Source organism: Loktanella fryxellensis (assembly GCF_900110065.1).
GTDB lineage: Bacteria > Pseudomonadota > Alphaproteobacteria > Rhodobacterales > Rhodobacteraceae > Loktanella > Loktanella fryxellensis.
In genome coordinates this window covers 1-113140 of the sequence record NZ_FOCI01000006.1, presented here as the reverse complement: position 1 = coordinate 113140, position 113140 = coordinate 1, and the positions used below count along the sequence as shown (strand labels likewise).

Genomic DNA, 113140 nt, shown 5'->3' with positions numbered 1-113140 from the left:
TCGGCGGCGTGACGGCGGCGGCGTTTCCGGTGGGCATCGCCATCGGAGCCACGTGGGACCCGGACTTGGCGCAAGAGATCGGGGCCGCCATCGCGCAGGAGGTGAAGTCGAAAGGGGCGCATGTCTCGCTTGCGCCCACGGTGAACATCCAGCGCAGCGTCACGAACGGGCGCAACTTCGAGTGTTATTCCGAGGACCCGGAGCTGACGGCCGCGCTGGCGGTGGGGTATATCAATGGCCTGCAATCGCAGGGCGTCGCTGCCACCGTCAAGCATTTCGCGGGCAACGAATCCGAGATCCAGCGCACCACGATCAGCAGCGACGTGGACGAGCGGACCTTGCGCGAAGTCTATCTGCGCCCCTTCGAGGCGGCGGTGAAGGATGCGGGCACATGGGCGGTCATGTCGTCCTACAACAGGCTGAACGGCACCTATACCGCCGAGAACCGCTGGCTGCTGACCGACGTCCTGCGCCGCGACTGGGGGTTCGACGGCGTGGTGATGTCCGACTGGTTCGGATCGCGCAGCACCGCGCCGACGATCAACGCAGGCCTCGACCTCGAGATGCCGGGGCCGACGAGGGACCGGGGTGCCGCGCTGGTCGCGGCGGTCGAGGCGGGCGAGGTGACGCGCGACACCGTCCGCACCCGCGCACTGGCGATCCTGCGCCTGATGGACCGCACCGGGGCGCTTGACGACACCACGCCGTTCGCGGAACGCGCCGACGACCGCCCGGAACACCGCGCCCTGATCCGGCGCGCGGGGGCGGCGGGCATGGTGATGCTGCGCAACGACGGCATCCTGCCGCTGGCCGACCCCGCGCGCATCGCCGTGATCGGGCCGAACGCGAAGGTCGCGCGCATCATGGGCGGCGGGTCCGCACAGCTCAACCCGCATTACAGCATCACGCCCTGGGACGCGCTGGCGGCCCGGATGGGCGACAACGCGCTGAATTTCGCGCAAGGCTGCGACAACCACCGCTGGCAACCGCTGATCGGCCAGCCCGTGACGGTGGACTATTTCGCGAACGAGACGCTGGATGGCGCACCCGTACATACCGAGGTTCAGGACGGCACCACCGCCTTCCTGATGGAACACGTCGGCGGCGGTCACTGCGATCCGCGCCATTTCAGCCTGCGGGCCACGACGCAGTTCACGCCCGACAGCGACGGCACGTGGCGCTTCGGGCTGCACGTTGCGGGCCTCGCGCGGTTGACCGTGGACGGCCAGCCCCTGCTGAACGCGTGGGAGGATTGGACGCCGGGCCGCACCTTCTTCGAGGAAGGCAACGACGAGGTGACGGCGGACATCGCGCTGACGGCAGGCCAGCCCGTCGAGGTGGTGATGGAGTTCCGCACGCGGGCGAGCGACAACCTGCATATCTCCGGCTGGCGGTTCGGCGCAGCGCGGCTGCTGGGCGCGGATGACATCGCGCAGGCGGTCGCAGCCGCGGCGCAGGCGGACGTGGCGCTGGTGTTCGTGGGCCGGTCCGGCGAGTGGGACACCGAAGGCTGGGATCTGGAGGATATCGCCCTGCCGGGCGCGCAGGATGCGCTGGTCGCCGCCGTCACCGCCGCCAACCCGCGCACCATCGTCGTGCTGCAGACCGGCGGCCCGGTCGAGATGCCGTGGCTGGATGCGACCGCCGCCGTGCTGCAGGCGTGGTATCCGGGGCAGGAGGCAGGCAACGCCATCGCCGACGTGCTGTTCGGTGACGCGGAACCGGGCGGGCGGCTGGCGCAGACCTTTCCACGCGTGATGGCCGACAACCCCACGGGCCGCGCCGATCCTGCGGCCTATCCCGGCGTGAACGGCCATGTGCGCTACGACGAGGGCGTATTCACCGGGCACCGCCACTATGACCGGGCGGGCACCCAGCCGCTGTTCCCGCTGGGCTGGGGGCTGTCCTATACCACATTCGCGCTGTCGGACATGAGGGTGACGCCTGACGCCTCTGGGGCGCAGGTCAGCATCACGGTGACCAACACCGGCGACCGTGCGGGCAGCACGGTGCCGCTGGTGTTCGTGGGCGACGGCAATGCCCCGGTGGAGCGCCCGCTGCGCGAGTTGAAGGGGTTCGCCAAGGTGCATCTGGCGGCGGGCGAGCGGCGCGAGGTCGCGTTCAACCTGCCGCCGCGCGCCTTCGCGTGGTTCGACGCAGGTCAGGGGGCGTGGTGCGTGACGGGGGGCCGCTACACGGTAGAGGCGGGCTTCGACGCGGGCAGCCTGCCCCTGACCGCCATGGTGGACATCGCGGCGCAGACCCTGCCGCGTTAGGGCAGCAACCAGACCGAGGCGGCTGTGAACACGGCCACCTCGGTCATGACCTGCGTGGCCCCCAACACGTCGCCGGTCTGCCCGCCGATCCGGCGCAGGCATTGGCGGGCGATGGTGGCGGCGATCAGGACGGCCAGCAGGAGTGCGACGAACGCCTGCGGCCCGGTCCAGACCGCCACCCCAGCGACCACGACAGCACCCGGCAGCCATGCCAGCCGCGCCGTGCCAGCCGCCGCCTGCCCCAGCCCGTCGGCCCGCGCCGGTGGCAGCGCCAGCAGCAGTACCAGCATCGCCAGACGGCTGGCCGTGCCCGCCAGCAGGAACGCCGCCAGCGGCATGCCACCGGGACCAGTGGCCAGCGCGACCGCAGCCGCACCCAGCGCAAAGATCAGCGCGACCACGCCATAGCTGCCGATGCGGCTGTCGCGCATGATCTCGAGCACGCGGGTCCTGTCGCGCCCGCCGCCCACGCCGTCGGCGTAGTCCGCCAGACCGTCCAGATGCAGCCCCCCGGTCAACAGCGCCATGGCGCCCAGTGCCGCCAGCGCCCCCAGCCCCGGTGCGAGCCCGAGGGTCAGCGCCAGCGCCTGCGCCGCCCAACCCGCCAGCCCCACGACCAGCCCGACCAGCGGATAGGCCCATGCGGCGGCGGACAGCGGCGGCACGGGATCGCGCAAGCGGCCCATCGGCAGCCGCGTCAGCAGCATCAGCGCCAAACGCAGTTCCGTCAAACGGGCGGCAAGCGGCGTCACGCCCCGCCGATCCCCGCCTCGGCGAAGGTCGCCATGCCGTCGTGGCAGGCCACCGCGCCGCGCAGGATGCCCAGCGCAAGGGCGGCCCCCGTCCCCTCGCCCAGCGCCATGCCCAGCGACAGCACCGGCACCTTGCCCATCGCCGCGCACAGCCGGGCGTGGCCGCCTTCGGCGCTGGCGTGGCCGATCAGGCAATGGTCCAGAAGCGCGGGGTTGGCCCCGTGCAGCGGCGCCACGGCGGCGGTGCAGATGTAACCGTCGAGGATGACCGGGATGCGCGCCATGCGCGCCGCCAGCACCGCGCCGCAGATCGCCGCCTGTTCCCGCCCGCCGAGTGCGGCCAGTGCGTGCAGGGGCGGCAGCCCCGCGTGCAGGGCGGCACCACGGGCCACGACATCGGCCTTCTTCGCCTGTCCCGCCGCATCGCTGCCTGTGCCGCGCCCGACCCAATCGGCGGGGGTTGCGCCATAGACCGCATGGGCCAGTGCGGCGGACACGGTGGAGTTGCCGATGCCCATTTCCCCAAGGACCAGCACGTCGGCGCCGGTATCCACCGCGGCCGCACCGCGGTTGAGGGCATCGACGCACTCCGCCTCGGTCATCGCCGGACCGGTCGTGAAATCCGCCGTGGGCGTCTCAAGGTCCAGCGCCACGATGGTCAGGTCGGCCCCCGCGACACGACACAGCTGGTTGATCGCCGCCCCGCCCGCCTGAAAGTTCGCGACCATCAGTGCCGTCACCGCCTGCGAAAACGGGTTCACGCCCTGCGCGCAGATGCCGTGGTTCCCCGCGAACACCAGCGCCTGCGCGCGGTCGATCCGTGGCCGGGCGCAGGCCTGCCAGCCCGCCATGAAGAACGCCATCTCTTCCAGCCGGCCGAGCGAGCCGGGGGGCTTGGTCAGCGCACCGGACCGGTCCTGTGCTGCCGCGATGGCGGCGGCGTCGGGGTGCGGCAGGGTCAGCTGCAGGATGTCGTTCAGGGCCTTGATCGGGGTCATCGTCATTTCACCTTCATCGGATAGCCTGCGACGCACAGCCACAGGTCGTCGCAGGCCACCGCCATGCGCTGGTTGGTCAGGCCCGCCGCATCGCGGTAGGCCCGGGCAAGGGCGTTGTCCGGCACGATGCCGGACCCCACCTCGTTCGTGACGAAGACGACGGGGGCGGTCAGCTGCGGGATCAGCGCGCACAGGTCCGCCACCGCCGCCTCCCAGTCGCGGTCTGCCAGCATCAGGTTCGACAGCCACAGGGTCAGGCAATCCACCAGCCGGGGTGCGCCGCCGTCGCTGTCGCGCAACGCACCCGCCAGATCGAGGGGGGCTGCCACCGTGCGCCACTCCGGCCCGCGCCGGGACCGGTGCAGCGCGATCCGCGCCGCCATCTCGTCGTCGAATGCCTCGGCTGTCGCGATATAGACGGCAGGTTCGCCAAGGGTCAGCGTCATACGCTCGGCCAGTGCGCTCTTGCCGGACCGAGCGCCGCCGGTGATGAGGATCGACTTTGTCATGGTGACGTGTGAAAGCAGGTTTGCCCCCGCTTGGAAACCCCGATGAGCCTGCCCGCGATCCCTGACGTTGCACCGGCGATGCGCCGTCCCGCGTCCCGCGCCACGGGGCCGCGCTAGGCGGATGGTCTGGGTCGCAGGACATTTCGGCGAATGGCTGCAGGGCCGTGCCGGGCCGGACGGGGCGGTGGCCTTGGTGACGCTGGCCTGCCCGGTGCGTGGGGTGGCGGTGGCGTGGTGCGACGATCTGACGATGACCCTGTCCGACCCCGCGGGGCTGATCGGCGCGGACCGCGCGGCACGGTTCCTGACCACACTCGGTCTGCCCGCGCGCGGCACCGTCACCGTCACGCCGGACCTTCCGCCCGGCAGCGGGGCGGGCATGTCCACGGCGGCGCTGGTGGCGCTGGCACGGGCCGCAGGTGCGGCGGAGGACCGCATCGCCGCCGCCTGTCTGGCGGTCGAGGGGGCCGTCGATCCGCTGATGCTGGACGCGCCCGATGCGGTGCTGTGGGCGTCACGCCGCGCTGTTGCGCTGACCGCCCTGCCCCCGCCGCCACGAGCCGAGATCATCGGCGGGCTGTGGGGTGCGGCGGAACGCACGGACCCCGCCGACGACGCCTTCGCCGCCGTCGACGATCTGATCGCGACGTGGTCGCGCGGCCCCGACCTGCCCGGTGCCGCGCGGATCGCCAGCCTGTCGGCGGCGCGCAGCACCGCCCTGCGCGGGCCCGTGGGCGATCCGACGGCCACGCTTGCGGTGCGGTTGGGCGCGCTCGGCTGGGCGCGGGCGCATACAGGCCCGGCACGGGCGCTGATCTATGCGCCGGAACAGGTGCCGGAGGGGGTGGAGGCGGCGTTGCGCGAGACGGGATATACCCATGTCCTGCGCTTTGCGACCGGGGGCCGGGCATGAGTTTCGCCGCGATGATGGCTGTTGCGCTGGCGGTGGATGCGGGGCTGGGCTGGCCCGCCCGTGTCTATGCCCGGATCGGGCATCCGGTGACGTGGCTGGGTGCGCTGATCGCGGGGCTGGAACGGCGGTTTAACCACGGCGGCCCCACCCGGCGGCTTGCGATGGGCACCCTGACGGTGACCCTCGTGACCGCCGCCGCAGCAGGTCCCGCGTTCGCACTGCAAGGCGTGCTGCCCGGTGGTGCGGCGGGTGTCGTGATCGGCGGTCTGCTCGTGTGGCCGCTGGTCGCGGCGCGGTCGCTGCACGACCATGTGGCGGCGGTGGCCCGGCCCCTGTCGCGCGGCGACCTGACCGGCGCGCGGGGGGCCGTGGCAATGATCGTGGGGCGGGATCCAGCGACGCTCGACGCCGCCGGCGTGGCGCGGGCGGCATTGGAGAGCTTGTCGGAGAACGCCTCCGACGGGGTGGTGGCGCCGCTGTTCTGGGGTGCGATCCTCGGGCTGCCGGGGATCGCCGCCTACAAGGCGATCAACACGATGGATTCGATGATCGGTCACCGCAACGCGCGCTATGAGCATTTCGGCAAGGTCGCGGCGCGGCTGGACGACGGGGTGAACCTGATCCCCGCGCGGCTGACCGGGCTGGCCATCGCGCTGGCGGGCTACAGCCGCGCAGCGCTGCGGGTCATGTGGCGCGACGCGGGCGCACACCGTTCGCCCAATGCCGGCTGGCCCGAAGGGGCGATGGCGGGGGCGCTGGGCATCCGGCTGTCGGGGCCGCGCATCTATGGCGACCGCGTGGCGGAGGAGCCGTGGCTGAACGGCGCGGCCCCCGACCCGGACGCGGCTGGCCTGCGCCGGGGCCTTGTGATCTATGTCCGCGCCATGGGGTTGTGCGGTCTGTTGCTGGTCATCGCCGCAATCGGGGGGATGTGATGCGCGACCACGGCGGCGATCTGGACCGGGCGAAGGCGGCCTTTGGCGGGACCGACTGGATCGACCTGTCCACCGGCATCAACCGGATGCCCTATCCTGTGCCGCCCCTGCCGCCCGACGCATGGCGCACCCTGCCCACCGCCAGTGACGTGACCGCGTTGGAGGTTGCCGCCGCCCGCGCCTATGGCACGCAGGCGGATGTGGTGGCGCTGGCCGGTGCGCAGGCAGCGATCCAACTGGTGCCGCGCCTGAGGGCAACGGGGCGGGCGGCGGTCCTGTCACCCAGCTACAACGAACACGCCGCCGCACTGACCGCGCAGGGCTGGCAGGTGACGCAGGCGGACGGGCTGGACGCGATGACGGGCGCCGACCTTGCCGTCGTCGTGAACCCCAACAACCCGGATGGGCGGGTCTGGGGCGCCGATACGCTGGGCGAGCTTTCATCGCGGGTCGGCCTGCTGGTGGTGGACGAGAGTTTCGCCGACCCCACCCCAGCCTTGTCTCTCGCCCCCCGCCTGCACGGGCTGGGCGAGCGGGTCGTCGTGCTGCGGTCGTTCGGCAAGTTCTATGGCCTTGCCGGTGTGCGGCTGGGCTTTGCGCTGGGCGGGCCGCGGACGGTTGCGCAGGTGCGGGCACTGGCGGGGCCGTGGGCCGTGGGTGGCCCTGCCATCGCCATCGGCACTGCGGCGCTGGCGGATAACGACTGGCAGACCGCGATGGCGGCGCAGCTGGCAAAGGACAGTGCCCGGTTGCAGGGTTTGCTGCAGGCTGCGGGCTGGGGGATCGTGGGCGCGACCGCCCTGTTCGTCACCGTGGACACCGGCGACGCACTGGCCGCGCAGGCCCGACTGGCGCGCGCCGCCATCTGGACCCGCGTCTTTCCGTACAGCAGCGGCTGGCTGCGCCTTGGCCTGCCGGGCACGCCGGCGGAGTGGGACCGGCTGGAGCGCGCCCTAGCGCGCCAGCCCGAGTAGGCCCGCGACGTCGAGATGCGCCTCCAGATGCGCGGCAAGGGCGTCGAGGACAGCCTCAACCCCCGCGCCATAACCCTGCGCCGCCGCCACGCCGAAATCCGCGAGATAGCGGGTGCGGAACGCGTCGTCGCGGAACATGCCGTGCAGGTAGCTGCCGGTGACGCGGCCGTCGCGGGACACCGCCCCTTCCGGTGCGCCACCCAGCATGGCAAAGGGTCGCGCCCGGTCGGGCCCCATGGTGCGGCCAATGTGGATCTCGTAGCCGTCAAAGGGGACGCCGCTGGCCGCATGTCGCGCTTGCACGACGCTGAGGCGCTTGTCGCGCGTCATCACCGTGTCCACGTCCAGCAGGCCAAGGCCCGGATCGGTGCCCGCCGCCCCTTCGATCCCGTCCGGGTCAGCTACGGTCCGTCCCAGCATCTGATAGCCGCCGCAGATGCCCAGCACATGGCCGCCGCGCCGCAGATGCGCCGCGATGTCCACGTCCCAGCCCTGCGCCCGCAGGAAGGCCAGATCGGCGCGGGTCGACTTGGTGCCGGGCAGGATCACCAGATCCGCGTCGCCGGGGATCGCGCGGCCTGCCCCCAGCATGGTCAGCCGCACGCCGGGGTCCTGCGCCAGCGGGTCGAGATCATCGAAATTGGCGATCCGGCTGAAGGCGAGGCAGACGACGTGCAGCCCGCCCGCACCACCGTGAGAGCGCAAATCCACCGCATCCTCGGCGGGCAGCTTCCACGCGTCGCCGAACCACGGACACACGCCGTAGCCGCGCCAACCGCTGCGCTGTTCGATCAGCGCATAGCCGTCGTCGAACAGCCGCGGGTCGCCACGGAAGCGATTGATCAGAAACCCCGCGATCATCGCCGCGTCGCCCGCGTCGATCACCGCCTGCGTCCCGACGATCTGGGCGATCACGCCGCCCCGGTCGATGTCGCCGGTCAGGATCACGGGCACGCCTGCGGCCCGCGCGAAGCCCATGTTGGCGATGTCGCCCGCACGCAGGTTGACCTCTGCGGGACTGCCCGCGCCCTCGACGATCACCAGATCATGCGCGGCCCGCAGGCGGGCGAAACTCTCTTGCACGGGGGCCATCAGTTGCGGTTTCAGCGTCTGATAGTCGCGCGCCCGCACTGTCGTCAGCCGCTTTCCCTGCACGATGACCTGGCTGCCCACGTCGCTTTCGGGTTTCAGCAGCACCGGGTTCATGTCGGTGTGCGGCACCAGCCCGCAGGCCAGCGCCTGCAGCGCCTGCGCACGACCGATCTCTCCTCCATCCGCCGTGACGGCGGCGTTGTTGGACATGTTCTGCGGCTTGAAGGGCGCGACCGACAGGCCGCGCGCCCGCGCCGCCCGGCACAGCCCCGCCACCAGCAGGGATTTGCCGACGTTCGATCCGGTGCCCTGTATCATCAGGGCGCGGCCATGCGTCGGGGGCGTCAGAACTCCACCCCCTTCTGCGCCTTCACACCGTCCTTGAACGGGTGTTTCACCTGCACCATGTCGGTCACGAGGTCGGCGGCCTCGATCAGTTCCGGCTTGGCGTTGCGTCCGGTCAGGCAGACGTGGGTCATGGCGGGCTTCTGCGTCTGCAGGAAATCGACCACTTCGTCGATGTCGAGGTAGTCGTAGCGCAGGGCGATGTTGATCTCGTCCAGCAGCACGAAGCTGATCGCGGGGTCGAGGATCTGCTGCTTGGCGATCTCCCACCCGTTCCGGGCCGCCGCGACGTCGCGGTCGCGGTCCTGCGTTTCCCATGTGAACCCCTCGCCCGAGACGAAGAATCGGCATTCATCCGCAAAGCGGGTGGTCAGCAACGTGCGCTCGCCCGTCTCCCACGTGCCCTTGATGAACTGGACCACGGCGCAGGGCATGCCGTGCGCGATGCAACGCATCACCATGCCGAACCCAGAGGAGGATTTCCCCTTGCCTGCCCCCGTGTGCACGATGATCAGGCCGCGCTCTTCGGTCTTGGTTTCCATCATCTTGTCGCGGGCGGCCTTGATGCGCTGCATCTTGGCGTTGTGGCGCTGGGTGATCTCGTCCATGGGCTCGCTCCTTGGGTATTGGGCTGGTCCTGCACAAAGACCAAAACGGCCTGCCGGGCAAGGGTCGCGGACGCCGCGGCAGCCGCCTTGATCGCTTGACATCGGGGCCCGCGTTTGAACAAGTGGATGGGCTGGTGCCTGCGCAAGCAGGTGAAAAGGGAATGTGCGAGGCCACGCTTGGCCGAACCGCAGCCGCCCCCGCGACCGTGACCGGACAGGTCGCCCACATGCCACTGGCCGCACCTGCGGTCCGGGAAGGCAGGGTGACCGCCGGGGCAGCGATGCCCCGAGATCCGCAAGCCGGGAGACCTGCCAGCACGACGAGATGTAACCGGACGGGGTGTTCCGGTGTCGGACTGGCGGTCGCTGTATGCGTCTGCCCGCCCGTGCCATGCCCCGCGCACCTATTGGACGGAACGTGCATGGCCCTTGATGCTGCCACCGTGGAACTGCTGATCTGCACCCGCTGCCAGCGGACCGGAGAGGTGAGCGACGGCGACGTGCGGCCCGGTAAGGTGCTGTGCGACGCACTTGCCGCAGCCCCCACCCCCGGCATCGCCGTCGTCCCCGTCGCCTGCCTGTCGAACTGTTCGCGCGGCTGCACCATCGCGCTGCGCGGGCCGGATCGCTGGACGTATGTCTATGGCGGGCTGAACGCGGGCGACGTGGACACGATCCGCGACGGGGCCGCCCGCTACCGCGACAGCGCAGACGGCCTCGTGCCGTGGCGCGAACGGCCCGAACACTTCCGCAAGAACTGCATCGCCCGCATCCCGCCCCTCGGACAGGCGGGCACACCCATTCCCTCACTGAAGGCTGACTGACATGACCACCCTCGAAAAAATCCCCGTCACCGTCGTCACCGGTTTCCTCGGGTCCGGCAAGACGACGCTCATCTCTCACCTCATGCGCAATCCGGGCGGCAAGCGGCTGGCGGTGATCGTGAACGAGTTCGGCGACATGGGCGTGGACGGCGACATCCTGAAAGGCTGCGCGATCCCCGACTGCCCGGTCGAGAACATCATCGAACTGGCGAACGGCTGCATCTGCTGCACGGTCGCGGACGATTTCGTACCGACGATCACGGCGCTGATGGCCCTGACGCCGCGCCCCGACCATATCCTGATCGAAACCTCCGGCCTTGCCCTGCCGAAACCGCTGCTCAAGGCGTTCGATTGGCCCGAGATCCGGTCGCAGATCACCGTGGACGGCGTGATCGCGCTTGCGGACGCCGAGGCGGTGGCGGCGGGCCGGTTCGCGCCCAACGTGGCGGCGGTGGATGCCCAGCGCGCCGCCGACGAGAGCATCGACCACGAGACGCCCCTGTCCGAAGTGTTCGAGGATCAGATCGCCTGCGCCGACATCGTGCTGCTGACCAAGACCGACCTCGCCACCGCCGAACAGATCGCCGCGGCGCGGGCGCACATCCTCGCCGAATTGCCGCGCCCGGTCGCCATCGTCGAGGTCGCCGAAGGCGTGATCGATCCGCGCGTGATCCTCGGCCTCGGCGCTGCCGCCGAGGATGATCTGGACGCCCGCCCGTCGCACCATGACGGGGCGGACGATCACGAACACGACGATTTCGACAGCATCGTGATCGATCTGCCCGAAGTCACCGACCCTGCCGATCTGGTGGCGCGGATCGTGACGCTGGCGCAGACCCGCAATATCCTGCGCGTCAAGGGCCACGTCGCGGTCGCGGGCAAGCCGATGCGCCTGCTGGTGCAGGCGGTGGGCGCAAGGGTGCGGCACCAGTACGACCGCCCGTGGGGCGAAGGGTCGGCGCGTCGCGGGCGGCTGGTCGTCATCGCGGAACACGACGACATCGACGCGGGCGCGATCCGCGCCGTGCTGCTGGGCGATCCCGCCACCGCTGCGGCGGAATAGGGCAGGCCTGCCGCGATGCACCTGATATTCCGCGAAAGCCATGGGCTGGAGGATGGCGGCACCGCCACCGATCTGGGGCAGGACCCCGCGGATCTGGTGGTGCTGTCGCTGTCCGACAGCGACCTCGGCGCCTTCGCGGCCGGGTGGCATCGCGGCGGGGACGGCATGCCGACCCTGCGGCTTGCGAACATCGCGGCGCTGAAGCATCCGCTGTCGGTCGATACCTATGTGGAGCGCACGCTGTCCGGTGCACGCGGCATCCTGATCCGCCTGATCGGCGGCGTGCCCTACTGGCCCTACGGCTTGCAACAGATCGCGGCACTGGCCCGCGCCAAGGGCATCGCGCTTGCGGTGCTGCCCGCCGATGGCCGCGCCGATCCGCGACTGGATGCGCTGTCCACGGTGCCCGCCTCGACCCTCAAACGGCTGGCCAGCCTGTGCGACACCGGCGGTGCAGTGGCGGCACAGGCGGCGCTGGCGCAACTGGCGCTGGCGGCGGGCCTCTATTGTCGCCCCGTGCCAGGGGCCAAGACGCTGCCGCAGGTCGGTGGCTGGACGCCGGAACATGGGGTGACCTGCCCTGCGGTGGCGATGTGGGACGCGGCACGGCCGCTGATCGCACTGGTCTTCTACCGCTCGTACCTCGTGGCCGCCGACACCGCCCCGATGGCGGCCCTGACCGAGGCGTTCCGCACCCGCGGCTTTCGCGTCATGGGGCTGTTCGTGCCGTCGCTGAAGGCACCGGGCGCGCGGGGTTGGCTGGCGGGTCAGGTGGCGCAACTCGCCCCGGTGGCGATCGTGAACGCCACGGCGTTTTCCGGGCGCGGCGGCGATGGCACCTCGCCACTCGATGCAGCGGGTGTGCCGGTGTTTCAGGTGGCGCTGGCGACGTCGTCGCGCGCCGCATGGGCCGGGGCCGCGCGGGGGCTGTCGCCAGCGGACCTTGCGATGCATGTGGTCCTGCCAGAGGTCGATGGCCGCATCATGGCCGGCGTGGCCTCGTTCAAGGAGGCGGGGGTGCGTGATCCGGATCTGCAGATCGCCCGCACGCAGCATACCCCGGATGCGGACCGCATCGGTGCCATCGCCGACCGCGTGGCGGGCTGGCACCGCATGGCGGCGACGCCCGCGCAAGACCGCCGGGTGGCGCTGGTGCTGAGCACCTATCCCGGACGCGGCTGGAACATGGCGCATGCGGTGGGCCTCGACGCGCTGGCCTCGGCAGAGGCGATCCTGAGCGATCTGACAGTGAGCGGCCATGGCATCGCCGCCGGTGCGCCGCTGGCGGATGCGTTGCGGAGTGAGCGCATTTATTGGCCGCTGCGCGCCTATCGCGCTGCACTCTCGCGCCTGCCGGACGCCCTGCGCGCCGACCTGACCGCGGCGTGGGGCGCGCCGGAGGACGATGCGGACGCAGGCCCACAGGGCTTCGCCTTTGCCGCCGTGCGGCGGGGCACGGCGCTGGCGGCCTTGCAGCCCGAACGCGGCACACCGCACCTGCGGGACGCGGAATACCACGATCTGGCCCGCGTGCCGCGCCACGCCTATGTCGCGTTCTATCTGTGGTTGCAGGATCAGGCCGACGCGCTGGTGCATATCGGCGCGCATGGTACGCTGGAATGGCTGCCGGGCAAGGCGGTGGCCCTGTCGGCGGACTGTTGGCCCGCCGCGCTGACCGGCGACCTGCCGGTGATCTATCCCTTCATCGTCAACGATCCCGGCGAGGCGGCGCAGGCCAAACGCCGGATCGGGGCCGTCACGCTGGGGCACATCCCACCGCCGCTGAAGCCATCGGGCACCCCGCATCGGCTGGTGCGGCTGGAGGCGCTGCTGGATGAATTCTCAAACGCCGACGGACTCGATCCGCAGCGGCGCGACCGCCTGACCCGCGACATCCGCGAGGAGGCACAGGCCTTGGGCATCGCCGCCGATCTGGGGCTGGCAGCGGACGCGGACATGGCCGAGGCGATGACGCGCATCGACCGCTTCGTGTGCGACGTGAAGGACAGCCAGTTCGGCGACGGCCTGCACGTCTGGGGCAGGATGCCGAGGGCAGTGGTGGACGTTGATGCGGTGGCGGCCCACGCCACCGTGCCAAGCCCCACCGCCGCTGTCACAGGTCGCATCCCTGCCGCCAACAGTCACGCCCTCATCGCCACCGCCGACACGCCCGCCGCTGCCGCCCACATGCCCATCGCCACCGCCGCTGTTCTCACGCCCACCGCTGCCGCCATCGCCGCCGCCATCGCGGGCGAACGCCGGGCGCTGCCGGATGCGCTGGCGGGACGGCGGATCGCGGGCGGGCCGTCCGGGTCGCCTTATCGCGGGAGGACCGACGTGCTGCCCACCGGGCGCAACCTGTTCACCACGGACCCGCGCAGCGTGCCGACCCGCGCCGCCTATCGCCAAGGTTTGCTGCTGGCGGACGAGCTGATCCGCCGCCACCTGCAGGACGAGGGCGACTATCCGCGCGGGCTGGTCGTGGACCTGTGGGGGTCCGCCACCATGCGCACGGCGGGCGAGGAATTCGCCATGGCGCTGGCGCTGCTGGGCGTGCGGCCCCTGTGGGACGAAGGGTCCGAGCGTGTGTCGGGCATCGAGGTGCTGCCGATCGCGGAACTCGACCGGCCGCGCATCGACGTGACCCTGCGCGTGTCGGGCCTGTTCCGCGACGTGTTCCCTGACCTGTCCGCCCTGTTCCAGCAGGCGGTGCGCGTGCTGGCGGGCCGGGACGAGGCGGCGGACTGGAACCCCCATGCGGGCGGGCCTGCGGGCGCACGGGTCTATGGCCCGGCACCGGGCAGTTTCGGCCTTGGGATCGGGCAACACCTTGGCGCGTATGACGCAGCGGGGCGGGAGGCGGCGGGTCAGGCGTGGCTGGCGGCCTCCGGCTGGGCGCTGGACGGGGCCACGCAGACCCGCGACGCGGCGGGCATCCGGGCGCGTGTGGCGGGGGCCGATGCCTTTGTCCACCTGCAGGACCTGCCGGAAACCGACCTGCTGCTGGCCGAGGATTACGCTACCCACGAGGCGGGCTTTGCCGCAGCACAGGCGGTCGCGGGCGGGCGCAAAGCGCGGCTCTGGCACCTCGACACTACCGACCCCGCCCGCCCCCGCGCCCGCGCACTGACCGAAGAAATCGCCCGCGTCGTGCAGGCCCGCGCGGCGAATCCCGCATGGATCGCAGGCATGCGGCGCCACGGCTATCGCGGCGCGGCAGAGATCGCCATGACGCTGGAAAACATGGCCGCCTTTTCCCAGTTGGCGGACGTCGTGGGGGCGCATCTGTTCGACATCTACTATGACGCGACGCTGGGGGACGCGGACGTGACCGCCTTCATGGCAGAGGCCAACTCGGAGGCACTCGCCGCGATGCGCGACCGTTTTGCGGCGCTGCATGCGGCGGGCCTGTGGCAGTCGCGGCGCAATGCGATCGTAGCGGAGCTTGCGGTGCCATGACCGCGCCCGCGATCAGGGGCTGGTGTCCGGGCGCGCATCGCCCGATGGCATCGGGCGACGGGCTGGTGGTGCGCGTGCGGCCGCCGCTGAACACGCTGACGCCCGCGCAGGCGCTGGGGCTGGCGGATCTGGCCGCGCAGCACGGCAACGGTCTGATCGACCTGACGGCCCGCTCCAACCTGCAACTGCGCGGCGTGACCGAGGCCAGCCATGCGCCGCTGCTGGCGGGGCTTTCGGCGCTGGGGCTACTGGATCACGACGCGGACCGCGAGGGGCGGCAGAACATCGTGATCGATCCTTTCCGGGTGCCGGACGATGGGCAGGACCGCATCGCGCAGGGGCTGAGCACGGGGCTGACCGCCACGGACCTGCGGCCGCTGCCGTCGAAGTTCGGCTTCGCCGTCGATGCGGGACCGCTGCGACGGCTGGACGGCATCAGCGGCGACATCCGGGTGGAGGCGTCTGGCGAGACGCTGCTGGTGCGGGCCGATGGCCATGCCACGGGGCGGCGCGTCGCAGATGCTGCACAGGCGGTGGACCTCGCGCTCGCGCTGGCGCGGTGGTTCATCGCGTCAGGCGGCGTCGGGGCCGACGGGCGCGGGCGCATGGCGCGGCATCTGGCGGCGGGGGCGGTGTTGCCCGCCGCTTTCGCAGGTGACGCCTTGCCCAACGCCGCCGCCGCACCGCCACCGCCGGGGGCGTGCGACATGGGCCTGATCGTGGCCCCGGCCTTTGGTCAGTTGACGCCAGCCGCCCTGCGCAGCCTTGCCGCGACAGGGGCCACCGCGCTGCACATCACGCCGTGGCGGATGGTGCTGCTGACGGGGGTGACGCATTTACCCTCGCTGCCCGACCTGATCACCGCACCCGGTGATCCGCTGTTGTCGGTCGTCGCCTGCACCGGCGCGCCCGGCTGTCCGCAGGCAAGCGTGGAGACACGCGCCCTCGCCCGCCGTCTGGCACCGCACCTGGCCCCGGGCGCCCGCCTGCACGTGTCGGGCTGTGCCAAGGGCTGCGCCCTGCCGCGCGCCGCCACACTGACGCTGATAGGGCGGGCGGGGCGTTTCGACCTTGTCCGCAACGGGACCGCGTGGGATGACCCCGTGCAGCGCGGGCTGGACCCGGATGACATCGCAACCCGGATCGGGGAATAGAACATGCCCTATACCTACGTCACCGACGGCGCCGCGATCTACGAGGAAAGCTTCCGCACCATCCGGTCAGAGGCGGATCTGGCGCGCTTCGACACCGACGACGAAGGCGTTGTGGTGCGGATGATCCATGCGGCTGGCCTCGTGGGGCTGGAGGCGCATGTGCGCCTGTCGCCCGGCATGGTCGCCATCGCCCGCGCTGCCCTGCATGACGGCGCACCCGTGCTGTGCGATGCCCGCATGGTCAGCGAGGGGATCACGCGCAAGCGCCTGCCCCGCGACAACGCCGTGATCTGCACCCTGAACGACGCGGGCGTGCCCGAGATGGCGAAGGCGATGGGCACCACAAGGTCGGCGGCGGCGCTGGAATTGTGGCGACCCCATCTGGCCGGGGCCATCGTCGCCATCGGCAACGCGCCCACGGCGCTGTTCCATCTGCTCGAGATGCTGGAAGACCCCGCCTGCCCCCGCCCCGCCGCGATCATCGGCTGCCCCGTGGGCTTTGTCGGGGCGGCGGAATCCAAGGCGGCGTTGTGGGAGGCCGCACCCGTGCCCTGTCTGATCGTGGACGGGCGGCTGGGCGGCAGCGCCATCACCGTCGCCGCCGTCAACGCCATCGCGAGCCGCGCGGAATGAGTGCCCAAGGGACATGCGGCACCGTCTATGGCGTGGGCCTCGGCCCCGGCGATCCCGAGCTGATGAGCGTGCGGGCCGACCGCCTGCTGCGGGCCGCCACCCACGTCGCCTATTTCCGCAAGGCGGGCAACGCGGGCCGCGCGCGGACCACGGTGACTGGGATGCTGCCTGCGGACGTGACCGAGATCCCGATGGATTATCCGGTGACGATCGAGATACCGCTGGACGATCCGGCCTATGCGGCAAGTCTGTCGGGCTTCTATGCGCAGGTGGCGGGCTGTCTGCGCGATCTGGCGCGGGGTGGGGCCGACGTGGTCGTGCTGTGCGAGGGCGATCCGTTCTTCTACGGCTCGTTCATGCACCTCTATACCCGGCTGAAGGACGACGTGCCGGTGCAGGTCGTGCCAGCGATCACCGGCATGTCGGCGGCCTGGACCGCGACGGGCATCCCGATCACATGGGGCGACGACGTGTTGTCCGTGCTGACAGGCACCATGCCGCAGGCCGACATGGTGCGGCACATGACCGCCGCCGATGCGCTGGTGGTGATGAAGGTGGGCCGCAACCTGCCCCGCGTGCGGGACGCATTGGCGCAGGCGGGCAAGCTGGACCGTGCGTGGCTGGTGGAATGTGCCAGCATGGACGCGCAGCGGGTGGTGCCGCTGGCGCAGGCGGGCGACCGGACGGTGCCCTATTTTTCCATCGTGATGGTCCACGGTCAGGGGCGGCGACCATGAGGGGCCAATCGTGAGGGCCCGATCATGAGGGAATGCGCATGACGGGCTGGCTGGTCGTCGCAGGCCTCGGCCCCGGCGACGAGGCACTGGTGACGCCGCAGGTCAGCGCGGCGCTGGCCGAGGCGACCGACATCGTGGGCTACATTCCCTACGTCCGCCGCATCGCACCGCGACCGGGTCTGACGCTGCACGCGACCGACAACCGGGTGGAGCTGGACCGGGCGCGTCACGCGCTTGAGATGGCGCAGGCGGGACGCCGCGTCGTCGTCGTCAGTTCCGGCGACCCGGGGGTGTTCGCCATGGCCTCTGCCCTGTTCGAGGCGGTCGAGGCGGGGCCGCTGTCGTGGCGCTGCATCGACATCCGGGTGTTGCCGGGCGTCACTGCGATGCTGGCGGCAGCGGCGCGGATCGGTGCACCGCTGGGGCACGATTTCTGCGCGATCAACCTGTCCGACAACCTCAAGCCATGGGACGTGATCGCGCGCCGCCTGACGCTGGCGGTGCAGGCGGATTTCGCCATAGCGCTCTACAACCCCCGCTCTGCCTCGCGTCCCGATGGGTTCGGGCACGCACTGGACCTGCTGCGCGGGGTGTGCGAGCCGGGGCGCATCCTGATCTTTGCCCGCGCCGTCACCACGCCAGAGGAATCGCTGCGCGTCGTCACGCTGGCAGAGGCCACGCCCGAGATGGCCGACATGCGCACCGTCGTGCTGATCGGGTCGTCGGCCACGCGGATCATCCCGCGCGACGGGACACCCATCGTCTATACGCCGCGCAGCGCCGCGTCATGAGCCAGCCAGTCGAGGACCGCCGCCGGATCGTGCACCTCGTGCCGCGCAGGCAGTACGGGGCGGTCGATCATGACGACCGGCAGGTGCAGGGCGCGGGCGGCGGCGATCTTGGCGCTGGCCCCGGTGCCGCCCGCGTTCTTGGCCACGACGATCCGGATGCGGTGACGTTCCATCAGCGCCCGGTCGGCGTCCGCCGCGAACGGGCCGCGGTCCACGATCACCGTGGTGCGCGGCAGGGGCAGCGGACAGTCCGGCGGATCGACGAGGCGCAGCAGGTAGTCATGCTGCGGTTGGGGTGCGAAGGCCGCCAGATGCATCCGCCCCACGGCCAGCATGACGCGGGTGGCGGGCCGGTCCAGCGCCGCGACGGCACCCGCGATGTCGGGCACATGCAGCCAGTCGTCGCCGTCTTGCCGCTGCCACGCGGGGCGCGTCAGCGCGATCAGCGGCACGCGGGCCTGCGCACAGGCGGCCAAGGCGTTATGGCTCATCTGCGCGGCAAAGGGGTGGGTCGCGTCGATCACATGGGTGATGCGCCGCGCAGTGAGATAATCCACCAGCCCCGCCACGCCGCCAAAGCCACCGACGCGGGCAGGCAGCGGCTGGCGCGTGGGATGTGCAACCCGGCCCGCGAAGGACACGGTGCCCTGCAATCGCCGCGCGGCCAGCAGGGCGGCCAGCGCCGAGGCTTCCGTTGTGCCGCCGAGGATCAGGAGGTTGGGTGACATGACGCGTCCTTGGCTGACCATTGTCGGGCTGGGCGAGAATGGCCCGGACGGCCTGCCGCCCGCAAGCCGCGATGCGCTGGACGGGGCAGAGGTCGTGATGGGCGCCGCGCGGCATCTGGCGCTGGTGCCGGACACAGGGGCCGAGCGCATCGTCTGGCCGGTGCCCTTCGCCGCCGGGCTGGCGGTGCTGGCGGGGCTGCGCGGGCGGCGTGTGGTCGTGCTCGCCAGTGGTGATCCGTTCTGGCACGGGGCCGGGGCGGCCATTGCGCGCGACTTTGCGGCGGGGGAATGGACGGCGCTGCCTGCACCGGGTGTCTTCTCTCTGATCGCCGCACGGATGGGCTGGGCGTTGGAACTCACCCTCTGCCTCGGCCTGCACGCGGCCCCATTGACGCGGCTGCGCCCGCATCTGGCCCCCGGCCTGCGGGCGATCGTGCTGCTGCGCGACGGGGCGGCGGTGGCGGCGCTGGGCGATTACCTGACGGCGCAGGGGTTCGGGGCGAGTGCGCTGACAGTGTGCGAGGCGATGGGCGGGCCGCGCGAACGGGTCACACCTGTGCAGGCGGATGCCGTGCAGGGCGCGTTCGCACACCCAGTCGCGGTGGCGTTGACCGTGGCGGGCGACGGCATGGTGATGCCCTGCGCCAGCGGGCTGGAGGATGCGACCTTCGACACGGACGGGCAGATCACGAAACGCCCGATGCGGGCGCTGGCGCTGTCGGCCCTTGCGCCCCGCCCGTCAGAATTGCTGTGGGACATCGGCGGCGGATCCGGGTCCATCGCCATCGAGTGGCTGCTGTCGCATCCCACCACGCAGGCGATCAGCGTAGAGCCGCGGCCTAACCGCGCCACCCGCATCCGCGCCAACGCCGACCAGCTGGGCGTGGACCGGCTGACGGTCGTCACCGGGTCGGCACCCGCCGCACTGGACGGCCTGCCAACCCCGCAGGCGGTCTTCGTCGGCGGCGGGCTGTCGGTGGCGCTGCTGGTGGACCTGACCGCGCGGCTGGCCCCCGGCACGCGGCTGGTCGCGCATGCGGTCACGCTGGAGTCCGAGGCGTTGCTGGCCACATGGGCGGCGCGGCGTGGCGGCGAGTTGCTGCGCATCGCGCTGGCAGAGGCGACGCCGCTGGGGTCCAAACGCGGCTGGACCTCGGCCTATCCGGTGGTGCAGTGGCGGGTGGTGCTATGATCGTCGCGGGCTTCGGCTTTCGCGGGGCGGCGACGGTGGCCAGTCTGTCGGACGCGCTGGCGCGGGCGGGCGGCGCAGGTGTTGCGCTGCTGGCCACGGCGCAGGACAAGGCGGCGACCGACAGCTTTACGGCATTTGCCACAGCGCTGGCCCTGCCCATAGCCGCGATCCCGGCGAATGAACTGTCGCGTCAAACCACCCTGACCCTATCGCAGGCGTCCCTTGCCGCCCGCGACACCGGCAGCGTGGCAGAAGCCGCCGCATTGGCCGCAGCGGGACCGGGGGCACGACTGCTTGCACCGCGCGTCGTCTCGGGCGATGGGATGGCGACCTGCGCGCTGGCCAAAGGAGCAGACACATGACCGTTCACTTCATCGGGGCAGGCCCCGGCGCGCCGGACCTGCTGACGCTGCGCGGGCGCGACCTGATCGCGGCCTGCCCGGTCTGCCTCTATGCCGGGTCGCTGGTGCCTGCGGCGGTGCTCGCGCATTGCCCGCCGGGCGCGCGGATCGTGAACACGGCGGCGCTGGATCTGGATGCGATCATGGCAGAAATCGCTGACGCCACGGCGCAGGGCCACAACGTGGCGCGGCTGCATTCCGGCGACCTTTCGGTCTGGTCCGCGATGGGCGAACAGGTGCGGCGGCTGCGCGGCATGGGCATCGCCTATACCGTGACGCCGGGTGTGCCGTCCTTTGCCGCCGCCGCAGCGACGTTGGGGGTCGAACTGACCCTGCCCGGCGTGGCGCAGTCGGTGGTGCTGACCCGCACCCCCGGCAGGGCCAGCGCCATGCCGGAGCGTGAGACGCTGGCCGCCTTCGGCGCGATCGGGGCCACGCTGGCGCTGCACCTGTCGATCCAGAACCTGTCGCGGTCGGTGGCCGACCTGATCCCGCATTACGGTGCGGACTGCCCCGTCGCCGTGGTCTGGCGCGCCAGCTGGCCGGACGAGCGCGTCGTCCGCGCCACGCTGGGCACCGTGGTGGACGCGATGCCCGAGGGGATCGAGCGGACGGCGCTAATCCTCGTCGGCCGCGCCCTTGGGGACGGTGATTTCGGCGAGAGCAGGCTTTATGCCGCCGATTACGACCGGCGTTATCGTCCGCAATCGGCGGACAGCCCGTGGGCGGAATGGACCCCTGCGGATGACTGACGCGCGCGGCTGGCCGCCGGGGCTGATGATTGCGGCCCCCGCATCGGGCACCGGCAAGACGACGGTGATGCTGGGGCTGCTGCGGGCGCTGGCCGACGACGGTCTGGTCGTGCAGCCTTTTAAATCCGGTCCGGACTACATCGACCCGGCGTTCCACCGGGCCGCCAGCGGGCGGGCGTCGTTCAACCTCGATACATGGGCGATGGATCAGGGATTGGTCGGCGCCATCGCGGCGCAGGCGGCAGGGGCCGACATCTGCGTCGGCGAAGGGTCGATGGGCCTGTTCGACGGGGTCGCCACGCGCGGTCAGTCCGGGTTCGGCAGCAGCGCGGAAACCGCCCGCGCGATGGGCTGGCCCGTGGTGCTTGTGATCGACGTGGGCGGTCAGGCGCAATCGGCGGCGGCTGTGGCGCTGGGGTTCGCGCAGTTCGATCCGGAGGTGCCCTTCGCCGGCGTGATCCTGAACCGCGTCGCGTCACCACGCCACGAGCGGTTGATCCGGCTCGGCATGGACCGCGCCGGGGTGCGGGTGCTGGGCGCGTTGCCACGGCGCGGCGACCTAAGTCTGCCGGAACGGCACCTCGGCCTCGTGCAGGCGTCCGAACATCCGGACCTCGACGCCGCCATCGCGGTCTATGCGCAGTTCCTGCGCGACCATGTCGACCTGTCCGCGATCAGGGCCGCTGCCGGGGGTCATGCGCCCGTCGGTGCCACCCACCTGCCGCGCCCGCCTGCCCAGCGCATCGCGCTGGCGCAGGATGCGGCGTTCTCGTTCACCTATCCGCATCTGGTGCAGGGCTGGCGCGATGCGGGGGCCGAGATCATCCCGTTCTCGCCGCTGGCGGATCAGGCCCCAGATGTCACCGCAGACCTCGTGTGGCTGCCCGGCGGCTATCCCGAGTTGCATGCGGGCCGTCTGGCGGCGGCGGGCACCTATCTGGCGGGCCTGCGCCGCCATGCGCAGACGCGGCCCGTGCACGGCGAGTGCGGCGGCTACATGGCGCTGGGGACGGCGCTGATCGACGCGGACGGCACGTCGCATGCCATGGCGGGGTTGCTGGGGTTGGTCACGTCGTATCAGGCGCGGCGGTTCCATCTGGGCTACCGGCGGGCGGTGCTGCGTGCGCCGATGCCGGGGGCCGCGGCGGGGACCGCGTTGCGGGGACACGAATACCACTATTCCACGATTCTCGATCAGCCGGACGCACCGCTGGCCGCGGTGGCCGACGCGGATGGCAATCCGGTGCCCGAGACGGGATCGCTACGGGGCCACGTCACCGGCACGTTCTTTCACCTCATCGCAGGAGAGGGCGCATGACCGGCTTCGTCAGTTTCGTGGGCTCGGGTCCCGGCGATCCTGAACTGCTGACGCTGAAGGCGGTGGACCGCCTGCGCCGCGCCGATGCGGTGCTGTTCGACGACCTGTCGGCGGGGCCGATCCTGTCCCATGCCGGACCGGGTTGCGATCTGGTCGGCGTCGGCAAGCGGGCGGGACGGGCGTCGCCCAAACAGGACCACGTCAGTCGCCTGCTGGTCGAATACGCGCAAGGCGGCGGGCGCATCGTGCGGCTGAAATCCGGCGACGGCGGCCTGTTCGGGCGGCTGGAGGAGGAGTTGATCGCCTTGCGGGCGGCTGGCATTCCCTATGAGATCATTCCCGGCATCGCCTCGCCCTTTGCCGCCGCCGCTGCGGCTGGCATTCCGCTGACGCGGCGGTTGACCGCACGGCGGGTGCAGTTCGTGACGGGGCATGACGCAGAGGGGCGGTTGCCGCCCGACCTCGACCTCAGCGCCCTGGCCGATCCGGCGGCCTGCACCGTGGTCTTCATGGGCAAGCGGACGTTTCCGGCGCTGGCCGCCGCCCTGATCGCGCGCGGTCTGCCCCCCGACACGCCCGCCCTGCTGGCCGAGGCGGTCGGCACGCCGGAGGCGGCCAGCCTGCGCACCACGGTGGCGGAACTGGCCGAGCGGCTGGCGGGCGACGTGGGGCACAAGCCCGCGCTGATCCTATATGGCCCGTTGGCGGAGGGCGACTGATGGACCTGTGGCTCATCGGGATGGGCACCGGCAACCCGGAGCATGTGACGCTGGAGGCGCGGCGCGCCCTGCGCGAGGCGTCGCTGGTGCTGATCCCCCGCAAAGGCGCGGGCAAGGACGATCTGGCGGATCTGCGGCACACCATTCTGCGCGCCTGCGACTGCACCGCGCGAGTGGTGGAATTCGACATGCCGGTGCGCGACGATGCCCTGCCCTATGCGGACCGGGTGGACCGCTGGCACGACGCCATCGCCGTGATCTGGGCGGATGCCATCGCGCAAGCGCAACTGACGGGTCCGGTGGCGCTGCTGGTCTGGGGCGATCCGGGGCTTTACGATTCCACGCTGCGCATCGCGGACCGCCTGACGCCGCGCCCGCGGGTGCGCGTGGTGGCGGGCATCACCGCGCTGCAGGCCCTGACGGCGGCCCATGCGATCCCGTTCAACACGGTGAACGGGGCGGTCACGGTGACGACCGGGCGGCGGCTGCGCGTCCACGGCTGGCCCGTGGGGGCGGATACGATCGTCATCATGCTGGACGGCGACTGCGGCTTCCGCACCCTCGACCCCGATGGCCTGCACATCTGGTGGGGGGCCTATCTGGGGATGGCCGAACAGGTGCTGGTCGCCGGTCCCCTCGGGCAGGTGGGCGACAGGATCGTCGCCACCCGTGCAGCGGAGCGCGCCCGGCACGGCTGGATCATGGACACCTATCTGTTGCGGCGGGGCGGTTGACGGCGCCGCACCTGACCGACAGCACACAGGCCGCGATGGCGATGGACCGGGGCGGTCCCGTCGACTAGACCTTGCGTCAACGGGTATGGTCAGGTGGGCGGCGCGTGGCAGGATCGGGCACATTCACACGGCGGACGGCGCTGTTCGGTGCAGGGTTGGTCGCGGGCGGGCTTGCGACGCGGGCGCTGTCGCCTTCGCTGCCGTCGTTGACGGGTCTGCAGCCCATGGCCCCGCGCCCGGTCCCCGGTCGCCTGAACGACGCCAGCGGGTTGAGCGAGACTCCGGTCCACAGCCACATCACCCTGACGCAGGATCACGGCACGGCCCTGACCGACGCCATTCGTGCCGAATTGCGCGAGGCACGGATGGCGGGGCGCTGCGTGAACGTCGGTGCCGCGCGGCATTCGATGGGTGGTCAGGCGATCCCCCGCGACGGCCACGCGATGACGTTCGACAATGCGGGCATCGACCTCGATACCGCGGCGCGGACCATGCGTGTGCATGCGGGGACCCGCTGGCGCGACGTGATCGCTGTGACCGACCCGCTGGGGCTGGGGCCTGCGGTGATGCAGTCCAACAACGACTTCGGCGTGGGGGCCACGTTCTGCGTGAACGCCCACGGCTGGCCGGTGCGGCGTGGCCCGATGGGCAGCACCGTGCGCGAGATCGAGCTGATCCTGCCCGACGGCGACCGCGTGACCTGCTCGCGCGACCGGGAGGCGGAGCTCTTCGCCATGACGATGGGCGGTTACGGCCTGACCGGGATCGTCACGCGGCTGGATGTGGACCTCGTCCCGAACCAGCGTCTGGAGCCGACGTTCGCCCAGATGCCGGCCGACGATTTCGCCACAGCCTTTACCACCGCCATCGCGGATGATGCGGTGACGATGGCGTACGGTCGTCTGAACGTGGACCGCGAGGCTTTCATGTCGCAGGCGTTGCTGGTGACCTACCGCGCCACGGCGGATCAATCCGACCTGCCGCCCGCCACAGGATCGGGGTCAGCCGCGCGCATCGCCAGCCGCATCTATCGCGCGCAACTGGGCCGCGAGCGGATGAAGGACGTCCGCTGGTGGTTCGAGACGGATCTGGCCCCGCGCGTGGCCGGTGGTCCCGCCACCCGGAACAGCCTGATCAACGAACCCGTGGCGACACTGGACGACCGCGATCCCGCGCGCACCGATATCCTGCACGAATACTTCGTGTCGCCGGACCGGTTCGGCGAATTCCTTGCCTTATGCCGCGCGGTGATCCCCGGCAGCTATCAGGAGTTCCTGAACGTCACCCTGCGGTTCGTGGACACGGACCCGGACAGCTGGCTGGCCTATGCCCCGGTGCCGCGCATCGCCGCCGTCATGTCGTTTTCACAGGAAATGACGGCACGCGCCGAAGCCGACATGGCCCGCATGACGCAAGCGATGATCGACGGCATCGTGGCGATCGGCGGCACCTATTACCTGCCCTACCGCCTGCACGCGCGACCCGAGCAATTCGCGCAGGCCTATCCCCGCGCCACAGCCTTCGTCCGCGAAAAGCGGCGGCTCGATCCCGGCCTGCTGCTGCGCAACGCGCTGTGGGACACCTATCTGGAGGCGCTATGACAGGTCTGCAAAAGGTCGCTGCCGTCTATGCCGCGATCCTGCTGGGGGCAGCGGCACTGAACTATATCCCCGGCGTGCCGGATGCGGGCGGGCTGGCCTTTGGCATCTTCGCGCTCGACCCGTTCGACGACGCGCTGCATCTGGCCTCCGCGATCTGGGCTGCGGTGGCGGCATGGTTGGGGGTGCGGGCCAGCCGGTCGTTCCTGCTGATCTTCGGCGCCCTCTATCTGGGCGACGGGGCGCTTGGCCTGCTGACGGGGTGGGGCTACCTCGACTTCGGGATCTTCACCAACCCGTCGCTGGGGCCGTCCTTCAGCCTGCTGCGCATCCTCGCCAACCTGCCGCATATCGGTCTTGGCGGTGTGGCGCTGGCGATCGGCCTGTGGGCGCGGCCCCGGTGAGGCGGCTTCTGGCCGCCGCACTGGCGCTGGTCGCCACGCTGGCGGGGCTGTTGGCGGCGCTGGTGGCGGTGCCCGTGGGCTATGTCGAGCTGGCCTGCCGCCCGCAGGGCGCGGCGGTGCCCTATGCGGCAATCCTGCCCCCCGAACACCACCGGCCAGAGGGGCGGACCCTGCTGACCTATCCCGAATGGCACATCGTCCACGCCTATGCCGACTATGCCGCGGTGATCCGCACCGATGACCCGCACGATTACGGCTATGTGGCCGGGATCGCCGGGTTCTGGGGGTCGCTCTGCGACCTGTCGCGCGCCTCCGGGCCGCATGGTGGCTTTCCGGGGGCGTTCAAGTCGACGGTCTACACGATCGGCGTCAGCTTTACCGTCGAGCTGCTGGCGAAGGCGGCCTACGAGGAGACGCTGGGGCGCATCGCCGTGGCGATCCGTGGTGCGGACCGCGCACCGCTGGACGATCTGTCGGCCACGCAGGCCGCCGCCTATGCCGCGTTTCTGCGGCAGGTGCCGTGGTATCGCTGGGACTTTGCCACGGACGCCGCCGCACTGGATGCAGCTGCAACCGACACGTTCCGCGACACGGAACGCCGTGCGGCGCTGGGGGCGGAATACGGCATCAAGGCAGCCTATGCACAAGTGATCGGGGCGGCGGTGGCGGTCATGCCACCCGATGCGCTGCGCCTGCGGATGATCGTCCGCGGCCTCGACGCCACCACACTGTCCGGGTTGCCGGAGGTGACCGTGATCCGCACCCGCCCCGAAGGGGTCGAGATCGACACGCCACGCTATGCCGCGCTGACCATGCTGTTGCAGCAGATGGCGGCGGAGGGGGGCGACTTCGTCGAGATCGCGGGCAACGACGACATCCTGATGACGGTGACGACGGATGCGGAAGAGGCGGAGGGGGCCCTGAGCAGCATGACGCGGCAGGGCTCGCGCGACAGGCGGCACCTGATCCTGCTGCCCGTCACGGCATTGGCACAGCGCCTGCGGGACATGGACGGAACGAATGTGACGCTGGAGCACATCCATGACTATTAAGGGCGGCCTTGCCGGTGGCACCGCCCTGCTGGCCGGGTGGATCGGCGTGCTGGCGCTGGTCATGGTGGTGTCCGATGCGGCACCGGGCGCGCTGGTGCTGTTCCCGCCGCACGATCTGTTGGCGGGTCTGCCGCGCGACGTGGCCGTGGCGGGCATCGGGCGGCACTGGATCAGCGTGACGGCACAGGGCGGCGACCTGACGGCAGCGCTCTATGACGCCGGGGCGTGGATCGTGCTGCCTGCAGGGCTGCAGGGCTGTCTGCCGACAGGCTGAAGGACCGGCGGACGCATGAGAGGCGGCGGGTGGCCTGCGCCGCTGCCACAAGGGCGCTTGCATATCCTGATCGTATTAGTCAGATATAGGGGCGAGATGGTCGTGGGCCATCGCGATCCTGTGGAAGACCCCTGTCATGCCCCTGTCCGATGCCCGTGACGACCGCCACATCGACGGCCCCATCCCCTTCGCGGCATTGGCAAGCGACCCCGTCCGCCTGCGCGCGTGGCTGGACCGTCAGGATGCCGCCGGCGCGGGGTGGGACGACAAGGCCGCCGCTGCATCTCTGGTCGGGCGAATGGGCTGGGACTGGGTCTGCGCCGCTGCCACGCAGCATCTGGGCGCAGAACGTGCGGCAATCGACGGCGGCATCGCTGCGGATACCCTGCACCTCGTGGCGGCGCATTGGCTGTCGTCCGACGCTGCACCTTACCCGATGCTGACCTGCCGCGTCACGTTGGCGGGGCCGCGGATCGAAACCTCCCGGGCCCTCGGGCAACGGTACGTTGCGGCGTTCGCACCGCTGATCGCACAGGTCGGCATCCTGACCGGGCTGCCACCCACGGCACAGTGGCGACTGCTGGCGGATGCCCTGCACACCGGCTGCCTTGCGGTTGGTCGGGACCTGGGCTGCATCGATGCGGCGATGGACCTTGCCCGTGCCGGTCTGATCGCGGCGGGCGCGCCGCTGTGGAACAGGCAGGTCCACTATCGCCATTTGTCCGCAACCCGCGCCGACGGCACGACTGCTTCGGACTGGTTCACCTTTCGCGGCGGCTGTTGCCGGCATTACACGACACCGGGTAGGGCGACCTATTCGACCTGCGTGCTGCGCTGCGACGACGACCGCGCGGCCCGGCTGGAGCGGTGGTTGCAGGACCAGCCACAGCGCAGCGACCAGCAGCTCCCTGTCCCGCTGGCCGCGACCAGGTAGGGCACCGCACCGCGACCGTCCCTGCCAATTGGTCGCGTTGACGCCGGACGGCCGCACACCACCTTTGCGCCCAACCGACAGGATGAAGCCGCATGACCGACTGGACCCCCACCCGCAGCGCCGCGGATGCCGCGATGGCAGACTTTGCCCCCCGCATGGGTCGCCGCTATGCCAACGGTCGCAACACCGACCACGGCCCCGGCGCGCATACTGCGGTGTCCACCCTGTCGCCCTACACCCGCCGCCGACTGGTCACCGAACAGGATCTGGTCGCCACCGCGCTGGCCGCCCACGGCCCCGCAGGCGCCGAAAAATTCGTCCAGGAGGTGATCTGGCGCGGCTACTTCAAGGGCTGGCTGGAGCGCCGCCCGCAGGTCTGGGACAGCTACCGCCAAGGGCTGGAGGCGGATCTTGCCGCCCTCGACCGGGACCGCAGGCTGCGCCGGGACGTGGACCGGGCGATGGACGGGCAGACGGGGATCGACTGCTTCGACGCGTGGGCCACGGAACTGGTCGAGACGGGCTATCTGCACAACCACGCGCGGATGTGGTTCGCCTCGATCTGGATCTTTACCCTAGGGCTGCCATGGCGGCTGGGGGCGGATTTCTTCTATCGCCACCTGCTGGATGGCGACGCAGCGTCCAACACGCTGTCATGGCGCTGGGTCGCCGGGCTGCATACGCGGGGCAAGCCCTATCCCGCCGATCCACAGAACATCGCGACCTTCACCAATGGCCGCTTCACCCCGCGCCGCAACGATCTGGCCGAGGTGACACAAGGGCTGGAGGCGACGGAGCCCGACGGCCTGCCGTCAGTCCTGCCGCTGCGCGACGTGATGCCGCCGCAAGCGGGCCGGCCCACAGCGCTGCTGCTGACGGACGAAGATTGCCGGGTCGAGGATTTCACCGTCGATGCCCTCGACATCCGCACCACGGCGACACTGATTGCCAGCCACCTGCGGTCCCCCTTGCCCATCGCCGACCATGTGACGGCGTTCGAGGCGGGGGCGCTGGCCGATCAGGCACGGCGGCTGGGGCTGGTCGCCGTGCCGCTGCACGCTGGCGACCCGGCGGCATTGGCGAAATGGGCCACGGCGGCAGGGGCCACGCAGATCGCCACGCCCTACGTGACGACTGGACCGCTGCGCGACTGGCTGGCGGCGGCGCAGCCGGATCTGGACCGCGCCGGGATTGTGTTGACCGAATGGCGGCGCGACTGGGATGCGGCGATCTGGCCGCATGCGACGGCGGGGTTCTTCAAGGTGAAGCAGCGGATTCCTCAGATCCTCGATCTGGTGCAGCCCGCATGATCCCCGTGGTGGTGATCGGGGCGGGCATGGCCGGCGTCGCCTGTGCGCGCAGGCTGGCGGATGCGGGGCTCGCGCCTGTCGTGCTGGACAAGGGGCGGGGCATCGGCGGGCGCGTGGCGACGCGGCGGGCGGATGCGATGCAGTTCGACCACGGCGCGCAATATGCGACGGCCCAGGGCGCGGGATTCGGTGCGGTGCTGGAGCGGCTGTCGCGCGACGGCGTCGTTGCCACATGGGACGACGGCAGCGGGCGGGCGCACCGCGTCGGCGTCCCCGGCATGTCGGCCCTGCCGAAGGCGTTGGCACAGGGGCTGGACGTGCGTCAGGGCGCACAGGTGCGCCGCGTGGTGCGCGACGGGGACGGCTGGCACGTCGATCTGGGCGCCGACAGTCTGCAGGTCGCCCGCGTCGTGATGACGGTGCCCGCCCCGCAGGTGGCGGGTCTGCTGGGCGCGGATCATCCACTGGTCGATGCGATCCGCGATGTCCGCATGGCACCCTGCCTGACGCTGATGGCGGCGGTGGACGCACCCGCCCCCTTTACCGTGCAGCGCGATGACGACGACGATCTGGCGTGGATCGCGCAGGACAGCGGCAAGCCGGGGCGGCCCGGCGGCACCCTCTGGGTGGCGCAGGCGTCGGAGGCGTTCAGTGTGGCACATCTGGAGGAGGATGCGGCCGGCGTGACCGCCCTGATGCTGCCGCTGCTGTGCGACCGGCTGGGGGTGAATGTGTCCGCCGTGACCCATGCGGCCAGCCACCGCTGGCGGTATGCCCGCACCACGCAGGCGCTGGGGCAGCGGTTCCTGAGCCAGGACGACACGCTGTTCGTCGGCGGCGACTGGTGCCTTGGCGCGCGGATCGAGGCGGCGTGGGACAGCGGCACCGCGATCGGCAACGCGATCCTGCAACAGCGATGAGCGTGCTGGCGGACCCCCGCATCGCCCGGCTGGTCACGCTGATCACGGCAGCACTGCGTCCGCCGCGGGGGGCACCCCGGATCGTGCTGGCGCTGGCCTTTGGGATCGTGTGCCACGCGGCGTTCGCCGCAGGTGTGCTGGCGATGATCTTGGCCATGTACCATGGGCTTGCCGAAAGCCTCGGGTCGGTGCCGTGGCCATGGGCGGTGCTGGCCAATGCGGCGCTGATCGCGCAGTTCCCCATCGTCCACTCGCTGCTGCTGACGGGGCGTGGGGGCAAGCTGCTGGCGCGGCTTGTGCCCGGACCGCATGGGACCACGCTGGCGACGACGAGTTATGCGATCATCGCCTCGATCCAGCTGCTGGCGCTGTTCGTGCTGTGGACGCCGTCGGGCATCGTCTGGTGGCGGGCCGAGGGGGCGGCGTTCTGGGTCATGACGACGCTTTACGGTGCAAGCTGGCTTGTCCTGCTGAAGGCCAGTTTCGACGCGGGCGCAGAGGTGCAGTCGGGCGCGCTGGGCTGGATGTCGCTGCTGGCGCGGATCAGGCCGGTGTTCCCGGACATGCCGACGCAGGGCCTGTTCCGCCTGATCCGCCAGCCGATCTACGTAGCCTTCGCCCTGACCCTGTGGACGCCACCCGTCTGGACACCGGACCAGCTGAGCCTTGCCATCGCACTGACCGCCTATTGCCTGATCGCGCCCCGGCTGAAGGAGCGGCGCTTTGCCAGCCGCTATGGCGACCGTTTCGCCACCTACCGCGCACAGGTGCCCTATGCCCTACCCCGCCTGACCCAAAAGGACCGCCCCGATGCGCAATGACCTGACGATCTACGACAGCTTCGCCGACCGCTGGTGGTCTGACGAGATCCGCTGGGTCCGCACGCTGAAGAACCTCGTGCCGGGCCGGTTGCGGTGGTTCGACCGACACATCGACTGGCAGGGCAAGGACGTGCTGGATCTGGGCTGTGCAGGCGGTTTCATGGCCGAGGCGCTGGCGCAGCGCGGGGCACGCGTGACGGGCATCGACCCCGCCGCCGATGCGATCCGCGCCGCCCGCGACCATGCCGCCCTGGGTGACCTCGCCATCGCCTATGACGTGGGCGTGGGCGAAGCGCTGCCCTACGGTGACGCGCAGTTCGATGCGGTGGTCTGCGTCGATGTGCTGGAACACGTGGCCGATCTGGACCGCGTGCTGGCCGAGGTGACGCGCACGCTGCGGCCCGGCGGGCTGTTCCTGTTCGACACGATCAACCGCAATCCCGTGGCGCGGCTGGCCACCATCACCTTGGCCGAGGACATTCTGCGGCTGCTGCCGCGCGGCACGCATGATCCCGCGATGTTCATCAAGCCGCGCGAGCTGCGCCGCGCGATGGAAGGCGTGGGGCTGGTCCCCGGCCCGGTCACCGGGCTGGGGCCGCGCGGGATCGACCGGCGCGGCGACCTGACCTTCGGTCCGCTGCCGCTGACGGCGGTCCTCTACATGGGCACCGCGCGCAAACCGGGAGGCGTGGCATGACCGGCCTGCCGCCCGAGGACGTGCAGTCCTATCCGCGCCCGCCCGCGCTGGAACCCGTGCCGCAGCGCATCCGGGTGCAACTGGGCAGCGCGATCATCGTGGACACGACCGCTGCGTGGCGCGTGCTCGAGACGCACCATGCCCCCAGCTACTACATCCCCGTGGGCGACGTGACGGCGACCCTGCGGTCGGTGACAGGCAGCAGCTGGTGCGAATGGAAGGGGGCCGCGCGGTATTACGACGTGATCGCGGGCGGGCGGACGGCGACGCGGGCCGCGTGGGCCTATGACACGCCCAGCGCCCGCTTTGCGCCCATCGCGGGGCATGTGGCGTTCTATGCCGGGCTGGTCGATGCGGCGTGGGTCGGCGAGGTGCAGGTGCAGCCGCAGCCGGGCGACTTCTATGGCGGCTGGGTGACGCCCAACTTGACGGGCCGGATCAAGGGGGCGGCCGGCACGCGGCACTGGTAGGGATCAGACCTTTGGCAGCGTGACGATGTGGTTGTCCCACGCCCGGTCCGCATGGCCCAAAGGTCGTGCTGTCCCGTTCGCGATGGCGACCAGACCGCCCAGACCGTCGCTGGCGAGCAGCCCGCCCGTGCGCGCCGCAAGACCGCAGACATCGCTGCGCGACACCGCGCCAAGGAACGCGCCCGTGTCGTCGAAGCGGTGGACACGCCCCCCGCGCGGCGAAGAAATCGCGACCTCTGCCCCGGCCCCGTCGAAGGCGATGCTGCCCGCGTAGCCCTGCATCGCGATCTCGTCCGCCTCTGGGGCCAGTGCCAGCACCAGGTCCGTGCCGCGCCGGTGCAGACCCAGCAGCGGGGTGACGATGCCCGCCTCCCCCTCCCACTGCATCGCAAAGCCTGTAAGGCCATCGGTGCGCACCGCCAGATGCCGGATGGAGTTCTGCGCCAGATCGGGGCGCAGTTCGACCCGCTCCAGCAAAGTGCCGTCCAGCGCAAGGTAGCTCAGGTTGGGGCGCATGGTGGCGATGTTCAGCTTGGTCCGGTCGGTCGGATCGGTGGCGATCCCGCCATTGGCGACCACCAGCGTGGCACCGTCCGGCATCAGGCGCAGGTCATGCGGGCCGATGCCGCCGCTGGGGAACGCGGCGCGGCGGACATAGCCCGCAGCCACGTCCCACACGCCGATCACGCCGTCGCTGGTCGCCGCATCCTGTTCGGAGGTGAAGAGCACCGCACCACTCGGATCATACACGCCGTGCCCGTTGAACTGCCGCCCCGGCGGCGGTGTCAGGTCGCGGATCACCCTGCCCGTCGCACAGTCGATCACGCGGGCAAAGGTGCCGGGACGGCGGGCAAAGGCGACCGCCTCGGCCCGGACCGGGTGCCCTGCCCCCGCATGGCCGCGTGCGGGCAAGGAGATGCGGAACGTCTCGATGCCACCTTCCGTCAGACCAAAGAGGGCGAAGGTGCCGTCAGCCTCTTGTGCGGCGGCCAGATAGGCGGGGTTGCCCACGGCGGCCCAGCCAAGGCGGGGCATGGCCCCGGCGGCCAGCAGGGCGGCCAGAAAGGTGCGGCGTGTGGTCATGGATCAGTCCCCGTCCAGCGCGTTGAAGCCTGCTGCAATGCCCAGCGCACCGCCGATTTCCGTGTCGATGGCGACCTCGACCGCCGCGACACGCTGGTGCAGGACATCGACCAGCAGACGGGCCTGCGGGTCCGTCACGGTCTGGAACGCGGGATCGTCGATGCGTGACGCCGCCACCTCGACCCGCGCAACAGCCGCATCGGTCAGCGGCAGGTCGGTGTCGGTCAGCGCATGGGCGAGACCCTGTGCGGCCTTCACCGACAGCACGACGTTGCGCAGGGGACGGCCCGAGCGCCACGCCTCTGCCATGCGGGGACGGGGTTGGTCGAACGTGCCGAGGGGACGCGCGAGGCGCATGTCGGCGTCAAAAGTCAGACCCGTCAGCAGTTGGGTATAGAGCGCGCGAAGCGCCTCGTCCCCGGTCATGTAGGTGGCGTTGCCGGGCGCACCGGCGGAGGTCAGCACGGCGGCGAACGCGTCACGCCACGCGGCGTCCAGCGCCGTGGCCTGTGCGGCCAGATCGGCGCTGACGACCTGCACCAGCGTGCAGGTGGCGTCGCCTGCCGCGTATCCGGCGAAGGCAGGATCGTAGAGCAGCATGTCGAGGGCGAAAAGGCCGCGCGCGGCGATCGACACCTCGGCGAAGGTGGCGGGATCGCGGGACGCGGGGTCGGCGATCAGCGCGGTCAACGCGCGGGGGGTGAAGGCGCGGTCGTCGGGCCAGTAGGCGATGGACAGCGCCCCGGTCTCGGACGGGCCGATGTGCAGGTTGGCGACGCCCAGCCATGCATCGAACGCCGCCTGATAGGCGGGTTGCACGGCGGCAGGGGTGCAGTCGGCGGCGGCGGTGGCGGACAGCGCCTCGGCGTGTGTCGCGAATTGCGCGAAACCGGGCAGGATGTGGTCGGTCACGGCGCGGGACACGTCGGCCTGCACCGGGGCGGCTGACAGAACCGAAAGGGCGAGGACGGTGCGGATCATAGGGACTCCAGATAGGCGATCAGGGCGGCGCGGTCGGTGCTTGGCAGGTCCACGACGCGGTCGCGGGACGCCTGCGCTTCTCCGCCATGCCACAGAACGGCCTCCAGCAGGGACCGCGCGCGACCGTCGTGCAGATAGGTGGCGTGGCCACTGACCTGTTCGGTCAGGCCGATGCCCCACAGCGGGGCCGTGCGCCATTCGGTGCCTGTGGCGCGACCCTCTGACCGGTTGTCGGCCAATCCCGGCCCCATGTCGTGCAGCAGCATGTCGGTGTGCGGCCAGATCAGTTGAAAGCTCTGCTCCGGCTGGTCGGTCAGGCGGTGGGTGACGAAGGCGGGCTGGTGGCAGGCAGCGCAGCCTGTGTCGTGGAACACCGCCTTGCCGCGCAGCACCTGCGCGTCCCCCGCGCCGCGCCGCGCAGGCACGCCGAGGTTGCGACTGTAGAGCGTCACGAGGTCAAGGCCCTCGGCGTCCACCTCGAACCCGTCCTGTCCGGCGTCGCCGCCATCGGGGGCGGCGAGGCAGCCCGGTTGTGCCGCTGTGCAGTCGCCGGTGTGGGCGGGAAACAGCGGCGTCGAGATGCCGATATCGCCGGCAAATGCAGCTGCGGATTGCTGGCGGATCGTCGGCTCCCCCGCCTTGAGGCCGAAGCGGCCCAGCATGGGTTCGTCGTATTCGACGGACCAGACCACGTTGGGCCGCCCGGAGATGCCGTCGCCGTCCGCATCGTCCAGGTCCGCGAGGGCAAGGATGTCGGCGGCTGGGATCGCCTCCAGCAAGCCCAGACCGATCATCTGGGGGGCGACACGCGGCGAGAGCATCGCGCCGGGGTGCAGCGGACCATAGCCGAGGTCGGCGGCGGCATAGGTGGGGCGGCGCAGACTGGCGGTCTCGCCATCCGACAGGGCGACAGGCACCTCCTCATACGTCACATGCAGCGCGTATTCGGCGGGCTGACCGGCGGCGGCGAAGTCCTGCAGTTGCCAGCCATAGGTTGGATCGGGGGCCGTCGCGATCCAATCGGCGATCTGCGCGGTCATGACGTCGGTCGCGGGGTCGGCGGGGATCGAGATGCGCAGGAACATGGACACCGCCGTCTCGCCGGGGCCGCTTGGCGGATGGCCGCGCCCGTCCTTGATATGGCAGCTTTGGCAGGCGCGCGCGTTATAGAGCGGGCCGAGGCCGTCTGAGGCGAGGGTGGAGGATGGCGCCGACACCCACAGCTTGCGGAAGAGCCCGTTGCCGACCTTGAAGTCGAGTTCACGGGCGAAGTCGATGTTGGCGGAGGGGTCGGAGAAGGCGTCCGCCGTAGTCCGGGCGCGCACGGTGGCAGCACCGGCCGACAACCCCTCGAACGCCTGCGGGACGGTGAAATCGGTAGGCGCGGCGGTCACCGCGCGGATGCGCGCCGCCTCGTCATCTGTGCGGGCCACGATGGACAGGTGCGGATCGCCCAGAGGCGGCAGGTCCTGCGCCGAGAGAGGGGTCGTCGCCAGCGCAAGGGCCAGCGACCACCGTAGGGGATTTTGTGAAAGGGTCACGGTCGCCGGGGCGTCCTGCAAGGGGAACGGCCGCCGCGCGGGTTTGCGCGGCGGCCTGAGGTTATAAGGCTGCGGCTGTTACTGGAACACGGCGGTCGGATCGTCGAGGCTGTCGGACCCCTCGAACGCGATCTGGTCGAGGCCAAGGGTCGTGGTGATCCGCTCGATTGTGCGGGTCTGGTCGATCAGGCCATCGACACCGGCCATGACCAGCGCCTCGCCCTCTGCGTTGCCTTGTTCCAGCATCATGTCATAGGCGAACCCGCCCTCTGCCGCCGTCACAATGGCGCCGAGGGCCGTCATGGTGGTGTCCAGCTTGCCCGTCATCTCTGCATCCAGCGCGGGATCGGCTGCCGCCACCAGATCGGACAGCGAAGCCCCTTCGATCACGCTGCCGTCGGTGCGGACATAGCGCCCGAGATAGGCGTTCTGCACGCCCAGACCGTCGTAGTAGTGGCTGTTGTGGGTGTTGTCCGAGAAGCAGTCGTGCTCCTCCTCCGGATCGTTCAGCATGAGGCCTAGGCGCATCCGTTCGCCCGCCTGTTCGCCGTAAGACAGGCTGCCCATGCCGGTCAGCATGGCGATCAGGCCCGCGTCCGGGTTGGCCGTGACGGCGGTGCGCGCCGCGCCATCGGTGGCCCAGGCCGTCGCCATCTCCTCCAGGTCCGTGACCAGCAGGGTGGTGGCGGCGGTCAGGTAAGCGGCGCGGCGGTCGCAGTTGCCGCCGGTGCAGGCGTCGCCCGCGACGTAGTCGGTAAAGGGCCGTTCGCCCGCACCGGGGCCGGTGCCGTTGAGGTCCTGCCCCCACAGCAGGAACTCGATCGCATGATAGCCGCGGGCGACGTTCGTCTCGATCCCGTCCGCTTCGTTCAGGGTGTCGGCGATCAGCGCGGGGGTGATGGTGCTGGCATCCACGACCTGCCCCGCCAGCGTGATCTGCGGGCTGGCGATGACGTTCAGCGCGGCAAACTGGTTGGCGTCGGTCGGCCCGCCGTAGCTGGCATCGACATAGTCGATCAGGCCTTCGTCCAGCGGCCAGGCGTTCACGCGCCCTTCCCAGTCGTCGACGATGGGGTTGCCGAAGCGGTAGACCTCTGTCTGTTGATACGGCACGCGGGCGGCAAGCCACGCGGTACGGGCGGCGACCAGCGTTTCCTGCGACGGATCGGCGGTCAGGGCCGCGACCGCGGCCTGCAACGTCTGCGCGGTGGTCAGGCTGTCCGCATACTTGGCCGCCGCGATGTCGGCGTAGGTCGCCACGATCTGATCGGGCGTGACCTGGGCGCTGGCGGGCGCGGCGAGCGTCAAGGTAAGCGCCATGGCGCCGACGGCGGGAAGGACCGTATTCATCGGGGTGCTGTTCCTGTCAGTGGCGGGGTGCTGTGTCTAGATTGAGACCCCGGATTTCGGGTCGGGATCGGGCGGTGGGACCCGCTGGATACACGACATGCGAAACTGTTTACTGAAACAGTCGGGATTGTCAATCGGGCGTGGCAATGCGCGGCCGGGCTGTGCGGGTCGCCGGGTTGAACGTCGGATGAACGGTCGCGCCGGAGTGACGCGCCAGAGGAACGGAGCGACTGATGCGGTCCTGCAAGGCGGGGGCGTGCAGTGCCTTCAGACGGGTAGCGTCTGCGTGTGCGGCCTGCTGCGCCACACGACTCGGAAAATAATGGTGGCCCCAACAAAAATGACGGGTCCAAGCAGGGAAACCGGGCGCATCACATCCATTTTCAGGACAAGATCAGCGACAGCCGTCAAGGCCGTGCCGTAGCTGCCAAGGATCAAGACCACAGCGGCCAGCGCAAGACGTTCCGTGCAGCTGGCATGGCGCTGCACCGTGCCGGCTAGCAGACAGGCGGCCACGCCCAGCATAGCTAGGTCGTAGTCATAGTTATAGGGGCTGATCAACGCCGACACGACCACGCCCGCCCCCATGAGGACACCGGGCGGCAACCCGGCGCGGCTCAGCACGGCGAGGCCAGCCACAGCCGCTGCAATTCCCGTCACATGCAAGGCCAGCGCCGCATCGCGCCCCGCACCAAAAGACGTCGCAAATGCATAGAGCGACGTCATGCGGAACAGCGGGAAACTCCCGTCACGAAAGGCGTCGGTGGTTTCAGCAATTCCGCCCAGAGAAGCCGACCAGACCCCCGGACCGAAGACCAGTGTCGCCACCGCGCCAAAGACGCCGATCACCGCGAAGGACTGCAAGGCCAGCCCCCAGCGCCGGTCCAGCAGCGACCACAGGCCGACGCCAAGGGCCAGATGCGGCTTGATCGCCATCAGCCCCAGCGGCACGCCCGCCCATCGGGAGTGGCGCAAAGCGAGGATGCAGGTCAGTCCGATCAGCGATCCGGTCAGGAAACTGTTCTGCCCCGACCGCAGGATCAGCAGGATCAACGGCAGGAACAGGACGATGACGGTCTGGAACGCGGGTCCCGCCAGCCTGCGGATCACCCAGACGTAAAGGCCGAGGGTCGCAGTCATGAACAGCGCATAGGACAGGGCGGCGGGCAGCAGCGCCAGCGGTGCCACGACGAGGTTGAAGAAGGGTGGGTAGCTCCAGAACATCGGATGGCCGGTAAAACCCGGCTGCGCCGCTTGTCGTGGCAGGAACGTCTCGAGCGCGTAGGCCGCATGCAGGTTGCCCTCTGCGATCATCGTGCTGACGAGGTAGAAGATATCGAAATCCAGCAGGTGCCGCTTGTCCAGCAGGACTGGGTGTGCGAACTCGACCGCGACATAGGCGATCAGGATCAGTGGGATGCAGGCCAGCAGGGCGCGTGTGCGTGGCTTCAACTGGATCATGATGCGTGACCTCGCACGATGGGGCTGCGGGCGGACGGCGCAGGCGTAAAGATCCACAGGCGCGACACGAGGAACGAGACGGCCGGCACGGTCGCGGCGACGAGGGCCATGCCCTGCCACATCTGGCCGCCGTTGCGGGTCCACAGCGCGGTGACCAGACTGCTGACCGCGAGACTGACGAGCGACAGGGCCATGAACCGGCGCAGGTGGCGGCGATCCGGCTGTCCCACGCGAAAGGTGTAGCGCGCATGGCCCGCGTACGACACGGCGACCGCCGCGATGAAACCCGCCAGATTGGCCAGCAACGGCAGAAGGGCCAGCAGATGGGTCGCCAGCAGGGCGACGCCGACATGGACCAGCGTCGCGATCGCCCCGACACCGGCAAAACGTCGGGCCTGACCCAGCCAGACCCGCACAGGCGACCCCGATCCGTCATCCCCGGCCTGCATTCTAGTCATCCGCGCCATGGACGGAGCGGACGACGAACATCGGACGCTCGCGCACCTCCGTCAGGATGCGCCCGATGTATTCCCCGAGGATTCCGACCGCGAACAGGTTGAGCCCGCCGAATGTCAGCACCAGCAGGACCAGCGACGCGTAACCCGGCACATCGACGCCCAGCAGCAGCGTACTGACGAAGATGTAGGTCGCGTAAAGCAGCGACAGCAGGCCAAGCACCGTGCCGACATAGGTCCAGATCCGCAGGGGTTTGGTCGTGGAGCCGATGATCCCGTCCAGCGCCATGCCCCACAGCCGCCACACGTTCATCGAGGATTTGCCGCTGCACCGCGCGCTGCGCTCGAACGTCACTTCGTCGGTCTGGAAACCCACCCAGGCGAACAGGGCCTTGTTCAGGCGGGTCCGCTCGCCCATGGACCGCAGCACATCGACGACCTGACGGTCGAGCAGACGGAAGTCGCCGACGTTGGACGGCATCGGATGGTCGGACAGCGCGTTGAACACCCTATAGAACGCCGCGGCCGATGTCCGTTTGGCCCATGTGTCGCTGGATCGGTCGATGCGCCGGGCATTCACGATCCGCGCCCCCTGTTGCCATTTGGCGATCATGGCCGGAATCACGTCGGGCGGATCCTGCAGATCGACGTCGATCGGAATCACAGCATCGCCGGACGCATGTTCCAGCCCGGCGCACAACGCCGCTTCCTTGCCGAAGTTGCGCGACAGGTTGACGAGGCGGATGGACGGGTCGCGGGTCATGTAGGACCTGATCGCGAACTCGGTGCCATCGGTGCTGCCGTCGTTGACGAACAGGATTTCGGACCGGATCAGGGGTGTCAGTTGCGACAGGATGGGTGCCATCGCGGTCAGGAACGCCCCGATCGCCGCCTGTTCGTTGAAGACGGGCACGATCAGCGTCAGCACCAGCGCCGGGGCGACGGGTGTGGCGTCTGCCGCGAGGTCGAATGTGACGATGCTCATCCTGCCATCCCCCGTTGTGTCAGCAGCCCGCGACGACCCGCGGCGGCCTTGCGCTGGACTCATCCGATGAGGGAGAAAAATGTCGATAAGGTGACCGAACCTTGCCGCTTCGGCGAAAGATGCGGGAATTGTCGCGGAGACGGGTCTTGCGTCCGGATTTACCGTTGCGCAACATCTCCTCGCCGCAGGGTTCTGTTGACCGGATTGCAAGGCCCGCGAGATCCGCAGGGTCGCAAAAACGATGGCCAAGGCGCCGCATCGCGTGGCAGATCCCTGGTGCGGGCGCCACGCGGCGCGCGGCATGCACGCAGACCGACGACGATGATCGAAACGCAGGAAAGGCCGACCCATGAAACTCGTGAACTTCCACGCCGCCGACGGCATCCGTGCAGGCCTCGTGCGCGACGGCGGCGTCGAGGATCTGGCCGCGTCGGGCCTGTGGACCGGCACCCTGCCGGTGGCGCGTGCGGAAATCGCTGCGCTGTCGGCCCGCACGACCGTCGCGCAATCGCCGCTGATCGCGTTGGACAGCCTGCGACTGGCCCCGGTGGTGGTGTCGCCCGAAAAGATCATCTGCGTCGGGCTGAACTATCGCCGCCACGCGGTCGAGGCCAAGATGGCGATCCCCACGACACCGGTGATCTTCGGCAAGTTCGCCAACAGCCTGAGCGCGCACGGCGACCGCGTGGCCCTGCCGTCGGTCGATGACCGCTACGACTACGAGGCGGAATTGGCCGTCGTCATCGGCACGGCGGCGCGCGACGTGTCCGTCGCGGACGCGCTGACCCATGTGGCAGGCTATTGTTGCGCCAACGACCTGTCGGCGCGGGGCGCGCAACTGGCGACCAGCCAGTGGATGATCGGCAAGATGCTGGACGGTTTCCTGCCGCTGGGTCCCATGCTGGTCACGACGGACGAGATCCCCGATCCACAGGCCCTGCAGATCAAGGCGACCGTGAACGGCATGGTCATGCAGGACTCCTCGACCAGCGACATGATCTTTTCGGTGGCCGAGATCATCGCCTTTCTCAGCCGCCACGCCACGCTGAAACCCGGCGACGTGATCGTGACCGGCACGCCGGAAGGCGTGCAGATGGGCTACGCCACGCCGACATGGCTGAAGCCGGGCGACGCCGTAACGATCGAGATCTCGGACCTTGGCCGTCTGACGACCGTCCTGACGGACGGATCCGCAACCGCAGGTTAGTTCGTAATGACAGATCAGGCAGTGCGCAATGTCGGCTGCGCCGGTCGGCTGTCGGATTGAAAGGGTGATTGCCTGACGCCGCCCTTGGCCCCGACCGGTCGTGCGCGACGTATGGCGCCTTTTCGCGCGGTCTGGCCCACCGGCGCGCGCAGATCGCGCAGATCGCGCGGCAGGGTGCACCGCCGGGCCACGGGCCGGGCCGTCGCCCCGATGGCCGCCACCGCCCACTGCGACAGGGCCGGGAACAGCAGTTGCTGTAACGCGGGCGGGTGCAGCATCGCCAGCACCTGTGCGCCGGGATTGACGCTGTCGCTGGGCACGTCGTCCGACCGCAGGATGTGATGCCGGTCGAACACCAGGGGGATGGAGGTCACGGACCGCACGCCTTGCAGGACGCGCGCCCGCTCTCCATCCGTGTTAGTTGGGTCGCACGCACCAGCTGCCCGCCGGGCGCATCCGCTACCGGCACCCCATGCTACAACTAGACCGTCAGCGCCCGCGCATTGCCCGATCCGCACCGGGCGCAGGTGCGGCTGCGCCCGCAGATCCGCCGCATCCAGCCTGCGCCGCGCGATCCACGCGATGGGCTGCGGGCCGTCGTCACGGGGCGCGACCAGATCGCCGACCCGCAAAGCCTGAATCGGCACGTGGCCCCGCGGCGTGCGGATCAGCGTGCCGTGCGTAAAGCACGGGATACCGGCCCCGACAGCTGCGGCCCGGTGGGCATCGGTCTGGCCGGCACATCCGATCGCGTCACGCTCTCGCCCTCGGGACAGGTCAGGACGGCCCAGCCGTTGCCGTCCGCGGTCACCACGACATCCGCGATCGTGACCGGGTTGCCCGTCCCGTTGCGCAGGGCGTTGATGACGAGCTGGCCGTTGAACGACCCGTTCGCCAAGGCCGCTCCAATGTCGAAGTCCGTCACCGGATCAGACCCATTCGCCCGGTCCGGCAGGACCTGATCGAACCCGCGCCCGGTGGTCAGCATGTCGCCGCCCGCACCGCCTACCCTGCCCGCCAGCGTGTCGTCGCCCGCCCCGTCAGCGATGCTGTCGTCGCCGTCGCCCACGGACAGCCGGTCGATGCCGTCGGCACCGCCAAGGGTGTCTGCGTCCGCGTCGCCATCCAGCTGGTTGCTGCCCCCGCCGCCGAACAACCAGTCGCCGCCATCGCCGCCGTTCAGCGTGTCGTCGCCCAGCCCGCCGCCGTTGCTGTCATTGCCGATGCCGCCCGACCGCGTGTCGTTGCCTGCCCCGTCAGCGATGCTGTCTTTACCGCTGCAGCCCTCGATCCAGTCGTTGCCCGCAAGGCCATAAAGAACGTCCGGCTCTGCGCCCTCGTCCATCCGGTCGTCACCCCTGCCCCGCCAAACAGCGTGTCGTCACCCATGTTGCCGCAGATGCTGTCGTTGCGGGTACCGCCGAAGACCGTGTCGTTGCCAACCCCGATCGTACTGCCGTCGCCGTCGGCGTGTCGGGCAGCCATGGTGTCGTTGGCGGTCGCACCCTGCACGATGGTAGCATCGGCATGGGCGGGCGGCACCCGGTCCACCCCCGGGTCATAGAACGCGATCGGATGGCCGATGGTCAGCGACCGGAACGGCCCGGCGCCAAGGGCCGCATGGGCGCTGTTCGCACCCATCTCGGAAAACAGACAGGTGCGGCCAGCGGTATCCTGCACGATGGACAGGTTCTGCAGGCTGGTCGTACCGTCGGTATACGTCAGCGTGACGAGAGACGGCGTCTTGATGTTCCAGACCTGCACGGGCCGGTTGTCGATCTGGACCGAGTCGGTCGCGGCGTTGTTGTTGAACCCGCAGGGAGTGGGATCGCCGGCCGCGCTGGAGACGGGCTTCGATTGTTGCTGATACCCTGCGAGCGGTTCGGCCACGGTGCGGATGGTCGGGCCTTTCAGCGCCGCGGCATTCCCGGCATCCGAGGTGCCTTCGCCGACCTTCAGATCGCGGCCCGCTCGCCTCGATACGGCACGGCGAAGGTCGCGGCCACCGTGGACGCCCCCGTCACACCCTTCCACGGGCGCGCCTAGCACAAGCGAGAGCCGCCGGGTGCGCAGGGACGCGGCGGACCCGGGCAACACCTGCACTGCCCCGGCCCCGCAGGGATAGGTGCGGCACGCTTTCGATGGCGTCACGCGGCGCGGCGCGGCGACCGCCGAATCCGTGCGCATCAAAGAAAATGCCGGCAGGTGCGACGGTCATGCCTTGGTTCGCGTATGCACATCGCCACGGGCCTGCAGCTGGCAGCGGGGGTCTCACGGCGGCGCGGACCCGCGCCGTGCCGTGCTGCGACAGGTGGGGTGCCTAGGGGTGAAGGCTGCCATGCTCTGGTGCCGCATCCCTTGCGACAGTTTCGAACATCGCGACGATCTGTGCCTGCGACAGACGATCCAGCACACCGCCAGCGATATCGTCCTGCGTCAGGATCAGCGTATCCGCCGGGTCGTGCAGCATCGCCCATGCCCCGAACATGCGCGTCTCGATCGGCCGGCTGACCAGTTGCCGGATGTCGAGGTGACGATCATCGCGGTTGATGCGCGCATAGGCGGCCATGACGGCATCTGTCGGACCCTCCAGCAGTTGCAGATAGATGTCGTGCCGGCACACGAGCGCACCGGTGATGTCGTCGCGGGCATTCATGCGCCGGGAATCCATCAGGATCGCGTTCAGATTGGATTCGCTGAACCCGAAGGGCTGCGAGGCGTAGATCAGTTGGGTCAGGTCGGCGATGGGCGTATCTCCTCTGGCGCGTGCAGTCGTCGGCGCGGGTCGCGGTGTGGCGGGCGCGTGGGGCACGACCGACGTGCCGGATCGTGACGTCTGCCCCCGCCGCCTGCCACCCCGTCACCTGCCGTAACTATGACCCTTGCCACGGCGGATGTCGACGCGGCCGTTGTGATGGCCTCAGCCTTGGATGCACCTGTCGTGCGCGGGCCCGGACCCCTATTCGGTCCATCCCGTCACAGCGTGGCCGCCATAGATCATGCGCCTGATCGGCAGGGCCGTCAGATTGGCCGAAAACCCGCCTTCCGGCGCGCTGACCTGATCCAGACGCCGGATCTGATCGGGGGTCAATGCGACCTCCGTCGCCGCGATGTTGTCGCGCAGCTGCGCCACGGTGCGCGCCCCGACGAGGGTCGATGCCACCCCCCGCTGCGCCATGACCCACGCAAGCGCCACCTGCGCAGGCGGACGGTCCTGTTCCGCCGCGACGGCGTTCAGAACCGCAAGGATCGCCCAGTTGCGATCGCTGAACTTGCTGTCGCCAAACGGGTTGGCGCCGCTCAGCCGCCCGGTGCCGGAGGTGTCGTCGCGCCTGTATTTGCCGGTCAGGAAACCGCCCGCAAGCGGGCTCCACGGCATGATGCCCATGCCGCCTTCGCGCGCTGCCGGACCATGCTCCGCCTCCACGTCGCGGGCGACGAGCGAGTATTCGACCTGCATCGCGATGGGACCGGGGACGCGGCGTTCGGTGGCGATCGTCGCGGCCTTCATCGCGAACCATGCGGGCATGTCGGAGAAGCCGTAGTGCCGGATCTTGCCCGCACGCACCAGATCGCCCAGCGTCTGGACGATCTCCTCGACCGGGGTGACGCCGTCCCATATGTGCATCCAGTACAGGTCGATATAGTCGGTGCCCAACCGCCGCAGCGAGGCATCGAGCGCGCGGTGGATGTTCTTTGACCCCGCCCCACCCGCATGGGGGTTGCCCGCACCGCCCTGATTGCTGGCCAGAGGACTGCGCGAGCCGTTGAAACCGAACTTGGTCGCCAGCACGATCTCGTCGCGCGATCCGGTGTCCTTGATGAACCGGCCGACGAACTCCTCGCTGATCCCGCCGGTATAGATGTCCGCCGTGTCCACGACATTGCCGCCCGCGTCGCGGTAGGCGTCGAAGATCGCGCGCGAGCCCGCCTCGTCCACACCCCAATCGCCGGGGCCAAAGGTCATGGTGCCGAGGCTGAGAGGGCTGACGACCAGCCCGGATCGGCCGAGAGCGCGGTAGTGCGTGAGGGACATGTGGTTTCCGATATTTTGTAGTGATTGATATGAAAAATATCGCCCCCTTGCCGGATCGTGTCAACGACTTTAATATTGGTCACTATGAAACACACCGGCACACCACCCCGCAAGACCGGCCGCCCCCTGTCCTTCGACCGGGAGGATGTGCTGGACAAGGCCATGCGCACGTTCTGGGCCAGCGGCTATGAAACCACGTCGATCACCGACCTGACGGCGGCGATGGGGATCACCGCACCCAGCCTGTATGCGGCGTTCGGCAACAAGCAGCAGCTGTTTCTGGAGGCGATGCGCCGCTACGCAGGGGATCATAGCGTGCTGGAGCGCACGATGGCCGATGCGCCGACCGCACGCGACGCCGTCGCCGGGATGCTGCGCGGTGCAGCCATCCTCTATACGGGAGAGGCGACGCCACCCGGGTGCCTGCTCGCCAGCGCAGCCGCGACGGGATCGCCGGATGCGACCGCCGTGCGCGACGCGGTGGCGGACGAACGGCGCGTGGTGCGCGACATCGTCATCCGCAGGATCGAGGCGGATATCGCGGCGGGCCTGATGCCGTCTGACACGCCATCCGCGCGTTTGGCGGACCTGACCCTCGCGGTCACGCAAGGCATGTCGGTACTGGCGCGGGACGGGGCCGATCGCGACCGTCTGCTGGCCATCGCAGGGATCGCCACCGCCGGTTGGGGCGTCGCCAGCACCTGACGCAGTCGCATGCCGGGGGTCACTGCGCACCGGGCGATCGGGTCGGCCGCTGCGGCCGCGTCCGGGCGGCCCGGCAGCCGTTAAAACGTGTTGCAAACGTATTCATCTCCACCTAGCGTTGCTGGCAACGCGCCTGAGGACGACAGGGCATGGTCTGCTTCGCGCAGCTTCACGGCTGGACGTCACGGCGTGGCCCTGCGTGGTGACGTATGCACCGCGACGAGCCTTGCCCTGCCGCTGACACATCCGGCTGCCCGCAGGGCGCACACTGGGGAGGAGAGACGACACCATGACCATCACAACCCTCAAGCACGGCAAGCCAGAGGCGGAGCGGGCGGAGGACGACACCAGGGTCCGCGCCACGGTCGAGGCGACGCTGGCCGACATCGCCGCCCGTGGCGACGCCGCCGTGCGCGACCTGTCGCAAAAGTTCGACGGCTATGCCCCGCCCGCCTTTCGCCTGACCGCGTCCGAGATCGAGGCCGCCATGTCGCGCGTCTCCGACAACGACATGGCCGACATCCGCTTTGCGCAGGACCAGATCCGCCGTTTCGCGCAGGCGCAGCGGGCATCCATCACGGATATCGAGGTGGAGACCCTGCCCGGCGTGATCCTTGGCCACCGCACGATCCCGGTGCAGTCGGTCGGCTGCTACGTCCCCGGCGGCAAGTTTCCGATGGTCGCCTCCGCCCACATGTCGGTGCTGACCGCCGCCGTCGCGGGCGTGCCGCGCATCGTGGCCTCCGCCCCCCCAGTTGACGGCGCCCCGCACCCGGCCATCGTGGCCGCCATGCATCTGGGCGGCGCGCACGAGATCCTCGTGCTGGGCGGCATGCAGGCGGTCGGTGCCATGGCGATCGGGACAGAGACGATGGCCCCCGTGGACATGCTGGTCGGTCCCGGCAACGCCTATGTGGCCGAGGCGAAGCGCCAGCTTTACGGTCGCGTCGGCATCGACCTGTTTGCCGGACCGACCGAGACGATGGTGATCGCCGACGACACCGTGGATGCGGAGCTCTGTGCCACCGATCTGCTGGGGCAGGCGGAGCACGGCTACAACTCGCCCGCCGTACTGCTGACCACCTCTCGCCGTCTGGCCGAGGCGACGCTGGCCGAGATCGACCGCCTGCTGGCGATCCTGCCCACCGCCGCCACCGCCGGCGTCAGCTGGCGCAACTATGGCGAGGTGATCGTCTGCGACACGCACGAGGAGATGCTGCAGGTTGCCAACGACATCGCCTCCGAACACGTCCAGGTCATGACCGACCGCGACGACTGGTATCTTGCGAACATGCACAGCTACGGCGCGCTGTTCCTCGGCCCGCGCACCAACGTGGCCAACGGCGACAAGGTGATCGGCACCAACCACACCCTGCCCACCAAGAAGGCCGGGCGCTACACCGGCGGCCTCTGGGTCGGCAAGTTCCTCAAGACGCACAGCTATCAGCGCATCGTCACGGACGAGGCGGCGGCCCTGATCGGCGCCTACGGCTCTCGCCTGTGCATGCTGGAAGGGTTCGTGGGCCACGCGGAACAGTGCAACGTCCGCGTCCGCCGCTATGGCGGGCAGAACGTGGCCTATGGCACCGCCGCCGCCTACAAGGATGCGGCCGAATGACCGTGGACAAGGACCCCGCCATGACGCTGCCGATCCCCCCGTCCCTGCGCCTCGACGGCAAACGCGCCCTCGTTACCGGGGCCTCGTCCGGCATCGGGCTGGGCGCCGCCGTGGCGCTGGCGGATCAGGGCGCGCAGGTGGTCTGCGCCGCACGCGGCGCCGACAGGCTGGCCGATGTGGTGGCGCAGATGGCGGCCAAGGGGTATGACGCCACGGCCCTCGTGCTGGACGTGGGCGATCTGGACGCCACAGCACAGGCGTTGGCGGATCAGCCCGCCTTCGACGTGGTGGTGAATGCCGCCGGGCTGGCGCGCCACGGCCCGGCCACCGCCACCACGCCCGCCGACTTCGATGCGGTCATGCACGTCAACCTGCGCGCCGCCTATTTCCTGTCCGCCCGCACGGCGGACCGGATGCGGGCCGCGGGCATTGCTGGCTCGATCATCCACATCTCCAGCCAGATGGGGCATGTGGGCGGCATCGACCGGGCGGTCTATTGCGCCTCCAAGCACGCGCTGGAGGGGATGGTGAAGGCGATGGCCATCGAATGGGGGCCGCACGGCATCCGCATCAACACGCTGTGCCCCACCTTCATCCGCACGCCGCTGGCCGAGGTGACGTTGCGCGATCCCGTCCGCCGCGCGTGGATCGAGGACAAGATCAAGCTCGGCCGCGTCGGCGAGATCACAGACATCATGGGCGGCATCAGCTACCTCGCCTCCGACGCGGCGGCGCTGGTGACGGGCACCGCGCTGATGATCGACGGCGGATGGACGGCGGACTGATGGCGAACGACAGCATCACCCGCGTCACATCGCTTGACGTCGCCCGCCGCGCCGGGGTCAGCCAGTCGGCGGTCAGCCGCGTGTTCACGCCGGGCGGGTCCGCCTCTGCGCAGACGATCGAAAAGGTGCGCCGCGCCGCCGACGCACTGGGCTATCGCCCCAACGTGCTGGCCCGCGCGATGATCACCGGCAAAAGCCGGATCATCGGCCTCGTGGTCGCCTATCTGGACAACTACTTCTATCCGCTCGCCGTCGAACGCCTGTCGGTGGCGCTGCAGGAACAGGGCTACCACGTCCTCGTCTTCATGGCGTCCAACACCGTGGGCCACGTCGAAGGCGTGATGCAGGAGATCCTCGATTATCAGGTCGACGGGATCGTGCTCGCCTCCGTCTCGATGTCGTCGGTGTTGGCGGCGCGCTGCGACGAATCCGGCATCCCCGTCGTGCTGTTCAACCGCACCCAGCCCGACGCGCGGCTGGCCAGCGTGACCACCGACAACGTCGACGGGGGACGCCAGATCGCGCGACACCTGATCGCGGGGGGCGCACAGCGGATCGGATACATCGCCGGGTTCGAAGGTGCCTCGACCCAGATCGACCGCGAGGCGGGGTTCCGCAGCGGGCTGGAGGAAGCGGGCATAACCCTGCACAGCCGCGGGGTGGGCAATTTCCAGCACGCCACCGCACGTGCGGCGGCGCTCGAGATGTTCGCGGGCCGCGACCGCCCGGATGCGGTCTTCGTGTGCAACGACCACATGGCCTTCGCGGTGATGGACGTGCTGCGGACCAAGCTCGACCTTGACGTGCCCGGCGACGTGGCCGTGGCGGGCTTCGACGACGTGCCCATCGCCGCCTGGGCCGCCTACGACCTGACCAGCTTTCGCCAACCGCTCGACCGCATGATCGCCGCCACCGTCGCCACCCTTCTGCACCGGATCGACGACGGCGCCGCGCCCCCTCAGCGTCACGTCCTCGCGGGCGACCTGATCCGACGCGGATCGACAAAGGCGGAAGGCACCGTGCCCTGACAGCGTGGGGCCACCACGGCACCGCTGCGCGTGGGCGGGATCGTCAACGGCCCGGCCACACGCCCTGCGGGTCCCTGCCGTCGGCCGCGCGGTGATCGGCAAGAGGGGAACGACACCATCGACAGATCGCATTTCGTGATGCCATGGTGGGTGTCGCATCACATTTCCCGAAAGCAGGTGTCGTGGCCTATCCCAGCATCAAGATCCGCGCCCTGCAGGCCTTCATCGCGGTGTACGAGGAGCAGTCTTTCAGCCGCGCCGCCGAGCGGGAGAATACGACGCAGTCCGGCATGTCCACGCAGGTCAAGGGGCTGGAACTGGTGCTGGGGGTGCCGCTCTTGGTACGGGAACGCAAACGCTTTGCCCTGACCCCCGCGGGCGAGATCATCTACCGCGAGGGGCAGGCCATCCTGAAGGCCCTGATGGCCACTGAAAAGGCCGTGCAGGAGATGCGCGGCGCGGTGGCAGGGTTGGTGCGGTTCGGGATGATCCCCTCGCTGACCCGGTCCGTGCTGATCCCGGCGTTGCACCAGTTCCAGTCGCAGTTCCCCGACGTGGAGCTGTCCTTGCTGGAGGAATACAGCTTCTCCCTCATGCGGCGCGTGCTGGACGGAGAGCTGGACTTCGCCCTCGTCCCGTCGACCGACCTGCCGGCGGGCCTGACCGGCACCTATGTCGGGCGCGACTGCGAGATGCTGGTGTCCGGCGCTGCCGCGGGTATCGGCACGCCTCACCTTGCGCCGATCCCGCTGCAGGCCTTGTCGGGCTGTCGCCTGATCGTGCCATCGCGGCTGAACGTGCGGCGCAAGCATATCGACACGCTGCTGAACACCCATGGCGTCCATCTGGCCGAGATGCTGGAAATGGACGGCATGCTCGCCACGCTCGAGATGATCGGGGCCACGGACTGGGTCGCGATCCTGCCCTCGGCGATCTGCCACCCGGACAAGGCGGGGACCGTGCGCCGGCTGAACCCGATCAAGGACCCGCCGATCAGTCTGGACTACGTCCTTGTCGAAAAGGCCGAGATGGCCGCGCCCCGCGCCGCGCGTCTGCTGGCCGATTGCCTTGTAGCCCATGTGGCCGTCATCCTGGCCGACTGGGATGACCTGCCTATCGCCGATCCGGAACGCCACTATCAGAAACCATGATCCTGCGGCGCTTTGATATGTGAAATAACATATCGAAACGAGGGGGAGGATCGGATGACCGCGCAACCTGTGGGCATCGTCGGCGTCGGCAACATGGGCCGGCCGATCGCGGAACGGCTGTCGGAACAGGGCGTGCCCCTGCTGCTGTGGAACCGCACGGCGGACCGCGCGCAGGGCATCGCGGGGGCGACCGTCGCAGCCACACCGCGCGACGTGGCGCAGGGCTGCGACGTGATCCTGTCGATCCTCGCCAACGACGACGCCATCGCGGCCATCTATCACGGCGACGCCGGCCTGCTGGCCGCCGATCTGACGGGCCGCGTGGTGGTCGAGATGGCGACGACATCCCCCGGCACCGTGCAGTCCCTTGCGGCGGCGGTGAATGCCCGCGGTGGCCTGTTCCTCGAATGCCCGGTCAGCGGCAACGTCGTGCCCGCCCGTGCGGGGCGGTTGATGGGGCTGGCGGGTGGCACCGAGGCGGCCTTTGATGCCGCCCGTCCGGTGCTGGACCTGCTGATGCGGCGACTGGAACATCTGGGCCCGGTCGGCACGGGCGCCGCGATGAAGCTGGCGGTGAACCTGCCGCTGATGGTGTATTGGAGCGCGCTCGGCGAGGCGTTGGCGCTGGCGATGGCGCAGGGGGTCGATCCGGAACTGGCGCTCGACATCCTCGGCGACAGTTCGGGCGCGATCGGCGCGGCCAAGTCGCGGATTCCGCCGATCGCCGCGATGGTCCGCACCGGCGATCCGGGCACCGTCAGCTTTACCCTGACCAACGCGATCAAGGACATGCGCCTGATGACCGATCTGGCGCAGTCCACGGGCCAGCCGCATGCGGTGATCGCCGCCGTGCTGGCCAAGGCCGAGGCCGCGGCGGCGAGCGGTTGGGCGGACTATGACAACGCACTGGCCGGAACGTTCGGACTGCGCGCAAAGGGAGAGACGGCATGATCGGTGTGGCACTGGTAGGATTCGGCTGGTGGGGGCAGCACATCGGCCGCCGTCTGGTGACGGACACGGCGTTCGACCTGCGCGGCATCGTGGAACCGGCCGCCGGACTGCACGACCGGATCCGCGCGCTGGGTGTGCCGGTGCTGGTGGATTACGCGGCGGCGCTGGCCGACCCCGCGGTGCAGGCGGTCATCCTGACATCGCCCAACGACCTGCACGACGTGCAGATCGCGCAGGCCGTCGCCGCGGGCAAGCACGTGTTCTGTGAAAAGCCCCTGTCGCTGTCCGCCGCGAACGCCCGGCAGAGCGTGGAGGCCTGCCGTGCCGCGGGACTGGTGCTGGGCATCGGGCACGAACGCCGGTTCGAACCTGCGATCATCGCGCTGCGCGACCTGCTGGATGCGGGCGCCCTCGGCACCGTGATGCATACCGAAATGGCGTTCAGCCATGACAAGCTGATCGGCCTCGGCCCCGACAGCTGGCGCACGACCAAGGCGTTCGCCCCCGCCGCCGGCATGACGCAGATGGGCATCCATCTGACCGACCTGCTGATCGCCTTTTACGGCCCCGTGGCACGGCTGCACGCCATGACCGCCAGCCGCAGTCTGGGGTGGGAAACGGGCGACGTGGTGACGGTGCAGTTGCAGTTCCGCGCCGGTATGACGGCGACCCTGCAGGCGATCCTGCACACGCCGCATTTCATCCGCACCCATGTCTTCGGCAGCGACATGTGGGTGGAAATCCGCAACGCGACACACCCCGACACGCCGGGCGGTCAGGCCACAATGGAATGCTATCGCAGCATCGACGACACCACGACGACCGTGTTCGACTGGACCGACTCCGTGTCAGCGAACATCGCGGCCTTCGGTGCCGCGATCCGGGGCGAGGCGCCCTATCCCTATACGGACGCCGAACTGATCCACAACATCGAGGTGCTCGACGCCATCGTGCGGTCCGCCGATACCGGCGAAGCGGTGACGCTGTGATCCGTCATGCGATTTTCGGATAGTGACTATCACCAGTGATAAATTGACGCAGGGGAACGAGGCTGCCAGCATGATCTGAGATATCAGGGGGGAGCCGGATGTCAGTCAGATTGATGCGGCATCACATCTTCGATGCCTTGCGCGAAGACATCATGTCCTGCGGATTGCTGCCCGGCGCGGAAGTGCGGGAAAGCGCGTTGGCCGAAAAATACGGCGTATCCAAATCGCCGATCCGCGATGCGTTGCAAAAGCTGGAGTGGGAGGGGCTGGTCGAGATCGCCCCCCGTCAGGGTCACCGGGTCGCGCCCATCTCGATCCAGGATGCGCAGGACATCCTCGACTTCCGCGAGATCCTGGAAGTGTCGGCCGTACGGCGGATCTGTGCGGATGCCAGCGCCGAAGCCCTTGCGGCGCTGGATGCCTATCGCACCTGCGACAGCGACAATCTGCGCGACTATGCGGTCTACAACCGCGCCTTCCACGTCTGCATCAGCACGTTGGCCGGCAACCGGCGGCAGACCGCCACCGTCATCGGGTTGATGGAGAATTACGAGCGGCTGTGCATCGTGTCGCTGTCGTCGCGCCGGGACGAGGCGGCGGCGATGTCCGCATCGCTGACGGAACACGTCCGCATCATCGACGCGCTGCAGGCGCGCGATGCCCGGACCGCCACGCGGCTGTCGATCAGCCATATCCGCAAATCGCAGGCGCAGGTCATGCGCGGCCTGCGGAACCAGCCCGTGGTGCCCTGAGACCTGCACAGCACTGATATTCCAGTGGGCTGCGCCACCGGCGCAGCCGAACGACAGGAGGACGAGATGAAGGATCAGATCATGGCACCGGATACGGTTGCCGCCGACATCGTGGTCAGCGGCCGTGGCGTAGGCAAGACGTTCGCCGACGGCAGCGTCGTGGCCCTGAAGAACGCGGATTTCGGGATCAAGCGCGGGTCCTTCGTGTCGTTGGTGGGGCCTTCGGGCTGCGGCAAGTCCACGCTGCTGCGGCTGGTGTCGGGCCTGATCGCGCCGTCGTCCGGCGCGGTCACGGTCCACGGCACGCCGGTCACCGGGCCCCGGCGCGACATCAGCATGATGTTCCAGAAGGCGACGCTGTTGGAATGGCGCACCGCGCTGGACAACGTCCTGCTGCCGACCGAGATCGCGGGCACCCCGACACAGGCCGACCGCAACCGCGCGATGGACTTGCTGAAGCTGGTCGGGCTGGGCGATTTCGCCTTTTCGTTCCCGGCGCAACTGTCGGGGGGCATGCAGCAGCGGGTGGCGCTGGCGCGCCTGCTGCAGACGGGCGCGGACATCCTGCTGCTGGACGAACCCTTCGGCGCGCTGGACGAATTCACGCGCGAGCGTCTGAACACCGAACTCATGCGGATCGTGGCCGAGGTGGGCGCGACCACCCTGTTCGTCACGCACAACATCAGCGAGGCGATCTTCCTTGCCGATCAGGTGTTCGTCATGACCTCGCGCCCCGGTCAGGTGGCCAAGATCGTGGACGTCGATCTGGACCGGCCCCGTCCGCTGTCGATCCAGACGTCGCCCGCGTTCAACGCGCTGGTCGCCGACGTGCGCGAAACGCTGGGGGCGGTGTGATGGTGGCGATCCAGTCCCCCGATGCGGCGACCGGCAACGCCACCGATGCCGCACGGCAACTGCGCAACCGGCGCATCGCGACCCATCTGGGTATCTTTCTGGCGATCGTCCTGTCGTGGGAAATCGCGTCCCGCGCCGGTTGGCTGGACCCGTTGTTCTATCCCCGGCCCAGCGCCATCCTGCAGTCGTTCTGGCTGATCTATGTCGTGAACGGCAATGTCTGGTATCACCTTGGCGTCACCATGAGCCTGGTGTTCGCGGGGTTTGTCGGCGGATCGGTTCTGGGGATCGTACTGGGCAGCCTCGTTGGTCTGAACGGCACGCTGCGGCGGTTCCTGAAGCCCTATGTCATCGTCCTCGAGGCGACGCCGCGCATCGCCGTGGCACCGCTGCTGATCGCGGCGCTGGGGTTCGGTGTCACGTCCAAGATCGCGATCATCATGCTGGTGTGCTTCTTTGCGCCCTTCATCAACACCCTGTCGGGCGTGATGAACGTCAATCAGGACAAGCTGGAACTGTTCCGCGCGATGGGGGCCAGCAAGTGGCAGATCCTGCGCAAGCTGGTGTTGCCGGATGCCATCCCGGTCATCATGGCCGGTGAACGCCTTGCGCTGACGGCCGCCCTGTCGGGTGCGCTGGTGGCCGAATTCATCCAGCGCGATCAGGGCATCGGGTCGCTGATCCTCGTCTATACGCGCAACCTGAACATGGCGTCGGCCTTTGCCTGCATCTTTACCCTGACGCTGCTGGGTTTCCTGATCTTCCGCGGGATGGAGGTGCTGGATCGCACCATCGCCTACTGGAAGCATGAGGAAGGCCGCACCCGCGTCAGCGCCCGCCGCCGCAAAGCCATGGAGGGTCAGTCATGACCAATGCCACGCTCGCCAATGACGCCCGCATCCTCGACCGCATCATCCGGTTCGTGCCACATGTCGTCCTGCTGGGTCTGCTGATCGGGGCGTGGGAACTGGGCGCACGCACCGGGCTGATCACCTCGATCATGATCCCGCGGCCCAGCGCCATCGGCGGCGCCATCGTCAAGCTCTACGTGACCGAAGGCACGATCTGGCGGCATTTCTTCGTCACCCTGACCGAGGCTGTCGTGGGCTTTGCCATCGGGGCCAGCGTGGCGATCGGCCTTGCCGTGGCCTCGTCACTGTCGGAGGTCTTCAAGCGCTACGTCATCCCCTATGCCATCGTGCTGAACGTGACGCCGGGTATCGCCCTGACGCCGGTGGTCATCGCGTGGTTCGGCTATGGCATGGGGTCCAAGATGGCCCTGGCCGCGATCCTGTGCTTCTTCCCGATCTTCGTGAACACGCTGACGGGACTGGTGCAGGTCGACGAGGACCGCGAGGATCTGTTCACCTCGCTCGGCGCCAGTCGCGCCCAGATCTTTGCCAAGCTGCGGGTGCCATCCGCCCTGCCCCTGATGTTCGCCGGGCTCAAGATCGGCCTGACCACCGCGCTGATCGGGGCGGTCGTCGCCGAATTCGCGCAGGCCACCGATGGCGTGGGCGTGCTGATGAGCCGCTTTTCCTTCCAGCTCGACATGGCTTCGTCCATTGCGACGCTGCTCAGCATGACGGTGATCGGCCTCATGCTGTTCTACACCATGGAATTTCTCGACGACCGGATCGTGTTCTGGCGTCGCGAAAGCCGCCGCGCGGCAGCGTCCCGCGCGGCAGCCCGCACCTGGTCGGGTCAGGCTGGCAAGTGACGCACAACAATCGACATTTCTGGGAGGGAACGACGATGAAGATGCTGAAGACGGTTCTGCTGGGCACAGCGGTCACGGTGACGGCCCTGCCCCTTCTGGCGCAGGACACCACGATCAACATGATCAACCCGCTGCCGCGGTCCACCAACTTCTTTCCGCTCGTGGTGGGCGAGGCGCTGGGATATTTCGAGGCGGAGGGGATCACGGTCAACCTGCTGCCGTCCGACACCTCGATCCCCTATGTGGCGTTCCTGCAGAACGGTCAGGCCGATCTGGCGATGCTGGACCCGGTGGAAACCGTGAACGCGATCAACGCGGGCGCGCCCATCGCCACGGTCTATGAGGTGATGCAGAACGCGCCCGAAGGCATCGGAGTGCTGGAGACGTCGGAATACGATTCCATCGACGATCTGATCGGCACCACCGTCGGCCTCGTGTCCGACCGCGACCGGTCGTTCCTGCAGGCGGCACTGAACACCGTGGGGTCCACCATCGACGACGTGGAAACCGTCGTGCTGGGCGAGGCCGGACCGACGCTGGCCGCCGCCGTGCGCGACGGCAACGTATCTGCGATCTCGGGGGCGGCCCCGGACTGGATCTCGCTCAACGCGAACGGCATCCCGGTGCGCCTGATCACGCCGGAGGAGCTGCTGGCCAGCCCCGCCAATACGTTCGCCGCCAACACCGAGACGCTGGAGGAGAAGCGCGCCGCGATGGAAGGCTTCCTGCGGGCGTGGTCCAAGGGGATGTATGTCGCCTCTGTCAACCCGGAGGCGGTGGCGCAGATGCTGCGCAAGGGCGTGCCCGCCGAGTGGGAGAACGAGGAGGCGGGGCAACTCTTTCTCGACATGTCGATCGGGATGAACGTGTCGGTGACCGAACGGCTGGGCGATCTGCAGACGCCCGTGTGGGATGCCCTGCAGCCGCGTCTGCTGTCGTCGGGTGCCATCGAGGCGGAGGTCGACGAGGCCACGTTCCTCAACGACACCTACATCGCCGCCGCCAACGACTTCGACCGCGCGCAGGTCGAGGCGGACGCCGCGGCGTGGCTGGAAGCCAACCCCTGATCCCATGCCGGACCGTCGCGGGCGGTGCCCGCGGCGGTCGCCCTTTGCCTTACCAGACCTGACAGGACCCAGATCATGACCCATTCCACCATCGACACACGCGACCGGGGCGATGCCGTCAACCGCTATGGCCCCAGCGCCGCGCGGCCCATGCCGGACGCCCCCGGCCGTCTGTCCACGCTGACCGTGGACAGCCATGCCCATGTCGTGATCCCGGCGGCCGCGCAGTACATGCTGCCCCACGTCGATCCGAAACGGATCGCGATGGTCAAATACGCCAACGACGCCACCAACGCGGTGAACGCCCAGCAGGACAAGGACCGTGGCCCCGTCGCCATGCAAGACATCGGCGACCGGATGCGCGTCCTGGATGCACAGGGCATCGACATGCAGATCGTCGCCCCGCCGCCGCCGCAGTGCTATTACCAGTCGCCCGTCGAACACGCCGCCCACGCCAGCCGCATGGTCAACGATGGCATGGCCGCCTGGGTGGCACAGCAGCCGGACCGTTTCGCGGGCCTCGGTACCGTGCCCCTGCAGGACCCGGAGGAAGCGGCGACCGAGCTTGCCCGCGCCATGGGTCTGGGTCTGAAGGGCGTCATGCTGCTGACCAACGTCGACGGAGAGGAGATCAGCGCCGCCCGCTTCCGCCCGTTCTGGAAGAAGGCCGAGGAGCTGGGCGCCGTGGTGATGATCCACCCGAACGGCTTCACCGGCGGCGAGCGGTTCTCGGAATACTATTTCGCCAACGTCATCGGCAACCCGCTCGAGACGACGATGGCGCTGCATTACATCATCTTCAACGGTCTGCTGCGCGACATGCCGGCGCTCAAGATCTTCGCCGTGCACGGCGGCGGCTACCTGCCCGCCTATTCGGGGCGGATCGACCATGCGTGGGGGGCGCGTCAGGACAGCCATGCGGACCTGCCTGAACCGCCGACGAGCTATCTGAATAAGGTATGGATCGACAGCGTCGTCTTCACCGATCACCAGTTGGAATATCTGGTCAAGGTGCATGGCGCGGACAAGGTCATCATGGGCAGCGACTATCCTTTCGACATGGCCGATTACGATCCCGTGGAACACATCGTCAGCTCTGCCCTGTCGGACGCCGACAAGGCGAACGTGGCGGGTCTGACGGCACAGCGGCTGTTCGGTCTGCCCGCCAAGAAGGGCGCGTGACGTGACGGTGGGCATCGTCGGCCTGGGGATCATGGGGTCCGCCTATGCGGGCAACCTGATCGCCGCCGGCGTGCCCGTGGCGGGGTGCGACCCCGACGCGGGGGCGCGCGACCGCCTGACGGCGCGCGGCGGCGTGGCGCATGACGCGCCGGGCGACTGGCTGACGGGTTGCGATCTGGTGATCGTCTCGGTCGCGTCGCCAGCGGTGCTGGCCGATGTCGCGGCGCAACTGGGGCGCATCCTGCGTCCCGGCCAGATCGCGATGGACACCGGCACCTTCGCGCTGGCCGACAAGATGGCGGCCCGCGACGCGGTACAGGCGCAGGGCGCGATCCTGCTCGACGCGCCCGTCAGCGGCACGGGCGCACAGGCGGCGAAGGGGGATCTGGTCATCATGGCCTCCGGCCCTGCCGATGCCATCGCCCAGATCCGCCACCTGCTCGACCCACTGTGCCACACGGTGATCGCGGCGGGCGATTTCGGCGCGGGCAGCAAGCTGAAGTATGTGGCCAACCATGCTGTCGCCCTGCACAACTGCGCCGCGGCAGAGGTGCTGCATTACGCCGACGCGCTGGGGCTGGACCGCGACACGGTCTACCGGATGCTGTCGAAAGGGGCCGGTCAGTCGCGGATGCTGGACCTGCGGATGCCGCTGATGATGTCGGGCGACTACGTGCCCGCCACGGCGCACATGGCGATGTTCGAAAAGGATCTGTCGATCATCGGGGCGGACATCGCCGCACAGGGGATCACGGCCCCCATGTTCGCCGCCGCCGCCGCGATGTATGACCGGGCGTGGTCCCTGATCCCAAAGGATCACGACACCGCCGCCGTGTTCGAGGTTTACCGCCATGCCGACGATTCCACCTGAGACCGGCCTGCCCGATACCGGCCACCCTGACGCCACCCTGCCCGCGACGGACACCATGTGCTAGGCCGCGCCACTGCCGGGACGGTGCTGTGCGCCGCGGCGGGCCTGCTGGCGCTGCTGACCTGCCTTGCCACACCGGACCCCGCCCTGCGGGTGCTGGCCATCGCCTGCGCGGGGATCGGCGCCTTCGCGACCCGCACCCTGCCGGAGGTGGTGACGGCGCTGGCGATCTTCCTCGCCTTTCTGGCGGGCGGCGTGGCACCGGAAGGGGTGATCTTCTCGGGCTTCGCGTCCAGCGGCTTCTGGCTGTTGGTGGGTGGGCTGGTGATCGGGTCCGCGATCACCGTGTCGGGGCTGGGCGACCGGATCGCGCAGGCGCTGTTCCGGATGACCGGCCCGTCCTACGTGCGAGCAGTGCTGCTCTTGTCCGGTGGCGGGCTCCTGCTCGGGGCGATGGTGCCGTCGGCCATCCCGCGCGTGATCGTGCTGATGCCGGTCACGCTGGCGCTGGCACAGCGGATGGGGCTGCCCACAGGATCGCGCGCCCATACGGGCCTGCTGATGACGTCGGCGCTGATGACGCTGGTGCCGACCTATGCCTTCCTGACCGCCAACCTGCCCACCATCGTGGAATTCGGCATCCTCGAGATCCTGTATGACGTGCGCTACGGCTATGGCGGTTATTTCGTGCAGAACGCGCCGATCAACGCGCTGCGGTTCGCGGTGCTGCTGGCGCTGCTGCTGGCCTGGGGCCGCGGCAGCGTGCCCACCGCGCCCCCGGCGGCGGGACCGGCCGCGGCATGGACGCCCGCACAGCGCCGCCTGTCGGTGGTGCTGGGTCTGGCGACCGTGCTGTGGGCGACCGACAGCCTGCACGGCATCGCCCCCGCGTGGGTCACGCTGGCCGCCGCCGGGGTGCTGCTGCTGCCGGGGCTCGGCGTGTTTTCCGCGCAGGCGATGAAGACCGAGGTGGACCTGTCCATCGCCATCCTGATCGCCGCGGTCTTCGGGATCGGCGCGGTGATGTCGCATGTCGGGCTGGGCACGCGCATCGCCGATCTGGTGGTGCCGGTGCTGCGCCTGTCACCCGGGGCCGACCTGTGGAACCTAAGTGCGATCACGCTCTTCGCCTCGGCGCTGTCGCATCTGACCATCGCGCCCGCCGCCCCGATCGTGCTGGCGCCGCTGGCCGCGGGCACGGCGGATGCGGCGGGCTGGTCGATCGCAGCGGTGGGGCTGGCGCACAACATCGGCCTGTCCACGGTGGTGTTGCCCTATCAGTCGCCGCCGCTGCTGATCGGGATCGCCATCGCGGCGATTCCGGTGGGTCCGCTGACACGCATCTGCATGCTGTCGGCGCTGATCGGCACCGTCCTCGGCCTGCCGCTGACCGCGTTGTGGTGGGGCTGGACCGGCCTCCTCTGACCCTGCGTCACGGCCTCGCCCGCGACGCTTTGCGCTAACATCGGCAGTTACCGCTAACAGTCGAAGATATTGCTTTCATTGCAAAAGTTGCCGCGCTACGCCCGTGTGACACACCGACGTGACACACCGACCGGGAGAGGATCACCCATGGACCACGGCCTGTTCAATCCAGCCTTCACGCTGGCAGCCCAAGGCTTTCCCGCCCTGGGCCACGTGGTCTACAACGCCATGCCACCCGAGCTCGTCACCCACGCCCTGAAGCGCGGCGAAGGCACGCTGGGACAGGGCGGCACCTTCCTCGTGACCACCGGCAAGTTCACGGGCCGCTCGCCCAGGGACAAGCACGTCGTGGTGTCGCCCACGACCGAGGATACCATCTGGTGGGACAACAACGCCCGCATGAGCGCCGACGCCTTCGACGTGTTGCACGCCGACATGCTGGCGCACATGGCGGGCAAGGATTTCTTCGTGCAGGACCTGTTCGCGGGCGCCGATCCGCGCCACCGCGTCAACATGCGCATCGTGTCGGAACTGGCGTGGCACAACCTGTTCATCCGCCACATGCTGATCCGGCCCGACGCCGATCAGCTGACCGGTTTCATGGCCGACTTCATGCTGGTGAACTGCCCCAGCTTCACCGCCGATCCCGCGCGTCACGGCTGCCGGTCGGAAACGGTGATCGCCTTCAACCTCGACCGCAAGCTGATCCTCGTCGCGGGCACCGAATACGCCGGCGAGAACAAGAAGGCCGTGTTCACCCTGCTGAACTGGCTGATGCCGGACCGGGGCGTGATGCCGATGCACTGTTCGGCCAACCACGCCAACGGCAATCTGGTGGATACCGCCGTCTTCTTCGGCCTGTCGGGCACCGGCAAGACGACGCTGTCCGCCGATCCGCTGCGCACCCTGATCGGCGACGACGAACACGGCTGGACCGACGCGGGCATCTTCAACTTCGAGGGTGGCTGCTACGCCAAGACGATCAACCTGTCGGCACGCGCCGAACCAGAGATCTATGCCACGACGCAGATGTTCGGCACGGTGATCGAGAACATGGTCTTCGATCCGCGGACCCGCGCGCTCGACTTCGCCGACGCCAGCCTGACCGCCAACACCCGCGCCGCCTATCCGCTGGATTACATCCCCAAGGCGTCGGGCGGCGGGCTGGGCGGGCACCCCAAGAACATCGTCATGCTGACCTGCGACGCCTTCGGCGTGCTGCCCCCCATCGCGCGGCTGACGCCGGCGCAGGCGATGTATCACTTCATGTCCGGCTTCACCGCCAAGGTGGCAGGCACCGAGCGCGGCGTGACCGAACCGGAGCCCACCTTCTCGACCTGTTTCGGCGCGCCCTTCCTGCCGCGCCGGCCAGAGGTGTACGGCAAGCTGCTGCAGGCCAAGATCGCGTCCCACGGGGCGACCTGCTGGCTGGTCAACACCGGCTGGACCGGCGGCGCCTATGGCACCGGCACGCGCATGCCCATCGCCGCCACCCGCGCCCTGCTGACCGCAGCGCTGGACGGCAGCATAGCCGACGTGACCTTCCGCAAGGACCCGCATTTCGGCTTTGACGTCCCCGTCGCCGTCCCCGGTGTGGACACCGCCCTCCTCGACCCGCGCGGCACATGGGCCGATCCGGCAGCCTACGACGCGGCGGCGAAGAAACTCGTCGCCATGTTCGCCGACAACTTCGAAAAATACCTCACCCACGTGGACGACGACGTAAGGGCCATCGCGGTGGGCTGATCCGAAAGGGACCAAACGAAAGGGGGGCCGGGCGTGATGCGCCCGGCCCCCCTTTTGCGTCACGGCCCCTGTTGCATCACGCGCTGCGCGGCAGCGCCTAGCCGAACATCCCCAGCCACGACCACCACACCCACGTCAGCGGCAGGCCGATCACGGCCACCGCCAGCGCCAGCCACAGGCAGACCCGCAGCAACGCGCCCACCGGGATCGCCGCCAGCGCCATCGCCACGATCAGCGGCGGCGCCTGATAGGGCAGGATCGGCGTCGCCAGCCCGATCACCTGCGCCATCACCACCGTCTCGACCGGCCAGCCGGTGCGCGTCGCGAACGCCTCGGCCATGGGGACCAGAACGGCGGGGGCGGCGGGGGCCGTGGTCAGGTGCGACAGCACCACCGACAGGCCCGTGACCGCATAGAAATCCCGCAGGCCCCCGCCGCCCAGTCCCATCAGCGGCACGAGCGCATCCGCCACGGCGGTGCCCAACCCGCTGGCCTGCGCCACGGCGGTCATCGCGAACAGTGCCGCGATGAAGAAGGCGGGCGACAGATCGACCTTGGTCTTCATCGCCGCCGCATCGAGCATCCCGAACGCGGGCACCAGCAGCACCGCCGCCAGCGCCAGCCCGACCCACGCGGGCGAGATGCCATGCAGCCCGTCCGTCATCCACAGCCCGATCGCCATTGCCAGCAGCACTAGCAGGCGGCGCTGCGGCGGCGTCAGGGGTGCGGGCGCATCCACCTGCGATGCGGCCTCGGCCCGTGGCGGGGCAAACGGCAGCATGACCGCCAGCAGCACCACCAGCCGCAGCAGGTTGATCGGCGCCTGTTCGACGAAATAGGCGCCATAGGACGGGGCGATGCCATACAGCGTCTCGGCCGCGCCGAACTGGATGATGACCGGCAGGTTGGCCGTCAGGAACGCATAGGTCGGCAGCAGCGTCGCCGCCGCCGCGGTGGCGCACAGGCCGACGTGGCCGCGCGATCCGGGCGCATAGCCCATGGTCTGCGCCAGCGACAACGCGATGGGCATCAGCACGATCACGCGCGGCAGGGTTGAGGGCACGAGGATGCCCAGCGCCAGACCGCACAGCGCCAGCAACACCGCCGCCCGGCGATAGGATGCCCCCGTGCGCTGGAAGATGCGCAGTGCCAACTGCATCCCCAGCCCGGTCGCGGTGATCGCCGTGCCGATGACCAGCCCCGCGAACAGCAGCCAGAACCCGCTGCTGGCAAAGCCGGAAAAGATCACGTCCGTCGGTGCCGCACCGATCGCGATGAAGGCCAGGAATGTGCCGATCGCCGTCACCACCTCTGGCAACAGGCGCGTGGCAAAGAGGGCGACGGACAGCGCACTGACGGCGGCGACGCGCGGCAGCAGGGCGTCGGTGCCCAGCAGCACGGCGACCAGCGCCAGCCCTGCTGCGCCGACGACGAACTGCGCCGTGCCGGGGCGGGAAACCATCAGGGCCATTGGGGGCACCTCTCGCGGCGCTCAGGGGGTCGGCGTCAGGCGCATGTGGTCGGGGATGGCCAAGGGCGGATTGGTCCCGTCGAGGAACTCCACCGTGACGAAGGACAATGTGGTGTCGCCCACGTTCTCGATGCAGTGCAGCATATAGTCGCCGGGGCCGTAGTGGTAATGGCGCGTCTCTCCCGCGGTATAGACGGCCTCGCTCACCGCGCCGGAGGAGGCGTAGTTGCGCCCGCGCCCCGCCGTCAGCGACGACCAGAAATAGGGGTTTACATGGCGGTGAAAGCCGCAGCGCTCCCCCGGCGCGATGTGCAGGTGCCAGACCCGCACGCGGTCCGTCTCGGACACCAAGAGCGATCCGACGCAGCCGTTGTCGTGGGCGGCCAGCATCTCCTCGTACATCCCGGCGGGCCAGTCGGCAAAGGCGGACGGGTCGGGGTTGGTCGGAATGTGGTGCGGGCCGTGGGCGGCGTGGTCCTTCATCGTCGTCTTCCTGTGGTGGGGTTGCAGGGCCGTGACGCGGTCGCGGGTCCGCCGCGATGATGGACGCAAACCCGTGCCGCGCGGCATGATCGTTTCATATATTCGGCATCCGAAACCATGATGCAAGCGGGCGGTGCGTCCGGCCTATCCTGCACCGGATGCCCCCCCTGACAGGACCCGCACGCCATGACCGAGACCCCGCACCACGCCGCCGACGACGCCCTGCGCCACACCGTCCACCGCCTGTCGCTGGGGACGGCTGCGGTCACGACGATCCTTGACGGGGCGCATGTGCGGACAGGGATCAGGCCACCCTTTGCCATGGACCGCAGCGACGACCAGATCGCGCAGACTGCCGCCGCCAACCACCTGCCCGCCCATGCGTTCGAGAATACCTATACCCCGACCGTGATCCGGACCGGCGGACAAGTCGTGCTGTGTGACACCGGGTTCGGTGCGGGCGGGCGTGCCGCCCATGCGGGGCGGCTGCGCGACCGGCTGGCCGTGGCGGGCTACGCCCCCGGCGACATCGACGTGGTGGCCTTCACCCATCTGCACCCCGACCACATCGGCGGCGTGATGGAAGGCGAGGCAATTGCCTTTCCCAATGCCCGCTATATCATGGGGCGGCGCGAACACGCCGCATGGACCAGCGGCGACGGCATCCCGCCGCAACGCGCCCAAAATCGCGACCTCGTGCTGGCGCTGCTGCCGCAGATCGCGGGGCGTCTGACGCTGGCCGAGGATGGCGACACGGTGGTGCCCGGCCTGACGGCGCTCGCGGCCTTCGGCCATTCGGTGGGGCACATGATGTATCGCCTCGACGACGGGGCGGCGCAGATGCTGGTCTGGGGCGACGTGACGAACCATTACGTGTTTTCCCTGCAGCATCCCGACAGTCCGGTCGCCTTCGACGACGATCCCGCCATGGCCATCGCCACACGCAGACGGGTGCTGGACATGGCGGCGACGGAGGGTCTGCTGGTCAGCGGGCATCACATGCCGTTCCCGGCGGTGGGCTATGTGGAACGTCACGCGGGGGCCTATCGCTGGGTGCCGGTCACCTATCAACACCGCGTCTAGAGCGGCGGCGGGGCTGTCAACCGCCCCGCCATGCGCCGCGCCAGCGGGGCCACCACCAGCACCGCCGGAAACGCCACGACCCAGCTTTTCAGCCACGCCAGCACCCAGATGCCCGGCAGCGCCGCCGACAGCCCGACCGCCGAGAGCGTCGCCACGCCCGAGATGATGGCCGACATCATCATCGACAGGCACAGGCCGAACGCCGCGTGGGCGAAGCGGTGCGGGATCATGCCCATGCAGACGCGCTCACTTGCCAGCCCTTCTCACTTGATCGCCTGCGGATTGATCGGCGATCCCGCAGCGCCCGGGATGTGCAGCGGCGGCGCGGTGAAGAAGAACTCGTAGACGCCGTCTTCGGCACAGTCCTCGGCCAACTCTTTCACGTAGAAGATCTCGCCCATGGAAATGCCGATGGCCGGGATCACGACCCAGTGCCACGGCTGGTTCGCCTCGTCGCTCTCGTTGGGGCGCACCTCGCAGCCCCATGTGTCGGCGCAGATCGCGGCGATGTCGTGGGCCTTGATCCAGTGCGCCGTCTCGAACGACAGCCCCGGCGCGTCACCGCCCGCATAGCCGGTCCAGTCGCCCGACGCGAGGCAGCGTTCCTGATGCCCCGTGCGCAAGATGACGAAATCGCCCTTGGCGATCGCCACCCCCTGTGCTGCCGCACAGCCGTCGAGGTCGGCGTTCGTGATCGGATACCCGTCGTCGAGGCTGTCGACCCCCTTCCACCGGGCCACGTCCAGCAGGACGCCGCGCCCGACCATCTTGCCGCGCACATGCTCGATCCCCAGCCGGGCCGCACCCTGCACGGTCACGTCGGTCGCCGGATAGCCGTTGTACATCTTGTCATCGAGGAAGATGTGGCACAGCGCGTCCCACTGGGTGCCGACCTGACAGGGCAGGTTGATCGCGTCGTCGGCGTAACGCAGATAGGCCTTGCCGTCGCCGTCCTGCGCGCCCACGACCGCGTCCGTCCCCGTGGCCAGCATCTGGTGGATCATGTTCCAGCGCCCGCCGAACAGCCCCGACTGGATCTTTTGCTTCAGGTCGAGGCCGAGGGGGAAGGTCTTGCCCTTCTTGATCAGCCCCGCCGCCGCGACGATGTCGTCCGGTGTCACGTTGTTCAGGGTGCCGATCTGGTCGTCGTCCCCCCAGCGCCCCCAGTTCGACAGCTGTTTCGCCGTGTCGTAGATGTCCTGCCGTGTCAGACGGGTCATGTGCGTATCCTCCCCAGATACTAATTTATCGAATGACAAATTAAATCGAGGGCTCTGTCAATGGTCATGCTAGAGCAGATGGCAAACGTGGGTTAGCCTGCGATGATGCGGCGCGTCGTCGGACCTGCCGGATTGACCCTTGATCCGGACGCCCGCACCGGTGCATCGACGTGACAGACGCCACATCTACTGCCGCCCGAAAGGATCGCATGACCGAGCCGGATGCCACAGCCAAGCGCAAGCGGATGTCGTCCGGTCAGCGCCGCGAGGATTTCATCACCAAGGCGATCGCCTTCTTTGCCGAGGAAGGGTTCGAGAGTTCGACCCGCGGTCTGGCCCGACAGCTAGGCGTGACGCAACCGCTGCTCTATCGCTACTTTCCGTCCAAGGACGACCTGATCCTTGCCGTCTACGACGCGGTCTACGTCAACCGCTGGCGACCCGAATGGGAAGAGATCCTCACAGACCGCAGCACCAGCGTGGAAGAGCGGCTGAATACCTTCTACCGGGTCTATACGGACGTGATCTTCAACCGCGAATGGATGCGGATCTATCTGTTCTCGGGGCTGAAGGGCGCCGACATCAACCGCCGCTACATGCAACTGGTCCGCCAGCGCATCCTGGAGCCCATCGTGGCCGAGGCGCGGGCCGAGTTCGGCCACCCGCCCAGCCCCGCCACCGACAGCGAGATCGAGTTCGCATGGGTGATGCACGGCGGCATCTTCTACTATGGCGTGCGCGATCTGATCTACGACTCAGCGCTTGAAACGCGCAAGGACCGCGTCGTCGCCGATGCGGTCGCGGCCTTTGTCGCCGGGCTGAAAATCAAACTGGCAAAGTCTGTGGAGGCTGAACACGCGTCGGAAGCACAGCGCACAGACTAGGCATCACTCGCAGCGTGGCTTTGCCGTCGACAACGTCGCAGCGCATCGGATCGCGCGACGACCCTTGCGACTTGTTTATTACCCGATAAATTAGCACCGGAACCGCCGTGCCGCCAGCCCCGTGGCGACGGGCCGAAAGGACAACCCATGCACCCCCTTGCCGCGTCGCGGCGCCTCTCGTGACGGCGACCATGCCCACCTTCACGCCGCTGTTCTTTGCGGTCGCGGCCTTTGCCGTGTTCTTCGTGGCGCTGGCCAAGGCGGGGTTCGGCGGCATGGTGGGCGCATTGGGAATGCCGCTGGTCGCCGCCGTATCGGACATTCCCACCGCCATCTCGATCCTGCTGCCGACCTATGTGGCGATGGACCTGATCGTCGCGGTCCTCTATCGCCGCGCGGTCGATGTCCGGCTCCTGTGGCCGATGGCCTTGTCCGGCGTCATCGGCGTCTGTGTGGCGGGGCTGGCGTTCAGCCGCATCGACGCCGGCGTGCTGGCGATCTTCCTTGGCGGGATGTCGCTGTTCCTCGGCCTGCGCTTCTTCAGCCACCGGGCTGCGGGCCAGCGCGACATGGCGCCGACGCAGGACCGGAACCACAGGCGCTGGGGGCGCACCCTGTCGCTGGCCGGGGGATCGGGATTCACCAGCTTCTTTCTGATGGGCGAGGCGCCGATCCAGGCCTATCTGCTGCCCTTTCGTCTGAGCCCGCAGGTCTATGTGGCGACGCTGGTCTGGTTCTTTGCCATCGTGAACTGGGCCAAGATCCCGATCGTGCTGGGCATGGGTCTGGTGACCCTCGACACCCTGTGGATTTCGCTTTTGCTGCTGCCGATCATGCCGCTGGGCATCGCGGTCGGCAAATACATCGCGACCCGCATCCGCAAGGAGCCGTTCTATCTGATCGTGCACGGACTGCTGGTCGTGCTGGGCGGCTATCTGATCGCCAGTGGCGTCTGGCAGATCAGCGCAGGGTGGTAGCGGCTGACGCCTGCATCCAAAAACACGATACCCGGAACCGGTTTTCATAATTTTCCCATATGCGCCACCTCGGCTAGAACCGACGTGACACACGATGGGAGACGACGATGGACCTGGGTTTCTTCACCATGCCGATCCACCCGCTGGGCAAGGACTGGCGCACCTCCCTGCACGAGGATCGCGCCGCCTTCCTGCTGGCGGACGAGTTGGGCTTTACCGAAGCCTACGTCGGCGAACACACCAGCGACGCGGCCGAGAACATCACGCACTGCATCAGCTTCATCGCGTGGATCGCCGCCGCGACGAAACAGATCCGGCTGGGCACCGGGACGGTCAACATCCCCAATACCCACCCCGCCGCCGTGGCAGGTCAGGTCGCGATGCTGGATCACATGCTGGACGGGCGTTTCATCTTCGGCATCTCGCCCGGTGGTCTGGCGACGGACGCCGAGGCGTTCGGCAGCCTGAATGCCGACCGCCCCGCCATGTTCCTCGAGGGGATCAACCACATCCTCAAGATCTGGGAATCGGAGGCCCCCTACAACATCAAGGGGCAGTTCTGGAACATCACGACCGAGACGCAGATGCTGCCGGAAATCGGTCAGGGCATCATGACCAAGCCCCTGCAGCGCCCGCATCCGCCCATCGTCGTCACCGCCGTCGCCCCCTTCTCCAAGGGCGTGACGGAGGCGGCGGCACGGGGTTGGGACCCGATCTCGGCCAACTTCCTGCTGCGCACATGGGTCAAGACGCACTGGCCGAAGTATGTGGAAGGCTGCGACCGCGCAGGCCGTCCCGCCGATCCCGCCAACTGGCGCGTGGCGCGGTCCGTCTTCGTGGCCGACGACATGAACACCGCGCGCGACTACGTCTTCGGCACCGACAGCCCGTATCGGTTCTACTACAGCCAGCTCTTGACCAAGATGAAGAAACATGGCCGCGCCAACCTGTTCAAGCACGACCAGACCATGCACGACGACGACGTGACGCTGGACATGGTGATGGACGAATGCGTCACATGGGGGACGCCGGACAAGGTCGCGGACGACATCCTTGCCCTGCGCGACGAGGTCGGCGATTTCGGCACGCTGCTGGTCGCGGGCAAGGACTGGGCCGACGTCGCCCTGTCGCGGCGGTCCATGGTCCTGCTGGCGGAACAGACGATGCCCGCCGTGAATGCGACCCTGCCGCCAAAGGTCGCCCCGGCCATGGTCGCCGAATGACCAGTGTCGCACATGAGGGCCGGATCACCGTCCGGTCCGGCGACGCGCATCTGTCGGTCAAGGTGACGGGCCGCGTCGACGGCCCGGTCGTGCTGCTGTCGAACTCGCTCGGCGCGGGGCTGGACATGTGGGCGCCGCAGCGCGCGGTGCTGGAGCCGCATTTCCGCGTCATTGGCTATGACACGCGGGGGCACGGGCAGTCGTCCACGCCGCCCGGACCCTACCGCTTTGCCGACCTGACCGCCGACATGCTCGCGATCCTCGACAACTTCCACGTCGTGCAGGCGGATATCGTCGGCCTGTCGCTGGGCGGCATGACGGCGCTGGGGATGGGCCTGAACCACGCGGGCCGCGTGCGGCGCATCGTCTGCGCCTGTGCGCGCGCCGACGCGCCGCCGCCCTTCGTCGCGGGCTGGGACGACCGGATCGCGGCGATCGACGCGGGCGGCATGGCGGCGATCTGGCCCGGCACGCTGGACCGCTGGCTGACGCCCGACTTTGCCCAGACCCACCCCGATGTCGTGGCGGCATTGGCGCGGGATTTCACGGCGATGGACGTGGCGGGCTATACCGGCTGCGCGCGGGCGTTGCAGTCGCTCGACTATCGCCGCGACCTGCCGGGCATGACCGTGCCAGTCCTCTATATCGCGGGGGCGGACGACATGGGCGCACCGCCTGCCGCGATGCAGGACATGGCGCAGGCAACGCCGGGCGCGTCCTATGTCGAAATCCCCGACTGCGCCCATATCGCTAACCTGAACGCCACCGCCGCCTTCGACCGCGCGCTGCGACAGTTTCTGGAGTTCTGATGCGACTCACCGACCGTTTCCCCTATCAGGCCATCGTCGATCGCCCCCGCCTGATCCTGCCGGATGACAAGCGTCTGGCGGTCTGGGTCATTCTGAACGTCGAGGAATGGGGCATCGAACGCGCCATGCCGCGTACGGTTCTGCCGCCACCGATGGGGCAGCCCCTGCTGCCCGACGTGCCGAACTGGTCATGGCACGAATACGGGATGCGCAGCGGGTTCTGGCGGCAGCATCAGGCGCTGGTGTCGCGAGGCATTCCCGTGACGCTGGCGATCAACGGCAACGTCTGCAACAGCTATCCCCGCGTCGCGGGTGCCGGCCTCGATGCCGGGTGGGAGTTCATGGGCCACGGCCATGTGCAGGGCCCGATGCATCGCCTTGACGATCAGCGCGCCGCGATCCACGCGGCGATGGACAGCATCGAGGCGTTCACCGGCACCCGTCCCCGGTCGTGGGAAAGCCCCGGTCTGACGGAAACCGACGCGACCCTCGACCTGCTGCGCGAGGCGGGGGTCGAATACGTCGCAGACTGGGTGCTGGACGATCTGCCGCAGGCGACCCAGACGCCGTTCGGCACGATCACCACCATCCCCTACACGGTCGAGACGAACGACATCACCGTGCACGCCCTGCAGGGCCACCGGTCGGACGAATTCCTGATCCGCGGCACGGACCAGTTCGACCGTCTCTATGCCGAAGGCGCGGACAACGCGCGGGTCATGGCGATTTCGATCCACCCCTACATCACCGGCGTCCCCCACCGCATTCGATACCTCGAGGCGCTGCTGGACTACATCGGCGGGCACGACGGCGTAGCCTGGATGACGGCAAGCGAAATCGGCGACTGGTACACGGCAGAGATGGTGCGCATTCGGGCTTGATCGGACGGCCACTCCTGTTATTTATAGTTCGATAAATAACAGGATGACGACCATGGCGCGACACGCACTCATCGCAGGCGGTTCCATCGGCGGGCTGTTCGCCGCCGCCGCGTTGCAAAAGGCCGGCTGGACCGTCGACGTGTTCGAGCGGACCGAGGTGGAGCTGGCCGGGCGCGGCGCCGGCATCGTCACCCACGACACGCTGATCGACGCGCTGCGCCACGTGGGGGCGGACCTGACAGACCTTGGCGTGCAGGTGGCCGAACGCACCGCCTTCGACAAGGCGGGGGGCGTGGTCACGGTCCTGCCGCACCCCCAGATCGTCACGTCATGGGACAGGATGCACCGCATCCTGCGCCGCCTGATCCCCGACGACCGGCATCACCTCGGTCGTGCCGTCACCGGCTATGCGCAGGATGCGGACGGTGTCGTGGCGCAGTTCAGCGACGGCAGCACCGTGCGCGGCGACCTGCTGGTGGGGGCCGACGGGTTCCGGTCCGCGATCCGGGCGCAGATGCTGCCGGACGTGCAGCCCACCTATGCGGGCTACGTCGTCTGGCGGGCACTGGCGCAGGAACGCGACCTGCCGGCGGATGTGGCGGCGCGGGTGTTTCCGACCTTCGCCTTCTTTGCGCCCAGCGGGACGCAGATCATCGGCTATCCCATCGCCGGGCGCGACAACGACCTGTCGCTGGGCAACCGCCGCTACAACTTCGTCTGGTATGCGCCCGCCGATGCGGACGCCCTGCGCGACATGCTGACGGATGCTGCGGGGCATCAGCATGCCATCTCGATCCCGCCACCGCTGGTGCGCGACGACGTGCTGGATGCGATGCAGGCCAATGCCCGCCGCATCCTGCCGCCCGACTTCACCGCGATCCTCGACGTATCGGAACGCCCGTTCTTTACCCCGATCTACGACCACCATTCCCCCGTCATGCACGATGGCCGCGTGGTCCTGCTGGGGGACGCGGCCTGCGTGGCGCGGCCCCATGTCGGCATGGGCGTGACCAAGGCGGCAGAGGATGCACTGGCCCTCGCCGTCCATGCGGACGATCCCGCCGCCTATTCCGCCATCCGCGTGCCCGCGTCAGAACGCGCTTATCTGCGGGCGCGCAAGCTGGGATCGTGGATCTTCCAAGACGATCCCGCCAATGCCGATGGCGCGCACAACGCCCGGCTGCGCGACATCATGCGCCTGACGGCGGTGACGGAGGATTGAGGGCGCGCCGCCGGTATCAGTCGCGGAACATGGCGTGCGGTGCGAGGTCCAGCGCAGGCAGCGCGGGTCCGTCACCGTCGCCCACGTCAAACGTCGTGATCGTCATCGAGATCAGCGTGTAGTAGCCGCAGATGCCCACCAGATCGACGCAGCCCTGCTGACCCAAGGTGGCCAGTGCCGCGTCATAGGTCGCATCCGTCACGCGCCTGTCGCGGTGCAGCTCCACCGCGAAATCGAACACCGCCTGCCATGCAGGATCATCCAGCATCACGCGCCGGGCCAGCCCGATGGCCGTCACCGCGTGCTGCGGCACGCCGGCGTCCATGGCGATGGGGGCGTGGTGCGTCCATTCGAACCCCGCGCTCCAGATCCGGGCAGTCACGAGGATCGCGATCTCCGACTGCGCCGGGGTCAGGGTGGAGTCGTAGCGCGCATACTGCCCCAGCGCCTGTGCGCGGTCGGCGAGGGCCGGACTTTGCAGCCAGACCCGCAGCGGTCCCACGACGCGCCCGCGCGGGCCGTTCACGATGGCATCGAACACGGCCTGCTGCGCGGCACTCAGCGCGCCTTCGTCCAGATGCGGCAGGCGGGTCATGAGGACGCGCCGACGGCGGCGGGCCGATGCATGCCGCCCCGCCAGAACACCAGCGCATCGCCGGGGGCGTGATCGAAATCCGCGATGCGGCCCACGACGATCACATGATCGCCGCCGTCGTGGATCGAATCGACATGGCAGGCAAAGCGGGCGATCGCCCCCTGCAGGCCCGGCGCATCCACCGCCGTGTCCGACAGGGCGATGCCCGCGCACTTGTCCGGCTGCGGCCGCGCGAACTGCCACGCCACATCGGCCATGGTGTCCGGCAGCACGTTCACGACGAACGGTACGTCCGGTGCGAACAGCCGCGCACTGGCCTGATTGCGGCCCAGCGAGAACAGGCACAGCGCCGGTGACAGGCTGAGCGAGGCGAACGACCCGACCGTCATGCCTGTGGGCATGCCCGCCGCGTCGCGCAGGGTGACGACGGCAACCCCCGTCGGCAAGGCGCCGAAGGCATCCCGCAAGGCGCGCGGATCGATCTGGGCCGTGGGTTCGGTCTGCATGCGGTCGAGCATCCTGTGATCTCCGGTCTCCGGGGTGCGGCAGGACACCCCCTTGGGACACAAGGTAGGGGACGGGTTGCATATGACAAAATGATTGTTCCTCATATCCGGCATATGTGTTTTCATATGAACCATCGCCGGACGACGGCCAGCCCGGCGCGTCCGCCCCTGCCCCGCCAAAAGGACCGCCTGCCATGCCAGAGCCCCTGCCCCACATCGCCCTGATCCTGCTGGGCGGCACGATCACCATGACGCGCGACGACAGCGGCGGAATCGCCCCCACCCTGACCGCCGAGGCGCTGTTGCAGGCCGTGCCCGGTCTGTCGGATGCGGCCCGGGTGACGCCGCAGTCGCCCTTTCGGATCCCCGGCGCGTCGCTGACCCTGCCGCATCTGGCGCAGGTCGTGCAGGTGGCGACGCAGGCGGTTGCGGACGGGGCGTCGGGCGTCATCGTCGTGCAGGGCACCGACACGATCGAGGAGACGGCCTTCGTCCTCGACTGTCTGTGGCACCATCCCGAACCGCTGATCGTCACGGGTGCCATGCGCGGGCCGGAGGCGGCAGGGGCGGACGGGCCCGCGAACCTGCTGGCCGCCGCCATCGCCGCCGCGTCGCCCGCGCTGCGGAATGCGGGCGTCCTCGTGGTGCTGAACGATACCGTCCACGCCGCAGCAACGGTGGCGAAGTCGCATACCGGGTCCTGCGCCGCCTTCACCTCTCGCCACGGCGGACCGGTGGCCGAGGTGTGGGAAGGCGCCGTGCAGGTGCTGTCCCTGCCCCCGCGCAAGGCACGGCATCTGACCCTGTCGCCGGATGCGGACATCCCGCCGGTTGCGCTGTTCAAGCCGGGTCTGGGCGAGGATGCCCGCCTGCTGACCGCCCTGCCCGGCCTCGGCTATGCCGGGGTCGTGGTCGAGGGGATGGGGGCCGGTCACACCGCCGCGTGGCTGTCGGACCCACTGGCCGCGCTTGCAGCGCAGATGCCCGTGATCCTGTGCAGCCGCACTGGCGACGGTCCGGTGTTCCGTCGCACCTATGGCTTCACGGGGTCGGAGATCGACCTGATCGGGCGCGGCCTGATCCCCGCCGGTCGTTTGCCAGCGATCAAGGCGCGGTTGCTGCTGCAACTGCTGCTGGCCGCCGGGGCCGACCGCGACGCCGTGGCAGCGGCGTTCGGAGCCTGATGCGGGCTGTCCTTTCGTCAGGGTCCTGACCCACAGCGCGGTGACGTGCTGCGGCAGGTCTGCGCGCGTCCAGCCCGCTGCCGGAACGGCTGGCGCGCCTTCAGCCATGCGTTGTCCGGGCCGGTGCGGCGTCCGATGCTGCACCCTGAGGGGCCGTGGCATCTCCCTCGCTGCGACCTGTGATCAGGTCGGGACAAAACAGGGCTTGCAACCTCCGCCGAATTGTTGATCGTGCGATCAATAGAGTTGATCGGACGATCAATTGTCGCGCTGGAGGGCGCGACGTCTGTGTCAGGGGGGACGCGGAGATGAAGGCATCGGTGGGCGGGTATGCCCGGGCGACGGATCTGCGTCATGCGCTGGACCTGCTGGCCGCAGGCGACGGGTCGGCGCGCATCCTCGCGGGCGGGCAAAGCCTGATCGCGGCGCTGAACATGCGGCTGAGCACGGGCGACCTGCTGATCGACATCAACCGCATCGACGCGCTGAAAGGGATCACATGCGACGGCAGCCGCCTGCGCATCGGCGCGCTGACCCGGCATGCCGAGATCGCGGTGGACCCGCTGGTGGCGCGGCATGCACCACTGCTGCGCAAGGCCACCGACGTGATCGCGCACGCGGCGATCCGCAACAGGGGCACGATCGGCGGGGCGGTGGCCCATGCGGACCCGGCGGCAGAGTTTCCGGCCTGCGTGCTGGCGCTGGACGGCATCATCCACGTCGAAGGCCCGGATGGTGCGCGGGACATTCCGGCCGCAGATTTCTTCGTCGACGTGTTCGAGACGACCATCGCCCCGGACGAGATCCTGACCGCGATCAGCCTGCCCGTGGCAGAGCCGGACGAGCGGCAGGTGATCCACGAATTCGGCCGCCGGTCCGGTGACTACGCGCTGGCCGGGGTCTGTCTGGTGCGCCGCGCCGCGGGACACCGGATCGTGTGCATCTCGGTCGCCACGCGGCCGGAACTGGCGACAGCGGCGATGGCGCGGCTGGACGCAGGCGACCCCGACGGCGCCGTGGCCGCGCTGGAAGAGGCGCTGGACCCGCCGTCCGACACGCAGGCCACCGCCGCCTATCGCCGCCACCTTGCGGGCGTCATGCTGCGCCGCGCCGTGGCCGACATCACCGGAGAGACCGCATGACCGCCACCTTCAACGACCGCATCGACATCGCCCTGACCGTGAACGGCGAGGCCGTGACCGCCCGCGTGCCTGCGGGCCAGCACCTGACCGATTTCCTGCGGCTGGAACTGGGCCTGACCGGCGCCCATGCCAGTTGCGAACACGGGGTCTGCGGCGCCTGCACGGTGCAGGTCGATGGTCAGGCGGTGCGCGGCTGCCTGATGCTGGCCGCACAGGCCGAAGGCAGCACCGTCTGGACCATCGAGGGGCTGACCGACACCGGTGTCGTGGCCGACCTGCAGGCGGAATTCGTCGCGCGCAATGCGCTGCAATGCGGGTTCTGCACGCCGGGGATGCTGGTCGCGGCGCAGGACCTGTTGTGCACGGCCATGGCGCAGGGCGGCGAGGTGCCGGACCGGGCGGCGATCCGCGAACACCTGTCCGGCAACTACTGCCGCTGCACCGGTTACGAGGCGATCGTGGACGCGATTTCCGCCGTGGCCGAAGCGCGCCACGCGGGGACTGCCGCATGACCCTCGATTTCGGCAACCCTGACCGTCCGAACAGCTATATCGGCAAAACCGTGCCGCGCCCGAATGCCGCCCGGCTGGTGCAGGGGCGCGGCGCCTATGTCGACGACATGGTGCTGCCGCGCATGGTGCATGTGGCTTTCGTCCGCAGCCCCCATGCCCACGCGGCGATCACCGGGATCGATGCCACGGCAGCACTGGCCGAGCCCGGCGTCCTACGGGTATTGACCGGGGCGGATATCGCCGCCGTCTGCACCCCGTGGGTCGGCGTGCTGGCGCATCTGAAGGGGCTGAAATCGCCGCCCCAACATGCCCTCGCGATGGACCGCGCCGTCTGGGTGGGCGAGCCGGTGGTGGCCGTCGTGGCCCGCACCCGCGCCGAGGCGGAGGATGGCGCGGCACTGGTCGAGGTCGATTACGACCCGCTGCCGGAGGTCACCGACATGATGACCGCGCTGGATGCCGATACCCCGGTGCTGCACGCGGACATGGGCGACAACCTCGCCTTTCGGCGGCTGCACGACCACGGCGACGTGGATGCAGCGTTTGCCGCCGCGCACACGGTGGTCGAGGCGCGGTTCAAGACCGGACGTCACACGGGCGTCACGCTGGAACCCCGCTCGATCCTCGTGGACTGGAAGCCCGGCGACGGGCTGATGACCGCGTGGCACGCGACACAGGCCCCGCACATGATGCAGGTCGTACTGGCCAAGCACCTCGACCTGCCCGAAAGCCGCGTTAGGGTGATCTGCGGCGACGTCGGCGGGTCCTATGGGATCAAGGTCCACATCTATCCCGACGAGATCGCCACCGCCGCGATCGCCAAGATCATGGCGCGCCCGGTCAAGTTCGTGGCCGACCGGCTGGAAAGTTTCACTACCGACATCCATGCCCGCGATCACGAGGTGACGGGGCGCATCGCCTGCAATGCGGACGGCAAGATCCTCGCCTTCGACATCGACGACTGGACCGCGATCGGCGCCTATTCGGTCTATCCGCGCACCTCCGCGATCGAGGGCAATCAGGTCGTGAACCTGTGCGGCGGGCCCTATGACTTTGCCAACTACCGCGCGCAGACGACGGTGGTGTTCCAGAACAAGACGCCGACCAGCCAGTATCGCGCCGTGGGCCACCCGGTCGCTGTGACCGTGACCGAGGGACTGGTGGACATGGCGGCGGCGAAACTCGGCATCGACCCCATCGAGATGCGCCGCAGGAACGTGTTCGCCGACGACGCCTATCCGGCGGTCAGCCCGTCCAACATGCGGTTCGAGGGGTTGTCGCATCAGGCCAGTCTGCAAAAGCTGGTCGATCTGATGGGCTACGACGCCCTGCGCGCCGATCAGGCGGCGGCACGGGCGCGCGGCATCGTGCGCGGCATCGGCATCGCGAGCTTCATCGAGCTCACGAATCCTTCGCCCTTCATGTACGGTATCGGCGGGGCGCGGATTTCGGCGCAGGACGGCTGCACCGTGCGGATGGACCCGGACGGCAGCATCGTCGCGGCGTCCTCCGTCACCGAACAGGGTCAGGGAACAGAGGCCATGCTGTCGCAGATCGTGGCCGAAGGCGTCGGCGTCCTGCCCGCACAGGTCCGCATCGTCACCGGCGACACGCAGGCCACGCCCTATGGTGGCGGCACATGGGCGTCGCGCGGCGCGGGCATCGGTGGCGAGGCGGCCCTGCAGGCGGCGCGCGCCCTGCGCGAGGCGATCCTGACCGTGGCGGGGGCCATGCTGCAATGCGAGCCTGCGACGCTGGACATCCGGGACGGGAGCGTCGTGGACATGGCCGACGGGGCAGACCGGATGCCGTTGGCAGAGCTGGGGCGCATCGTTTATTTCCGCGGCGACACCCTGCCCAAGGGGCTGCCGCGCGAGCTGGTCCAGACCCGGCACTATACCCCCGCCGACTATCCCTTTGCCTTCACCAACGGCGTGCAGGCATCCTATGTCGAGGTCGATACCGATACCGGCGACGTCAAACTGCTGAAGCACTGGTGCGTCGAGGATTGCGGGCGCATCATCAACCCGCAACTGGTCGACGAACAGATCCGCGGTGGCATCGTGCAGGGTCTGGGCGCCGCCCTGTTCGAGGAATTGCACTACGACGCCGAGGGGCAGTTGCTGAACGGATCGCTGGCCGACTACCTTGTGCCGATGGCGGGCGAGATGCCCGACATGATCGTGGCCCACGTCGAGACGCCGACGCTGGAAAGCACCCTTGGCGCCAAGGGCGCCGGCGAGGCGGGCACCGCAGGTGCCGCGGCGGCGGTGATGAATGCGATCAACGATGCGCTGCGACCCATCGGGGGGGAGGTGACGGCGATGCCGTTCACACCCGAGCGGGTGCTGCGCGCATTGGGGAAACTGCAGGACTGATCAGGTCCTGAACGACACCGGGCCACGGCCCACCAACAGGGAGGAACACCATGACGATCCGCACATATCTGGCCACCACCGCACTGACGGTTCTGGCGACCGGCGCCTTTGCGCAGGACACGATCACCATCAACATCGGCTCTGCCTATCCCGAGTCGAACATCTGGACCTATGCGGTCAAGAACGCCTTCCAGCCCGAAGTGGACCGCATCCTGGCGGAGACCGGCGAATATGCCATCGACTGGGTCGAGGCCTATGGCGGCACGCTCTACAAGTTCACCGATACCCGCGCGGCGGTGGCCGACGGCATCGTCGATGTCGGCGTCGTGGCGACGGTGTTCGAGGGTGCGGCGATGCCCCTGCAGAACGTCACCTATTTCACGCCTTTCGCGACCAGTGACCACAAGCTGCTGATCAGCATCTTCGACGACCTGACCGCCAACCTGCCGGAGCTGCGCGACAGCTGGACCGAACAGAACATGGTCCACCTGTCGTCGCTGATCACCGACAACTACGACATCTATGCGACTTTCCCGGTGGCCACGCTGGCCGACCTGCAGAACCGCAAGCTGAACGCACCGGGCACGGCGGCCAACTGGTTGCAGGGCACCGGCGCCACGCCGGTCGCCGGCGCGCTGACCACCTACTACACCAACATCCAGACCGGCGTGACCGAAGGGGCGCTGTCGTTTGCGTCCGGCATCCTGCCGACCCGGGTGTACGAGGTCGCGCCGGAACTGACCCGCGTCGGCATCGGGTCCATGGTGTTCGGCGCCATCGCCGCGAACAAGGATTTCTACGACGGCCTGCCCGCCCCCGTGCAGGAGGCGTTCCAGCAAGCGTCCGACGTCACCTCGACCGCGCATGGCGACTACGTCGAAGAACTGGCCGCGCAGGCGATGACCGAGATGGAGGCGGCGGGTCTGAAAATCACCACCCTGCCCGAGGAGGTGAAGGCCGAGTGGGTCGCGAACCTGCCCGACATCGTGGCCCCCTGGCTGGAACAGACCGGCCCCGCGGGCGAGGTCGTGCTGAGCGCCTATTTCGACGCGCTGCGCGAGGCTGGCGTGACGCCGGCCCGCGACTGGTCCGCCGACCGCTGAGGCAACCCGACCATACCCAAGGCCCGCGCCGACGACCGGCGCGGGCACGATCATGACGACCTTTACACGACGGGGCGGGGACGATGGCAGACGACACGCAGATGGACGACGACGGCACGGACCGGGTTCCGACCTTTGCCGATGCGCCCGTCGGTGCGGTGCTGTGGCGGGTGGCGAACGTGCTGTCGGCCATCGGGACGATCTGGATCGGCCTGATGATGCTGCTGATCGTGGCGGACGTGCTGTCGCGCAACATCCTGAGCACGCCGATCACCGGGGTTTCCGAAATCGCGGGCCGGTCGGTGGTGGCCATCGTGTTCCTGCAGATCGGTGCGGCGGTGATGCAGGGGCGGCTGACGCGGGCCGATTTTCTGCTGCGCCGGATCGCTGCGGCCAGCCCCGCGACACTGCGCGGGCTGGAGGTGGCCTTTGCCCTGACCGGCGCGCTGGTGTTCGGGCTGATCCTGTGGGCGTCGTGGCCGAACCTGATCTCGTCTTGGGCCACCGCAGACTTCTTTGGCGTGCAGGGCGTCTTCACCATCCCGACATGGCCGTTCCGGGCGATCACCGTGATCGGCTGCACCGTGACGGTGCTGGCCTGTCTCTATCAGGCGACTGTCGCCAAGCCCTTCACCGATGAAAGCCTGCTGACATGACCACCCTGACCATCGGCTTCATCCTGATCGCCCTGCTCATCGCCCTCGTGCTGCTGGGGCTTCAGATTGCCTATGCGCTGTTCGCGGTGGGGTTCCTCGGGATCTGGATCATTCGCGGCAACATCGAACTTGCGTTCCGCATGATCGAACTGACCGCCTACAGCGGGATCGAGGACTACCTGTTCGCCACGATCCCGCTGTTCGTGCTGATGGGCCTGCTGGTCAGCGTGTCGAACGTGGGCCGCGATACGTTCGAGGTGGCCGAGGAGTTGCTGCGCCGCGTGCTGTGCGGTCTGGGTGTGGCCACGGTGGCGGCCAACACGGTCTTTGCCGCCGTCACAGGCGTGTCGATCGCCTCTGCCGCCGTATTCACCCGCGTCGCCGTGCCGGAGATGAAGCGGCACGGGTATCGCCCCGCCTTTGCCGCAGGCACCGTCGCGGGCAGTTCGGTGCTGGGCATGATGATCCCGCCCAGCCTGCTCTTGATCATCTATGGCGTGCTGGCCGAGGTGTCGATCGGCGGCATGTTCATCGCCGGGCTGATCCCGGGCGTTCTGCTGGCCGTGGGGTTCGTCGTCATGCTGATGACCGTGTCGGTGGTCTGGCCGGGGTTCGTGTATGTCGATCCGGCGGCCGCCACGGCCAAGCGGCTGGACCGCACCGCGCCGCGCATGCCGGTGCGCACGATGCTGTCGAAACTGCTGCCGATCGCGGTGCTGGTCCTGCTTGTGCTGGGCGGCCTCTATTCCGGCTATTTTACTCCGACCGAGGCGGGTGGCATCGGCGCTTTCGGCGCGCTGCTCATCGCGCTGGCCCGCCGCAGTCTGGACCGCCACAAGATGTGGAGCGTGATGAAGCAGACCGGCGCGATTTCCGTCGCGATCCTGATCCTGCTGGTCGCGGCCAGCTATTATTCGCGGATGCTGTCCATCGCGGGCCTGCCCAACGCCATCGCCGAACTGGTGCAGGCGGGGGGCTTCTCTCCGATGGGGTTCCTGCTGTTCTATACGGTGGTCATCCTCGCGATGGGCATGATCCTCGACAGCACCTCGATCCTGCTGATCATGGTGCCGATTGCCGCCCCCATCGCACAGGGGCTGGGCATCGACCTGACGCAGTTCGGCATCATCACCGTGCTCGCGGTCGAAATCGGCCTGCTGACGCCGCCCTTCGGCATCTCGGTCTTCACCGTGCACAACACGCTGAACGATCCGCGCGTCAGCGTGGAACAGATCTTTGCCGCCACGATGCCCTTCATCGGGATCATGCTGGCGGTGCTGGTGCTGGTCGCACTGGTGCCAGCGGTCTCGACCTTGCTGCAGTAAGGGGGACGATGCCGCTGCGGATTGCTCATCCTTTGGTTGAAAAATGACAGACGTCTAGCAGAATTTCTTTGACCCAAGGTCAAGCAGGTGGTCCATTGCTGGCGGGGGAGTCCAAAGATGAAGCGCGCGCCGACCTTGGCCGATGTGGCAACCCGTGCGGGCGTCAGTTACGCCACGGTGGACCGCGTCGTGAACGCACGCGGCAGTGTCGCGACCAGATCGAAGGATCTGGTGCTGCAGGCCGTGTCGGATCTGGGTTATGTGCGCAACGTCGCTGCGGCCAATCTGGCGCAGGCCCGCACCTATCGGTTCTGCTGCATCATCCCGGACGGCACCAACGGCTTCATGCAGCGGGTCTGCGATATCCTGCACCGCGCGGCAGAGGCGCTTGCCACGGACCGCGTAGCGGTCGAGGTGCGGCGCATCGCGGCCTTCGATCCCGTCGGGCTGCGCGCCTGTCTAGATGATCTGGCGGCGACGCCAGTCGATGGCATCGCACTGGTCGGCACCACCGACGCGCGCGTCGATGCGGCAATCGCCGCCCTGCGCCGCCGCGGTGTGGCCGTCGTCACGCTGATTTCCGACATGCCCGGATCGACCCGCGACGCCTATGTCGGGATCGACAATCTGACGGCGGGGCGCACCGCTGCAGGTCTGATCCTGCTGGCGCATCGCGGCAAGGCGGGTCGCGTGCTGCCCATCGTCGGCGCCCTGTCGGCACGCGACCATGCGGACCGGATTGACGGGTTGCGGCAGTCGCTGGCGGGGTCCGGCGTGGCGGTGGCACCGCTGATCGAAGGGCTGGACCGGCACGACGTCGTGGCAGGCAAGGTGCAGGCCGCCCTGAGCGCCGATCCGGGGATCACCGCAATCTACAGCGCGGGGGCCGGTAATGCGGGGCTGTTCCGGGTGATCGCTGGCTGGACCGATACACCGCCCCGCCCCATGGTCGTGGTGCACGAACTGCTGGATGCATCGCGTCAGGCACTGGAACAGGGCCTGATCGACATCGTCATCGACCAGCGCCCGGAGGACGAGGTCGCCAGAACCCTCGACGCGCTGCGCCATATGGCGGACCGGCGTCCGCTGCCGCCGCTGCCGCAGATCGTCCCGGCGATCTACATCAAGGAAAACCTGCCCGTTGCGCGGTCCGACAGCCGCCCGGTGCCATTGGCGGAGTCCGCATGATGACCATCCCGGGTCCCGTCCTGTCGCTGCGCGGCGTGTCCAAGAGCTTTGGTCCGGTTCAGGTCCTGCATGGCATCGACATCGACCTGCATGCGGGTCAGGTGCTGGCGCTGATCGGCGAGAATGGTGCCGGCAAGTCGACCACGATGAAGATCCTCGCAGGCTACCAGCCACCGACCGGCGGCACGATCCTGCTGGACGGACAACCCGCCACACTGTCGGGGCTGCGCGCCTTCGAGGATGCGGGGATCGTGCTGATCCATCAGGAATTCAATCTGGCGGAACAGCTGACCGTCGAACAGAACGTCTTTCTGGGGCGCGAGCTGCGGCGCGGCCTGCTGCTGGACAAGACGCGGATGCGGCAGTTGACCCGCGACTACCTCGACCGGCTCGATTGCGCGGTGGACCCGGACACGCCGGTGTCGAAGCTGTCGAATTCCGACAAGCAGATGGTCGAGATCGCCAAGGCACTGGGACGCCGCGCCCGCATCCTGATCATGGACGAACCCACCGCGGTGCTGACCGGGTCCGAGGTGGACACCCTGTTCGCACAGATCCGGGTGCTGCGCGATGCGGGCACGGCGGTGCTGTTCACGTCGCACAAGCTGGGCGAGGTGGCTGCGATCGCTGACCGGGTCACGGTGATGCGCGACGGCCATGTGGTGCGCACCGATGCCGCGCGCGCCATGACCGAGGACGACATGGCCACCGCGATGGTCGGGCGCGACGTGTCAGACCTTTACCCTGCAAAGCCGGGGGTGGCGGCTGATGCGCCGATGGCCCTGCGGGTCGCGGGTCTGGATGTTCCCGGCTGGGCAAGCGATATCGCCTTCGACCTGCGCGCGGGCGAGATCGTCGGGATCGCCGGTTTGATCGGGTCCGGCCGGACCGAGGCGATGGAGGGGCTGTGCGGCCTGCGCCCCGCCACCACCACCCGGCTGGAGATCGCGGGCAACCCGGTCCATGTGCGCAGCACGCAGGACGCGCTGGCACACGGGTTGTGTTACATGACCGAGGACCGCAAGCTGCGTGGCCTACTGCTGACCAAGGGGATGCGCGACAACCTGACGTTGCAGGCGTTGCACCGCTTTGGCCGCGTTGTGATCGACAGGGGCGCCGAGGATCGCGCCCTGACCCAGGCCATCGCGGATTTCGACATCCGTGCCGGCAACCGCGACGTGGCGGTGGGCAACCTGTCGGGGGGCAACCAGCAGAAACTGCTGCTGGCCAAGATCATGCAGTCGCAACCGCGTGTCCTGATCGTGGACGAACCGACCCGTGGCATCGACATCGGCACCAAGCAGCAGATCTATGCCTTCCTCCGCCGCCTCGCGGCGGAAGGGCGGGCCATCATCGTCGTGTCGTCGGAACTGCAGGAGGTGATCGGCCTGTCGGACCGCGTGCTCGTCATGCGGCAGGGTCGGATCGCCGCCACCCTTGCGGACGACGACATCAACGAGGCCACCATCCTGCGGCACGCCATCGGTGTCGCCGCCCCCCAGACCCGGAAGGCAAGCTGATGACCACACAGACCGTCACGACGCGGACTCCGCCGCCCCGCCGCCTGCCGTCGATGAGCGTGCTTGGCCCGATCCTCGCCCTCGTGATCCTCGTGATCGTCGGCGCGCTGATGAACAGCAGTTTCCTGAGTGCGGGCAACATCAACAACGTGCTGTCGCGGTCCGCCTTCATCGGGATCATCGCGGTCGGCATGACATTCGTGATCACGGCCGGCGGGCTCGATCTGTCGGTGGGGTCGATGGCGGCGTTCATCGCGGGGCTGATGATCCTGGTGATGAACGCGGCCCTGCCCAGCCTCGGCGTCGGCGTGCCGATCATCCTCCTCGGCATGGCGGTGGCATTGGTCGCGGGAATCCTCGCGGGGTTGCTGAACGGCTTTTTCATCACCACGCTGGGGATCGAGGCGTTCATCGTCACGCTGGGCAGCATGGGGATCTACCGCAGCCTCGTGACGTGGCTGGCGGACGGCGGCACGCTGTCGCTGGATTTCGACCTGCGCACCTTCTACCGCCCGGTCTATTTCGACGGTATCCTCGGCATCGCCTGGCCGATCATCGTCTTTGCGGCCGTCGTCATTGTCGGCGAGATCCTGATGAGCCGCACGCGGTTCGGCCGCCACTGCGCCGCGACCGGATCGAACGCCCATGTGGCGCATTATTCCGCCGTGAACGTCGACCGCACGCGGCTGGCGACCTATGCCATGCTGGGGCTGCTGGTGGGCGTGGCGACGATCATGTACGTGCCGCGCCTTGGCTCCGCCTCCGCCTCGACCGGGGTGCTGTGGGAGCTGGAGGCGATCGCCGCCGTCATCATCGGCGGGACCGTGCTGAAGGGCGGCTTCGGCCGGGTCTGGGGCACGGTGATCGGCGTGCTGATCCTGGGCTTGATCGACAACATCCTGAATTTGACCGACCTCGTATCGCCTTACCTCAACGGCGCGATCCAGGGGGTCATCATCGTTCTGGCTGTCATCCTGCAGCGAGAGGCCAAGGCAAAGGGCTGACCACTTTGCCACTCTGGGAGGAGAACCAATGTCTTACATGAAAACACTGTTGGCCGGAACGGCTGCCATCGCCATCGCCGGATCTGCCATGGCGCAGGACGCGGAAACGCGGGTGATCGGCGTGTCGATCCCGGCGGCGACCCACGGCTGGGCGGGGGGCATGAACTTTCACGCGCAGCAGGCGGTGGAGCGGCTGGAGGAAGTCTATCCGCAGCTTGACTTCGTGCTGTCGACGGCGCCCGACGCAGGCACGCAGGTCAACGACATCGAGGACATGGTCGCGACCCGCAACATCAGCGCGCTGGTGGTGCTGCCGTTCGAGAGCGACCCGCTGACCCCCCCGGTGCAGGCCGTCGCCGACAGCGGCGTCTGGGTCACGGTCGTTGACCGCGGCCTGTCGGTACCGGGGATCGAGGATCTGTATGTCGCGGGGGACAACACCGGGTTCGGTCGCGTGTCCGGTGAATACATGGCATCCAAGATGCCGGACGGCGGCAACATCGTCGTGCTGCGCGGCATCCCCACCACCATCGACAACGAGCGTGTTGCAGGCTTCGAGGAGGCCATCGCAGGTTCCGGCATCGAAGTGATCGACATGCAGCACGGCAACTGGAACCGCGACGACAGCTTCAACGTGATGCAGGACTTCCTGTCCAAGCATCCGCAGATCGACGCCGTCTGGGCGTCCGACGACGACATGGCGGTGGGTGTGCTTGCCGCGATCGAGGCGACCGACCGGACCGACGTGCAGTTCGTGCTGGGCGGTGCGGGCATGAAGGAGATGGTGCAGCGCGTGATGAACGGCGACACGATGATCCCAGCCGACGTGACCTATCCGCCGTCGATGATCGCCACGGCGATCGAGATGACGGCCGTGGGCCTGACGTCGACCGCGCCAGTGTCCGGCACGTTCACCATCGGGTCGGTGCTGATCACGCCCGAGAACGCCGAGCAGTTCTACTATCCCGACAGCCCGTTCTGAGCAAAGCCGCAACCCGTCAGCCCGGTTTGCCGGGCTGGCGGGTAAGTCTCAGATCCAGCTTGCGCGGACCGCGACCTTTGACCGGCGGCACAGCGTGCATCGCGCGGCGACCCATCGGCGGGGTCCGCCACCGCATCGTGCAGGCATCCAGCCGACAGTGGCCTTCGGTCCGCTTGGTGACCTTGTCCGACCTGAACGTCAGGGGCGGCGCAGACGTCGAGACGGTCGGACCATGTCCAGCCTTTCAGCATCAGCACCCGGTGACGGACCGGCCTGCCTCCATGCCCACCGCTAACGTTCGACCAGTTCGACCCGCCTGTTCAGGGTGCGCCCCGCGTCTGTCGCATTGGTGGCGCGCGGGGCGAACGGGCCCACGCCTGCGGCGGTGATCCGGCTAGGCGGGATGCCGTCTGCCGCAAGGGCGGCAACCACAGCCGCCGCGCGGTCCTGCGACAGGATCAGGTTCGCATCGGCGTCGCCGACGCCGTCCGTATGGCCAACGATGAACACCGAGACCTCTGGATTCGCTGCAAGATAGCTGACCATTTCGGCCAGGGCGGGTGCAGCTTCCAGTGTCAGGTCCGCCGTGCCGAAATCGAAATAGACGTTCTCGATCGCGATGTGACCGTCATCGGCAATGCCCTTGGCCATGGCCGCGGCATCGACCATGCGCGTCTGGACCGCGCCGGTCGTCACCAGATCGACGTGCACCGCAGCCCGGCCCGCTGCCGCACCGGTGATCGAGCCGGACTGATTGCGCGCGACATAGACCGCGATGTGCCGCTGCCCGTCACCGGACCGGGCGGCCAGATAATGCTCGTCGCCATCGATGTAGAGGGCGAAGGTCGACGCCTCTCCCAGGTTCGAAAAGTGCCGTGCGATGGGATAGATCACCAGCTTGCCCAGCAGGGCATTGTTGCTGCCGCAGTCCCGGCCGCTGCAGGCGAAGAGCGGCTCGAACCCTTGGGCCAGCAGCGCATCGCGGTAGTTGACATACACGTCCGTGGGGCTTGCGCCGTCGGGGGCCACATACAGCCTGCGCTGCATCGCGCCTTCCAGTGCGATGGACGTCTCCGGCGCGCCCGCCTTCATCGGGCCGGTCGGCAGGGCGAACAGCGCGAACCCCGGATCGTCGGCCCCGAACAGGCAGGCCCCGTCATAGACCGGCACCCCGTCCAGCGGCGCGAACCCTGCCACATCCGGACAGGACTGCGCCGACACCAGCGTCGGACCGGCCAGACACAGGGCCAACACCGCGCTGCAAACGCCCAGATGACCTGATGGTTTGTTCACTTCATCCTCCCGTCGATGCTGCAGGTGGAAAACCCCAAGAGCGCGGTCGAATTTGGGACGGAGCTGCAATCCGGGTGTCGGGTCATGTCCCCATCCTTCGTCCACCTGTTTGCGGACATGGCGCGCGATCGTGCGGGCAGTCGGTGTCCCGCATGACCGCGCGGGCCCCAAGTTGACCCTACGTTAACATCAGCCCGGCCCGTTTGGCAACGCATCCGCTGCGCGACATGCCCGACCGGACCCGCCCACGGACGATCGTCACGAAAGTTTCGCAAGCCGTTCGATTCATTGTTACATTTATGGGGGATGCCGGACGGATTGCAGATCAAGAGGAGATCCCCGATGTTCCCGACACCGCGCACCTCGGTCCTATCGCTGGCGGTTCTGACCGCGACCGGACTGGCCCAATCCGCATCCGCGCAGACCGAAATCCAGTGGTGGCACGCCATGGGTGGCGAGCTTGGCACCAAGCTGGAAGAGATCGTCGCAGGCTACAACGCCAGCCAGTCCGACTATGTCGTCGTGCCGACCTACAAGGGCACCTACCCCGAAACGATGACGGCAGCGATCGCGGCGTTCCGCGCCGGTGAACAGCCCGCCGTCGTGCAGGTGTTCGAGGTCGGGACAGGCACGATGATGGCGGCCGAAGGTGCCGTCTATCCGGTCTATCAGCTGATGGCCGACATGCAGGCGGACTTCGATCCCGCCGCCTTCCTGCCCTCGGTCGTGGGCTATTACACGGACACCGACGGCAACATGCTGTCGATGCCGTTCAACTCCTCGACCCCGATCATGTATTACAACAAGGACGTGTTCGAGGCCGCCGGTCTGGACCGCGAGACGCCGCCCGCCACGTGGGAGGAGTTGGAGTCGTTTTCCCGCCAAATCGTCGAATCCGGTGCCGCCCCCTGCGGCCTGACCACCGCATGGATCAGCTGGATCCAGACCGAAAACCTGTCGGCATGGCACAACCAGCCCATCGGCACGCTGGAAAACGGCTTTGGCGGGCTCGGGACTGAACTGTCGCTGAACGGCCCGCTGCAGGTCAAGCACTGGGACAACCTCGCGCGGTGGCAGGACGAGGGCCTGTTCCAGTACGGCGGACCCACCGGCGGCGACGATGCCCCGCCCAAGTTCTATGCGCAGGAATGCGCGATCTACATGAACTCGTCGGCCGGACGCGCCGGCGTGGTCGCCAACGCCACCGACTTCGAGGTGGGCTACGGCATGCTGCCCTATTACGAAGGCACCGATGGTGCACCGCAGAACTCGATCATCGGCGGCGCGACCCTGTGGGTCATGGCGGGCCGGGACGAGGCCGAATATCCCGGCGTCGCGGATTTCTTCAGCTACCTGTCCTCGGCCGAGGTGCAGGCGGACTGGCACCAGTTCACCGGCTATCTGCCGATCACGCAGGCGGCCTACGACCTGACCCGCGAGCAGGGGTTCTACGACGAGAACCCCGGCACCGAAATTTCGATCCAGCAGATCACGCTGAACGAACCCACGCCCAACTCCAAAGGCCTGCGGTTCGGGTCCTACGTCCAGATCCGCAGCCTGATCGACGAAGAGTTCGAGGCTGTGCTGGCCGGTGACAAGGACGCGCAGACCGCGCTCGACGATCTGGTGGCGCGCGGCAACACCCTGCTGCGCGAGTTCGAGGCGGCGAACTGATCCCGCACTGACGACGTGACCGGAAAGCCCGTGGCAGCACGGGCTTTCCCCATTCCCCCAAAGGCACTACCATGAAACGCACGATCTTTGGCAATCAGGTGCTGCCGTGGCTGCTGCTGGCGCCGCAACTGGTCGTCACGCTGGTGTTCTTCCTGTGGCCTGCGGCGCAGGCGATCTGGCAAAGCTTCTTGCGCGAGGATGCCTTCGGACTGAACACCAGTTTCGTCTGGTTCCTGAATTACCGCGCCTTGCTGAACGACGGCGACTATATGGCGGCACTGGGCACCACGGCGATCTTTTCGGTGTCGGTGGCGGCCCTGTCGATGGGTCTGGCGCTGGGACTGGCCGTGTCGGTGGACCGGCTGGTGAAACGTGCGCCGCTGTATACCACACTGCTGGTGTGGCCCTATGCGGTGGCCCCGGTGATTGCGGGCATCCTGTGGTGGTTCATCTTCAACCCGACCATCGGCATCCTGCCCTATCTGCTGGACCGCGTGGGCTATGACTGGAACCACCGCCTGCAGTCGGGCGATGCCATGATGCTGGTCGTCATCGCCGCCGCGTGGAAACAGGTCAGCTACAACTTTCTGTTCTTCGTGGCCGGGCTGCAGTCGATTCCGGCCAGCCTGCGCGAGGCTGCGGCGATCGACGGCGCGGGTCCGGTCAAACGGTTCGCCACCATCACATTCCCCCTGCTGGCCCCGACCACGTTCTTTCTGATGGTCGTGAACGTCACCTACACGATGTTCGACACCTTCGGGATCATCGACGCCACCACCGGCGGCGGCCCCAATCAGGCCACCACGATCCTAATCTACAAGATCTACGCGGACGGTTTCCTTGCCCTGAACCTCGGATCGTCGGCGGCGCAGTCGGTGATCCTGATGGCCATCGTGATCGTCCTGACGATGATCCAGTTCCGTTACATCGAAAAGAAGGTGGCCTACTGATGGTCGAGGATCGTCCTTGGCTGAACCGCCTGACCCATCTGGTGCTGATCCTTGGCGTGCTGATCGTGGCGTTCCCGGTCTATGTGGCGCTGATCGCGTCGACGCATCCCGCGACGGCCTTTTCCACGGGCGTGATCCCGCTGTGGCCGGGCGACCAAATGTGGGAGAATTACAGCCTGATGATGGGGTCCGGCCTGTCCACGGCGGGTGCGCCGCCGCTGGCGGGCATGATCCTGAACAGCCTGATCATGGCGCTGGTCATCGCCACGGGCAAGATCGCCATTTCCGTCACCTCGGCCTTTGCCATCGTCTATTTCCGCTTCCGGTTCCGGCAACTGGCGTTCTGGGCGATCTTCGTCACCCTGATGCTGCCGGTCGAGGTGCGGATCGTGCCCACGTTCAAGGTGGTGGCCGATCTGGGGATGCTGAACAGCTACGCCGGGCTGACCGTGCCGCTGATCGCATCCGCCACCGCGACGTTCCTGTTCCGGCAGGTGTTCTTGACCATCCCGGACGAGCTGACCGAGGCCGCCCGGATCGACGGCGCCGGCCCGATGAAGTTCTTTCGCGACATCCTGCTGCCGCTGTCGCAGACCAACATCGCGGCGCTGTTCGTGATCCTGTTCATCTACGGCTGGAACCAATACCTGTGGCCGCTGCTGATCACCACCGATGCCAGCTATTACACGGTCGTCGCCAGTATCAAGCGGCTGGCGCAGGCGGTGGATTCGGTGCCGCAATGGAACCTCGTGATGGCGGCGGTGATCCTGGCGATGCTGCCGCCGGTGCTGGTGGTGGTCGGCATGCAACGGCTCTTCGTCAAGGGCCTCGTCGAGACGGAGAAATAATCATGGCATCCATCACCCTCGACCGCGTCGGCAAGACCTATCCCGGCGGCGGACAGGCGGTCACGGACGTGTCCATCCGGATCGCCGACGGCGAGTTCCTCGTGCTCGTCGGTCCGTCCGGCTGCGGCAAGTCCACCCTGTTGCGCATGGTCGCGGGGCTGGAGACGATCAGCACCGGGACCGTGGCGATCGGGGACCGTGTGGTGAACACGGTCGAACCCGCCGACCGCGACATCGCCATGGTGTTCCAGAACTACGCGCTCTACCCGCACATGACCGTGCGCCAGAACCTGGCCTATGGCCTGAAGAACCGTGGCACCCCCGCAGCAGAGATCGCCCGCCGCGTGGACGAGGCGGCGGCGATCCTTGAGATCGGCGCATTTCTGGACCGCAAGCCACGGGCGCTGTCTGGCGGACAGCGGCAGCGCGTCGCCATGGGACGCGCGATCGTGCGCGAACCCGCCGCGTTCCTGTTCGACGAGCCGCTGTCGAACCTCGACGCGAAGCTGCGCCTGTCCATGCGCGGCGAGATCCGTTTGCTGCAGAAGCGGCTGGGCACGACCGCGATCTACGTCACCCATGACCAGTTGGAGGCAATGACGCTGGCGGACCGCCTCGTGGTGCTGAACGGTGGCCGGATCGAACAGATCGGCACCCCGATGGAGGTGTATCGCCGCCCCGCCACGACCTTTGTCGCGGCCTTCATCGGATCGCCGGCGATGAACCTGATCCCGGCGCAGATCGCGGATGGCGCCCTGACGGTCGGTGGCGTCCGGGTGCAACTGCCACTGCCGTCAGGGCTGGACGGGCCCGTGACGCTGGGGGTGCGGCCCGAAGACCTGCAGCCGCGCAGAAACGGGGGCGACGGTCACCTGACGCTCGACGTGAGCTATGTCGAGGATCTGGGCGCGCAGCGGCTGGTGCACGGCAGGATCGGCGGCCATGCCATGGTCTGCACGCTGCCCGCAGGCCACGCTGTGCAGGACCGCCTGTTCCTGCACGCGGACGCCGATGCGCTGCACCTGTTCGACGTGCAGGGGGGGCGACGCCTGACCTGACGGCGGGCGCAGGGGGCATGTGTGATGTCCTAGCCCACCGGGGCCAGCACGAAATCATGCGTCACGTCATAGAACGGCCCCGGCTGCCCCGCCGCCGCGATCCGGTCCGTGTCGGTGACGTGGTGGAACTTGGCCATCAGGCTTTCCTTGACCCCGAACACCGCGTCCGACTGGATGTAGTCGTCGTCGGGATCGAAGATGTGCGTCACCAATGGTGCGAACCCGTCCGCCTTGACGATGTAGTGCAGATGCGCGGGCCAATACGGATGCCGCCCGAGGGCTACCAGCAACTGCCCCACCGGGCCGTCGTCCGGGATGGGATAGAAGCGCGGTTTCGCCCCCCAGAAGTGATAGCGCCCGTCAGCCCCGGTGCGGAACACGCCGCGCAGATTGAAATCGGGCTGGATGCCCTTTTGCTGCACGTCATAGAAGCCGTCGTCGTTGGTCTGCCACACGTCGATCACGGCCCCCGCGATGGGCTGCCCGTCGGTGGACAAGATGCGGCCCTGCACCTGCATCGGCTCGCCCTTGCCATCCAGACAGATGTTGGCGCCCATCGGCAGTTCCGGCGCGCCATCGACGTGGAACGGGCCGAGGACGGTGCTTTCGGACGCCCCCGACGGCTTGCGGTTATTGATCGCGTCGACCAGCATCGACACGCCCAGCACGTCGGACAGCAGGATGAACTCCTGCCGCCAGTCGTCAGACTTGTGCCCCGTCGCGGTCAGGAACCGGATCGCCTGCATCCATTCGTCCTGCGAAGGCTCGATTTCCTTCACCGCCGCGTGCAGGTGGCGGGTGATGACGGCCATGACCTCTGCCAGCCGCGCATCCTTGGCTTCCGCATTGCGGCTGATTACGACCTCGGCGGAATTGCCTTCGGTGAAATAGCCCTGCTCGCTCATGCCGCACCCCGCACGCGCTGTGCAGCCAGCGCATCGGGTTGCAGGATCGCGGTCAGGACGCGGCGCAGGTCGGCTGCGGGATCGGCGCTGACCTCGTCCGCGCGCCATGCGACGTGGTGGTCGGGCCGCACCAGCACGCAGCCGCTGTCCCGGATGTCGCGCACCCGCGCCCAGTCGCCCGTGTGGTCCTGAATCGCGCGGCGCGGGCCGATTTGGTGCACGGTGATCGGCAGGGCGAACTCTGCGCCGACAGTGGCGGCGGCCTCGGCCCACGCCTCTCCGCCGATGCCGGTCAGCAGGCTGAACGCCCCGTGTCCGGCCAGATCGAGGGTGGACAGCTTTGTCCCCTCGGGCGTGAAGACCCACACATGCGGCAGCCGCGCGCCGGGCCACTTAGTCGGGTGGTAATGCAATTCCTCGTCCATCGCGAAGGGCGGCTCCAGCTGCCCGTCCGTCACGATGGCGGCGGAGGCATAGCGCTGGTTCATCTCGACCCCGTGGCAGTCGAATTCGTATTTCTTGAACGCGATGGCGTCGCGCAGCGCGGCGCGCTGCTTTTCCGCAGCCAACCCGCTGTCGGTGCGGGCGTCCATGTTCTGCTGCATCACGACCGGATCGACGGACCCGGTCAGGCCCAGCGCCTCGAAGATGGGTCCGAACTCTCCGATGGATTGGTTGGCGCGGGTGACGATCTGCTTGGCCACAGGTGCGCGTTCGGCGGTATAGCTGTCAAGCAGCCCCGCCCCCGCCTGTCCCCGGATCACGCTGGCCAGTTTCCAGCACAGATTGAAGGCGTCCTGAATCGACGTGTTCGACCCCAGCCCGTTCGACGGCGGATGCCGGTGCGCCGCGTCGCCCATGATGAAGACGCGCCCCTGCTGCATCCGCGTGGCGTAGGCGTTGTTCACGGTCCAGGTGTTGGCGCTGATCAGCTCGATCTCCAGCTCCGGATCACCCACAAGCTGGCGCGCGACCTCTGTCGCGTATGCGGGCGTCACATCTGGCGCAGGGCCGTTGATGTCGTAGCCCCAGACGATCAGCCATTCGTTCCATGGCCGGATCATCCGCACCAGCCCCATGCCGATGCCGCCGACGTTCGCGCCGGGTTGCATCACCCAATACAGGACCGATGGCCGGTGAGCGACGTAACGGCTCAGGTCCGCGCGGAACAGGATGTTCATCGACCCGCCGACGCCCATCTTGCCTTCGATGGGCAGGTTTTCCTGTGCGGCCACCAGCGAATTGCCACCATCCGCGCCGATCAGGTATTTCGCCCGGATCGTCAGCGTCTGCCCGGTCATCCGGTCGCGCACGGTGGCGGTCACGCCCTCCGCGTCCTGCACGTGTGACAGGTATTCGGTGCTCATCCTTCCTTGCGTGCCGCGTTTCGCCGCCGTGGTGAACAGGATCGGTTCCATGAAGGTCTGCGGCAGGTCGTTCATGAACGTGGGCGAGGACAGCAGATGCTCCGCTTTGGACATTGGATGCGTGCCCCAGCTGCGCATCCGACCGATCTCTTCGCCCGCAAGGCTTTCGCAGAACACGTTCTCGCCCATCAGGTCCTGTTCGGTGGCATGCAGATAGACCTCGGCCTCCACCTCTCGCCCCAGATCGCGCAGCACCTCCATCGTGCGCTGGTTGGTGATGTGGGCGCGGGGCGTGTTCGCCAGCCAGCGATAGCGGTTGATCGCGATGTTCGCGATGCCATAGGTCGACAGCAATGCGGCGGACGCGGACCCGGCGGGTCCGGTGCCAATGATCAGGACGTCGGTTTCCATGTCAGCCATGGGTCTCTCCCGGTGGTTGGGTGTTGCGGGGTACGGTGCGCCGCAGGCGGCGGCGGACCGGGAACAGGTGGATGCCGGTGCGGGCCGCAAACAGGCCCCACAACCCGCGCGGGGCGAACAGCATGATAACGACGCCCAGCGCGCCCAACACGATCAGATAGGTGCTGCCGTAATCCGCCAGCAGCGATTGCAGCGCAAAGAACACCAGCACGCCGATGATCGGCCCTTCGATGGTGCCGATGCCGCCGATCACCACGATGAAGATGACGAAGGCGGTCCAGTCGGTGACGCTGAACGCCGCATCCGGGCTGATCCGCCCCTTTTGCAGATAGATCAGCCCCCCCGCGATGCCGGTGCCGAACGCCGCGATCAGGAACACCAGCCACTTCATCCGCTGCGCATCGACGCCCACCGCCTGCGCTGCCGCCACGTTGTCGCGCACGGCGGCCAGCGCCAGACCGCGCTTGCTGCGCAGCAGGGCATAGACGCCCGCACAGGTGGCGACGGCCAGCGCCAGCGCCAGCCAGTAGGTGACGATGTCGCGCGCCGCAGCGTCCCGCACGTCCAGCACGCGGGCCACCCACGCGGTGCCCGCGAAATCGCGCGCGGTGGGGGGCAGCGACGTGCCGGACCCGCCGCCCAGCGCCTGCCACTGGGCGACCGACAGGCGCACCACCTCGGCCACGACCCATGTGCCGATGGCGAAATAGGCGCCCTGCAGGCGGAACGCGAAGAACGCGGTCGGTACTGCGATCACCACCGCCACGACCCCGCACAACAGCAGCGCCGCCACGGGATCGAGGCCCAGCAGCAGCCCCGCGCCGAACAGCGTATAGGCCCCGATGCCGACGAAAGCGTGCTGCCCCACGCTGACCAGCCCGCCATAGCCCGCCAGCAGGTTCCAGAACTGCGCCAGCGTCAGCATGGTCAGGATAAAGAACAGGTCCTGAATGACCCCGCGCCCGACGAACACCGGGGCCACGATGGCCGCCGCCAGCAGCAGAACGGCACAGACTCCAGCAATCCGGCTGGCTGTCGTGCGCGTGTCGACGATGGTGCTCATACGGCGCCCCTCAGTCATGGCTGCGCGGAAACAGGCCGCGGGGCCGGATCAGCAGCACGATCAGGAACGCGACGTGCCCCGACAGGATCTGCCATTCGGGGTTGATCGCGGCCCCCACGGTCTGCGCCACGCCGATCACGATGCCCCCCGCCAGCGTGCCCCACAGCGACCCCAGCCCGCCGATGATGACCGCCTCGAACGCATAGATCAGCCGCGCAGGCCCGATGGTCGGATCGAAGTTCGACCGCATCCCCAGATAGAGCGCGGCGATGGTGACGACGACCATGGCGATGCCCGTTGCGGTGGCGAACACCGACGCGGGCTTGATCCCCATCAGGCTGGCCGTCACCGGATCGTCGGACACCGCCCGGAACGCGCGGCCCAGTGCGGTGCGATAGAACAACTGGTTCAGCCCCACAATGACGGCGATGGCGCTGGCGAAAGTCAGCAGCGGCATCACCCCCAGCGTCAGCGGACCGATGGCGACCGATGCCGTCTCCAGGCTGCCCGCGCCGATGCGCTGGCTGTCGGCGGTGAACCCCTCCAGCAGCACGTTCTGCACGACGATGGACAGGCCGAAGGTCACAAGCAGCGGCGGCAGGATATCCTCGCCCAGCACCCTATTCAGCACCACGCGCTGCAACAGCCAGCCAAAGGCGAACATCACCGGCATGGCGATGGCCGCCGCCAGAAACGGGTTGATCCCCAGCACCGACACCACCAGCAGGATGACGTAGGCCGCCAGCACGATCAGGTCCCCGTGGGCGAGGTTCACCAGCCGCATGATTCCGAACACAAGGCTCAGCCCCGCCGCGAACAGCGCATAGAGGCCGCCCAGCAGGATGCCCTGCACCACCGTGTCGACCCACATCATGCGCTGACCCCGAAATAGGCGTCATGGATCGCTGCACGGCTCAGATCCTCCGGGCGACCCGACAGGGTGATCCGCCCCTCCATCATGCAATAGACACGGTCCGCGACCTTCAGCGCCTGCCCGATGTCCTGTTCCACGATGACGACCGCCGCCCCCGCGTCGCGGATGCGCGGCAGGGCGGCATAGACGTCGCGGATCACGACGGGGGCAAGGCCGAGGCTGATCTCGTCGCAGAGGAGCACGCGCGGATTGCTCATCAGCGCGCGGCCGATGGCGACCATCTGCTGCTGCCCGCCGGACAGGGACACGCCGGGGACGTGCCGCTTCTCCTTCAGGATGGGGAACAGGTCATAGACGGTCTGCAGCGTCCAGTATCCTGCATCCTTGCGCCCATGCGCCCCGATCAGCAGGTTCTCCTCCACGCTCAGCGACGCGAACAGACGCCGCCCTTCCGGCACCATGGCAACGCCTTGCGCCACCACCGCATCGGGTGGCAGCGCACCGATGGGGGCACCGTTCAGGCGGATCATCTCGGGCGCATTGCGTAGCACGCCGGAGATGGACCGCATCAGCGTGGTCTTGCCCGCACCGTTCGCGCCGATGATGGCGATGGCCTCGCCCGCGTCCAGCGTCAGATCGACGCCGAACAGCGCCTGAAAGTCGCCGTAACGGGCGGTCAGGCCGGTGACCTGCAGCAGACTCATACCTCGATCCCCAGATAGATTTCGCGCACCTCGCGGCTGGCCATGATCGTGGCCGGATCGCCGATCCCGATGACCCGCCCGAAATCCAGCACCAGCAGCCGCTCCACCACGGCGTTCAGCGCGTGCAGCACGTGTTCGATCCAGATGATCGTCACACCGCTGGCGTGGATCTGGCGGATCGTCTGGATCAGGGCGCGGCATTCGCCTTCGGTCAGGCCGCCCGCGATTTCGTCCAGCAGCAGCAGTTTCGGCTGCGTCGCCATCGCGCGGGCCAGTTCCAGCCGCTTGCGCTGTAACAGCGACAGGCTGGATGCGGGATCGTTGGCGCGGTCGATCAGTTCCGTGCGTTCCAGAATGTCGGCACAGTCGTCAGCCACGTCGCGCTCCCTCAGACCCCGCCCGTGGGTGGCCGCGACGATCAGATTCTCGAACACCGTCAGACTGCCGAAGGGTTGCGGGATCTGGAACGACCGCCCCATTCCGTTCAAGCAGCGGTGCATGGCGCTGGTGCGCGTGACGTCCGCCCCGTCGAAGGTGATTGTCCCGCGATCCACCGACAGGTTGCCGGTGATCAGGTTGAACAGCGTGGATTTGCCAGCCCCGTTCGGCCCGATGATGCCCAGCGCCTGCCCTGTGGGCACGTCGAAGCTCACGTCGTCCGTGACCTTCAGGGCCCCGAACGACCGGGATACGTTGTGCAGCGACAGGATCGACATGGCGGATTCCATCCGGGGTGTGGTCCCGCCAGACCGGCGGGACCGTGTGACGTCAGACGAGCGGTTCCATCGTGCCGCCGGTGGGGATGTCCGGCTGCATGGTGTTGTCCACGACGACCAGATCGAAGGTGCCATCCTCGGCCCTGCGCCACTGGCCGCCGACCAGCGGCGTCTTGCAGATGTTCTGCGCGGCGAAGGGCGGCACGCCAGCGCCGTCCCATGCGATGCGCCCGACCATGGTGTTCAATTCCGTCGCGCGGATCGCCTCGACCACCGCGTCGGGGTCGGTGGGATCGGACGCCCGCTTGATCACGTCGGCGGCCAGTTCGAACAGCGAATGGACGAACCCGATGGGCTGCGTCCACGGGCGCTGCGTTTCCGTGGTGAACCCGGCGGCCAGTTCGGCGCAGCTTTCGCCCGTCAGGGACGAGGTGAACGGATGCCCCGGCGACCACCACACCTCGGACGACAGGTTGTGACCGGCCTCGCCCAGCGTCTCTACCGATTGCGGGAACAGGATCGCCTTGGCGACCGTGATCGCCTTGGGCTGGAAGCCTTGCTGCAACGACTGGTTGCGGAAGGTGGTGAAGTCGGGCGGGATCACCACGCCGGTCACGATCTCGGCGTTGGCGGCGGCGAAGGCGCTGATCTGCGCGCTGAAATCGTCGGTCAGGTTTTGGAACCGGCCCGGGTCGGTGGTGGTGTATCCCGCCGCTGTGAACCCCGGTGCCACGCCCACGTTCGGATCGCCCCAGGCGTTGCCGTCGGCATCGTTCGGGAACAGCCCGCCCACCTGCTTGTTGGTATCGAGCTGGTTCCACATGCTGGTGAAGACGGAAATCACGTCCTCCAGCCCCCAGAAGTAGTGGTAGGCGTATTCGAACGGTTGCCAGCTTTCGGGGTCGGCGGGGTTGCCTTGCTGCCCGATGAAGAACGGCTGCCACGGCGCCTTGGTGGAAATCACCGGCACGCCCTCGCCCTCGCACACGGTCGCCACCGGGTTCGTCGTCTCGGGGGTCGATGCGACGAGCATGAAGTCGATCTCGTCGTCGATGATCAGCTCCTGCGCCACGGTGGCGGCGCGGTTGGGGTTCGACTGGCTGTCCTTGACGATCACCGCGACCGCGATGCCCTGTTCGGCCATGACGCGGTTGAACATCGCGATGGTAAAGCTGTCCGCCTCGGCAAAGCCTGCCAGCGGGCCGGTCTGCGGGCTGACATAGCCGATGCGCACAGGCCGCGCCTGTGCGATGGCGGGCATTGCAAGGCCGGATGCGCTTAGCGCGAACCCGCTGGCGACCCCGGTCTGTATCAGTCTGCGGCGCGTGATCATCGTCTCATCCTCCCGGTTGAAAAATGCTGTGTCTCAGGTGTCGAGGATCGGTCTGCGGTCGGCCAGCGCCCGCAGCATATGGGTCAGCACGCCGATTTCGATGCCGTTCACCGTATGGGCGCGACCCGGAAACATGTCGCTGCGGATGCGTGCCCCGGCCCGGCTCAGATCGCTGAGCAGGCGGTGGTGAGCGTCCACGGGGATCCACGGATCGGCGTCCCCGCAACTGGCATAGACCGGCAGACCGCCCAGATTGCGCAGCGGCAGCGCGTCGGCAGCGGTGCCCACGCGGCAGCCGGTGAACAGGCATGCCGCGTCGGGGATCACATCGCCCGCCAGCAGAGCCTCGCCCAGCAGGCAGGCCCACTGGGAAAAGCCGCACAGCAGCAGGGCGGCATCCGGTTCCGCCGCGCGAGCCATTGCGATCACGTCCATGATCCGCGCCACGCCGTGCCGGACCTGCGCGCGTGTGGCGTCGGTCAGCGGGTCGACAGCGCGGGCGTCGTACCAGCCCGGCCCGTCCGACTTGGGCAGGACGTAGCGCACGCCGTCCACGGCCAGATGCCCCACGATCATGTCCTGCATGTCGGCGGGCGTCTGCCCACGGCCATGCACGACGACGCAGATCACCCGCACATTCCCCCCTAACGCGACCGCGGCCACGGTTCAGAACGTCGCGGGTTCGAGGCCGGCTTCCATCTCGGCCTGACGGTCGCTGAACCACGGCGGGAACACCAAAGTCTGGCCGATGGCGTCGGCGGGCTCGTCCTTGGCCCAGCCTTCGGGCACGGTCCACGCCAGTTCGAACAGCGCCCCGCCGGGGCTGCGGACATAGCAGGACTTGAAATACATCCTGTCCTTCTGTTCCGAGATGTCGGTGAACCCCAGCCCCTCGATATGCGCGCGCAGCGCCAGCTGGTTTTCCTCGTTGCCGGTGTCGAGCGCGAGGTGGTGGATCGTGCCCCCCGCCAGCGTCCATGTGCCCTGCGCCACGTCGGGTTCGTGCAGCACCTCGACCATGGACCGCGACCCGTCCGGGCCGGGGACGGCGAAGACCATGCCTTCGTGGTTGTCCGCGACTTTCTCCAGCGGCAGGGCGATGGTCAGGAAATCGTCCATCGCGCTGCGGTCCATCACCGACACCGCACCGCCGTAGATGCCCTTGATCCCGTGCTCGGCACCGATCCCGCGATCTGCGTTGGCGATGGGGATGCGGCTGTCGGACGGGTTCTCCACCAGCTCGTGCGGGATGCCGCAGGGGTGGGCGAAGACCACCCGGTCGGCCCCGAACCGCATCGCCTTGTGCGCGGCGATGCCCATCCCGTTCAGGCGGTTCACCCAGAACTCGGATGCGCCGACCGGGATCGCCTGCATCACCACCTTGGACTGGTTCGACCCCCGCCGCCCGAACACGCCGGGCTTGGCAAACGGGAACGTCGTGATGATCGTCGACGCGTCGCCGCTGCGCGATCCGTAATACAGGTGATAGACCGGCAGCACGCCGTCGAACAGGACCGTGCGTTTCACCGAATAGAGGCCCAGCGCCTTGGTGTAGAAATCGTAATCCTCCTGCACGCCGTGGGTGCAGAGCGTCAGGTGATGATAGCCGGTCAGTCGTGCCATGGTGGTCCCCCCGTGATGACGATGCGTGGCGCGGGGCCCTGCCCCACCGCCTGCAAAACGCCCGGCCTCCTCTCCGGTCGTGTCGCCGCATCTGGTCGTTGCCGCCAGGTTAGGACCGTGCAACATGCGGGAGTATTCATTTTGGCATGTGCAGCATAACGGATCGTTATGAAAATCGACGAAAAGCATCTGGCTCAACTCGCCGCCGTGGTCGAGGCCGGTGGCGTGACTGAAGGCGCGCATCTGCTGGGCCTGACGCAACCCGCCGTGTCGCGCACCCTGACGGCGCTCGAAAAGCGTCTGGGAGAGCGGCTGTTCGTCCCCGGTCGCAGGCCGCTGGTGCCCACGGTGATCGGGCGGCAACTGGCGGCGCATGGCAAGGTGATCCTCGAGGCGTCCCGCAAGGCGTCGGAGGCGGTGCGCAGCTTTCACGCAGGATCGGCTGGCACCGTGCGGATCGGTGGGGTGCCGTTCTTCATGGATGCCTTCATCTCGCAGATGCTGGGGCAGTTTCAGGTCGGACAGCCCGACATCTCGATCGAACAGTCCTATGGCAATCTGCCGGAACTGCAGGCGGGGCTGCGATCGGGCCAACTGGATCTGGCGATCTGCCCGCTGGGCGTGGTCGATCCGGGGTCGGAACTCGCGTTCACGGAAATCCTGCCGGGCCGCAACGTGATCGCCGCGCGGGCGCGGCACCCGCTGTTCGGCCGCAAATCCATCCACCTCGCACGATCTGCTGCGCTATCCGTGGATCGCGCCGCTGCCCGGATCGCCGCTGCGGGCGGATCTGCACGCCATCCTGTTGTCCATCGGCGTCAGCGAATTCAACGTCCGCTATGCGGGTGGATCGCTGCTGAGCGTGCTGAACTACCTGCATGAAACCGACGCCCTGACGGTCCTGCCGCAAAGCGTGCTGTTCGCCTTTCGGCAGGACGGACGGTTCAAGACGCTGCCGATCAAGATCCCGCAGCCGCAGCGGTCGCTGGGTATCCTGACGCTGCGCGATGCCCCCCGGCAACCCGCCAGCGACAAGCTGACGAAATTCATCGTCCAGCGGTTCGACGATCTGCGCGCGGTGATCCTGCGCCACGAGAATGCGGTGATCTGGGGCACCTGACGCAGCACCTCAGCGCTGCAGGACCTCGGCCAGCAGGGCATTGGGATAGCGGCGCGCCTGCGTCACGGCAAAGAACGTCTCGTGTATCCCGTCAAGTCGGGCGATTTCGATCAGGGTGTCTGACTGGATCTCGTCGCGCACGACGATGGGCGGGATGATCGCCACACCCGCATCGGCCCGCGCCAAAAGACGGATCATCGCCATGTCGTCCACCTCGGCCGCCAGGATCGGCGCGACGTCCAGCCGGGCGGCCAGCGCATCGAAGGCGGCGCGCAACGCCGTCTCGCGCGTGGGCAGGATCAGGGGATGACCCGCCAGCGCGTCGCGCAGGGCATGCGGCCCCCGGCCCACCCGGGCAGGCGTCCCGATCAGACTGACGGGCTGGTCCGCGATCCGGTGGACCAACCACGGACTGGCCGCATCGCTGGCGGGCGCAAGATTCGTCAGCACCACGTCGAGCGCGAGCGCCGCCAAGCCGCGCATCAATTCGTCCTGCGACCCGGACCGCAGCACGACCTCGACATCCGCGCGCCCGATCAGGGGCGTCAGAAACTGCATCTGGAAATTCCGCGACAGGGTGGCAAGCGCGCCCACGCGCAGGGCACGGCGCGGCTGCCCGGTCTCGCGCAGCGTCGCGGTCAGGTCGTCGACGGTGCGAAAGATCGCCTCGGCATGATCCAGCGCGATGCGACCCGCCTCGGTCAGCACGAGCCCGCGTCCCTGCCGGTCGAACAGCGCCTGACCGAGCGACGCCTCCAACGTGCGCAATTGCGTAGAGAGCGCCGACTGCGACAGGTTCAGCCCGCGCGCCGCCCCCGTCAGCGTCCCGTCGCGTGCGATTGCCCTGAACAGGCGCAGATGATGCAGGTTGAGTTGGGCCACCGTTCGCTTTCATAGATCATTTATCCGCAATATATGTAATTTTATAAATATCTGTCAAAGGCTACCTCGCGTGTCGATCCGAATGACCGTGGAGCGTCACATGACCCCCTTGCCCCTCATCGCCCTCGCACCTTTGCCGTTGCTGGCAATGGCCATCGCCTGCGCCGCACGGCCCGGCCGCCGCCCCGGCCGCCAGCCTGTTCTGGCCGAAGGCGCGGCGCTGGTGACGCTGATCCTCTCGCTTGGCGGTCTGGTCCAGCTCTGGGTGGCGGGGCCGCTGACCCTGTCGGTGGCGGGCGTGTCCCTGCTGCGGCTCGATGCGGTCAGCGCGACCATGGCGCTGCTGGTGGGTTTCATCGGCTGGATCGTCGTGCGCTATGCCCGCCGCTATCTGGACGGTGAGGCGCGCGAGGGGCGGTTCCACGCGTTGACCCTTGCGACCATCGCGGCGGTGCTGGTGCTGGTGCAGGCGGCCAGCCTGCCTGTCCTGATCGCGGGATTCGTCGCGACCGGCCTGATCCTGCGGCAGCTTTTGCTGTTCTACCCCGAGCGGGCAGAGGCGCAGCGCGCGGCCAAGAAGTTCATCCGGGTCTGGGGCGCGGGCGATCTGGCGCTGATCGCAGCCGCGCTTTTGCTGTGGCGCAGCCTCGGCACCACCGACATCGCGGCGCTGAACGCCACCGCCGCCCTGCCCGGCATGGCACAGGTCGGGGTCGGCCTGCTGGCCCTTGGCGCCATGCTCAAGACCGCGGCCTTTCCGGTGCACGGCTGGCTGACCGAGGTGATGGAGGCGCCGACGCCGGTGTCCGCGCTGCTGCACGCGGGCATCGTCAATGCGGGTGGCGTCATGCTGATCGCGCTGGCGGGGCTGGTACAGGCCAGCCCCGGTGCGATGGCGGCACTGGTGGTCGTGGGCGGCTTCACCGCCCTGTTCGGCGCGCTGGTGATGCTGACGCAAAGTGCCATCAAGACGGCGCTAGCCTGGTCCACCGTGGCGCAGATGGGGTTCATGCTGCTGCAATGCGGGCTTGGTCTGTGGCCGCTGGCGCTGCTGCACATCGTGGCCCATTCGCTGTACAAGGCGCATGCATTCCTGTCGGCGGGCGGTGCGGTGCGGGCGGTGAACGCGATCCGCAAACCGGGGCCCGTCGCCGTGCCGGGCCTGCGGGCGGTGGTGCAATCCTTCGCCCTCGCCCTGCTGCTTTACGCGGTTGTCGCCGCCGGGTTCGGCAGCCTCGTCGGGGAAAAGTCGCCGCAGGCCATCGCACTGGGCGCGATCCTCGTGTTCGGCGTGTCCTACCTGATCGCACAGGGATTGGCCGATCAGGCCCCCGGTGCGCTGACGCGGCGGACGGTCGCCGCATCGCTGGCCACGACGCTGGCCTATTTCGGGTTCCAGGTGGCGGCGCAGGTCATCTGGGGAGCGGGCCTGCCGCCCGCGCCCGACGCAGGCGCACTGGAATGGGCGCTGATCGTGCTTGCGCTGTGGTCCTTCGGTAGCGCGGCATTGGCGCAGTCGCTTTTCCCGCACTGGTCGCATCACCCGGCCGCCGCCGGATTGCGCGTGCATCTAGCCAACGGCCTCTACCTCAACGCCGTGCTGGACCGCCTGACCGGCAGCTTCCGCACCCCCACGCAATCCTGATCCGACGGAGCTTGCCCATGTTCGACGCACCCATCGCGACCACCACCGCACCCGCCACCCGCATCCTCGATGCCGCCACCGCAGCCGCACGTGCCATCCCACCGGCGTTTCCGCTGGATGCGACCGTCGCCGTCAATCCGTTCCTGGGGCAGGCCCACGACGATCTGGCCCACGCGGCCGCCCGTCTGGGCCGGGTCGCGGGGATCGCCCTGACGCAACCGCGTGCGGACCTTGCGGCACAGGTCGCCGCCGGAGAGATCACGGACGACGATCTGACGGCTGCGCTGATCGCCAGCACCTCGCCGCTGAAACCGAGCGGTCTTGCGACGCTGAAGGCGCGGATGCGCGTCCCTGCCGTGCCGGTGCAGGCGCTGCCGACGGTCGCCGATCTGGCCGCACGGGCGACGGGCACCGACTGGCCCCGGATCATCGCACGCAGCGTGGGGCTGTGGGCGGCGGGGCATTTCGACAGGGGACAGGCGCTGTGGTCGCCGCGTCCTGGGCATGGCGCCTTTGCCGCGTGGCGCGTCTGGGCGACCCACGACCTGACGCCGGACATCGCCGGGCTGACCGGCTTTTGCGCCCATGTCGTCGATGCACCGGACACCGCCGACCGCGCCATCCTGCGCGCGGCCGGTCGGCTGGGGTTGACGGACGACGCGGCCGAAACGGCGTTCCACCGCGCACTGACCGATCTGGGTGGCTGGGCACAGCACGCCCGCTGGCTGCTGTGGCAGGCGGAACTGGCGGGTGGCCGCGACACGACGCTGACCGACCTGCTGGCGATCCGTCTGGTGTGGGAGGAGGCGTTGCTGGCCCATTGCCCGGCCATCGCGACCGACTGGCAGGCCGTCGTGGCCGCCCATGCCGCACCGCTGGACCCGTCGCCCGATCAGGTGCTGGACGCGATCCTGCAGGACGCGGCAGAGCGGGCGCATCAGCGCAGGCTGTCCTTGCTGCTGTCCGGTCCGGCCGAACAGGCGGGGCGTCCCGCGCTGCAGGCCGCATTCTGCATCGACGTGCGGTCCGAGGTGCTGCGCCGCGCGCTGGAGGCGCAGGATACGGGCATCGTGACGCTGGGATTTGCCGGGTTCTTCGGCCTGCCCGTCGGCCACCGGCCCGCCGGCACGGAGGAGGTGCAGGCCCATCTGCCCGCCCTGCTGACCCCCGCGCTGACCGCCACCAGCCACGGCGACCCGGACCGGGAACGGGCCACGCGCATCGCGGCCCGCACCACCCGCGCCTGGGGCCGGTTCCGGCAGGCGGCGGTGTCGTCCTTTGCCTTCGTCGAGGCGGCGGGGCCGCTTTATGGCGGCAAGCTGTTGCGCGATGCGGTGGGGCGCGGGGCACGGCCCGCGGCACCGCGTCCGCTGCCTCGGTTCGAGGCTGCGCTGACGGCATTGGAAAAGGCAAAGCTCGCCGCCAAGGTCCTGCGAGCCATGAGCCTGACCGAGGATCATGCGCGGCTGGTGCTGCTGGTGGGCCACGGGTCGCAGGTCACCAACAATCCGCATGAGAGCGCGTATCACTGCGGCGCCTGTTGTGGACAGACAGGCGAAGTGTCGGCGCGACTGCTGGCGGATCTGCTGAACGACCCCGACACCCGCGCCGGACTGCCCGCAGAAGGGCTGCACCTGCCCGCCGACACGCTGTTCGTGGCCGGCCTGCACGACACGGTGACGGACCGCGTGTCGCTGTTCCCCGATGCGCCCGCGCCGCATCACGCGGCCGATCTGGCCCATGCTGCAGACTGGCTGAACGCTGCGGGTTTGCAGGCCCGCGCCGAACGGGTGCGGCGCTTGCCGGGGGCTGCGACCGACACCCTGGACCGGCGGGCCGCAGACTGGGCCGAGGTTCGGCCCGAATGGGGCCTTGCGGGTTGTGCGGCCTTCATCGCCGCGCCGCGCAACGTGACTGCCGGGCGCGACCTGCAGGGCCGGGCGTTTCTGCACAGCTACGACTGGACGCAGGATACGGGCTTTGCCACGCTGGAACTGATCCTGACGGCCCCCGTCGTGGTCGCCAGCTGGATCAGCCTGCAGTACTACGGCTCTACCGTGGCGCCGCAGGTCTTTGGCGGCGGCAACAAGCTGATCCACAACGTCGTGGGCGGCATCGGCGTGGTCGAAGGCAATGGCGGACGCCTGCGCACCGGGCTGCCGCTGCAATCCGTCCACGACGGCGACGCCGCCGCGCATGAAGCGCTGCGCCTGACCGTGATGATCGCGGCCCCGACAGCCGCGATCACCGACGTGCTGGCCCGCCACGACGACGTGCGCGCGCTGTTCGACAACGGCTGGATGCATCTTTGCGCGCTGACCGATGGCCGTGTCGCCGCCCGCTATCGCGCAGGACTGTCATGGGACGACATGACGGACGGGCGGTAGGGGGGGGACACGACCCGACACGGGAAACGCCGCGACAGCGACCGCCACATGACGCCAATTTGTACGGTGCGGCGTGAGGGTGGCCGACGCGGGGGGCGGGCGGCAGGTCGTGACGTGTGGCGGCCAGACCGTTGTGGATCAGCCGCCGCGCGCTCAGCAGCCCGGCAAAGCGGCGCCCGACGCAGACATGGCGCCGGCATCCGCCACCGTCCACGTGTCGTCGCGCCACGCGATGCGTACAACGCGCCGCCAGTCTGCGGTCGGCAACCACAGTTCCGGTCCAACGCCGCAGTCGCGCACGCCGCCGGTGATCGCGCTGTCGCCGATCCGGTGGTTGCTGACGCCATCAAGACGCATGACGGGCACGAACCGTTCGCCGGACAGGCGCACGATCACCAGTTGCTGCGCCACGTGCGGACGGTCGACATAAGCAACCTCCGGCGTGCCGTCGCGATCGAAATCGGCGATGCCGACGATGGCCAGCCAGCGGAACCGCGTCCCGATGAAATCCCCCGCCGCCCGCAGCGCGATCCCTAGCGTCCCGTCCGCACCCGGCACGACGGTCCATGCGGTCAGGCGTGCGCCCAGCCGCTGATCGCTTTCGACGGTGACGACCTCTGGCCGGGCATCGCCGTCGATGTCCGCGAGGCGCGGGGCGATATCCTCGAACACACGATCGGGCGGCAGCACGAGGCGCAACAGGGTGCCGTCAGTCAGCGTCACCTCCAGCGCGGCATAGCCGGGAATGTCGCCGAGGACGTTGTGCGGGTAACGGTCGGTCGGATGGGTCAGCCGCGCGCCTGCGATGACATCGGTCGCCGCCATGGTACCGGTGCCGCAGGCGAACAGCGCCGCAAGACCCAGACCGACCGACCACCATGACGCACGATGCGCGACCATTCCGCCACCTACCACCGCAATGCAAGGCGGCCGGCCAGTGCGCCGCAGCCGCAGACGACCAGCACGCCGAGCGTGTACCACAGACCATAGAACAGCGCCGAATCCTCGACACAGTACAGCGAATAGACCGTCGCGGACAGGCCGCCCGCCAGCAGGCCCGCCACGGCACCGCACCGCCCGGGCCGGTCCGGTGCGCCGCGGCGCAACATCGCCAGAAGCCCCGCAAGGATCGGGACTGCCAGAACGGGGATCGACACGAGGCAGGTGTTGACGGACTTTCCCCGGACGGCCATGCCCACCGCGTCCGGCGGCGTGAAAAGCAGCGCCGCGACGACCAGCACCAGCAGGACGACCGGCACGGTGACGCTCAACCGCGCGGCGCGCGACATGGCACCGGGCCGGGCCTGCGCCATCAGCCACGGCCATGCCAGACACGCCAAGGCCAGCGGCAGGGCCGTCTTGGCGAACAGGGACACGTCGCGTAGCACGATACCGACATCCGGGCGGATGCCCCAGAACAGGGCGAACGCCACGGCAGTCATGCCAAGGCCACAGCCCAGCCCCGCCAGCACCCCCTGCGTCAGCCGGTTGCGCGACACCGGCGACAGGCCCGCGCCCATCGACGCGATGAGGTCGTCGGTATTCATCGCGGCCCCCCGCCATCGCGGGGCGTATCGCCCTGCACAAGTTGCGTCAGACGCGCCATCGCCCGGTGCAGCGCGACCCTGACGGCACCGGGGCTCATGCCGGTGGCGGCGCCCACGTCGTCGGCGCTGTCGCCGTGCAGCTTCACGCGCCGCACGATATGGGCACTGGCCGGATCGATCTGCGTCAGCAGCCGGTCCAGATCGCGGGTCGCGGTCGGATCGCCCAGCGTGTCGTCGGCCACCGCATCCTCGGTCCCGTCAAAGCCCGTCGTGCGGGTGCGGCCCCGTGATCGCAACGCGTCCACGGTCTTGTAGCGCGCGATGGCATAGATCCACGGCCCCACCGGATCTCCGTCGCGCCACGTGTGCCGCTTTTCATGGATCGCAATCAGGGTGGTCTGCACGATGTCCTCGCAATCCTCAAAGCTGCCGCCACACCGGGCGCGGACGATCCCGCGCAGCACCGGTGCGATCTCTTTCAGCCATGCGACATAGGCCGCCCGGTCGCCGGCGTTGGCCTGTCGCAGCAGGCTGGCCCATCTGGCGTCGCGTCCGGCGGTCATGTCGGTCCCTTCGGTGCCCATGCCCGCATCGTTACACGGGCCCGCACGATTTGCGCGCACAACACGCACAGGTGATCGCCGATGTTACAGCCGATCACCAGATGGCGAGCGGTGTAACGCGCCCCGTCCCACCGGCGAACTGCCCTGCATCGGACGCCACTGGGGCGCCGAGCATCTGACGGGAGTTCCACCATGACCACCAAGACCACCACACTTGCCCTCGCGATCCTTGGCGCCTTCACCGCCGCCACCGGTGCCACCGCACAGGACATGGAAAAGTGCTTTGGCGTGGCGCTTGCCGGCGAGAACGGCTGCGCCGCAGGCCCCGGCACGACCTGCGCCGGCACTTCGACGATCGACTATCAGGGCAACGCCTGGTCGCTGGTCCCCGCCGGCACCTGCACAGAGATGATGGTCACCGCAAGCGCCGACGGCATGGACCGCATGGGATCGCTGGAAGCGCTGGAGCGCGACATCCCGATGTGATGCCACCCCCGGCACCCCGTGGCGATGCCACGGGGTGCCGTCCCCCATGCCAGAGGACCCAGTGCCATGATCCAGCATCCCGCCCCCACCACCCGCCTGCCCGCAGGCACCGGCATCGGGTTGAAGCGCGCCCATGTGGCAGGCCTGCTGGCCGGTCCCGCTTCGCTGTCGTTCCTCGAGGTGCACGCCGAAAACTACATGGGCGACGGCGGCCCGCCACATGAGGAACTGACCGCGCTGCGGCGCGACTTCGCCCTGTCGGTCCACGGCGTCGGGCTGTCGATCGGCGGTGCGGGGCCGCTGGACGATGCGCATCTGTCGCGGCTGGCGCACCTGTGCGACCGCTATCAGCCAGAGAGTTTTTCCGAACACCTTGCATGGTCCAGCCACGACGGGGCGGGGCTGAACGACCTGCTGCCGCTGCCCTATGACGCGGCCACATTGCGCGCGGTCTGCGACCACATCGACCGGGTGCAGGACGCGCTGCGCCGCCCGATGCTGCTGGAAAACCCCGCGACCTACGTGACCTTCGCCCACTCCACAATGGAGGAGACGGATTTTCTGCGCGCGATCACCGCCCGCACCGGCTGCGGCCTGCTCCTTGACGTGAACAACGTCTTCGTCAGCTGCACCAACCACCGCGCCGATCCGCGCGCCTACCTTGCGGCCTTCCCTCTCGATGCCGTGGGCGAGATCCATCTGGGCGGTCACCATGCGGAGGATCTGCCCTCCGGCCCGCTGCTGATCGACACGCACGGCGCTGCGGTCGCTGACCCGGTCTGGACGCTTTATGAGGAGGTCATCGCCCGTACCGGCCCGCTGCCCACGCTGATCGAATGGGACACCGACGTGCCCCCCCTGCCCGTCCTGCTGGCCGAGGCCGACCGTGCCGCGGCGATCATGGCGGGCGCCACCCCAGCGCGCGAGGTGCGCCATGCCATCGCATGAGGCGGGACAGGCGGCCTTCGCCGCCGCCGTGATGCAGCGCGTGGCCCCCACCGACCTCGCCCCCCTCGGGGTGACGGCGGTGGGCGATCTGGACCGGCGGTTCGCGGTCTATCGCAATACCTTTGCCCATTCCCTGACCGAAGCGCTGGCGGCCCGGTTTCCCACGGTGCAGCGGCTGGTCGGTGCCGATTTCTTTCGCGCGATGGCGGCGATGCATGTCACCGAAACGCCCCCCGACAGCCCGGTGTTGCAGACCTATGGCACGGCGTTCCCCGCGTTCCTGCGGCGCTTTCCGCCAGTCGCGCACCTGCCCTATCTGGCGGATGTGGCGACGGTCGAGGTTTTGCGCGGGCAGGCCTATCACGCCGCCGACGCCACGCCGCTGACGCCCGATGCGGTGCAGGCCGCCTTGGTCCGCGATCCACAGGACGCGGTCCTGACCCTGCATCCCGGCCTGCGGGTGGTGCACACGGATCACGGCGCGGTGTCGGTCTGGCGCTGCAACCAGCCGGGTGCAGTCCCCGCCCCCGTTGCGCCCGCGCCAGAGGCCGCGCTGATCTTTCGTCATGCAGGCAACGCGGTGGTGCTGCCCGTGGCCACCGCCACGGCAGCGGCCGTCGCAGCCTTGGCTGCAGGCACACCGCTGGGCCGCGTGCCCGAGGTCGCCATCGCCACAGCCCTTCCTCCCCTGCTGCGCCACGCGCTGATCCTGCGCGTGACCGCCGCCAACCCAAAAGGCACGTCATGATCCAGACCGCCGTCATGCCATCCCAACCCCGCGCCGGACTACGGCACCGCATCCGCGCGCTGAATGCCTTGGGCAACCACCTGCCGTGGACCGTGCCGGCCCTGCTCGCCCGCCTGATCCCCGCATGGGTATTCTGGGCCTCGGCGCAGACCAAGGTCGACGGCCTTGCCATCGCCGAGGGTACATGGTGGCTGTTCGAGAACGAATATGCCTTGCCGCTGATCCCCGCCACCCTCGCCGCGGTACTGGCGACGGTGGGCGAGCATGTGTTTGCCGTCTGCCTGCTGCTGGGGTTCGCCACGCGGGCGGCGGCCGGAGGGGTGCTCGGCATGACGCTGGTGATCCAGATCTTCGTCTACCCCAACGCGTGGGTGACGCACGGGTTGTGGGCCGCCTGCTGCCTTGCGCTGATCGCTCGCGGACCGGGTGCCCTGTCGCTGGACCGCGCATTGGGCCTGGATCGCTGAAAGATCGATCGTCCCGGCGTGCCGTATGGGGTGATCCGTCGAACAGACGCCAGCACTTGCTGCTGAGCGCTTTCATCGGTTCGATCACCCTTCGGCTAAAGCCATGTCTGGCTCGTCGTCGGCCGTCCATAACAGCTTGCGTTGTCATATCGTCCGCCTCGGTCTGTGGCCGGCAGCGGACAGGGGGTCGACTGATCATCGCTCTTTTGAAAGATTTATCGGTGCTGATAATCCTGGCGATGCAGGCTGGCCCTGTTGCACAAATCGGCTTGTGGCCCAGGTTCGCCTTTTCCCGGACGGGTTTATCCCACAGCTTTTTTGACGGGTATGCCGAGCGCTGTGTAGCCGTTGAGCATGGCGATACGGACCTGAAGTTCCGCGACCTGGCGGTCGAAGTCCCGTGCCATGAGGCGCTGCCCAAGCAGATTCACACAATGCATCTTCGTCTCGACGCGGCTCCGTTGGTGGTATCCGCTCCATCGTCGCCACAGAGCGCGGTTGAGCTATTTGGAGGCCCGCAGGATCTCGTTTCGCGCGGCGGCACCGCCGGTGACGGGCTGCCACGGCTTCGCGTTCTTTCGGGGCGGGATGACAGCGTGGGCACCGCGGCCCGCGATGGCATCATGGCACTTGCGGGTGTCGTAGGCACCGACGGCGGTCACCGAGCCGACCTCTTCGCCGATCGGGATCTGGCCGAGCAGATAGGGCGGGACCGGAGCGTCACCAATGTGGCTTCCGGTGATCTCGGCGGCTCGGATCTCCAGCGTTTGCTCGTCGATCCCGAGGTCGATCCTGCGCCAGACCTGCGGTTTGGGACCACCATGCTTGCTGGCGTGCCAC

111 protein-coding genes, 3 pseudogenes and 1 riboswitch (1 of these 115 cut by a window edge) are annotated in these 113140 nt (G+C 68.6%); of the genes and pseudogenes, 74 read left to right on the top strand and 40 right to left on the bottom strand.

Going from position 1 to position 113140, the window contains the following annotated elements; genetic code table 11:
* Window positions 1–2276 carry the 3' portion of a beta-glucosidase gene (locus BMX16_RS06580; protein WP_089900549.1) on the top strand. 166 nt of this gene lie to the left of the window's left edge, so 2276 of the gene's 2442 nt are visible here — the last part of the coding sequence; its start codon lies beyond the left edge, outside the window; its stop codon occupies window positions 2274–2276.
* On the opposite strand, the gene cobS is transcribed toward BMX16_RS06580, so the two are convergent.
* The 3 genes from cobS to cobU are packed head-to-tail and all read right to left on the bottom strand — an operon-like array spanning window position 2273 to window position 4535.
* Window positions 2273–3028: an adenosylcobinamide-GDP ribazoletransferase gene (gene cobS, locus BMX16_RS06575; RefSeq protein ID WP_245731389.1), complete on the bottom strand. Its 756-nt coding sequence runs from the start codon at window positions 3026–3028 to the stop codon at window positions 2273–2275. The genes BMX16_RS06580 and cobS overlap by 4 nt on opposite strands.
* Window positions 3025–4032, bottom strand: coding sequence for a nicotinate-nucleotide--dimethylbenzimidazole phosphoribosyltransferase (gene cobT, locus BMX16_RS06570; RefSeq protein ID WP_089900546.1), 1008 nt, complete (start codon window positions 4030–4032; stop codon window positions 3025–3027). The genes cobS and cobT overlap by 4 nt, the downstream gene beginning before the upstream one ends.
* Window positions 4029–4535 carry a bifunctional adenosylcobinamide kinase/adenosylcobinamide-phosphate guanylyltransferase gene (cobU, locus tag BMX16_RS06565; RefSeq protein ID WP_089900542.1) on the bottom strand — a complete coding sequence of 169 codons (507 nt, stop codon included), beginning with the start codon at window positions 4533–4535 and terminating at the stop codon, window positions 4029–4031. The genes cobT and cobU overlap by 4 nt, the downstream gene beginning before the upstream one ends.
* A gap of 121 nt (window positions 4536–4656) precedes the next feature.
* Here cobU and BMX16_RS06560 point away from each other — a divergent pair, with 121 nt between their 5' ends.
* Genes BMX16_RS06560 through cobD form a run of 3 tightly spaced genes read left to right on the top strand, consistent with a single transcriptional unit; the run spans window position 4657 to window position 7357 of the window.
* Window positions 4657–5448, top strand: a complete 792-nt coding sequence (locus BMX16_RS06560; protein WP_089900539.1) for a hypothetical protein — start codon at window positions 4657–4659, stop codon at window positions 5446–5448.
* Window positions 5445–6383 carry an adenosylcobinamide-phosphate synthase CbiB gene (cbiB, locus tag BMX16_RS06555; protein ID WP_089900536.1) on the top strand — a complete coding sequence of 313 codons (939 nt, stop codon included), beginning with the start codon at window positions 5445–5447 and terminating at the stop codon, window positions 6381–6383. Before BMX16_RS06560 ends, cbiB begins: the two co-directional genes overlap by 4 nt.
* Complete coding sequence (gene cobD, locus BMX16_RS06550; RefSeq protein WP_089900533.1) at window positions 6383–7357, top strand: threonine-phosphate decarboxylase CobD; 975 nt, start codon at window positions 6383–6385, stop codon at window positions 7355–7357. The genes cbiB and cobD overlap by 1 nt, the downstream gene beginning before the upstream one ends.
* Here cobD and BMX16_RS06545 read toward each other — a convergent pair.
* Together BMX16_RS06545 and cobO are read right to left on the bottom strand one after the other, a co-directional pair.
* Window positions 7337–8767: a cobyric acid synthase gene (locus tag BMX16_RS06545; RefSeq protein ID WP_089900530.1), complete on the bottom strand. Its 1431-nt coding sequence runs from the start codon at window positions 8765–8767 to the stop codon at window positions 7337–7339. The two genes, cobD and BMX16_RS06545, sit on opposite strands and share 21 nt — an antisense overlap.
* Window positions 8768–8793: 26 nt before the next feature.
* Window positions 8794–9402, bottom strand: coding sequence for a cob(I)yrinic acid a,c-diamide adenosyltransferase (cobO, locus tag BMX16_RS06540; protein WP_089900527.1), 609 nt, complete (start codon window positions 9400–9402; stop codon window positions 8794–8796).
* 115 nt (window positions 9403–9517) lie between these two features.
* Window positions 9518–9733, top strand: a riboswitch (cobalamin riboswitch).
* 91 nt (window positions 9734–9824) lie between these two features.
* Here cobO and BMX16_RS06535 point away from each other — a divergent pair.
* The 7 genes from BMX16_RS06535 to cobJ are packed head-to-tail and all read left to right on the top strand — an operon-like array spanning window position 9825 to window position 18063.
* The gene (locus BMX16_RS06535; protein WP_089900523.1) at window positions 9825–10226 is read left to right on the top strand and encodes a DUF1636 family protein; all 402 of its coding nucleotides are present in this window, start codon (window positions 9825–9827) and stop codon (window positions 10224–10226) included.
* Window position 10227: 1 nt separating this feature from the next.
* On the top strand, window positions 10228–11289 hold the full coding sequence (gene cobW, locus BMX16_RS06530; RefSeq protein WP_089900520.1) for a cobalamin biosynthesis protein CobW: 1062 nt from the start codon (window positions 10228–10230) through the stop codon (window positions 11287–11289).
* A gap of 15 nt (window positions 11290–11304) precedes the next feature.
* Complete coding sequence (gene cobN / locus BMX16_RS06525; protein WP_089900519.1) at window positions 11305–14748, top strand: cobaltochelatase subunit CobN; 3444 nt, start codon at window positions 11305–11307, stop codon at window positions 14746–14748.
* Window positions 14745–15902 (top strand): precorrin-3B synthase, encoded by a 1158-nt coding sequence (gene cobG / locus BMX16_RS06520; protein WP_089900516.1) that lies wholly within the window; start codon window positions 14745–14747, stop codon window positions 15900–15902. The genes cobN and cobG overlap by 4 nt, the downstream gene beginning before the upstream one ends.
* Before the next feature lie 3 nt (window positions 15903–15905).
* Window positions 15906–16535 carry a precorrin-8X methylmutase gene (locus BMX16_RS06515; protein ID WP_089900514.1) on the top strand — a complete coding sequence of 210 codons (630 nt, stop codon included), beginning with the start codon at window positions 15906–15908 and terminating at the stop codon, window positions 16533–16535.
* A complete protein-coding gene (cobI, locus tag BMX16_RS06510; RefSeq protein ID WP_089900511.1) occupies window positions 16532–17272 on the top strand; it encodes a precorrin-2 C(20)-methyltransferase in 741 nt (246 codons plus the stop codon). Before BMX16_RS06515 ends, cobI begins: the two co-directional genes overlap by 4 nt.
* A 38-nt stretch (window positions 17273–17310) precedes the next feature.
* Entirely contained in the window at window positions 17311–18063 is a 753-nt protein-coding gene (gene cobJ / locus BMX16_RS06505) for a precorrin-3B C(17)-methyltransferase (RefSeq protein ID WP_089900721.1), read from the top strand.
* Here cobJ and BMX16_RS06500 read toward each other — a convergent pair.
* Window positions 18036–18791, bottom strand: a complete 756-nt coding sequence (locus tag BMX16_RS06500; protein WP_089900718.1) for a cobalt-precorrin-6A reductase — start codon at window positions 18789–18791, stop codon at window positions 18036–18038. The genes cobJ and BMX16_RS06500 overlap by 28 nt on opposite strands.
* Here BMX16_RS06500 and cbiE point away from each other — a divergent pair.
* The 16 genes from cbiE to BMX16_RS06420 all read left to right on the top strand — a co-directional run bounded on the left by cbiE (window position 18790) and on the right by BMX16_RS06420 (window position 32387).
* Window positions 18790–19983 (top strand): precorrin-6y C5,15-methyltransferase (decarboxylating) subunit CbiE, encoded by a 1194-nt coding sequence (gene cbiE / locus BMX16_RS06495; RefSeq protein WP_177174588.1) that lies wholly within the window; start codon window positions 18790–18792, stop codon window positions 19981–19983. The two genes, BMX16_RS06500 and cbiE, sit on opposite strands and share 2 nt — an antisense overlap.
* Window positions 19980–20345 carry a cobalamin biosynthesis protein gene (locus BMX16_RS06490; protein WP_089900506.1) on the top strand — a complete coding sequence of 122 codons (366 nt, stop codon included), beginning with the start codon at window positions 19980–19982 and terminating at the stop codon, window positions 20343–20345. The genes cbiE and BMX16_RS06490 overlap by 4 nt, the downstream gene beginning before the upstream one ends.
* Complete coding sequence (cobM, locus tag BMX16_RS06485) at window positions 20342–21136, top strand: precorrin-4 C(11)-methyltransferase (RefSeq protein WP_089900503.1); 795 nt, start codon at window positions 20342–20344, stop codon at window positions 21134–21136. The genes BMX16_RS06490 and cobM overlap by 4 nt, the downstream gene beginning before the upstream one ends.
* Complete coding sequence (locus BMX16_RS06480; protein ID WP_089900500.1) at window positions 21129–22454, top strand: cobyrinic acid a,c-diamide synthase CobB; 1326 nt, start codon at window positions 21129–21131, stop codon at window positions 22452–22454. Before cobM ends, BMX16_RS06480 begins: the two co-directional genes overlap by 8 nt.
* Window positions 22451–23173, top strand: coding sequence for a uroporphyrinogen-III C-methyltransferase (cobA, locus tag BMX16_RS06475; protein ID WP_089900496.1), 723 nt, complete (start codon window positions 22451–22453; stop codon window positions 23171–23173). The genes BMX16_RS06480 and cobA overlap by 4 nt, the downstream gene beginning before the upstream one ends.
* The gene (gene cobF / locus BMX16_RS06470; RefSeq protein ID WP_177174587.1) at window positions 23173–23907 is read left to right on the top strand and encodes a precorrin-6A synthase (deacetylating); all 735 of its coding nucleotides are present in this window, start codon (window positions 23173–23175) and stop codon (window positions 23905–23907) included. The genes cobA and cobF overlap by 1 nt, the downstream gene beginning before the upstream one ends.
* Before the next feature lie 104 nt (window positions 23908–24011).
* Window positions 24012–25508: an FAD-binding oxidoreductase gene (locus BMX16_RS06465; RefSeq protein WP_089900490.1), complete on the top strand. Its 1497-nt coding sequence runs from the start codon at window positions 24012–24014 to the stop codon at window positions 25506–25508.
* Window positions 25505–25909 carry a hypothetical protein gene (locus tag BMX16_RS06460; protein WP_089900487.1) on the top strand — a complete coding sequence of 135 codons (405 nt, stop codon included), beginning with the start codon at window positions 25505–25507 and terminating at the stop codon, window positions 25907–25909. Before BMX16_RS06465 ends, BMX16_RS06460 begins: the two co-directional genes overlap by 4 nt.
* Window positions 25906–26961 (top strand): hypothetical protein, encoded by a 1056-nt coding sequence (locus BMX16_RS06455; RefSeq protein ID WP_245731387.1) that lies wholly within the window; start codon window positions 25906–25908, stop codon window positions 26959–26961. Before BMX16_RS06460 ends, BMX16_RS06455 begins: the two co-directional genes overlap by 4 nt.
* Window positions 26951–27235 (top strand): hypothetical protein, encoded by a 285-nt coding sequence (locus tag BMX16_RS06450; RefSeq protein WP_089900484.1) that lies wholly within the window; start codon window positions 26951–26953, stop codon window positions 27233–27235. Before BMX16_RS06455 ends, BMX16_RS06450 begins: the two co-directional genes overlap by 11 nt.
* A gap of 136 nt (window positions 27236–27371) precedes the next feature.
* Window positions 27372–28169, top strand: a complete 798-nt coding sequence (locus BMX16_RS06445) for a hypothetical protein (protein ID WP_089900481.1) — start codon at window positions 27372–27374, stop codon at window positions 28167–28169.
* A 92-nt stretch (window positions 28170–28261) separates the two neighbouring features.
* Window positions 28262–29479, top strand: coding sequence for an FAD-binding domain-containing protein (locus BMX16_RS06440; protein WP_089900478.1), 1218 nt, complete (start codon window positions 28262–28264; stop codon window positions 29477–29479).
* Complete coding sequence (locus BMX16_RS06435; RefSeq protein ID WP_089900475.1) at window positions 29476–30399, top strand: NAD(P)/FAD-dependent oxidoreductase; 924 nt, start codon at window positions 29476–29478, stop codon at window positions 30397–30399. Before BMX16_RS06440 ends, BMX16_RS06435 begins: the two co-directional genes overlap by 4 nt.
* Window positions 30396–31220, top strand: coding sequence for a methyltransferase family protein (locus BMX16_RS06430; RefSeq protein ID WP_089900471.1), 825 nt, complete (start codon window positions 30396–30398; stop codon window positions 31218–31220). The genes BMX16_RS06435 and BMX16_RS06430 overlap by 4 nt, the downstream gene beginning before the upstream one ends.
* Window positions 31210–31917, top strand: coding sequence for a bifunctional 2-polyprenyl-6-hydroxyphenol methylase/3-demethylubiquinol 3-O-methyltransferase UbiG (gene ubiG / locus BMX16_RS06425; RefSeq protein WP_089900468.1), 708 nt, complete (start codon window positions 31210–31212; stop codon window positions 31915–31917). The genes BMX16_RS06430 and ubiG overlap by 11 nt, the downstream gene beginning before the upstream one ends.
* On the top strand, window positions 31914–32387 hold the full coding sequence (locus BMX16_RS06420; RefSeq protein ID WP_089900465.1) for a DUF427 domain-containing protein: 474 nt from the start codon (window positions 31914–31916) through the stop codon (window positions 32385–32387). The genes ubiG and BMX16_RS06420 overlap by 4 nt, the downstream gene beginning before the upstream one ends.
* 3 nt (window positions 32388–32390) lie before the next feature.
* Here the strand turns inward: BMX16_RS06420 and BMX16_RS06415 are convergent, their stop codons facing one another.
* From BMX16_RS06415 to BMX16_RS06385, 7 genes are all read right to left on the bottom strand, one after another.
* A complete protein-coding gene (locus BMX16_RS06415; RefSeq protein WP_089900463.1) occupies window positions 32391–33470 on the bottom strand; it encodes a DUF1513 domain-containing protein in 1080 nt (359 codons plus the stop codon).
* A 3-nt stretch (window positions 33471–33473) separates the two neighbouring features.
* A complete protein-coding gene (locus BMX16_RS06410) occupies window positions 33474–34451 on the bottom strand; it encodes an imelysin family protein (RefSeq protein WP_089900458.1) in 978 nt (325 codons plus the stop codon).
* On the bottom strand, window positions 34448–35992 hold the full coding sequence (locus BMX16_RS06405; RefSeq protein ID WP_425434010.1) for a di-heme oxidoreductase family protein: 1545 nt from the start codon (window positions 35990–35992) through the stop codon (window positions 34448–34450). The genes BMX16_RS06410 and BMX16_RS06405 overlap by 4 nt, the downstream gene beginning before the upstream one ends.
* A 78-nt stretch (window positions 35993–36070) precedes the next feature.
* On the bottom strand, window positions 36071–37342 hold the full coding sequence (locus BMX16_RS06400; protein WP_089900454.1) for an imelysin family protein: 1272 nt from the start codon (window positions 37340–37342) through the stop codon (window positions 36071–36073).
* Window positions 37343–37609: 267 nt separating this feature from the next.
* Window positions 37610–38803, bottom strand: a complete 1194-nt coding sequence (locus BMX16_RS06395; protein ID WP_089900451.1) for a glycosyltransferase family 87 protein — start codon at window positions 38801–38803, stop codon at window positions 37610–37612.
* Window positions 38800–39252, bottom strand: coding sequence for a GtrA family protein (locus tag BMX16_RS06390; RefSeq protein ID WP_177174586.1), 453 nt, complete (start codon window positions 39250–39252; stop codon window positions 38800–38802). Before BMX16_RS06390 ends, BMX16_RS06395 begins: the two co-directional genes overlap by 4 nt.
* Before the next feature lies 1 nt (window position 39253).
* On the bottom strand, window positions 39254–40243 hold the full coding sequence (locus BMX16_RS06385; RefSeq protein WP_089900448.1) for a glycosyltransferase family 2 protein: 990 nt from the start codon (window positions 40241–40243) through the stop codon (window positions 39254–39256).
* A gap of 349 nt (window positions 40244–40592) precedes the next feature.
* Between BMX16_RS06385 and BMX16_RS06380 the strand changes: the two genes are divergently transcribed.
* A complete protein-coding gene (locus BMX16_RS06380) occupies window positions 40593–41450 on the top strand; it encodes a fumarylacetoacetate hydrolase family protein (protein ID WP_089900445.1) in 858 nt (285 codons plus the stop codon).
* Between the two features lie 14 nt (window positions 41451–41464).
* Here BMX16_RS06380 and BMX16_RS17780 read toward each other — a convergent pair whose 3' ends face one another.
* The 6 genes and pseudogenes from BMX16_RS17780 to BMX16_RS06360 all read right to left on the bottom strand — a co-directional run bounded on the left by BMX16_RS17780 (window position 41465) and on the right by BMX16_RS06360 (window position 45486).
* Complete coding sequence (locus BMX16_RS17780; RefSeq protein WP_218139839.1) at window positions 41465–41824, bottom strand: hypothetical protein; 360 nt, start codon at window positions 41822–41824, stop codon at window positions 41465–41467.
* Window positions 41825–42010: 186 nt separating this feature from the next.
* A pseudogene (locus tag BMX16_RS18330) lies at window positions 42011–42097 on the bottom strand (hypothetical protein); the annotation flags it as partial.
* A 20-nt stretch (window positions 42098–42117) separates the two neighbouring features.
* Window positions 42118–42795, bottom strand: a complete 678-nt coding sequence (locus tag BMX16_RS17775; RefSeq protein WP_218139838.1) for a calcium-binding protein — start codon at window positions 42793–42795, stop codon at window positions 42118–42120.
* Between the two features lie 23 nt (window positions 42796–42818).
* Window positions 42819–42935 (bottom strand): annotated as a pseudogene (locus BMX16_RS18275) (hypothetical protein); the annotation flags it as partial.
* A gap of 835 nt (window positions 42936–43770) precedes the next feature.
* Window positions 43771–44262: a BLUF domain-containing protein gene (locus BMX16_RS06365; RefSeq protein WP_245731385.1), complete on the bottom strand. Its 492-nt coding sequence runs from the start codon at window positions 44260–44262 to the stop codon at window positions 43771–43773.
* Window positions 44263–44409: 147 nt separating this feature from the next.
* The gene (locus BMX16_RS06360) at window positions 44410–45486 is read right to left on the bottom strand and encodes an aldo/keto reductase (RefSeq protein ID WP_089900437.1); all 1077 of its coding nucleotides are present in this window, start codon (window positions 45484–45486) and stop codon (window positions 44410–44412) included.
* Window positions 45487–45570: 84 nt separating this feature from the next.
* Between BMX16_RS06360 and BMX16_RS06355 the strand changes: the two genes are divergently transcribed.
* From BMX16_RS06355 to BMX16_RS06280, 16 genes are all read left to right on the top strand, one after another.
* Window positions 45571–46191 (top strand): TetR/AcrR family transcriptional regulator, encoded by a 621-nt coding sequence (locus BMX16_RS06355; RefSeq protein ID WP_089900434.1) that lies wholly within the window; start codon window positions 45571–45573, stop codon window positions 46189–46191.
* Window positions 46192–46480: 289 nt separating this feature from the next.
* Window positions 46481–47809: a histidinol dehydrogenase gene (gene hisD / locus BMX16_RS06350; protein ID WP_089900431.1), complete on the top strand. Its 1329-nt coding sequence runs from the start codon at window positions 46481–46483 to the stop codon at window positions 47807–47809.
* 20 nt (window positions 47810–47829) lie between these two features.
* Window positions 47830–48594 carry an SDR family NAD(P)-dependent oxidoreductase gene (locus BMX16_RS06345; RefSeq protein ID WP_089900704.1) on the top strand — a complete coding sequence of 255 codons (765 nt, stop codon included), beginning with the start codon at window positions 47830–47832 and terminating at the stop codon, window positions 48592–48594.
* Complete coding sequence (locus BMX16_RS06340; RefSeq protein WP_089900701.1) at window positions 48594–49622, top strand: LacI family DNA-binding transcriptional regulator; 1029 nt, start codon at window positions 48594–48596, stop codon at window positions 49620–49622. Before BMX16_RS06345 ends, BMX16_RS06340 begins: the two co-directional genes overlap by 1 nt.
* Window positions 49623–49804: 182 nt before the next feature.
* A complete protein-coding gene (locus BMX16_RS06335) occupies window positions 49805–50773 on the top strand; it encodes a LysR family transcriptional regulator (RefSeq protein ID WP_177174585.1) in 969 nt (322 codons plus the stop codon).
* Window positions 50774–50827: 54 nt separating this feature from the next.
* On the top strand, window positions 50828–51724 hold the full coding sequence (locus BMX16_RS06330; protein WP_089900427.1) for an NAD(P)-dependent oxidoreductase: 897 nt from the start codon (window positions 50828–50830) through the stop codon (window positions 51722–51724).
* A complete protein-coding gene (locus tag BMX16_RS06325; protein WP_089900423.1) occupies window positions 51721–52713 on the top strand; it encodes a Gfo/Idh/MocA family protein in 993 nt (330 codons plus the stop codon). Before BMX16_RS06330 ends, BMX16_RS06325 begins: the two co-directional genes overlap by 4 nt.
* A gap of 98 nt (window positions 52714–52811) precedes the next feature.
* Window positions 52812–53465 carry a GntR family transcriptional regulator gene (locus BMX16_RS06320; RefSeq protein ID WP_089900420.1) on the top strand — a complete coding sequence of 218 codons (654 nt, stop codon included), beginning with the start codon at window positions 52812–52814 and terminating at the stop codon, window positions 53463–53465.
* 66 nt (window positions 53466–53531) lie between these two features.
* Window positions 53532–54320 carry an ABC transporter ATP-binding protein gene (locus tag BMX16_RS06315; protein ID WP_089900417.1) on the top strand — a complete coding sequence of 263 codons (789 nt, stop codon included), beginning with the start codon at window positions 53532–53534 and terminating at the stop codon, window positions 54318–54320.
* Complete coding sequence (locus BMX16_RS06310; RefSeq protein WP_089900414.1) at window positions 54320–55189, top strand: ABC transporter permease; 870 nt, start codon at window positions 54320–54322, stop codon at window positions 55187–55189. Before BMX16_RS06315 ends, BMX16_RS06310 begins: the two co-directional genes overlap by 1 nt.
* On the top strand, window positions 55186–56040 hold the full coding sequence (locus BMX16_RS06305; RefSeq protein WP_089900410.1) for an ABC transporter permease: 855 nt from the start codon (window positions 55186–55188) through the stop codon (window positions 56038–56040). Before BMX16_RS06310 ends, BMX16_RS06305 begins: the two co-directional genes overlap by 4 nt.
* Window positions 56041–56075: 35 nt before the next feature.
* Window positions 56076–57107: an ABC transporter substrate-binding protein gene (locus BMX16_RS06300; protein WP_089900406.1), complete on the top strand. Its 1032-nt coding sequence runs from the start codon at window positions 56076–56078 to the stop codon at window positions 57105–57107.
* 75 nt (window positions 57108–57182) lie between these two features.
* Window positions 57183–58289, top strand: a complete 1107-nt coding sequence (locus BMX16_RS06295; RefSeq protein ID WP_089900403.1) for an amidohydrolase family protein — start codon at window positions 57183–57185, stop codon at window positions 58287–58289.
* A gap of 1 nt (window position 58290) precedes the next feature.
* The gene (locus BMX16_RS06290) at window positions 58291–59160 is read left to right on the top strand and encodes an NAD(P)-dependent oxidoreductase (protein WP_089900400.1); all 870 of its coding nucleotides are present in this window, start codon (window positions 58291–58293) and stop codon (window positions 59158–59160) included.
* Between the two features lie 57 nt (window positions 59161–59217).
* Window positions 59218–60585, top strand: coding sequence for an SLC13 family permease (locus BMX16_RS06285; RefSeq protein WP_089900397.1), 1368 nt, complete (start codon window positions 59218–59220; stop codon window positions 60583–60585).
* 147 nt (window positions 60586–60732) lie between these two features.
* The gene (locus tag BMX16_RS06280; RefSeq protein WP_089900394.1) at window positions 60733–62331 is read left to right on the top strand and encodes a phosphoenolpyruvate carboxykinase; all 1599 of its coding nucleotides are present in this window, start codon (window positions 60733–60735) and stop codon (window positions 62329–62331) included.
* A 97-nt stretch (window positions 62332–62428) separates the two neighbouring features.
* Here BMX16_RS06280 and BMX16_RS06275 read toward each other — a convergent pair whose 3' ends face one another.
* Window positions 62429–63802 (bottom strand): SLC13 family permease, encoded by a 1374-nt coding sequence (locus tag BMX16_RS06275; RefSeq protein ID WP_089900391.1) that lies wholly within the window; start codon window positions 63800–63802, stop codon window positions 62429–62431.
* Between the two features lie 21 nt (window positions 63803–63823).
* Window positions 63824–64285 (bottom strand): cupin domain-containing protein, encoded by a 462-nt coding sequence (locus BMX16_RS06270; protein WP_218139837.1) that lies wholly within the window; start codon window positions 64283–64285, stop codon window positions 63824–63826.
* Window positions 64286–64471: 186 nt separating this feature from the next.
* Between BMX16_RS06270 and BMX16_RS06265 the strand changes: the two genes are divergently transcribed.
* Window positions 64472–65368, top strand: a complete 897-nt coding sequence (locus tag BMX16_RS06265) for an MBL fold metallo-hydrolase (RefSeq protein WP_089900387.1) — start codon at window positions 64472–64474, stop codon at window positions 65366–65368.
* On the opposite strand, the gene BMX16_RS06260 is transcribed toward BMX16_RS06265, so the two are convergent.
* A complete protein-coding gene (locus BMX16_RS06260; RefSeq protein WP_425434009.1) occupies window positions 65365–65604 on the bottom strand; it encodes a DUF2798 domain-containing protein in 240 nt (79 codons plus the stop codon). The two genes, BMX16_RS06265 and BMX16_RS06260, sit on opposite strands and share 4 nt — an antisense overlap.
* 27 nt (window positions 65605–65631) lie before the next feature.
* On the bottom strand, window positions 65632–66588 hold the full coding sequence (locus BMX16_RS06255; RefSeq protein ID WP_089900383.1) for a cyclase family protein: 957 nt from the start codon (window positions 66586–66588) through the stop codon (window positions 65632–65634).
* Window positions 66589–66797: 209 nt separating this feature from the next.
* On the opposite strand from BMX16_RS06255, the gene BMX16_RS06250 reads away from it, so the two are divergent.
* The 6 genes from BMX16_RS06250 to BMX16_RS06225 all read left to right on the top strand — a co-directional run bounded on the left by BMX16_RS06250 (window position 66798) and on the right by BMX16_RS06225 (window position 72584).
* A complete protein-coding gene (locus BMX16_RS06250; RefSeq protein ID WP_089900379.1) occupies window positions 66798–67472 on the top strand; it encodes a TetR/AcrR family transcriptional regulator in 675 nt (224 codons plus the stop codon).
* 191 nt (window positions 67473–67663) lie between these two features.
* Window positions 67664–68449: a sulfite exporter TauE/SafE family protein gene (locus BMX16_RS06245; RefSeq protein ID WP_089900376.1), complete on the top strand. Its 786-nt coding sequence runs from the start codon at window positions 67664–67666 to the stop codon at window positions 68447–68449.
* Between the two features lie 107 nt (window positions 68450–68556).
* Window positions 68557–69672: an LLM class flavin-dependent oxidoreductase gene (locus BMX16_RS06240; protein ID WP_089900373.1), complete on the top strand. Its 1116-nt coding sequence runs from the start codon at window positions 68557–68559 to the stop codon at window positions 69670–69672.
* Window positions 69669–70481 (top strand): alpha/beta fold hydrolase, encoded by an 813-nt coding sequence (locus BMX16_RS06235; RefSeq protein WP_089900370.1) that lies wholly within the window; start codon window positions 69669–69671, stop codon window positions 70479–70481. The genes BMX16_RS06240 and BMX16_RS06235 overlap by 4 nt, the downstream gene beginning before the upstream one ends.
* Window positions 70481–71362: a polysaccharide deacetylase family protein gene (locus BMX16_RS06230; protein WP_089900367.1), complete on the top strand. Its 882-nt coding sequence runs from the start codon at window positions 70481–70483 to the stop codon at window positions 71360–71362. Before BMX16_RS06235 ends, BMX16_RS06230 begins: the two co-directional genes overlap by 1 nt.
* Before the next feature lie 52 nt (window positions 71363–71414).
* Complete coding sequence (locus tag BMX16_RS06225; RefSeq protein WP_177174584.1) at window positions 71415–72584, top strand: FAD binding domain-containing protein; 1170 nt, start codon at window positions 71415–71417, stop codon at window positions 72582–72584.
* Window positions 72585–72600: 16 nt separating this feature from the next.
* Here the strand turns inward: BMX16_RS06225 and BMX16_RS06220 are convergent, their stop codons facing one another.
* Together BMX16_RS06220 and BMX16_RS06215 are read right to left on the bottom strand one after the other, a co-directional pair.
* On the bottom strand, window positions 72601–73179 hold the full coding sequence (locus BMX16_RS06220; protein ID WP_089900361.1) for a carboxymuconolactone decarboxylase family protein: 579 nt from the start codon (window positions 73177–73179) through the stop codon (window positions 72601–72603).
* Complete coding sequence (locus BMX16_RS06215; RefSeq protein ID WP_177174583.1) at window positions 73176–73685, bottom strand: flavin reductase family protein; 510 nt, start codon at window positions 73683–73685, stop codon at window positions 73176–73178. The genes BMX16_RS06220 and BMX16_RS06215 overlap by 4 nt, the downstream gene beginning before the upstream one ends.
* Before the next feature lie 194 nt (window positions 73686–73879).
* Between BMX16_RS06215 and BMX16_RS06210 the strand changes: the two genes are divergently transcribed.
* The 11 genes from BMX16_RS06210 to BMX16_RS06160 all read left to right on the top strand — a co-directional run bounded on the left by BMX16_RS06210 (window position 73880) and on the right by BMX16_RS06160 (window position 86679).
* The gene (locus BMX16_RS06210) at window positions 73880–74869 is read left to right on the top strand and encodes an asparaginase (RefSeq protein WP_089900355.1); all 990 of its coding nucleotides are present in this window, start codon (window positions 73880–73882) and stop codon (window positions 74867–74869) included.
* A gap of 308 nt (window positions 74870–75177) precedes the next feature.
* Window positions 75178–76011 carry an FAD binding domain-containing protein gene (locus tag BMX16_RS06205; RefSeq protein ID WP_089900352.1) on the top strand — a complete coding sequence of 278 codons (834 nt, stop codon included), beginning with the start codon at window positions 75178–75180 and terminating at the stop codon, window positions 76009–76011.
* A complete protein-coding gene (locus BMX16_RS06200) occupies window positions 76008–76523 on the top strand; it encodes a (2Fe-2S)-binding protein (protein WP_089900349.1) in 516 nt (171 codons plus the stop codon). Before BMX16_RS06205 ends, BMX16_RS06200 begins: the two co-directional genes overlap by 4 nt.
* Entirely contained in the window at window positions 76520–78901 is a 2382-nt protein-coding gene (locus BMX16_RS06195) for a xanthine dehydrogenase family protein molybdopterin-binding subunit (RefSeq protein ID WP_089900347.1), read from the top strand. The genes BMX16_RS06200 and BMX16_RS06195 overlap by 4 nt, the downstream gene beginning before the upstream one ends.
* Before the next feature lie 50 nt (window positions 78902–78951).
* Complete coding sequence (locus tag BMX16_RS06190) at window positions 78952–80004, top strand: C4-dicarboxylate TRAP transporter substrate-binding protein (RefSeq protein ID WP_089900345.1); 1053 nt, start codon at window positions 78952–78954, stop codon at window positions 80002–80004.
* A gap of 83 nt (window positions 80005–80087) precedes the next feature.
* Window positions 80088–80660 (top strand): TRAP transporter small permease subunit, encoded by a 573-nt coding sequence (locus tag BMX16_RS06185; protein ID WP_089900343.1) that lies wholly within the window; start codon window positions 80088–80090, stop codon window positions 80658–80660.
* Entirely contained in the window at window positions 80657–81985 is a 1329-nt protein-coding gene (locus BMX16_RS06180; protein WP_089900340.1) for a TRAP transporter large permease, read from the top strand. Before BMX16_RS06185 ends, BMX16_RS06180 begins: the two co-directional genes overlap by 4 nt.
* Window positions 81986–82102: 117 nt before the next feature.
* Window positions 82103–83173, top strand: a complete 1071-nt coding sequence (locus BMX16_RS06175; RefSeq protein WP_089900337.1) for a LacI family DNA-binding transcriptional regulator — start codon at window positions 82103–82105, stop codon at window positions 83171–83173.
* A gap of 5 nt (window positions 83174–83178) precedes the next feature.
* On the top strand, window positions 83179–84693 hold the full coding sequence (locus BMX16_RS06170; protein WP_177174593.1) for a sugar ABC transporter ATP-binding protein: 1515 nt from the start codon (window positions 83179–83181) through the stop codon (window positions 84691–84693).
* Window positions 84693–85697 (top strand): ABC transporter permease, encoded by a 1005-nt coding sequence (locus BMX16_RS06165; RefSeq protein WP_177174582.1) that lies wholly within the window; start codon window positions 84693–84695, stop codon window positions 85695–85697. The genes BMX16_RS06170 and BMX16_RS06165 overlap by 1 nt, the downstream gene beginning before the upstream one ends.
* 37 nt (window positions 85698–85734) lie before the next feature.
* Complete coding sequence (locus BMX16_RS06160; RefSeq protein WP_089900688.1) at window positions 85735–86679, top strand: ABC transporter substrate-binding protein; 945 nt, start codon at window positions 85735–85737, stop codon at window positions 86677–86679.
* Window positions 86680–86970: 291 nt separating this feature from the next.
* Here the strand turns inward: BMX16_RS06160 and BMX16_RS06155 are convergent, their stop codons facing one another.
* Window positions 86971–87972 carry an OmpA family protein gene (locus tag BMX16_RS06155; protein WP_089900334.1) on the bottom strand — a complete coding sequence of 334 codons (1002 nt, stop codon included), beginning with the start codon at window positions 87970–87972 and terminating at the stop codon, window positions 86971–86973.
* 342 nt (window positions 87973–88314) lie between these two features.
* On the opposite strand from BMX16_RS06155, the gene ugpB reads away from it, so the two are divergent.
* The 4 genes from ugpB (at window position 88315) to BMX16_RS06135 (ending at window position 92502) form a co-directional block, all read left to right on the top strand.
* Complete coding sequence (ugpB, locus tag BMX16_RS06150; protein WP_089900331.1) at window positions 88315–89646, top strand: sn-glycerol-3-phosphate ABC transporter substrate-binding protein UgpB; 1332 nt, start codon at window positions 88315–88317, stop codon at window positions 89644–89646.
* A gap of 71 nt (window positions 89647–89717) precedes the next feature.
* Window positions 89718–90596 carry a sn-glycerol-3-phosphate ABC transporter permease UgpA gene (ugpA, locus tag BMX16_RS06145; RefSeq protein ID WP_089900328.1) on the top strand — a complete coding sequence of 293 codons (879 nt, stop codon included), beginning with the start codon at window positions 89718–89720 and terminating at the stop codon, window positions 90594–90596.
* The gene (gene ugpE / locus BMX16_RS06140; RefSeq protein WP_089900325.1) at window positions 90596–91444 is read left to right on the top strand and encodes a sn-glycerol-3-phosphate ABC transporter permease UgpE; all 849 of its coding nucleotides are present in this window, start codon (window positions 90596–90598) and stop codon (window positions 91442–91444) included. The genes ugpA and ugpE overlap by 1 nt, the downstream gene beginning before the upstream one ends.
* A 2-nt stretch (window positions 91445–91446) precedes the next feature.
* Window positions 91447–92502, top strand: a complete 1056-nt coding sequence (locus BMX16_RS06135) for a sn-glycerol-3-phosphate import ATP-binding protein UgpC (protein WP_089900321.1) — start codon at window positions 91447–91449, stop codon at window positions 92500–92502.
* Window positions 92503–92531: 29 nt separating this feature from the next.
* Here the strand turns inward: BMX16_RS06135 and BMX16_RS06130 are convergent, their stop codons facing one another.
* From BMX16_RS06130 to BMX16_RS06090, 9 genes are read right to left on the bottom strand one after another with little or no spacing between them, the layout of a single operon-like run.
* Complete coding sequence (locus BMX16_RS06130; protein ID WP_089900318.1) at window positions 92532–93407, bottom strand: intradiol ring-cleavage dioxygenase; 876 nt, start codon at window positions 93405–93407, stop codon at window positions 92532–92534.
* Window positions 93404–95194, bottom strand: coding sequence for an FAD-dependent oxidoreductase (locus tag BMX16_RS06125; protein WP_089900315.1), 1791 nt, complete (start codon window positions 95192–95194; stop codon window positions 93404–93406). Before BMX16_RS06125 ends, BMX16_RS06130 begins: the two co-directional genes overlap by 4 nt.
* Window positions 95187–96257 (bottom strand): branched-chain amino acid ABC transporter permease, encoded by a 1071-nt coding sequence (locus tag BMX16_RS06120; protein ID WP_089900313.1) that lies wholly within the window; start codon window positions 96255–96257, stop codon window positions 95187–95189. The genes BMX16_RS06125 and BMX16_RS06120 overlap by 8 nt, the downstream gene beginning before the upstream one ends.
* 10 nt (window positions 96258–96267) lie before the next feature.
* Window positions 96268–97131 carry a branched-chain amino acid ABC transporter permease gene (locus BMX16_RS06115; RefSeq protein WP_089900311.1) on the bottom strand — a complete coding sequence of 288 codons (864 nt, stop codon included), beginning with the start codon at window positions 97129–97131 and terminating at the stop codon, window positions 96268–96270.
* Window positions 97128–97835 (bottom strand): ABC transporter ATP-binding protein, encoded by a 708-nt coding sequence (locus tag BMX16_RS06110; protein ID WP_089900308.1) that lies wholly within the window; start codon window positions 97833–97835, stop codon window positions 97128–97130. The genes BMX16_RS06115 and BMX16_RS06110 overlap by 4 nt, the downstream gene beginning before the upstream one ends.
* Entirely contained in the window at window positions 97832–98551 is a 720-nt protein-coding gene (locus BMX16_RS06105; RefSeq protein WP_089900685.1) for an ABC transporter ATP-binding protein, read from the bottom strand. Before BMX16_RS06105 ends, BMX16_RS06110 begins: the two co-directional genes overlap by 4 nt.
* Window positions 98552–98603: 52 nt before the next feature.
* The gene (locus tag BMX16_RS06100; RefSeq protein ID WP_089900305.1) at window positions 98604–99884 is read right to left on the bottom strand and encodes an ABC transporter substrate-binding protein; all 1281 of its coding nucleotides are present in this window, start codon (window positions 99882–99884) and stop codon (window positions 98604–98606) included.
* 33 nt (window positions 99885–99917) lie between these two features.
* A complete protein-coding gene (locus tag BMX16_RS06095; RefSeq protein WP_089900302.1) occupies window positions 99918–100514 on the bottom strand; it encodes an alpha/beta hydrolase in 597 nt (198 codons plus the stop codon).
* 36 nt (window positions 100515–100550) lie between these two features.
* Entirely contained in the window at window positions 100551–101507 is a 957-nt protein-coding gene (locus tag BMX16_RS06090; protein ID WP_089900682.1) for a VOC family protein, read from the bottom strand.
* 168 nt (window positions 101508–101675) lie between these two features.
* Between BMX16_RS06090 and BMX16_RS06085 the strand changes: the two genes are divergently transcribed.
* Window positions 101676–102389 (top strand): LysR family transcriptional regulator, encoded by a 714-nt coding sequence (locus BMX16_RS06085; protein ID WP_245731383.1) that lies wholly within the window; start codon window positions 101676–101678, stop codon window positions 102387–102389.
* Complete coding sequence (locus BMX16_RS17925) at window positions 102271–102627, top strand: LysR substrate-binding domain-containing protein (RefSeq protein WP_245731397.1); 357 nt, start codon at window positions 102271–102273, stop codon at window positions 102625–102627. The genes BMX16_RS06085 and BMX16_RS17925 overlap by 119 nt, the downstream gene beginning before the upstream one ends.
* 9 nt (window positions 102628–102636) lie before the next feature.
* Here BMX16_RS17925 and BMX16_RS06080 read toward each other — a convergent pair whose 3' ends face one another.
* On the bottom strand, window positions 102637–103509 hold the full coding sequence (locus tag BMX16_RS06080) for a LysR family transcriptional regulator (RefSeq protein WP_089900298.1): 873 nt from the start codon (window positions 103507–103509) through the stop codon (window positions 102637–102639).
* 100 nt (window positions 103510–103609) lie between these two features.
* Here BMX16_RS06080 and BMX16_RS06075 point away from each other — a divergent pair, with 100 nt between their 5' ends.
* Together BMX16_RS06075 and BMX16_RS06070 are read left to right on the top strand one after the other, a co-directional pair.
* Window positions 103610–105154, top strand: coding sequence for a proton-conducting transporter transmembrane domain-containing protein (locus tag BMX16_RS06075; RefSeq protein ID WP_089900296.1), 1545 nt, complete (start codon window positions 103610–103612; stop codon window positions 105152–105154).
* Window positions 105155–105171: 17 nt separating this feature from the next.
* Window positions 105172–107541 (top strand): YbcC family protein, encoded by a 2370-nt coding sequence (locus BMX16_RS06070; protein WP_089900293.1) that lies wholly within the window; start codon window positions 105172–105174, stop codon window positions 107539–107541.
* A 153-nt stretch (window positions 107542–107694) separates the two neighbouring features.
* Here the strand turns inward: BMX16_RS06070 and BMX16_RS06065 are convergent, their stop codons facing one another.
* From BMX16_RS06065 to BMX16_RS06055, 3 genes are read right to left on the bottom strand one after another with little or no spacing between them, the layout of a single operon-like run.
* Window positions 107695–108441: a hypothetical protein gene (locus BMX16_RS06065; protein ID WP_089900291.1), complete on the bottom strand. Its 747-nt coding sequence runs from the start codon at window positions 108439–108441 to the stop codon at window positions 107695–107697.
* A gap of 8 nt (window positions 108442–108449) precedes the next feature.
* Entirely contained in the window at window positions 108450–109088 is a 639-nt protein-coding gene (locus BMX16_RS06060; protein WP_089900288.1) for an NrsF family protein, read from the bottom strand.
* Window positions 109085–109651, bottom strand: a complete 567-nt coding sequence (locus BMX16_RS06055; RefSeq protein ID WP_089900680.1) for a sigma-70 family RNA polymerase sigma factor — start codon at window positions 109649–109651, stop codon at window positions 109085–109087. The genes BMX16_RS06060 and BMX16_RS06055 overlap by 4 nt, the downstream gene beginning before the upstream one ends.
* Before the next feature lie 192 nt (window positions 109652–109843).
* On the opposite strand from BMX16_RS06055, the gene BMX16_RS06050 reads away from it, so the two are divergent.
* From BMX16_RS06050 to BMX16_RS06035, 4 genes are all read left to right on the top strand, one after another.
* Entirely contained in the window at window positions 109844–110137 is a 294-nt protein-coding gene (locus tag BMX16_RS06050; RefSeq protein WP_089900285.1) for a BufA1 family periplasmic bufferin-type metallophore, read from the top strand.
* Between the two features lie 66 nt (window positions 110138–110203).
* Window positions 110204–111085: an MNIO family bufferin maturase gene (gene bufB / locus BMX16_RS06045; protein WP_089900282.1), complete on the top strand. Its 882-nt coding sequence runs from the start codon at window positions 110204–110206 to the stop codon at window positions 111083–111085.
* On the top strand, window positions 111072–111833 hold the full coding sequence (locus tag BMX16_RS06040; RefSeq protein ID WP_089900279.1) for an HvfC/BufC N-terminal domain-containing protein: 762 nt from the start codon (window positions 111072–111074) through the stop codon (window positions 111831–111833). Before bufB ends, BMX16_RS06040 begins: the two co-directional genes overlap by 14 nt.
* Window positions 111830–112300, top strand: coding sequence for a DoxX family protein (locus BMX16_RS06035; protein ID WP_245731381.1), 471 nt, complete (start codon window positions 111830–111832; stop codon window positions 112298–112300). Before BMX16_RS06040 ends, BMX16_RS06035 begins: the two co-directional genes overlap by 4 nt.
* 302 nt (window positions 112301–112602) lie before the next feature.
* Here BMX16_RS06035 and BMX16_RS06030 read toward each other — a convergent pair.
* Window positions 112603–113140, bottom strand: a pseudogene (locus BMX16_RS06030) (IS5 family transposase); the annotation flags it as partial.

Coding starts and splice junctions, on each gene's coding strand:
- BMX16_RS06135 (WP_089900321.1), top strand. CDS start 91,447: ATGGCATCCATCACCCTCGACCGCGTCGGCAAGACCTATCCCGGCGGC.
- BMX16_RS06190 (WP_089900345.1), top strand. CDS start 78,952: ATGACGATCCGCACATATCTGGCCACCACCGCACTGACGGTTCTGGCG.
- BMX16_RS06430 (WP_089900471.1), top strand. CDS start 30,396: ATGAGCGTGCTGGCGGACCCCCGCATCGCCCGGCTGGTCACGCTGATC.
- BMX16_RS06205 (WP_089900352.1), top strand. CDS start 75,178: ATGAAGGCATCGGTGGGCGGGTATGCCCGGGCGACGGATCTGCGTCAT.
- BMX16_RS06195 (WP_089900347.1), top strand. CDS start 76,520: ATGACCCTCGATTTCGGCAACCCTGACCGTCCGAACAGCTATATCGGC.
- cobU (WP_089900542.1), bottom strand. CDS start 4,535: ATGACAAAGTCGATCCTCATCACCGGCGGCGCTCGGTCCGGCAAGAGC.
- BMX16_RS06270 (WP_218139837.1), bottom strand. CDS start 64,285: ATGAAGGACCACGCCGCCCACGGCCCGCACCACATTCCGACCAACCCC.
- cobN (WP_089900519.1), top strand. CDS start 11,305: ATGCACCTGATATTCCGCGAAAGCCATGGGCTGGAGGATGGCGGCACC.
- bufB (WP_089900282.1), top strand. CDS start 110,204: ATGATCCAGCATCCCGCCCCCACCACCCGCCTGCCCGCAGGCACCGGC.
- BMX16_RS06450 (WP_089900484.1), top strand. CDS start 26,951: ATGACTATTAAGGGCGGCCTTGCCGGTGGCACCGCCCTGCTGGCCGGG.
- BMX16_RS06280 (WP_089900394.1), top strand. CDS start 60,733: ATGGACCACGGCCTGTTCAATCCAGCCTTCACGCTGGCAGCCCAAGGC.
- BMX16_RS06255 (WP_089900383.1), bottom strand. CDS start 66,588: ATGACCCGTCTGACACGGCAGGACATCTACGACACGGCGAAACAGCTG.
- BMX16_RS06480 (WP_089900500.1), top strand. CDS start 21,129: ATGACTGACGCGCGCGGCTGGCCGCCGGGGCTGATGATTGCGGCCCCC.
- cobJ (WP_089900721.1), top strand. CDS start 17,311: ATGACGGGCTGGCTGGTCGTCGCAGGCCTCGGCCCCGGCGACGAGGCA.
- cobO (WP_089900527.1), bottom strand. CDS start 9,402: ATGGACGAGATCACCCAGCGCCACAACGCCAAGATGCAGCGCATCAAG.
- BMX16_RS06220 (WP_089900361.1), bottom strand. CDS start 73,179: ATGACCCGCCTGCCGCATCTGGACGAAGGCGCGCTGAGTGCCGCGCAG.
- hisD (WP_089900431.1), top strand. CDS start 46,481: ATGACCATCACAACCCTCAAGCACGGCAAGCCAGAGGCGGAGCGGGCG.
- BMX16_RS06175 (WP_089900337.1), top strand. CDS start 82,103: ATGAAGCGCGCGCCGACCTTGGCCGATGTGGCAACCCGTGCGGGCGTC.
- BMX16_RS06340 (WP_089900701.1), top strand. CDS start 48,594: ATGGCGAACGACAGCATCACCCGCGTCACATCGCTTGACGTCGCCCGC.
- ubiG (WP_089900468.1), top strand. CDS start 31,210: ATGCGCAATGACCTGACGATCTACGACAGCTTCGCCGACCGCTGGTGG.
- BMX16_RS06305 (WP_089900410.1), top strand. CDS start 55,186: ATGACCAATGCCACGCTCGCCAATGACGCCCGCATCCTCGACCGCATC.
- ugpB (WP_089900331.1), top strand. CDS start 88,315: ATGTTCCCGACACCGCGCACCTCGGTCCTATCGCTGGCGGTTCTGACC.
- BMX16_RS06075 (WP_089900296.1), top strand. CDS start 103,610: ATGACCCCCTTGCCCCTCATCGCCCTCGCACCTTTGCCGTTGCTGGCA.
- BMX16_RS06180 (WP_089900340.1), top strand. CDS start 80,657: ATGACCACCCTGACCATCGGCTTCATCCTGATCGCCCTGCTCATCGCC.
- BMX16_RS06245 (WP_089900376.1), top strand. CDS start 67,664: ATGCCCACCTTCACGCCGCTGTTCTTTGCGGTCGCGGCCTTTGCCGTG.
- cobF (WP_177174587.1), top strand. CDS start 23,173: ATGGACCTGTGGCTCATCGGGATGGGCACCGGCAACCCGGAGCATGTG.
- BMX16_RS06110 (WP_089900308.1), bottom strand. CDS start 97,835: ATGAGTCTGCTGCAGGTCACCGGCCTGACCGCCCGTTACGGCGACTTT.
- BMX16_RS06315 (WP_089900417.1), top strand. CDS start 53,532: ATGAAGGATCAGATCATGGCACCGGATACGGTTGCCGCCGACATCGTG.
- BMX16_RS06345 (WP_089900704.1), top strand. CDS start 47,830: ATGACGCTGCCGATCCCCCCGTCCCTGCGCCTCGACGGCAAACGCGCC.
- BMX16_RS06535 (WP_089900523.1), top strand. CDS start 9,825: ATGGCCCTTGATGCTGCCACCGTGGAACTGCTGATCTGCACCCGCTGC.
- BMX16_RS06210 (WP_089900355.1), top strand. CDS start 73,880: ATGCCAGAGCCCCTGCCCCACATCGCCCTGATCCTGCTGGGCGGCACG.
- BMX16_RS06330 (WP_089900427.1), top strand. CDS start 50,828: ATGACCGCGCAACCTGTGGGCATCGTCGGCGTCGGCAACATGGGCCGG.
- BMX16_RS06035 (WP_245731381.1), top strand. CDS start 111,830: ATGATCCAGACCGCCGTCATGCCATCCCAACCCCGCGCCGGACTACGG.
- cobT (WP_089900546.1), bottom strand. CDS start 4,032: ATGACGATGACCCCGATCAAGGCCCTGAACGACATCCTGCAGCTGACC.
- BMX16_RS06490 (WP_089900506.1), top strand. CDS start 19,980: ATGATCGTCGCGGGCTTCGGCTTTCGCGGGGCGGCGACGGTGGCCAGT.
- BMX16_RS06225 (WP_177174584.1), top strand. CDS start 71,415: ATGGCGCGACACGCACTCATCGCAGGCGGTTCCATCGGCGGGCTGTTC.
- cobM (WP_089900503.1), top strand. CDS start 20,342: ATGACCGTTCACTTCATCGGGGCAGGCCCCGGCGCGCCGGACCTGCTG.
- cbiB (WP_089900536.1), top strand. CDS start 5,445: ATGAGTTTCGCCGCGATGATGGCTGTTGCGCTGGCGGTGGATGCGGGG.
- BMX16_RS06545 (WP_089900530.1), bottom strand. CDS start 8,767: ATGATACAGGGCACCGGATCGAACGTCGGCAAATCCCTGCTGGTGGCG.
- BMX16_RS06250 (WP_089900379.1), top strand. CDS start 66,798: ATGACCGAGCCGGATGCCACAGCCAAGCGCAAGCGGATGTCGTCCGGT.
- BMX16_RS06085 (WP_245731383.1), top strand. CDS start 101,676: ATGAAAATCGACGAAAAGCATCTGGCTCAACTCGCCGCCGTGGTCGAG.
- BMX16_RS06060 (WP_089900288.1), bottom strand. CDS start 109,088: ATGAATACCGACGACCTCATCGCGTCGATGGGCGCGGGCCTGTCGCCG.
- BMX16_RS06090 (WP_089900682.1), bottom strand. CDS start 101,507: ATGGCACGACTGACCGGCTATCATCACCTGACGCTCTGCACCCACGGC.
- BMX16_RS06265 (WP_089900387.1), top strand. CDS start 64,472: ATGACCGAGACCCCGCACCACGCCGCCGACGACGCCCTGCGCCACACC.
- BMX16_RS06295 (WP_089900403.1), top strand. CDS start 57,183: ATGACCCATTCCACCATCGACACACGCGACCGGGGCGATGCCGTCAAC.
- BMX16_RS06040 (WP_089900279.1), top strand. CDS start 111,072: ATGCCATCGCATGAGGCGGGACAGGCGGCCTTCGCCGCCGCCGTGATG.
- cobI (WP_089900511.1), top strand. CDS start 16,532: ATGAGTGCCCAAGGGACATGCGGCACCGTCTATGGCGTGGGCCTCGGC.
- BMX16_RS06390 (WP_177174586.1), bottom strand. CDS start 39,252: ATGCAGGCCGGGGATGACGGATCGGGGTCGCCTGTGCGGGTCTGGCTG.
- BMX16_RS06515 (WP_089900514.1), top strand. CDS start 15,906: ATGCCCTATACCTACGTCACCGACGGCGCCGCGATCTACGAGGAAAGC.
- BMX16_RS06055 (WP_089900680.1), bottom strand. CDS start 109,651: ATGACCGCCGGACGCGACGCCAGATGGGCCAGCCTGCTGCGACAGGCC.
- BMX16_RS06050 (WP_089900285.1), top strand. CDS start 109,844: ATGACCACCAAGACCACCACACTTGCCCTCGCGATCCTTGGCGCCTTC.
- BMX16_RS06415 (WP_089900463.1), bottom strand. CDS start 33,470: ATGACCACACGCCGCACCTTTCTGGCCGCCCTGCTGGCCGCCGGGGCC.
- BMX16_RS06240 (WP_089900373.1), top strand. CDS start 68,557: ATGGACCTGGGTTTCTTCACCATGCCGATCCACCCGCTGGGCAAGGAC.
- BMX16_RS06260 (WP_425434009.1), bottom strand. CDS start 65,604: ATGGGCATGATCCCGCACCGCTTCGCCCACGCGGCGTTCGGCCTGTGC.
- BMX16_RS06400 (WP_089900454.1), bottom strand. CDS start 37,342: ATGAATACGGTCCTTCCCGCCGTCGGCGCCATGGCGCTTACCTTGACG.
- BMX16_RS06185 (WP_089900343.1), top strand. CDS start 80,088: ATGGCAGACGACACGCAGATGGACGACGACGGCACGGACCGGGTTCCG.
- cobA (WP_089900496.1), top strand. CDS start 22,451: ATGACCGGCTTCGTCAGTTTCGTGGGCTCGGGTCCCGGCGATCCTGAA.
- BMX16_RS06125 (WP_089900315.1), bottom strand. CDS start 95,194: ATGGCTGACATGGAAACCGACGTCCTGATCATTGGCACCGGACCCGCC.
- BMX16_RS06410 (WP_089900458.1), bottom strand. CDS start 34,451: ATGATCCGCACCGTCCTCGCCCTTTCGGTTCTGTCAGCCGCCCCGGTG.
- cobW (WP_089900520.1), top strand. CDS start 10,228: ATGACCACCCTCGAAAAAATCCCCGTCACCGTCGTCACCGGTTTCCTC.
- ugpA (WP_089900328.1), top strand. CDS start 89,718: ATGAAACGCACGATCTTTGGCAATCAGGTGCTGCCGTGGCTGCTGCTG.
- BMX16_RS06235 (WP_089900370.1), top strand. CDS start 69,669: ATGACCAGTGTCGCACATGAGGGCCGGATCACCGTCCGGTCCGGCGAC.
- BMX16_RS06320 (WP_089900420.1), top strand. CDS start 52,812: ATGTCAGTCAGATTGATGCGGCATCACATCTTCGATGCCTTGCGCGAA.
- cbiE (WP_177174588.1), top strand. CDS start 18,790: ATGACGCGTCCTTGGCTGACCATTGTCGGGCTGGGCGAGAATGGCCCG.
- ugpE (WP_089900325.1), top strand. CDS start 90,596: ATGGTCGAGGATCGTCCTTGGCTGAACCGCCTGACCCATCTGGTGCTG.
- BMX16_RS06070 (WP_089900293.1), top strand. CDS start 105,172: ATGTTCGACGCACCCATCGCGACCACCACCGCACCCGCCACCCGCATC.
- BMX16_RS06275 (WP_089900391.1), bottom strand. CDS start 63,802: ATGGCCCTGATGGTTTCCCGCCCCGGCACGGCGCAGTTCGTCGTCGGC.
- BMX16_RS06215 (WP_177174583.1), bottom strand. CDS start 73,685: ATGCAGACCGAACCCACGGCCCAGATCGATCCGCGCGCCTTGCGGGAT.
- BMX16_RS06500 (WP_089900718.1), bottom strand. CDS start 18,791: ATGTCACCCAACCTCCTGATCCTCGGCGGCACAACGGAAGCCTCGGCG.
- BMX16_RS06395 (WP_089900451.1), bottom strand. CDS start 38,803: ATGATCCAGTTGAAGCCACGCACACGCGCCCTGCTGGCCTGCATCCCA.
- BMX16_RS06445 (WP_089900481.1), top strand. CDS start 27,372: ATGCCCCTGTCCGATGCCCGTGACGACCGCCACATCGACGGCCCCATC.
- BMX16_RS06100 (WP_089900305.1), bottom strand. CDS start 99,884: ATGATCACGCGCCGCAGACTGATACAGACCGGGGTCGCCAGCGGGTTC.
- BMX16_RS06355 (WP_089900434.1), top strand. CDS start 45,571: ATGAAACACACCGGCACACCACCCCGCAAGACCGGCCGCCCCCTGTCC.
- BMX16_RS06300 (WP_089900406.1), top strand. CDS start 56,076: ATGAAGATGCTGAAGACGGTTCTGCTGGGCACAGCGGTCACGGTGACG.
- BMX16_RS06120 (WP_089900313.1), bottom strand. CDS start 96,257: ATGAGCACCATCGTCGACACGCGCACGACAGCCAGCCGGATTGCTGGA.
- BMX16_RS06380 (WP_089900445.1), top strand. CDS start 40,593: ATGAAACTCGTGAACTTCCACGCCGCCGACGGCATCCGTGCAGGCCTC.
- cobD (WP_089900533.1), top strand. CDS start 6,383: ATGCGCGACCACGGCGGCGATCTGGACCGGGCGAAGGCGGCCTTTGGC.
- BMX16_RS06420 (WP_089900465.1), top strand. CDS start 31,914: ATGACCGGCCTGCCGCCCGAGGACGTGCAGTCCTATCCGCGCCCGCCC.
- BMX16_RS06360 (WP_089900437.1), bottom strand. CDS start 45,486: ATGTCCCTCACGCACTACCGCGCTCTCGGCCGATCCGGGCTGGTCGTC.
- BMX16_RS06105 (WP_089900685.1), bottom strand. CDS start 98,551: ATGTCGATCCTGTCGCTGCACAACGTATCCCGGTCGTTCGGGGCCCTG.
- BMX16_RS17775 (WP_218139838.1), bottom strand. CDS start 42,795: ATGGACGAGGGCGCAGAGCCGGACGTTCTTTATGGCCTTGCGGGCAAC.
- cobG (WP_089900516.1), top strand. CDS start 14,745: ATGACCGCGCCCGCGATCAGGGGCTGGTGTCCGGGCGCGCATCGCCCG.
- BMX16_RS06440 (WP_089900478.1), top strand. CDS start 28,262: ATGACCGACTGGACCCCCACCCGCAGCGCCGCGGATGCCGCGATGGCA.
- BMX16_RS06115 (WP_089900311.1), bottom strand. CDS start 97,131: ATGATGTGGGTCGACACGGTGGTGCAGGGCATCCTGCTGGGCGGCCTC.
- BMX16_RS06065 (WP_089900291.1), bottom strand. CDS start 108,441: ATGGTCGCGCATCGTGCGTCATGGTGGTCGGTCGGTCTGGGTCTTGCG.
- BMX16_RS06325 (WP_089900423.1), top strand. CDS start 51,721: ATGATCGGTGTGGCACTGGTAGGATTCGGCTGGTGGGGGCAGCACATC.
- BMX16_RS06230 (WP_089900367.1), top strand. CDS start 70,481: ATGCGACTCACCGACCGTTTCCCCTATCAGGCCATCGTCGATCGCCCC.
- BMX16_RS06560 (WP_089900539.1), top strand. CDS start 4,657: ATGGTCTGGGTCGCAGGACATTTCGGCGAATGGCTGCAGGGCCGTGCC.
- BMX16_RS06435 (WP_089900475.1), top strand. CDS start 29,476: ATGATCCCCGTGGTGGTGATCGGGGCGGGCATGGCCGGCGTCGCCTGT.
- BMX16_RS06130 (WP_089900318.1), bottom strand. CDS start 93,407: ATGAGCGAGCAGGGCTATTTCACCGAAGGCAATTCCGCCGAGGTCGTA.
- BMX16_RS06160 (WP_089900688.1), top strand. CDS start 85,735: ATGAAAACACTGTTGGCCGGAACGGCTGCCATCGCCATCGCCGGATCT.
- BMX16_RS06385 (WP_089900448.1), bottom strand. CDS start 40,243: ATGAGCATCGTCACATTCGACCTCGCGGCAGACGCCACACCCGTCGCC.
- BMX16_RS06165 (WP_177174582.1), top strand. CDS start 84,693: ATGACCACACAGACCGTCACGACGCGGACTCCGCCGCCCCGCCGCCTG.
- BMX16_RS06200 (WP_089900349.1), top strand. CDS start 76,008: ATGACCGCCACCTTCAACGACCGCATCGACATCGCCCTGACCGTGAAC.
- BMX16_RS06460 (WP_089900487.1), top strand. CDS start 25,505: ATGACAGGTCTGCAAAAGGTCGCTGCCGTCTATGCCGCGATCCTGCTG.
- BMX16_RS06310 (WP_089900414.1), top strand. CDS start 54,320: ATGGTGGCGATCCAGTCCCCCGATGCGGCGACCGGCAACGCCACCGAT.